At 71.1% G+C, this 110,163-nt stretch carries 82 protein-coding genes and 3 pseudogenes; 35 read left to right on the top strand and 50 right to left on the bottom strand.

What is annotated here, in order from left to right; translation table 11 throughout:
* Window positions 1-313: 313 nt before the first annotated feature.
* The 7 genes from fxsT to ACZ5XS_RS03865 all read right to left on the bottom strand — a co-directional run bounded on the left by fxsT (window position 314) and on the right by ACZ5XS_RS03865 (window position 13,836).
* Window positions 314-4,900, bottom strand: coding sequence for an FxSxx-COOH system tetratricopeptide repeat protein (gene fxsT / locus ACZ5XS_RS03895; protein ID WP_468647600.1), 4,587 nt, complete (start codon window positions 4,898-4,900; stop codon window positions 314-316).
* Window positions 4,901-6,019: a MoxR family ATPase gene (locus tag ACZ5XS_RS03890; protein ID WP_468647599.1), complete on the bottom strand. Its 1,119-nt coding sequence runs from the start codon at window positions 6,017-6,019 to the stop codon at window positions 4,901-4,903. It abuts the gene before it with no gap.
* Window positions 6,016-7,554, bottom strand: a complete 1,539-nt coding sequence (locus ACZ5XS_RS03885; RefSeq protein WP_468647598.1) for a VMAP-C domain-containing protein — start codon at window positions 7,552-7,554, stop codon at window positions 6,016-6,018. Before ACZ5XS_RS03885 ends, ACZ5XS_RS03890 begins: the two co-directional genes overlap by 4 nt.
* Window positions 7,555-7,732: 178 nt before the next feature.
* Entirely contained in the window at window positions 7,733-10,294 is a 2,562-nt protein-coding gene (locus tag ACZ5XS_RS03880) for a polynucleotide kinase-phosphatase (RefSeq protein WP_468647597.1), read from the bottom strand.
* A complete protein-coding gene (locus tag ACZ5XS_RS03875; RefSeq protein ID WP_468647596.1) occupies window positions 10,291-11,760 on the bottom strand; it encodes a 3' terminal RNA ribose 2'-O-methyltransferase Hen1 in 1,470 nt (489 codons plus the stop codon). The genes ACZ5XS_RS03880 and ACZ5XS_RS03875 overlap by 4 nt, the downstream gene beginning before the upstream one ends.
* Window positions 11,761-11,888: 128 nt before the next feature.
* The gene (locus ACZ5XS_RS03870) at window positions 11,889-12,800 is read right to left on the bottom strand and encodes a DUF4232 domain-containing protein (protein ID WP_468647595.1); all 912 of its coding nucleotides are present in this window, start codon (window positions 12,798-12,800) and stop codon (window positions 11,889-11,891) included.
* A 112-nt stretch (window positions 12,801-12,912) separates the two neighbouring features.
* A complete protein-coding gene (locus tag ACZ5XS_RS03865; RefSeq protein WP_468647594.1) occupies window positions 12,913-13,836 on the bottom strand; it encodes an LLM class F420-dependent oxidoreductase in 924 nt (307 codons plus the stop codon).
* A 231-nt stretch (window positions 13,837-14,067) separates the two neighbouring features.
* On the opposite strand from ACZ5XS_RS03865, the gene ACZ5XS_RS03860 reads away from it, so the two are divergent.
* Entirely contained in the window at window positions 14,068-14,262 is a 195-nt protein-coding gene (locus tag ACZ5XS_RS03860; RefSeq protein WP_468647593.1) for a hypothetical protein, read from the top strand.
* A 216-nt stretch (window positions 14,263-14,478) separates the two neighbouring features.
* Here the strand turns inward: ACZ5XS_RS03860 and ACZ5XS_RS03855 are convergent, their stop codons facing one another.
* From ACZ5XS_RS03855 to ACZ5XS_RS03840, 4 genes are all read right to left on the bottom strand, one after another.
* Window positions 14,479-14,937: a DUF6099 family protein gene (locus ACZ5XS_RS03855; protein WP_217236098.1), complete on the bottom strand. Its 459-nt coding sequence runs from the start codon at window positions 14,935-14,937 to the stop codon at window positions 14,479-14,481.
* Between the two features lie 224 nt (window positions 14,938-15,161).
* Complete coding sequence (locus tag ACZ5XS_RS03850) at window positions 15,162-15,488, bottom strand: nucleotide pyrophosphohydrolase (protein WP_217236097.1); 327 nt, start codon at window positions 15,486-15,488, stop codon at window positions 15,162-15,164.
* Window positions 15,485-16,672 (bottom strand): AAA family ATPase, encoded by a 1,188-nt coding sequence (locus ACZ5XS_RS03845; protein ID WP_468647592.1) that lies wholly within the window; start codon window positions 16,670-16,672, stop codon window positions 15,485-15,487. Before ACZ5XS_RS03845 ends, ACZ5XS_RS03850 begins: the two co-directional genes overlap by 4 nt.
* 74 nt (window positions 16,673-16,746) lie before the next feature.
* The gene (locus tag ACZ5XS_RS03840) at window positions 16,747-17,142 is read right to left on the bottom strand and encodes a cell division protein SepF (protein ID WP_217236096.1); all 396 of its coding nucleotides are present in this window, start codon (window positions 17,140-17,142) and stop codon (window positions 16,747-16,749) included.
* Between the two features lie 187 nt (window positions 17,143-17,329).
* On the opposite strand from ACZ5XS_RS03840, the gene ACZ5XS_RS03835 reads away from it, so the two are divergent.
* A complete protein-coding gene (locus ACZ5XS_RS03835) occupies window positions 17,330-21,379 on the top strand; it encodes a molybdopterin-dependent oxidoreductase (protein ID WP_468647591.1) in 4,050 nt (1,349 codons plus the stop codon).
* Between the two features lie 152 nt (window positions 21,380-21,531).
* Window positions 21,532-23,262 carry a hypothetical protein gene (locus tag ACZ5XS_RS03830; RefSeq protein ID WP_468647590.1) on the top strand — a complete coding sequence of 577 codons (1,731 nt, stop codon included), beginning with the start codon at window positions 21,532-21,534 and terminating at the stop codon, window positions 23,260-23,262.
* Window positions 23,263-23,503: 241 nt separating this feature from the next.
* Here the strand turns inward: ACZ5XS_RS03830 and ACZ5XS_RS03825 are convergent, their stop codons facing one another.
* The 4 genes from ACZ5XS_RS03825 to ACZ5XS_RS03810 all read right to left on the bottom strand — a co-directional run bounded on the left by ACZ5XS_RS03825 (window position 23,504) and on the right by ACZ5XS_RS03810 (window position 27,787).
* The gene (locus ACZ5XS_RS03825) at window positions 23,504-24,118 is read right to left on the bottom strand and encodes a sigma-70 family RNA polymerase sigma factor (protein WP_468647589.1); all 615 of its coding nucleotides are present in this window, start codon (window positions 24,116-24,118) and stop codon (window positions 23,504-23,506) included.
* Window positions 24,119-24,213: 95 nt separating this feature from the next.
* Window positions 24,214-24,909, bottom strand: coding sequence for a hypothetical protein (locus ACZ5XS_RS03820; protein WP_468647588.1), 696 nt, complete (start codon window positions 24,907-24,909; stop codon window positions 24,214-24,216).
* A 100-nt stretch (window positions 24,910-25,009) separates the two neighbouring features.
* Complete coding sequence (locus ACZ5XS_RS03815; RefSeq protein ID WP_468647945.1) at window positions 25,010-25,726, bottom strand: YcnI family protein; 717 nt, start codon at window positions 25,724-25,726, stop codon at window positions 25,010-25,012.
* A gap of 750 nt (window positions 25,727-26,476) precedes the next feature.
* Window positions 26,477-27,787, bottom strand: a complete 1,311-nt coding sequence (locus tag ACZ5XS_RS03810) for a phytase (protein WP_468647587.1) — start codon at window positions 27,785-27,787, stop codon at window positions 26,477-26,479.
* A gap of 225 nt (window positions 27,788-28,012) precedes the next feature.
* Between ACZ5XS_RS03810 and ACZ5XS_RS03805 the strand changes: the two genes are divergently transcribed.
* Both ACZ5XS_RS03805 and katG read left to right on the top strand, forming a co-directional pair.
* Window positions 28,013-28,459 carry a Fur family transcriptional regulator gene (locus ACZ5XS_RS03805; RefSeq protein WP_468647586.1) on the top strand — a complete coding sequence of 149 codons (447 nt, stop codon included), beginning with the start codon at window positions 28,013-28,015 and terminating at the stop codon, window positions 28,457-28,459.
* Between the two features lie 33 nt (window positions 28,460-28,492).
* Window positions 28,493-30,718: a catalase/peroxidase HPI gene (gene katG, locus ACZ5XS_RS03800; protein WP_468647585.1), complete on the top strand. Its 2,226-nt coding sequence runs from the start codon at window positions 28,493-28,495 to the stop codon at window positions 30,716-30,718.
* Between the two features lie 154 nt (window positions 30,719-30,872).
* On the opposite strand, the pseudogene ACZ5XS_RS03795 reads toward katG, so the two are convergent.
* From ACZ5XS_RS03795 to ACZ5XS_RS03780, 4 genes and pseudogenes are all read right to left on the bottom strand, one after another.
* Window positions 30,873-31,015 (bottom strand): annotated as a pseudogene (locus tag ACZ5XS_RS03795) (SulP family inorganic anion transporter); the annotation flags it as partial.
* Between the two features lie 58 nt (window positions 31,016-31,073).
* Entirely contained in the window at window positions 31,074-31,271 is a 198-nt protein-coding gene (locus ACZ5XS_RS03790) for a hypothetical protein (protein WP_468647584.1), read from the bottom strand.
* A gap of 383 nt (window positions 31,272-31,654) precedes the next feature.
* Entirely contained in the window at window positions 31,655-31,858 is a 204-nt protein-coding gene (locus ACZ5XS_RS03785; RefSeq protein WP_468647583.1) for a hypothetical protein, read from the bottom strand.
* Entirely contained in the window at window positions 31,855-32,946 is a 1,092-nt protein-coding gene (locus ACZ5XS_RS03780; protein ID WP_468647582.1) for an acyltransferase family protein, read from the bottom strand. The genes ACZ5XS_RS03785 and ACZ5XS_RS03780 overlap by 4 nt, the downstream gene beginning before the upstream one ends.
* Before the next feature lie 476 nt (window positions 32,947-33,422).
* Here ACZ5XS_RS03780 and ACZ5XS_RS03775 point away from each other — a divergent pair, with 476 nt between their 5' ends.
* Window positions 33,423-34,844, top strand: coding sequence for an SDR family NAD(P)-dependent oxidoreductase (locus ACZ5XS_RS03775; RefSeq protein ID WP_468647581.1), 1,422 nt, complete (start codon window positions 33,423-33,425; stop codon window positions 34,842-34,844).
* Between the two features lie 280 nt (window positions 34,845-35,124).
* Here ACZ5XS_RS03775 and ACZ5XS_RS03770 read toward each other — a convergent pair whose 3' ends face one another.
* Together ACZ5XS_RS03770 and ACZ5XS_RS03765 are read right to left on the bottom strand one after the other, a co-directional pair.
* Window positions 35,125-35,655 (bottom strand): hypothetical protein, encoded by a 531-nt coding sequence (locus ACZ5XS_RS03770; protein ID WP_468647580.1) that lies wholly within the window; start codon window positions 35,653-35,655, stop codon window positions 35,125-35,127.
* Window positions 35,652-35,954 carry an Ada metal-binding domain-containing protein gene (locus ACZ5XS_RS03765; protein WP_468647579.1) on the bottom strand — a complete coding sequence of 101 codons (303 nt, stop codon included), beginning with the start codon at window positions 35,952-35,954 and terminating at the stop codon, window positions 35,652-35,654. Before ACZ5XS_RS03765 ends, ACZ5XS_RS03770 begins: the two co-directional genes overlap by 4 nt.
* 258 nt (window positions 35,955-36,212) lie before the next feature.
* Between ACZ5XS_RS03765 and ACZ5XS_RS03760 the strand changes: the two genes are divergently transcribed.
* Both ACZ5XS_RS03760 and metF read left to right on the top strand, forming a co-directional pair.
* Window positions 36,213-37,196 carry a carbohydrate kinase family protein gene (locus ACZ5XS_RS03760; RefSeq protein ID WP_468647578.1) on the top strand — a complete coding sequence of 328 codons (984 nt, stop codon included), beginning with the start codon at window positions 36,213-36,215 and terminating at the stop codon, window positions 37,194-37,196.
* A 76-nt stretch (window positions 37,197-37,272) separates the two neighbouring features.
* Window positions 37,273-38,172, top strand: coding sequence for a methylenetetrahydrofolate reductase [NAD(P)H] (gene metF / locus ACZ5XS_RS03755; protein ID WP_468647577.1), 900 nt, complete (start codon window positions 37,273-37,275; stop codon window positions 38,170-38,172).
* A gap of 95 nt (window positions 38,173-38,267) precedes the next feature.
* Here the strand turns inward: metF and ACZ5XS_RS03750 are convergent, their stop codons facing one another.
* A complete protein-coding gene (locus ACZ5XS_RS03750; protein ID WP_468647576.1) occupies window positions 38,268-39,776 on the bottom strand; it encodes an FAD-dependent monooxygenase in 1,509 nt (502 codons plus the stop codon).
* A gap of 103 nt (window positions 39,777-39,879) precedes the next feature.
* On the bottom strand, window positions 39,880-41,532 hold the full coding sequence (locus tag ACZ5XS_RS03745) for an FAD-binding oxidoreductase (RefSeq protein WP_468647575.1): 1,653 nt from the start codon (window positions 41,530-41,532) through the stop codon (window positions 39,880-39,882).
* A gap of 211 nt (window positions 41,533-41,743) precedes the next feature.
* Here ACZ5XS_RS03745 and ACZ5XS_RS03740 point away from each other — a divergent pair, with 211 nt between their 5' ends.
* The 4 genes from ACZ5XS_RS03740 to ACZ5XS_RS03725 all read left to right on the top strand — a co-directional run bounded on the left by ACZ5XS_RS03740 (window position 41,744) and on the right by ACZ5XS_RS03725 (window position 46,393).
* Window positions 41,744-42,550, top strand: a complete 807-nt coding sequence (locus ACZ5XS_RS03740) for a 2-amino-3,7-dideoxy-D-threo-hept-6-ulosonate synthase (RefSeq protein WP_468647943.1) — start codon at window positions 41,744-41,746, stop codon at window positions 42,548-42,550.
* Complete coding sequence (locus tag ACZ5XS_RS03735) at window positions 42,547-43,656, top strand: 3-dehydroquinate synthase II family protein (protein ID WP_468647574.1); 1,110 nt, start codon at window positions 42,547-42,549, stop codon at window positions 43,654-43,656. Before ACZ5XS_RS03740 ends, ACZ5XS_RS03735 begins: the two co-directional genes overlap by 4 nt.
* A 66-nt stretch (window positions 43,657-43,722) precedes the next feature.
* Window positions 43,723-45,108 (top strand): class I adenylate-forming enzyme family protein, encoded by a 1,386-nt coding sequence (locus tag ACZ5XS_RS03730; protein WP_468647573.1) that lies wholly within the window; start codon window positions 43,723-43,725, stop codon window positions 45,106-45,108.
* 403 nt (window positions 45,109-45,511) lie between these two features.
* Window positions 45,512-46,393: a bifunctional transcriptional activator/DNA repair enzyme AdaA gene (locus ACZ5XS_RS03725; RefSeq protein ID WP_468647572.1), complete on the top strand. Its 882-nt coding sequence runs from the start codon at window positions 45,512-45,514 to the stop codon at window positions 46,391-46,393.
* Between the two features lie 213 nt (window positions 46,394-46,606).
* Here the strand turns inward: ACZ5XS_RS03725 and ACZ5XS_RS03720 are convergent, their stop codons facing one another.
* Genes ACZ5XS_RS03720 through ACZ5XS_RS03710 form a run of 3 tightly spaced genes read right to left on the bottom strand, consistent with a single transcriptional unit; the run spans window position 46,607 to window position 50,005 of the window.
* A complete protein-coding gene (locus tag ACZ5XS_RS03720) occupies window positions 46,607-47,830 on the bottom strand; it encodes an MFS transporter (protein ID WP_468647571.1) in 1,224 nt (407 codons plus the stop codon).
* Between the two features lies 1 nt (window position 47,831).
* Complete coding sequence (locus ACZ5XS_RS03715; RefSeq protein ID WP_468647570.1) at window positions 47,832-49,412, bottom strand: 4-hydroxyphenylacetate 3-hydroxylase family protein; 1,581 nt, start codon at window positions 49,410-49,412, stop codon at window positions 47,832-47,834.
* 26 nt (window positions 49,413-49,438) lie between these two features.
* Window positions 49,439-50,005, bottom strand: coding sequence for a flavin reductase family protein (locus ACZ5XS_RS03710; RefSeq protein ID WP_468647569.1), 567 nt, complete (start codon window positions 50,003-50,005; stop codon window positions 49,439-49,441).
* Window positions 50,006-50,206: 201 nt separating this feature from the next.
* Between ACZ5XS_RS03710 and ACZ5XS_RS03705 the strand changes: the two genes are divergently transcribed.
* The gene (locus tag ACZ5XS_RS03705; RefSeq protein WP_468647568.1) at window positions 50,207-50,869 is read left to right on the top strand and encodes a class I SAM-dependent methyltransferase; all 663 of its coding nucleotides are present in this window, start codon (window positions 50,207-50,209) and stop codon (window positions 50,867-50,869) included.
* Between the two features lie 64 nt (window positions 50,870-50,933).
* Here ACZ5XS_RS03705 and ACZ5XS_RS03700 read toward each other — a convergent pair whose 3' ends face one another.
* The gene (locus ACZ5XS_RS03700; RefSeq protein ID WP_468647567.1) at window positions 50,934-52,610 is read right to left on the bottom strand and encodes an FAD-binding oxidoreductase; all 1,677 of its coding nucleotides are present in this window, start codon (window positions 52,608-52,610) and stop codon (window positions 50,934-50,936) included.
* A gap of 276 nt (window positions 52,611-52,886) precedes the next feature.
* Between ACZ5XS_RS03700 and ACZ5XS_RS03695 the strand changes: the two genes are divergently transcribed.
* The 3 genes from ACZ5XS_RS03695 to ACZ5XS_RS03685 all read left to right on the top strand — a co-directional run bounded on the left by ACZ5XS_RS03695 (window position 52,887) and on the right by ACZ5XS_RS03685 (window position 56,474).
* A complete protein-coding gene (locus ACZ5XS_RS03695) occupies window positions 52,887-53,459 on the top strand; it encodes a cupin domain-containing protein (RefSeq protein ID WP_468647566.1) in 573 nt (190 codons plus the stop codon).
* 124 nt (window positions 53,460-53,583) lie between these two features.
* Window positions 53,584-54,390, top strand: a complete 807-nt coding sequence (locus ACZ5XS_RS03690; RefSeq protein ID WP_468647565.1) for an SDR family NAD(P)-dependent oxidoreductase — start codon at window positions 53,584-53,586, stop codon at window positions 54,388-54,390.
* A gap of 587 nt (window positions 54,391-54,977) precedes the next feature.
* On the top strand, window positions 54,978-56,474 hold the full coding sequence (locus ACZ5XS_RS03685) for an MFS transporter (RefSeq protein WP_468647564.1): 1,497 nt from the start codon (window positions 54,978-54,980) through the stop codon (window positions 56,472-56,474).
* Here ACZ5XS_RS03685 and ACZ5XS_RS03680 read toward each other — a convergent pair.
* A complete protein-coding gene (locus ACZ5XS_RS03680; RefSeq protein ID WP_468647563.1) occupies window positions 56,376-57,248 on the bottom strand; it encodes an AfsR/SARP family transcriptional regulator in 873 nt (290 codons plus the stop codon). The two genes, ACZ5XS_RS03685 and ACZ5XS_RS03680, sit on opposite strands and share 99 nt — an antisense overlap.
* A 138-nt stretch (window positions 57,249-57,386) precedes the next feature.
* Window positions 57,387-59,096 carry an FAD-dependent monooxygenase gene (locus ACZ5XS_RS03675; RefSeq protein ID WP_468647562.1) on the bottom strand — a complete coding sequence of 570 codons (1,710 nt, stop codon included), beginning with the start codon at window positions 59,094-59,096 and terminating at the stop codon, window positions 57,387-57,389.
* A 224-nt stretch (window positions 59,097-59,320) separates the two neighbouring features.
* On the opposite strand from ACZ5XS_RS03675, the gene ACZ5XS_RS03670 reads away from it, so the two are divergent.
* From ACZ5XS_RS03670 to ACZ5XS_RS03620, 11 genes are all read left to right on the top strand, one after another.
* A complete protein-coding gene (locus tag ACZ5XS_RS03670; protein WP_468647561.1) occupies window positions 59,321-61,039 on the top strand; it encodes a class I adenylate-forming enzyme family protein in 1,719 nt (572 codons plus the stop codon).
* Window positions 61,040-61,041: 2 nt separating this feature from the next.
* Window positions 61,042-62,055, top strand: coding sequence for a methyltransferase (locus ACZ5XS_RS03665; RefSeq protein ID WP_468647560.1), 1,014 nt, complete (start codon window positions 61,042-61,044; stop codon window positions 62,053-62,055).
* 52 nt (window positions 62,056-62,107) lie between these two features.
* On the top strand, window positions 62,108-64,078 hold the full coding sequence (locus ACZ5XS_RS03660) for an FAD/NAD(P)-binding protein (protein ID WP_468647559.1): 1,971 nt from the start codon (window positions 62,108-62,110) through the stop codon (window positions 64,076-64,078).
* Window positions 64,075-65,484 (top strand): nitrosuccinate lyase, encoded by a 1,410-nt coding sequence (locus ACZ5XS_RS03655; RefSeq protein ID WP_468647558.1) that lies wholly within the window; start codon window positions 64,075-64,077, stop codon window positions 65,482-65,484. The genes ACZ5XS_RS03660 and ACZ5XS_RS03655 overlap by 4 nt, the downstream gene beginning before the upstream one ends.
* A gap of 34 nt (window positions 65,485-65,518) precedes the next feature.
* Window positions 65,519-66,742 carry a methionine adenosyltransferase gene (gene metK, locus ACZ5XS_RS03650; RefSeq protein ID WP_468647557.1) on the top strand — a complete coding sequence of 408 codons (1,224 nt, stop codon included), beginning with the start codon at window positions 65,519-65,521 and terminating at the stop codon, window positions 66,740-66,742.
* Between the two features lie 92 nt (window positions 66,743-66,834).
* Window positions 66,835-67,803 (top strand): PfkB family carbohydrate kinase, encoded by a 969-nt coding sequence (locus ACZ5XS_RS03645; RefSeq protein WP_468647556.1) that lies wholly within the window; start codon window positions 66,835-66,837, stop codon window positions 67,801-67,803.
* A 149-nt stretch (window positions 67,804-67,952) separates the two neighbouring features.
* A complete protein-coding gene (locus ACZ5XS_RS03640; RefSeq protein WP_468647555.1) occupies window positions 67,953-68,729 on the top strand; it encodes an AfsR/SARP family transcriptional regulator in 777 nt (258 codons plus the stop codon).
* A 52-nt stretch (window positions 68,730-68,781) separates the two neighbouring features.
* Window positions 68,782-69,372, top strand: coding sequence for an RNA polymerase sigma factor (locus ACZ5XS_RS03635; RefSeq protein WP_468647554.1), 591 nt, complete (start codon window positions 68,782-68,784; stop codon window positions 69,370-69,372).
* The gene (locus ACZ5XS_RS03630) at window positions 69,369-70,169 is read left to right on the top strand and encodes an MGMT family protein (RefSeq protein ID WP_468647553.1); all 801 of its coding nucleotides are present in this window, start codon (window positions 69,369-69,371) and stop codon (window positions 70,167-70,169) included. The genes ACZ5XS_RS03635 and ACZ5XS_RS03630 overlap by 4 nt, the downstream gene beginning before the upstream one ends.
* A 35-nt stretch (window positions 70,170-70,204) precedes the next feature.
* Window positions 70,205-70,750 carry a methylated-DNA--[protein]-cysteine S-methyltransferase gene (locus ACZ5XS_RS03625; RefSeq protein ID WP_468647552.1) on the top strand — a complete coding sequence of 182 codons (546 nt, stop codon included), beginning with the start codon at window positions 70,205-70,207 and terminating at the stop codon, window positions 70,748-70,750.
* A 105-nt stretch (window positions 70,751-70,855) separates the two neighbouring features.
* On the top strand, window positions 70,856-71,608 hold the full coding sequence (locus tag ACZ5XS_RS03620) for a 2OG-Fe(II) oxygenase (protein ID WP_468647551.1): 753 nt from the start codon (window positions 70,856-70,858) through the stop codon (window positions 71,606-71,608).
* 45 nt (window positions 71,609-71,653) lie between these two features.
* Here the strand turns inward: ACZ5XS_RS03620 and ACZ5XS_RS03615 are convergent, their stop codons facing one another.
* Both ACZ5XS_RS03615 and ACZ5XS_RS03610 read right to left on the bottom strand, forming a co-directional pair.
* A complete protein-coding gene (locus ACZ5XS_RS03615; protein WP_468647550.1) occupies window positions 71,654-72,631 on the bottom strand; it encodes an NAD-dependent epimerase/dehydratase family protein in 978 nt (325 codons plus the stop codon).
* Between the two features lie 7 nt (window positions 72,632-72,638).
* On the bottom strand, window positions 72,639-73,598 hold the full coding sequence (locus ACZ5XS_RS03610) for a ScbA/BarX family gamma-butyrolactone biosynthesis protein (RefSeq protein ID WP_468647549.1): 960 nt from the start codon (window positions 73,596-73,598) through the stop codon (window positions 72,639-72,641).
* 221 nt (window positions 73,599-73,819) lie between these two features.
* Between ACZ5XS_RS03610 and ACZ5XS_RS03605 the strand changes: the two genes are divergently transcribed.
* Window positions 73,820-74,485: a ScbR family autoregulator-binding transcription factor gene (locus tag ACZ5XS_RS03605; RefSeq protein ID WP_468647548.1), complete on the top strand. Its 666-nt coding sequence runs from the start codon at window positions 73,820-73,822 to the stop codon at window positions 74,483-74,485.
* 73 nt (window positions 74,486-74,558) lie between these two features.
* On the opposite strand, the gene ACZ5XS_RS03600 is transcribed toward ACZ5XS_RS03605, so the two are convergent.
* The 3 genes from ACZ5XS_RS03600 to ACZ5XS_RS03590 form a co-directional block, all read right to left on the bottom strand.
* Window positions 74,559-75,335, bottom strand: coding sequence for an SDR family oxidoreductase (locus ACZ5XS_RS03600; protein ID WP_468647547.1), 777 nt, complete (start codon window positions 75,333-75,335; stop codon window positions 74,559-74,561).
* Window positions 75,336-75,398: 63 nt separating this feature from the next.
* Complete coding sequence (locus tag ACZ5XS_RS03595; RefSeq protein ID WP_468647546.1) at window positions 75,399-76,031, bottom strand: ScbR family autoregulator-binding transcription factor; 633 nt, start codon at window positions 76,029-76,031, stop codon at window positions 75,399-75,401.
* A gap of 377 nt (window positions 76,032-76,408) precedes the next feature.
* Window positions 76,409-77,161: an NADPH-dependent F420 reductase gene (locus ACZ5XS_RS03590; RefSeq protein ID WP_468647545.1), complete on the bottom strand. Its 753-nt coding sequence runs from the start codon at window positions 77,159-77,161 to the stop codon at window positions 76,409-76,411.
* A gap of 133 nt (window positions 77,162-77,294) precedes the next feature.
* On the opposite strand from ACZ5XS_RS03590, the gene ACZ5XS_RS03585 reads away from it, so the two are divergent.
* Window positions 77,295-77,948, top strand: a complete 654-nt coding sequence (locus ACZ5XS_RS03585; RefSeq protein ID WP_468647544.1) for a TetR/AcrR family transcriptional regulator — start codon at window positions 77,295-77,297, stop codon at window positions 77,946-77,948.
* A 23-nt stretch (window positions 77,949-77,971) separates the two neighbouring features.
* On the opposite strand, the gene ACZ5XS_RS03580 is transcribed toward ACZ5XS_RS03585, so the two are convergent.
* From ACZ5XS_RS03580 to ACZ5XS_RS03560, 5 genes are all read right to left on the bottom strand, one after another.
* Window positions 77,972-78,526 (bottom strand): NADPH-dependent F420 reductase, encoded by a 555-nt coding sequence (locus tag ACZ5XS_RS03580; protein WP_468647543.1) that lies wholly within the window; start codon window positions 78,524-78,526, stop codon window positions 77,972-77,974.
* 206 nt (window positions 78,527-78,732) lie between these two features.
* Window positions 78,733-79,470 (bottom strand): NADPH-dependent F420 reductase, encoded by a 738-nt coding sequence (locus tag ACZ5XS_RS03575; RefSeq protein WP_468647542.1) that lies wholly within the window; start codon window positions 79,468-79,470, stop codon window positions 78,733-78,735.
* 114 nt (window positions 79,471-79,584) lie between these two features.
* Window positions 79,585-80,178, bottom strand: coding sequence for a TetR/AcrR family transcriptional regulator (locus tag ACZ5XS_RS03570; RefSeq protein ID WP_468647541.1), 594 nt, complete (start codon window positions 80,176-80,178; stop codon window positions 79,585-79,587).
* Window positions 80,179-80,424: 246 nt separating this feature from the next.
* On the bottom strand, window positions 80,425-81,261 hold the full coding sequence (locus tag ACZ5XS_RS03565) for a helix-turn-helix transcriptional regulator (protein WP_468647540.1): 837 nt from the start codon (window positions 81,259-81,261) through the stop codon (window positions 80,425-80,427).
* A gap of 508 nt (window positions 81,262-81,769) precedes the next feature.
* Window positions 81,770-82,519, bottom strand: coding sequence for an SDR family oxidoreductase (locus ACZ5XS_RS03560; RefSeq protein WP_468647539.1), 750 nt, complete (start codon window positions 82,517-82,519; stop codon window positions 81,770-81,772).
* A 94-nt stretch (window positions 82,520-82,613) separates the two neighbouring features.
* Here ACZ5XS_RS03560 and ACZ5XS_RS03555 point away from each other — a divergent pair, with 94 nt between their 5' ends.
* The 3 genes from ACZ5XS_RS03555 (at window position 82,614) to ACZ5XS_RS03545 (ending at window position 84,840) form a co-directional block, all read left to right on the top strand.
* Window positions 82,614-82,853, top strand: coding sequence for a hypothetical protein (locus ACZ5XS_RS03555; RefSeq protein WP_468647538.1), 240 nt, complete (start codon window positions 82,614-82,616; stop codon window positions 82,851-82,853).
* Between the two features lie 920 nt (window positions 82,854-83,773).
* A complete protein-coding gene (locus tag ACZ5XS_RS03550; protein WP_468647537.1) occupies window positions 83,774-84,166 on the top strand; it encodes a hypothetical protein in 393 nt (130 codons plus the stop codon).
* A gap of 5 nt (window positions 84,167-84,171) precedes the next feature.
* Window positions 84,172-84,840: a nucleotidyl transferase AbiEii/AbiGii toxin family protein gene (locus ACZ5XS_RS03545; protein WP_468647536.1), complete on the top strand. Its 669-nt coding sequence runs from the start codon at window positions 84,172-84,174 to the stop codon at window positions 84,838-84,840.
* Window positions 84,841-85,193: 353 nt separating this feature from the next.
* Here the strand turns inward: ACZ5XS_RS03545 and ACZ5XS_RS03540 are convergent, their stop codons facing one another.
* Both ACZ5XS_RS03540 and ACZ5XS_RS03535 read right to left on the bottom strand, forming a co-directional pair.
* The gene (locus ACZ5XS_RS03540; protein WP_468647535.1) at window positions 85,194-85,433 is read right to left on the bottom strand and encodes a hypothetical protein; all 240 of its coding nucleotides are present in this window, start codon (window positions 85,431-85,433) and stop codon (window positions 85,194-85,196) included.
* A 515-nt stretch (window positions 85,434-85,948) separates the two neighbouring features.
* Complete coding sequence (locus ACZ5XS_RS03535) at window positions 85,949-86,422, bottom strand: hypothetical protein (RefSeq protein WP_468647534.1); 474 nt, start codon at window positions 86,420-86,422, stop codon at window positions 85,949-85,951.
* Window positions 86,423-86,900: 478 nt separating this feature from the next.
* Between ACZ5XS_RS03535 and ACZ5XS_RS03530 the strand changes: the two genes are divergently transcribed.
* On the top strand, window positions 86,901-88,004 hold the full coding sequence (locus ACZ5XS_RS03530) for an IS110 family RNA-guided transposase (RefSeq protein ID WP_468647533.1): 1,104 nt from the start codon (window positions 86,901-86,903) through the stop codon (window positions 88,002-88,004).
* Window positions 88,005-88,043: 39 nt separating this feature from the next.
* On the opposite strand, the gene ACZ5XS_RS03525 is transcribed toward ACZ5XS_RS03530, so the two are convergent.
* From ACZ5XS_RS03525 to ACZ5XS_RS03515, 3 genes are all read right to left on the bottom strand, one after another.
* Window positions 88,044-88,304, bottom strand: coding sequence for a hypothetical protein (locus ACZ5XS_RS03525; protein ID WP_468647532.1), 261 nt, complete (start codon window positions 88,302-88,304; stop codon window positions 88,044-88,046).
* A gap of 528 nt (window positions 88,305-88,832) precedes the next feature.
* Complete coding sequence (locus tag ACZ5XS_RS03520) at window positions 88,833-89,411, bottom strand: hypothetical protein (RefSeq protein ID WP_468647531.1); 579 nt, start codon at window positions 89,409-89,411, stop codon at window positions 88,833-88,835.
* 96 nt (window positions 89,412-89,507) lie between these two features.
* Window positions 89,508-96,233 carry an RHS repeat-associated core domain-containing protein gene (locus ACZ5XS_RS03515; RefSeq protein WP_468647530.1) on the bottom strand — a complete coding sequence of 2,242 codons (6,726 nt, stop codon included), beginning with the start codon at window positions 96,231-96,233 and terminating at the stop codon, window positions 89,508-89,510.
* Window positions 96,234-96,663: 430 nt separating this feature from the next.
* Here ACZ5XS_RS03515 and ACZ5XS_RS03510 point away from each other — a divergent pair, with 430 nt between their 5' ends.
* On the top strand, window positions 96,664-99,798 hold the full coding sequence (locus tag ACZ5XS_RS03510; RefSeq protein ID WP_468647529.1) for an FG-GAP repeat domain-containing protein: 3,135 nt from the start codon (window positions 96,664-96,666) through the stop codon (window positions 99,796-99,798).
* A gap of 608 nt (window positions 99,799-100,406) precedes the next feature.
* On the opposite strand, the gene ACZ5XS_RS03505 is transcribed toward ACZ5XS_RS03510, so the two are convergent.
* The 6 genes and pseudogenes from ACZ5XS_RS03505 to ACZ5XS_RS03480 all read right to left on the bottom strand — a co-directional run bounded on the left by ACZ5XS_RS03505 (window position 100,407) and on the right by ACZ5XS_RS03480 (window position 108,684).
* Window positions 100,407-100,796 (bottom strand): hypothetical protein, encoded by a 390-nt coding sequence (locus ACZ5XS_RS03505; protein ID WP_468647528.1) that lies wholly within the window; start codon window positions 100,794-100,796, stop codon window positions 100,407-100,409.
* Window positions 100,797-101,441: 645 nt separating this feature from the next.
* A complete protein-coding gene (locus tag ACZ5XS_RS03500; protein WP_468647527.1) occupies window positions 101,442-102,623 on the bottom strand; it encodes a Shedu anti-phage system protein SduA domain-containing protein in 1,182 nt (393 codons plus the stop codon).
* A 101-nt stretch (window positions 102,624-102,724) separates the two neighbouring features.
* Window positions 102,725-103,439, bottom strand: a pseudogene (locus tag ACZ5XS_RS03495) (transposase).
* Window positions 103,440-104,430: 991 nt separating this feature from the next.
* A pseudogene (locus ACZ5XS_RS03490) lies at window positions 104,431-104,862 on the bottom strand (transposase); the annotation flags it as partial.
* A gap of 363 nt (window positions 104,863-105,225) precedes the next feature.
* Window positions 105,226-106,578 carry a class I SAM-dependent RNA methyltransferase gene (locus ACZ5XS_RS03485; protein WP_468647526.1) on the bottom strand — a complete coding sequence of 451 codons (1,353 nt, stop codon included), beginning with the start codon at window positions 106,576-106,578 and terminating at the stop codon, window positions 105,226-105,228.
* Between the two features lie 57 nt (window positions 106,579-106,635).
* The gene (locus tag ACZ5XS_RS03480; RefSeq protein ID WP_468647525.1) at window positions 106,636-108,684 is read right to left on the bottom strand and encodes an APC family permease; all 2,049 of its coding nucleotides are present in this window, start codon (window positions 108,682-108,684) and stop codon (window positions 106,636-106,638) included.
* 483 nt (window positions 108,685-109,167) lie between these two features.
* Here ACZ5XS_RS03480 and ACZ5XS_RS03475 point away from each other — a divergent pair.
* The coding region (locus ACZ5XS_RS03475) for a homocysteine S-methyltransferase family protein (RefSeq protein ID WP_468647524.1) at window positions 109,168-110,163 on the top strand (996 nt) is incomplete at its 3' end.

The following is a 110,163-nucleotide window of genomic DNA, read 5'->3' as shown; positions in this document are numbered from 1 at the left end:
GGAACTGCGCCACCAGCCCCCACCAGCCCGCACCGTCGCCACAACCCCACGCCACCCCACGACAGACATGCACTGACACCCCACCACGGGCAGGCTTCACACCCCAGGGGCGCGGGGAACTGCGCCACCAGCCCCCACCAGCCCGCACCGTCGCCACAACCCCACGCCACCCCACGACAGACATGCACTGACACCCCACCACGGGCAGGCTTGACACCCCAGGGGCGCGGGGAACTGCGCCACCAGCCCCCGCCGGCCCGCACGTGAAAACAACCCGCGCCCACCCCGACACCCCCCGCCTGACCGCCGGAGGCTACAGCGGCATCGGCGCCATGTCGCACTCGATCCGCCGCCGCTGCCGCGCCGCCAGCAGCCACGGGTGGTCGGCCCGCAGGATCCGGGTGAAGCCGTCCACGGCCTTGCGCTGAAGTTCGTCCGCCTCCGGGCCGCGGCCCAGCCCCCGCAGGTCCAGCGCGAGGTTGGCCGTGCAGGAGAGGGTGAGCGGGTGGTCCTCGCCCGCCGCCTCGGCGAGCAGCGGCAGATTGGCCTCGTCGATCTCGTGCGCCCGCTCGAAGTCCAGGCGGGCGTACGCCGTGTTGGCCTGGCCGATGCCGACGGTCAGGGTGATGACGTGGCGGTCGCCCACCGTCCCGGCCAGTCGGCCCGCCGCGGCGTCCTCGTGCTCCTGCGCGGCGTCGAGGGACCCGAGCGTCCGCAACGTGGCGGCCAGGTTGGCGCGGGCCAGCAGTGTGTACGCGTGGTCCTCGCCGAGGCGCTGCTCGTAGCGCCGCAGGGTGACGTCGGCCAGCTGGCGGGAGCTGTCGAGGTCACCGGACAGACGCTGGTCGACGGCCAGATTGATCGCCGTGGACAACGAGTCGAAGTGGTCGGGGCCGTAGCGGGCGACGAAGCGCCGCAGGGTCTCCTCGGCGAGCTTGGCGGCCTCGGCGAGCGCCCCGTCGCGGCGCCGGCACACCGCGAGGTTGCGGGCGATGCGCAGGGTGAGCGGGTGTTCCTCGCCGAGCGCGGTGCGCGCCCGCCGGTGGACGTCCTCCTGGAAGTCGCGGGCGCCCGGATAGTCGCCGCCCTCCCGCATGTCGATGGCGAGGCCGTTGAGGGTGTTGAGGGTGAAGAAGCTGGCCGGGCCGAAGAGCAGGTCGCGCAGGCGCGCGTTCTCCTGGTCCAGCGGCAGCGCCTCCTTGAACTGTCCGCACAGTCGCAGGTCGACGCCCCAGCTGTGGGTGGCCCGCAGGGTGGCGGGGTCGTCGGAGCCGAACAGCGACCGGGCCAGCTCGGTGGCCTCCTGGCCGAGGTCCCGCGCCTCCTGGAAGCGGCCCTGGTAGCGGCGGGCGTCGGCCATCTCGCACAGGGAGTCGATCAGCTCCTCCGGCTCGACCTCCATCCGGCGGGACACGTCGAGGGCCTTCTCGGAGAGCGCGATCGACTCGGGGACCTGCCCGACCTGGCGCAGCAGGAACGAGAAGCTCTTCGTCATCCGTACGACGTGGATGTCCTCCTCGCCCGAGGCGGCGATCCAGGCACTCCAGGCCTGCCGGCCGAGGTCGGCGGCGCCTTCGTGGTCGCCCCAGTAGTAGAGGAACCACACGGTGTCGTAGACCAGTTCGCGCACCCAGGTGTCGGTGCTGGTGACCGCCTGCGAGGTGAGCACGTGCGGCAGCAGCGCCTGGTAGGAGCGCCACTCCAGCGAGGAGCCGTAGGCGCCCGGCTTGGCGGCCGACAGCAGTTGGTGGGCGGCGTCCCGCATCCGCTGCCGCTCGTCGGCGCTCAGCTTGGCCAGGAGCACGGTCTGCAGCAGGCGGTGCATCTGCAGGGTGTCGGAGCGGGGGTCCACCTTGATCAGCGAGAACTGGCTGAGGTCGCGCACCGCGCGGTTCAGCCGGATCGACTCGCGCAGCAGCGGGTCGATCTCGGCGGTGATGCTGACGCCCCGGCTGCCGCGCAGCATGGACCGCGGGATCGGCTCGGGGGCCATGCTGGCGCAGATGTCGAGGAGCTGCCGGGCGCCGGGGTTGTTCTGCTGGATCCGCTCCAGCGAGATGTCCCAGGCGGCGGCGACCGAGACCGGGTAGTCGGGGGCCGGGTCGAGTTCGAGGATCTCGGGGCTGCGCTGGGCGAGCAGGTCGAGGTACTCGTCGACGAGCATGCCGGTGACCGCGCGCCAGGCGCCCGCCTGCTCGACGGCGAGCGGCAGGTCGCCCAGGGCCTCGGCGAGCCGGTCGGCGTCCTCGGCGCTCAGGTCCGGGGAGCGCCTCTGGAGGAGTTCGATGGACTCCTCGCGCTCGAAGACGTTCACCGGCAGCGGGGTGGCGACCCGTTCCCACGCCCGGTTCCGGGAGGTGACGATGACCTTGCCGGGCCCGTTGGTGGGGAAGTAGTTGCGCACCGCCTCGACGTCCTCCGCGTTGTCGAAGACGAGCAGCCAGTTGTCGTACGGCGCCCCGGCGCGCAGTGCATCCAGTACGGCGGGCACGGCGGTGTTGGCGGCGGGGGCGCCGAGGCTGTCCTGACCGGTCGGGGCGACGCCCAGCTGGGCGGCCAGACTGGCGAGGGCGGCCAGGATGAGGCTCTCCCGCTCGGCGGGGATCCAGCAGATCACCTTGTAGTCGTGCTGGTGGGTGTAGATGTACTCCAGCGCCAGCTGGGACTTGCCGACGCCGCCGAGGCCGTGCAGTGCGTGCGGCAGGACGGCCGCGGTGTCCTGGGCGCTGAGCTGCTCCTCCACGGACCTCAGCAGCGTCTGGCGGCCGACGAACGACGTGTTCCTGAGGGGAACGTTCACCAGAAGAGCCGGTGTTGCGGTCGTGGTGCTCTGCATGAGCTGCTCAGCCTCCGGGGCTTCTTGTTGGTTCGCGTCGATTACCAGGCTCTGCACGGGCGGTTCTCCAGGTCCGTCGGGGACGTCTGCTGGATCCCTGCCATCTCCGCCGCCCGCTGACCCCCCGCCGCCCGTGTGTTTCACCTCAGGGAGTGAGGGGGCGGGCAAACGGGCAGCCACCCGTTCGGCCGCACCGGACCCGAGCCTGGCGAGGTTGGGTTCGATGCGTCTGGCGCGTTCGGAGTACGGTCCCGACAGCGCGCGCATCACGGCCAGTTCGCTGCGTACCCAGCCGTGCTCGGCGGGGTCGGGCAGTGTGGTGCCGGTCGGGTCGCGCAGGGCGGCGCGCAGGGCGACGCCCCGTGCGCCGGCGGCGGGCAGCTCGCCCACCACGCTGACCGTGCGGGCGAGTTGGCTTCGGGTCGTGGTGGCCAGCAGCGCCTCGCGGACCCCGTCGGCGAACTCGGGCCGGCCCTCGCCGCCGCTGTCCCAGTCGATCAGCCCGCCCATCAGGATCTCGGCGAGGTGGTCGGGGCCGGTCTCCGGCATGGTGCGCCGCCGCAGCTGTTCGACGAGGTCGAACTCGAAAGGAATCGCCGCGAGTTGGGTGGCGAGTCGGCGGGCGGCGGGGGTGGCGAGGGTGAAGAAGCGGCGTACGGCGGCGGTGGCCGCGCGCGGGAAGCGCGGGGCGCGCAGTCCGGGCGCCGGGGCGCCCTTGGTGAGGGTGCCGGCCAGGACGACGGGCAGGGCGCGGCGGACTCCGCGCTCCGAGGTGACGAGGTCGGCCCAGGCCGCGACGGATCCTGCCTTCAGGGACAGCACGGGCACCGGCACCGAGCCGTCACCCGCGGCCGGCAGCGGGCGCAACGGGTCGGGCCCGCCGGGCGGCGCCCAGTGGGCGAGGCCGTCGTTGGCGGCGCCGAAGCCGCCGGCCTCCAGGACGGCCTGGTAGGGGTAGAGGGAGGAGCGGTGGCGCAGGTGCGGCGGCAGCAGGTGGACGAGGGCGGTGGGGCCGGCGTGGGCGAGCCGGCCGAGCAGTTCGTCGGCGGCGGGCGCGGCCCAGCCGTGGGCGAGACCGTCGGTGACGACGAGGAAGATGCGGCCGCCGCGTCCGTCGAGGAGTTCGGCGGGGTCGGCGGCGGCCCGTCCGGTGCTCCAGCGCAAGGTGGCGGACCCGGTGCGCGGCACGTTCACCCGTACCGTGCGCACGCCCCGGAAGGCGCCGCTGTGCTCGGCGGCCCTGGCGAGCCGGCCGGCGGCCTCCTCCCAGATACGCATGGTGGGCGCGTCGTCGGTGAGCACGACGAGGTCGAAGGTGGAGGTGCGGGCGGGCCGCAGGAACGGCATCCACATGCCGTCGACGAGCCCCTGTTCGGCGGTGGTCTCCTCGTCGAGCTCAAGGGTGTCGCGGGAGGGGATGCGCCGGGCGAGCTGGTGCAGGGCGCGCGCGAGCAGGGCGGTGGCCCGGCCGGGCGCCTGCTGCGGGCGGTCGTCGGGCAGCAGGGGGCGCCCCACGTGCAGCGCGAAAGGCCCTTCGGGGTCGGGTAACAGCCGGGCGTGGACGGCGAGTTCACCACTGGCGCGGTCCGGGTCCGACAGTCCGGGCCGGTGCGCGGGGTCCCTGAGCGGTGGGACCCGCAGGCCGGGGGTGCCGGAGTCGGCGGGCGAGCGCCGCGGCGGCTGCACGGCATCGGCGGCGGGGCCCGCCCCGTCGACCGCGGGCGCGTCGGGGTCCCGTACGGCGGCGGCGTCCGTACCGGCGTGCGGTGGGGTCGTGGGTGTGGTGTCGGGGTGCTGCGCCGCCTCCTCGCCGGCCGGGCGGTCGTGGCGGGACCAGTGGGCGGCGAGCCAGACCGCGTCGGCGACCTCCTGCCAGCGCGGCGCGGACTGTTCCTCGACGTGGGGCGGGCGGGCCGGTGCGTCCTGGTCCAGGGCGGCGGGGAAGGTCGCTCCGTGCTCTCGCGGGTTCTCGACGGACTCGGAGAACGCCGAAGGAGGCGACGACCCCGAAACGGGACCTTCGTCGCCGAGCCCGGACGCGCGCTCCCTGGGAAAGCCGGTCATTCAGCGGCCCTTCGCGAGGTCGCGGAGCAGCATTTCCACGAGCTTACGCCCGTCACCATCCGCCTGGAAACCACCCGCGGTAGTCATCTGGACAGCGTTGAGTAGCTGGTCGAGGGAGTGGGTTCCGCCGGCCTGGACCCGCTGAACGAACAGGTCGACCAGGTCTTCGGTGCCCTGCGGGCGGGCTCCGAGGTGTCCTTCGACCATGGCCAGGAGTTGTTGTCGGGTGGGGGTGCGCATCTCCAGCGGCAGGCAGCGCCGGCGGAAGGCCGCGGGGAACTCGCGCTCACCGTTGCTGGTGATCACCACGACCGGGAACTCCCGCGCTTCGACCCGGCCGCCGCGCACCAGGGCGTGACCCCCGGGGTCGCTGGTGTGGACGCGCGCGGTGTCCGCGGCGTCGCGCACCAGCTCGGGGACGTCATAGTTTCCGTTCTCCAGGACGTGCAGCAGGTCGTTCGGCAGGTCGATGTCGCTCTTGTCGAGCTCGTCGACGAGAAGCACACGGGGACGATCGTAGGGCAGCAGGGCGGTGCCGAGGGGGCCGAGGGTGATGAAGTCACCGAGGAACGGCGGGAGTTGACGATCTCTTGACGAGAGGGCCGTGTTGACGTCCTCGACGGTCCCCGCACCGGGGCCCTCGCCGGCCGCCCGCGGGCCGGCCGGTCCGGTGAAGCCCGCCTCCCTCAGTCCCGCCTGCCAGGCGGCGATGGCCTGGGCGCGTCCCATGGCGTCATGGACGTACAGGCCGTCGCGCAGGGCCGTACGGCTGACGATGTTCCACTCCAGGACCCGGCCCAGGCCCAGTTCGCGGGATATCAGGTAGGCGAGGGTGGACTTGCCGACGCCGGGCGGGCCGGTGATCAGCAGGGGCCTGCGCAGCAGCAGGGCGGCGTTGACGGTGTCGATCTCGTCGGGGCCGAGCTGCGGGGTGATGTCGCCGGGGCCCAGGCGGCGCAGTGCGGCCTCCGGCTCGTCCGGCGGGGCGGGCTGGAGCGGTTCGCCGCGGAACCGGCGCCAGGGCGGCGGCTCCGGCAGCCGGGGCGGGACGGCCGGGGCGCTGCCCGTGGCGTGGAAGACGCGCCAGCCGTTCGGGGACGTCTGCTCGTGCGCGCTCATGCCGGTGCCTCCTCGCCGGCGAGATCGCCGGGATCGATGTCAACGAGCCGGGTGGGGTCGTCCCAGAAGAAGCCGATGTGACGGCCGAGGAACCGGCCCGGCCCCAGGTTGTTCAACTCGGCCTTCTGGCGCAGCCGGTGAATGGCCGTCGGGATCTGCGCGGGGGTCGGCACGGCGGCGAACACGGCGGTCACCACCTCCCGGCGTTCCTCGTCGAAAACCCCTCTGCGGTCCCAGACCGCGAGTCCGATCCCTTCCGCGATGGCGGCCTTGAGCGCCTCCAGGGCAAGGCGGTCGGCCGGGGCGTCCAGCACCACGGCCGTATGTCTGTTCTCCCCAGCGAGCACCGCCTGCCATGCGTCCGGACGCCCACCATCCGGTTCACTCCAGCCGTGCACCGTGACCCCGTGCTCCCGCAGGACGCGCCAGCGCTCCCGCCACTGCTCCCTGACCAGGGTGTCCTTGCTGCGCATGCGCTCCAGGCTCCGCAGGTGCACCCCGTACTTCAGCCCGAGCGGCAGCGGCCGCCCGTCGCCGATCCGGTGCGTCAGCGCGGCCACATCGTGGTTGAGAAGGTCGTACGGCAGCAGGAACTCGATGTACGGCGGCGGCTGCAGTCGTCCGCCCGGGTCGGGTTCGCGCGGCACCGCCCAGAGCCGGGCGCCCTGCCCGAGGGCCTGTTCGACGGCGGTGCCCAGGCCGTCGAGGGTGGTGGTGGCCGGTTCGCCGGGCTGGGGGTTCCAGTGACCGGGGACGGTGTTGAGCCAGGGGCGAACGACGATCTCGCCGGTGCCGTCCCGGGCCGGCTCGACGGCGACGATCAGGCAGCGCGGGATGTCGGGGTCGCTCACCGCGGCGGGACGGGCGGCCCTGCGCCGCTCCAGTTCCCTGGTCAGCCCGGCGCGTCGGGCCCAGTCGTCGGCCCAGCCGGAGAGGGCGGCGCGATGGCCGGGGGCGAGGGCGAGCCGGGCCGCCCGGTCCAGCAGGAGCACGGCGGGCGGCAGACCGTCGGGCTGGGTGTTCCACTCCAGGACGTGGGTCAGCAGCTGCTCCGGTAAGAGCCCGGTGGGCAGGTCGAGGCCGTTGAGCTCGCCGACCAGGTCGTCGCGCAGCCGGCTCGCGGAGATCTCGCCCTTGGCCAGGACGGCGCGGGCGCTGCTCTCGTCGTCGCGGCTGAGGGGGCCGAGCGGCGTCTCGAGGGCGGCGGCCGGGAAGGGGTCGATCAGCCGGTCGAGTTCGTCGCCCGCCGGGTTTCCTTCGAGGAGGCGGACCACCCCGACCAGTACGCGTTCCCCGCCCGCCACGTTCAGCGCGACGCGCACCAGCGCCACCACGTCCTCGCGTTGCCGGACACCGCGTACGTCGACCGGCCGGCCGAGGTGCTGTCCGAGGAGCGCGGCGAACTGGCGGCGGCTCTCGGAGTCCTCCGTGCAGCTCAGCTCGCACAGGCCGTCGGTCAGGTCCTGCAGGAGCCGAAGTCCCCGCGGGCGCGCGGAACCGCCCTCGGGCCTGTCCCACCCCGCGCCTGTCTCCACCGACTGTCCCCCATGAAGCCGGTACGCCTGCCTGACCGGCCTGCGAAGCTAGCACGGCAACTGGCGGTTCACCAGGGACAAGTGGGGACGCGCGGGACGAAGTCCGGCCGGACGCCCTCCAGTTGGACGACTCGGCCGGAAATCGACCCTCGCGGATGCCACAGGGCGCTGTCCTCGGCTACAGCCTCGGGTCCACCGGCTCCGACTCCAGCGCCAGCACCCCGAACACCGCCTCGTGCACCCGCCACAGCGGCTCCCCCTCGGCCAGCCGGTCCAGTGCCTCCAGGCCGAGCGCGTACTCGCGGATCGCGAGGGAGCGCTTGTGGTTCAGGAACCGGCCGCGGAGCCGGGCGAGGTTCTCCGGGCGCGTGTACTCCGGGCCGTAGATGATCCGCAGGTACTCGCGGCCCCGGCACTTGATACCGGGCTGCACCAGGCGGCCGGCCGCGCTGCGCACCACCGCGCCGACCGGCTTGACGACCATGCCCTCGCCGCCGCGGCCGGTCATCTCCAGCCACCAGTCGACGCCGGCTCGCACCGACTGTGGGTCGGCGGTGTCGACGTACAGGCGTCGAGTGGTCTGGAGCAGACCGGTGCTGTCGTGCTCCACGAGCCGGTCGAGCAGGGCCAGCTGCTCGTCGTGCCGCAGGGCGGCCAGGCTGCGGCCCTGCACGGCGAGGATCTGGATCGGTGCCAGGCGGACGCCGTCGAGGCCGTCCGTGGTCCAGCAGTAGCGCCGGTAGGCGTCCGTGAACTTGGCGGCGGTGCCGGCCCGTTCACGCTGACGGGCGAGCAGGTCCGCCACGTCGACGCCGCGTGCCGCCGCGCCCTCCAGGGCGGCCAGCGCACCCGGGAACACCGCTTGGGAGGCGGCGCCCACGGCCGCGTACTGCGACCGCAGGAGGCCGGACGCCTTCAGCGACCACGGCATCAGTTCGGCGTCCAGCAGGAGCCAGTCCGTGTCGAGTTCGGACCACAGGCCCGCCTCGCCGATCGCTGTCCGCAGGCGGCCCAGGATCTCCTCCGTCACCGACTCGTCGTCGAAGAACGGGCGGCCGGTGCGCGTGTAGAGCGAGCCCGTGGGACCGTCCACGCCGAAGCGCTTGGCGGCCGCCTCCGCGTCCCGGCACACCAGGGCCACCGCCCGCGAGCCCATGTGCTTCTCCTCGCAGACCACCCGCTCGACGCCGTCCTCCTGGTACTGGGCGAAGGCCTCGGCGGGGTGCTCCAGGTACCCCTCGATGTGGGACGTGGCGGTCGGTGCCATGGTCGGCGGCAGGTACGGCAGCAGCCGCGGGTCGACCGCGAAGCGGCTCATGACCTCCAGGGCCGCCGCCGCGTTCTCCTCCCGGACCGACACCCGGCCCGCGTGCCGTGTCTCCACGACCCGGCGGCCGTGCACGTCCGCGAGGTCGAGCGGGCGTCCGTCGTGCCCGCCCGGCGCCTCGCTGCGCAGCGGCTTCGCCGGCTCGTACCAGGTCCGCTCGGCCGGTACGTCGACCAGCTCGCGCTCCGGCCAGCGCAGCGCGGTGAGCTTGCCGCCGAAGACGGCACCGGTGTCGAGGCAGATGGTGTTGTTGAGCCAACTGGCTTCCGGAACCGGGGTGTGCCCGTAGACGACCGCCGCCCGGCCCCGGTAGTCCTCCGCCCACGGGTAGCGCACCGGCAGCCCGAACTCGTCGGTCTCGCCGGTGGTGTCGCCGTACAGGGCGTGCGAGCGGACCCGGCCGGAGGTGCGGCCGTGGTACTTCTCGGGCAGACCGGCGTGACAGACGACCAGCCGGCCGCCGTCGAGGACGTAGTGGCTGACGAGCCCGTCGATGAACGTCCTTACCTGCTGCTTGAACTCCTCGCTCTCGGCGTCCATCTGCTCGATGGTCTCGGCGAGTCCGTGGGTGTGCTGGACGTTGCGGCCCTTGAGGTAGCGGCCGTACTTGTTCTCGTGGTTGCCCGGCACGCACAGGGCGTTGCCCGACCGCACCATCGACATCACGCGGCGCAGCACGCCCGGGCTGTCCGGACCGCGGTCGACGAGGTCGCCGACGAAGACCGCGGTACGGCCCTCGGGGTGGACGCCGTCGGTGTAGCCCAGCTTGCCCAGCAGGGTTTCGAGTTCAAAGGCGCAGCCGTGGATGTCGCCGACGATGTCGAAGGGGCCGGTGAGGTGGGTCAGGTCGTTGAAGCGCTTCTCGGTGACGACGGTGGCGTTCTCGACCTCCTCGACGCCTCGCAGGATGTGCACCTTCCGGAAGCCCTCGCGCTCCAGGTGCCGTACGGAGCGTCGGAGTTCGCGGATGTGGCGGCCGATCACGCGGCGCGGCATGTCGGCGCGGTCGGTGCGGGCCGCGTTGCGTCCCGCGCACACTTCCTCGGGCACGTCGAGCACGATGGCGATGGGCAGCACGTCGTACTGCCTGGCCAGGTCGATCAGCTGCCGCCTGCTGTCCTGCTGCACGCTGGTCGCGTCGACGACCGTGCGGCGGCCGGCGGCGAGGCGCTTGCCAGCGATGTAGTGCAGGACGTCGAAGGCGTCCCGGGTCGCGCTCTGGTCGTTCTCGTCGTCGCAGACCAGCCCGCGGCAGAAGTCGGAGGAGATGATCTCGGTGGGCTTGAAGTGCCGGCGGGCGAAGGTGGACTTGCCGGAGCCGGAGGCGCCGACGAGGACGACGAGGGAGAGGTCGGTGACGGGGAGAACCCGTCCGTTGTTCTGCGTCTCGGTCTTGCTCTCGGTCTCGGTCATGCCGCCTTCGCCTCCTTCTCGGTCACGCTCTTCATCGTGAACACCGCCATCTGGGTGGGCGGTCCCACCTCGGGGTCGTCCGGTCCGACGGGGACGAACTCCACGCCGTAGCCGTGCCGTCCGGCCACCGCGTCCGCCCACTGGCGGAACTCCGTGCGCGTCCACTCGAAGCGGTGGTCGCCGTGCCGGACGTGCCCGGCCGGCAGGCTTTCCCAGCGGACGTTGTACTCGACGTTCGGGGTCGTCACCAGCACCGTGCGCGGACGGGCCGAGCCGAACACCGCGTACTCCAGGGCGGGCAGCCGGGGCAGGTCGAGGTGCTCGATCACCTCGCTGAGCACAGCGGCGTCGTACCCCTTGAGCCGTTTGTCGGTGTACGCCAGCGAGCTCTGGAAGAGCTGGACGCGCGAGGCCTGCCGCTCCCCCATGCGGTCCAGCTTCAGCCGCCGGGAGGCGATGGTGAGTGCCCGCATCGACACGTCGGTGCCGACGATCTCGGTGAACCGCGGGTCCTTGAGCAGCGCCTGCACCAACTGGCCCTGTCCGCAGCCGAGGTCGAGCACCCGGGCGGCGCCGGACGCCTGGAGCGCGGCGACGATCGCGTCGCGGCGCTGTACGGCGAGCGGGGTCGGCTTCTCCTCGGTCTCGGCCTCCGCCTCCACGGCGTTGTCGATCTCCTCGACGTCCGTGTCGTCGGCCTCGGCCAGCCGCACGAGCTCCAGCCGCTCCATCGCCTGCCGGGTCAGCGACCAGCGGCGGGACAGATAGCGGCTGGTGATCAGCTTCTGCTCCGGGTGCTCGGGCAGCCAGCCCTCACCGGCCCGCAGCAGCTTGTCGACCTCGTCGGGGGCCACCCAGTAGTGCTTGGCGTCGTCGAGGACGGGGAGCAGCACGTACAGGTGACGCAGCGCCTCGGCGAGGGTCAGCGCCTGCGACTCCAGTACGAGACGGACGTACCGCGAGTCGCCCCACTCCGGGAACTCGCTGTCCAGAGCCACCGGTTCGGCGGTCACCGCCCAGCCGAGCGGTTCGAAGAGACGTCGTACGAGTTCCCGGCCGCCTCTGGCCGGAAGCGCGGGCACCTCGATGCGCAACGGCCTGGTCTGCTCCGCGGCTTCGGGCCTCGCGCCGCACACGCCCCGCATCGCGCTGGAGAACACGCCGCTCAGTGCCACGGCGAGCAGCGAGGAGGCGGCGTACGGGCGGTCGTTCACGTACTGCGCGAGTGCCGCGTCGGGTGCGCCGCCGCGCCCCTTGCCCTTGCCGCGCCTGACCAGCGCCACCGCGTCGACCTCCAGCAACAGCGCCGCAGTGCAGCGCTCGGCATCCGCCTCGGGGTAGAGGACGTGCGCCGTGCCGTAGGACGTGGAGAACGCCTGCGCCTTCTCGGGATGCTTGTGCAGCAGGAAACCGAGGTCGGTGGCGGGGCGTTCGGGAGTGCCGGTGGTGCTGATCGTCAGAAACACAGGGAGGCCTCTCCGGCCGGTGGATGTGATGGCTGCCGTACGTGCGAAAGCCCTCAGGGTGGTGATCCTGAGGGCGCGGCAGGACGACGGTCACACGATCCCACAGCCCTGCCGACCGGCGCTTTCGTTTATCGGAGCTGTCGGCGCTCCTCCGCCTGCCAGGGGCTGACCCCGAGTTTTCCGGTGGTGCCGAGGTCGAGGTGGGGGGTCACCGTGACGGGTGCGGCGCCGGACTTCGCCCGGACCCTCACGTAGGGAGCGTTGACGGCGACGCCGCCTTGGGCCGTGTTGCGCCACACCAGACTCGCCCGGGCGCGTTCGCCGGGCTTCAGGGTCACGGGCCGGGGCGGGTCGTCGGAGCCGGTGACGGCGGTGGTGATGCCGCCGCTGCCCCGGAGGACGCTGACGCCGTCGACCGGCTCGCGGTCCTCGTCGAGGAGGGTCAGCTGCGGGTAGCCCTCGACGTGGTAGTCGGCGGTGCCGCAGTTCTCCAGCCACAGCCCCACGACACGCAGTCCCATGGCGGCGTCGCCCTCGTCGGTCGTGACATTGATCCCGGAGGAGGGGCACCTGCCCGGCTCCGCCGGCGCCTCGACCGCGAGGACGCTGGTGACCTGGGAGACCTTCGCCCGCGTCACCTTCATGTCCCCGCCGCCCCCCGTCAGGAGCGGCATGTCGACGGTCCCCCGCACGGTTCTGCCGGGCTCGACCTCCCGCACGGTCCGGCGGGTGTTGGTCACCACCTGGCCGGCGGCCGTCGTGAAGTCGAACAGGATCGTGTACGTCAGCGCTTCGGAGCTGTCGTTGACCACTTCGTAGGCGGCGGAGACCGGGGAGTACGCGGCGACGATCCCGGGCGTCGAGGGGGACGGAAGGGTCACGCCGGTGACCCGCACACCCTCCAGCCCCGGATCGGACACCGAGCTCCGGGGCGTCGGGCCGGCTCCGCCGCCGCCCGGGGAGCCGGCGCGTTCCAGGCCGCAGCCGGACAAAAGCAGGGCGGCGGCGAGGACTGGGAGTAAGGGGGTGGCTTTACGCATCGGGCCACCCCACCAGCATCCGGATCACCTCACCTGTGGTGGAGGCCACAGTTCCGGCCACAGGCTTGTCACAGTCACCTTTCGGCGCGCTACGACAGCCGAGCCACGACAGCTACGGCAGCTGCGACTGCACCTGCGCGGAGATGAGCTCCAGGTGGTCCAGGTCGGACAGGTCGAGGATCTGGAGGTAGATCCGCTCGCAGCCGGCCTCGGCATGGCGGCCGATCCTGTCGACGACCTCGGACGGGGTGCCGGCCAGGCCGTTGGCCTTCAGCTCGTCGACCTCACGGCCGATGACGGCGGCCCGGCGGGCGACCTCCTGGTCGTCCTTGCCGACGCAGGCCACGAGGGCACTGGAGTAGGTGATCTCGTCCGCCTTGCGCCCCGCTTCCTCGGCGGCGGCACGCACCCGGCCGAACTGGCGCTCGCTGTCCTCGATCGAGCCGAACGGCATGTTGAACTCGTCGGCGTACCGCGCGGCCAGCCGCGGGGTCCGGGTGGCGCCGTGGCCGCCGATGAGCACGGGGATCTTGCGCTGGGTGGGCTTGGGGAGCGCGGGCGAGTCGGTGAGGTCGTAGTACGTGCCGTGGAAGTCGTAGGTCTCGCCGACCGCGGTCGCCCACAGACCGGTGACGATCTCCAGCTGTTCCTCCAGTCGCCCGAACTTCTCCTTCGGGAACGGGATGCCGTACGCCGCGTGCTCCTCCTCGAACCAGCCCGCGCCCAGGCCCAGTTCGACGCGGCCGCCGGACATCTGGTCGACCTGCGCGACCTGGATGGCGAGCACGCCGGGCAGCCGGAACGTTCCGGCGGTCATCAGCGTGCCGAGCCGGATGCGCTTCGTCTCACGGGCCAGGCCCGCCAGGGTGATCCAGGCGTCGGTGGGGCCGGGGAGGCCGTCCACGGAGCCCATCTTCATGTAGTGGTCGGAGCGGAAGAACGCGTCGAATCCGAGGTCTTCGGTGGCCTTGGCGACGGCGAGAAGGGTGTCGTAGGTGGCGCCCTGCTGGGGCTCGGTGAAGATGCGGAGATCCATGCCTCCATCCTGCACGCTGCGATAGCGGTCAACCTCATTCGGTCCCTTGGGTCGCGCCCGTGCCCGGTCGGGTGAAAATCCGTCGAGGCCGCACCCGGGGAGCGACCTCGCCAGTGACCCGGTACGGCGGTGATCGTTGGCTCGGCGGAGCCGGACCGACCGGCGCCCGCACCGGACGGTCGCCGCCGGGGCGTCGTCGTCCGTCACCCGCGTCGGCCCGAGGAGGCCGCCATGTCCGAGGAAACAGTGCCGCATCAGGGCGGGGGTGCCGGTGCCGGTGCCGCCACCGGGCAGCCGAAGGGGCTGCTCCAGCAGATGGAGGAGCTGATGGCGGCGCTGAACGCGGATCTGTCGGCGCTGGACGCGGACCTGCAGTCGGCCGGGAGCGCGGGGCGCGGAGCGGTGGAGGTCGGGGAGACCGGCTGACAGCCGTTCACTTCCGGGCGGACCGGGGGGGCCGGGCGGGTCGGCGCTGGGGGTGGGTCGCGCAGCCCGGCGCTCACGGGGTGCCGCCCGCGCCCACCCGTGCCGCCCCAGCGGCACGACTGCCCGCGGATCGACGGCGCACGACTGTCCGCGGATCGACGGCGCACGGCCGCCCGCGGGCCGGCGGCACACGTCCGCCCGCGCCTGCACGACCCGCTACGCCGGCAACGCCTCGTCCCTGTCGGCCAGTCTCCGCAGCATGTCCAGGACCCTGTCCCTCGATTCGTCCGCCGCGTCGATCGCCTCCATGCACTGCCAGTACGTGCCCTCGTCGTCCGCCGCGCTGGCGAGGCCCACCAGGGCGATGCCCACCTCGCCGAGCAGGCCGCCGAGGCAGAGGAGCGCCTGGCGGGCGTCGCCCAGGTCGGTGAGCTGGGCGGCACGGAGATGTTCCATGTCGATGTCCGGACGGTCCAGGACACCGCAGCCTCTGCCCGCGAGCTCGGTCAACCCCAGCGCCTCACCCCGCAGTTCGGGTGGGCCCGCGACCGCCAGGCGGCTGCCTATCGCCTGGGCCAGGGCCTGCGCCTGCCACACCTCCGCCATGACGTGCGGCGGGTCACCGCCTCCCGCCAGGGCGCGTCTGCTCGCCACGATGAGCCGCACAGCGTCCATGCGCTGCCCCCGTCTGTCCGACGCGCGCGCGGCGCGTCCGCCCGAACTCCCTTGTTCACTACCCAGAGTGAGGGCGGCTGAGACAAAAAGCCAGAGGAAGGCGGAAATCTTCGGACAACGAATCGATTTCGGCTCGATTTCTGACTCCGGAGAGTGATAACGGACGCGTCGGTTCCTCCAACGGGCGGGCTGCTCGCGCGGACATGCCTGTCCGGCGGGAGCCACTACGGCGCCGGAAACCTCCGCTCGTTGCGGTCGATCTTGGCGTCCAGCGCCGCCAGCGGGTCGATACCGAGCACTTCGCACAGCTGCAGCAGATACGCGAGGACGTCGGCCACCTCGTCGGTGACGCGGTGCGCGGTCTCGGGGTCGGCCATGACGCGGGCGGACTCCTCCGGCGTCAACCACTGGAAGATCTCGACCAGTTCGGACGCCTCCACGCTGAGCGCGGCGACGAGGTTCTTCGGGGTGTGGTACGGCTGCCAGTTGCGGGCGGCGGCGAACTCGGCCAGCCTGCGCTGCAGTTTCGCCACGTCGAGAGGTTCGGTCACGGCCCCAGGTGTACCACCGTGACTCCCGCCAGACCGGCGGCCCAGGACGCGTCGCTCACCGCGCCGACCAGGCGGATGTGCCCGCGGTCGCACATCCGGGCGGCCAACCGCAGCAGTTCGGCCCGCTGGCGCGGGTCCAGGTCCCGGTCGAGGTTGTCGGCGAGCACGGTGAGGGTCTGCAGGGCCGCCGGTACCTCGCCGACCGGGTCGACCTCCAGCACCCCGGGTCCGGTGAACAGCACCAGCGACAGTGCGAGGTACCGCAACTCGCCGTCGCCCAGCCGCCCGAGCCGCGTCCGGATCCCGTCGCCCCGGTCGAGCAGCGCGCGCACGGTCCCGTCGGTGAGCGGTTCGGCGTACAGGTCCCTGACGGGACCGGCGCATCCGGCGCGCACCGCCGCGACGAGTTGCGCATGCCGTCGCGTGCACTCGGCGCGGGTGCGCCCGAGCACGTCGGCGAGGTTGTCGCAGCCGCCGAGCAGCCGCCCGGTGCCGGTCGGGACCGGGGCGCGCATCCGGCCGGGGCGTGGATCGCAGGCGAAGACGGAGCGCAGGGCGACGACCATCTGTTCGGCGGCGGCGAGCACCCGGCGCTGCCCGTCCGTCTTGCCGGCGACGCGCAGCGGGAGCAGGGCGGTGCCAAGCCGGTCGTCGGGCAGCGGGGCGCGGGTGACCGGCGCGGAGCCCGCCGTGTGCCAGGCGGCCTGCACGGTGCGGCGCGAGGGGTCGCGCAGGGCGGTCTGCAGGAGGACCAGGCCGTCCGTCGACAACCGCTCGCCCACGATGCGCAGACCGGGTTCGGCCTGGATCGCGACGTCGAGCCGGACCGGGCCCTCGGGTCCGTCGGCGGTACAGCCGATGCGGAAGCCGCGCCGGCGCTGGGCGTCGGGCCGGGCGCGGTCGGGGACGCAGGCGGCCGGGTCGGGGAACACCTCGTCGACCGCGGCGCCGCCGCCGAGCCGGGCGAGGGCCTCGTACGCCCGCAGCGCGGTCGTCTTGCCGCAGCCGCTGGGCCCGGCGAACAGGGTGAGCGGGCCGAGCGGGAACGCGGCACGCCGGTGCCCGGCGAAGGCGGACAGGCGCAGTTCGGTGACGCACGGCCGGTCCGGGCGCCCTCCGCCGTCCCCGGACGGCGCCGGCGAGGGGGACAAGGCGGACGTGGGGGACGTGCAGGACACGGTCATGAGCGGACCGTAGGACTCCGCCGTCAGGCGAACCGTTCCGTCCGGCGGACCTTCCTACGATCGGGGGACCGGTCTCACGTGCCGGGCACACCCACGCCTTCCATCAGTCCGGTCACCTCGGTGCCGGCGGGTGTGAGCAGGAACACGTTCCGGTCGACGCGGTGCATGCCGCTCGCCAGCCCGAAGACGACCCCGGTGCTGAAGTCGAGGATGCGTTTGGCGACGTCGGTCTCCGCGGCGGTGAGGTCGAGGAGGACGGGTATGCCCGCCATCAGCGTCTCGGCGACCTCGCGGGCGTCCGCGAACACGGTGACCCTCAACACCACGAAGCGGCGCCGGGTCTCGGTGACGGCCTCGGGCATGGCCCGGTGACCGACCGAGGACGGCCAGGCATCCCGGCCCCGCAGCGGCACGACCTGGGCGAGCCCCTCCCACTGTTCGTCGGTGACATCGTGGCTGTTCACCGGCATGCTCCGTTCTCGGCTCGCACTGCTGTCTGCATCCGGTAATTCTTACGCATGGTCACCCGTTCGGCCCACAGCGACACGCTCCGCGACCCCCCTCACACCGCCTTCGGGGCGCCTGTGCAGGGGGCGTAACCCCTGGTGATCAAGTTGTGTCACATAGGCGTAACGGGCAATTCGTACGGTTGTCGTCATGACGACGACCCCACGCATGCGGCAGACGCAGCAGGTGCGCACGGTCTGCTCGTACTGCGGTGTGGGCTGCGGCATCCTGCTCGACGTCGGGATGGGCCCGGACGGCAGGCGTACGGTCCTGAAGGCCTCCGGTGACAAGGCGCATCCGGCGAACGCGGGGCGGCTGTGCACCAAGGGCGCGACGACCGCCGATATGCTCGCCGCGCCCGGCCGGCTGACCACGGCGCTGGTGCGGGACGACCGGGGCGAGGAGCCGGTGCCGGTGCCCGTGGCCGACGCGATCGCCGAGACCGCGCGGAAGCTGCGCACGGTCATCGACGAGCACGGGCCGGACGCGGTCGCCTTCTACGTCTCCGGGCAGATGAGCCTGGAGGCCCAGTACCTGGCGAACAAGCTGGCCAAGGGGTTCGTGCGGACCAACCAGATCGAGTCGAACTCGCGGCTGTGCATGGCCAGCGCGGGCGCCGGCTACAAGCTGTCGCTGGGGGCCGACGGGCCGCCGGGCTCGTACGACGACTTCGACACCGCGGACGTCTTCCTGGTCATCGGGTCGAACATGGCCGACTGCCATCCGATCCTGTTCCTGCGGATGATGGAGCGGGTCAAGGCGGGCGCCAAGCTGATCGTCGTGGACCCGCGGCGCACCGCGACCGCCGCCAAGGCGGACCTGTTTCTGCAGGTCAAGGCGGGTACGGACCTGGCCCTCCTGAACGGGCTGCTGCATCTGCTGGTCGAGAACGGGCACACCGACCCCGATTTCATCGCCGCGCACACCGAGGGCTGGGAGGCGATGGAGGGGTTCCTGGCCGACTACGCGCCACACGTCGTCGCGGAGATCACCGGGCTCGCCGAGGACGACCTGCGCGCGGCCGCGCGGCTGATCGGCGAGGCCGGTGAGTGGATGAGCTGCTGGACCATGGGACTCAACCAGTCCACGCACGGCACCTGGAACACGAACGCCCTGGTCAACCTGCATCTGGCGACCGGCGCGATCTGCCGTCCGGGCAGCGGCCCCTTCTCCCTCACCGGCCAGCCCAACGCGATGGGCGGCCGCGAGATGGGCTACATGGGGCCGGGGCTGCCGGGGCAGCGGTCGGTGCTCGTGCCGGACGAGCGGGCGTTCGCCGAGGAGCTGTGGGAGCTGCCGCCGGGGACCGTCCGGGCGGACGGGGTCGGCAAGGGCACCGTCGAGATGTTCCAGAAGATGGCCGACGGGGAGATCCGGGCCTGCTGGATCATCTGCACCAACCCGGTCGCCTCGGTCGCCAACCGCCGTACCGTCATCGAGGGCCTGGAGGCGGCCGAGTTCGTCGTCACCCAGGACGTCTTCGGTGACACCGAGACCAACGCGTACGCCGACGTCGTACTGCCCGGCGCGATGTGGACCGAGGGCGAGGGCGTCTTCGTCAACAGCGAGCGCAGCCTCACGCTGACCGCGGCCGTCACCGACCCGCCCGGCGAGGCGACGGCGGACTGGCGGCTGATCGCGGCCGTGGCGCGGGAGATGGGGTACGAGAAGGGGTTCTCGTACGACAGTGCCGAGGAGATCTTCGAGGAGATCCGGCGCTTCTGGAATCCCGTCACGGGGTGGGACCTGCGCGGGGTGACGTACGAGCGGCTGCGGTCGACGCCCGTGCAGTGGCCGGCCGCGTCGGAGGACGGGCCCGAGCGCAATCCCGTCCGGTACGTGGGCGAGGGCGGGCTGCGGTTCCCGACCGCGAGCGGCAGGGCCGTCTTCCACGCGCGGCCGCACCTGCCGGCCGCCGAGATGCCGGACGACGACTACCCGTTCGTCCTGAACACCGGGCGGGTGCAGCACCAGTGGCACACGCTGACGAAGACGGGCAGGGTCGCCAAGCTCAACAAGCTGAACTCCGGGCCGTTCGTGGAGCTGCATCCCGCGGACGCGCGGGAGCTGGGGATCTCCGAGGGCGACCGGGTGGAGGTCGCGTCGCGGCGGGGGCGGGCCGTGCTGCCCGCGGTGGTCACCGACCGGGTGCGGCCGGGCGCCTGTTTCGCGCCGTTCCACTGGAACGACCTGTTCGGGGAATACCTGAGCGTCAACGCCGTCACGAGCGACGCGGTGGATCCGGTGTCGTTCCAGCCGGAGTTCAAGGTGTGCGCGGTGTCGTTGACGCGGGTGTCGGCACCGGTGGCACCGGCGGCCCCCGCCGACGTCATCGTCCCGACCACCGTCACCCCGGGCGCGGACCCCTTCGGGATCGCACCGGCGCCGCCGCCCGTCCTCACCTCTCAGGAACGGCTCTACCTCACCGGCTTCCTCGCGGGCATCAACTCCGGCGCCCCAGGCGTCCCGGTGCTCCCGCCGGACGCGCCCTTCAGCCCCGAACACGCGCTGTGGGTGAACGGCGTCCTGGCCGGCATGTACTCGCGGACCACGGCCGGGCCCCAGGTCAGGCGCGGTCGTCAGGTCGTCATCCTGTGGGCCTCGCAGACCGGCAACGCCGAGGAGTTCGCGGGCGCCGTCGCCGACCGGCTGTCCGAGAGCGGGCACACGGCGACGCTCGTCGGCATGGACGACACCGCCCCGGGCACGCTGCCGTCCGGCGCCGACCTGCTGCTGATCACCAGCACCTTCGGCGACGGGGACGCGCCGGACAACGGCTCCGGCTTCTGGGAGGCGCTGTCCGGGGAGCAGGCCCCGCGCCTGGAAGGGGTCCGCTACGCCGTCCTGGCCTTCGGCGACTCCTCGTACGACGACTTCTGCGGGCACGGCCGCCGGCTGGACGCACGGCTGGACGAGCTGGGCGCGGTGCGGCTCGCGCCGCGCATCGACTGCGAACCGGACTTCGAGCCGTCGGCGGACGCGTGGCTGGACGAGGTGCTCGGCGCGCTGGGCAGCACCCACACCGACGTCCAGGAACCCGCGACGAGCCCGCGGCCCCCGGCCACCAAGCCCGCCCGCTCCCCCAAGCCCGCCCCCACCGGCGCCCGCCTCGTCGGCAACCGGCTGCTGAGCGGGCCCGGCGCGGGCAAGGAGGTCAGGCGGTTCACCTTCGACACGAGCGGGACGCCGCTCGCGTACGAGGCCGGGGACGCGCTCGGGGTCCGGCCGGTCAACTCGCCCGCGCTGGTGGAGGAATGGCTCGCGGTGACCGGCGTCGGGGGATCGGCCTCCGTGTCCGTGGACGGTGTCGGGGAGGTGCCCTTCGCCGAGGCCCTGCACCGGCACCTGGACATCACGAAGATCACCCCCGGCCTGCTCCGCTTCGTCTCCGAACACGTCCGTGACGACCGGGAGTTCCGCAGGCTGCTGCGTCCCGACAACAAGGACGGCCTCGCGCAGTGGAGCTGGGGTCGCCAGGCGGTGGACGTGCTCGCCGAGCACCCGGTGCGGGCGGGCGCGCAGGACTGGGCGGACGTCCTCAAGAAGCTGCAACCGCGGCTGTACTCCATATCGTCCAGCCCGCTCGTCGACCCGCACCAGGTCTCGCTCACGGTGTCCGTCGTGCGCTACGAGAACCTGCACGGCCGTCCGCGCGGCGGCGTCTGCTCGCCCTTCCTCGCCGGCGCCGAGGCGGACACCGAGGTGCCGGTGTTCGTGCAGCGCTCGCCGCACTTCCGGCCGCCCGCCGACGCCTCGACGCCGATGGTGATGGTCGGCCCCGGTACGGGTGTCGCGCCCTTCGTCGGCTTCCTCCAGGAGCGGCTCGCACTCGGTCACCGGGCGCCCAACTGGCTGTTCTTCGGCGAGCAGCACCGCGCCACCGACTTCTACTACGAGGACGAGCTGACCGCACTGCTCGACGAGGGCGCCCTGACCCGCCTCGACACCGCCTTCTCCCGGGACCAGCGCAACAAGGTGTACGTGCAGGACCGGATGCACGAGCACGGCCCGGAGCTGTGGCGCTGGCTCCAGGACGGCGCCCACTTCTACGTCTGCGGTGACGCCTCCCGGATGGCGAAGGACGTGGACCGGGCCCTGCGGGACATCGCGGTCGCGCACGGCGGGCTGGAGGAGACCGAGGCGTCGGCGTGGGTGAAGCAGCTGGCGGCGGCGAAGCGGTACGTGCGGGACGTGTACTGAGGCGGGCCGTGCGGGGCGTCCCCTGAGACGCCGGGAGCGGGACGTCCGCCGGGGCACCCTTTGCCCGGGATGCCCGCTTCTTACCGCCCTCACACCGCGCTCTTCACCTCCTTCGGCACCTCGCTCACCAGGCACGATTAACGTCCGGTGGCGTGCTCCTGGCAGATACTCGGCTGTCGGCGCCCGGCCGGCGGCCTCAGCCGGCGGGGCCGGCCGCCCCGGAACCCCCCGCGCAGTGGCATCGCGTCCTGACGCTGCTCGCCGACATCAGCCTTCTCATCGGTACGCGCTCGGTGTGGACGCAGGCGGCCGAGCAGCGGCTGCCCGTGGCCGCCGTGATCTGCGCCTGCTACGCGTCGATCCTGGTGTACGGGGTGCTGGCGCTGGTGGTGCGCCGGGAACGGTCGCTGGCGCGGCTGGACCTGTGCGTCCTGGTGACCGCGGTGACACTCGCCCTGTGCGCGCTCGTGCTCTCCCACCGGGGCTCCGACGAGGCGGACCTGACCACGCAGGCCGCCCGGGAACTGGTCGCCGGGCACGCCGTCTACGGGCAGCCCTGGCCCTGGCTGTTCGGCCACCCCGGCGTCGGACTGACCCCGACGACGAGCGGCGGCTACGACCTGACGTACGGCTACCCTCCGCTGGCCCCACTGCTGACCGCTCCCCTGCTGTGGCTGGGCCACGGCGGCGCCCCGGCGGCGGTGCTGGCCTCGCTCGCGCTGGTCGTCGGCACGGTGGTGCTGTGGCGGCTGCTGCCCGGCCCGTGGCGGTCCGCGGCGACCATGGTGTGCCTCGGCTTCGGCATGCTGCCGTCGTACGGCAGGCTCGGCTACCCGGCGATCCTGGCCCTGGCCCTGCTCGTGCCGGTGGTGGTGCGCTGGCCGCGGATCGGACGCGGCGGGCGGCTCGGCCCGGCCGGACTCGCGCAGGCCGCCTGCCTGGGAGCGGCGTGTGCGGCGCAGCAACTGCCGTGGTTCCTCGCGCCGTTCCTGCTGGCCGGCGTCTACGCCGTGCGGCGCGGCGAGCTGGGCGCGCGGGCGGCGGCGCTGGTGGTGCTGCGGGTCGTCGGGGTCGCCGTCACGGTCTGGCTGCTGATCAACACGTACTTCGTCGTGAGCGAGCCGGGTCCCTGGCTCGAGGGCATCGCCCTGCCGCTGACCCAGGGCGCGGTCCTGCACGGGCAGGGCCTGGTGGACGTCTCGCTCTACTTCACCAGCGGCAGCGACCGGCTCGACTGGTACGCGCATGCGAGTCTGCTGCTGGTCGCGGGCCTGCTGGCGCTGTTCGTGCTGTTCGTACGGCGGCTGGGGCCCGCCGCGACCGTGCTGCCGTGGTGCGCCTTCTATCTGGCGACGCGTTCGCAGGACGGCTACTACCTGATGATGACGCCGCTGTGGCTGGCGGCGGCGATCACCGCGCCCCCGGCGGAGTTCGCCGGCGCGTGGCAGCCGAGGCCGCGCCTGCTGTGCGGCCAGCACCGGCGTCCGGCGCGGGCCGCGGCGGCCGTACTGCTGCTCGTTCCCGCGCTGGCGGGTTCCGTGCTGGCGGTGACGGGGACGCCTCCGCTGCGGATGCGGGTCGCGTCGGTGCGACGGGCCTCGGCGACCGTCGTCTCCGGGCTGACCCTGCGGGTCACCAACACGGACGACACCGCCCTGACCCCCCACTTCACGCTCACCACGGGTCAGGGCATGGACCCGTACTGGCCGGTCGTGCGGGGCCCGGCCGCGCTGCCCGCGCACATGACGGCGACGTACGAACTCCGGCCGCCGGAGGGGACGTACGCCGTGCCGCGACAGCCGGGCGTACGCATTTGGCTGCGGGCCTTCACGCCCTCGCCGCAGACGCTGTCGAGTGCGTATGTCAGGCTGCGCTCCGGCTAAGGGGTCCTTTCACTATGAGCGTCCGATCAGGTCGCGTGGTCTGGTGCCGTGCATCGCAAGGCGCCGGAGCGGCCTCGATGGGGGTCCCCCCGCGCGAGGTTGTTCGAGCGTGGGGGAGGAGCCACGTGGGCGTTTCGGCAACGCGGCGAGGTGCGGTGCCAGGCCGCGCGACCCGGACGGGCATAGTGAAAGGACCCCTAAGGGGGGAGCGTGGTCGTGACCGTGGTGGGCCGGGCCGGGGTCACGCCGCCAGGACGGCAGGCCGTGGGGGCTGCTCCTCCGCCGCGGTCAGCAGCTCGATGAGGGTGGCGCGGGCGCGGGACACCCGGGAACGGACCGTGCCGACCGGACAGCCTGCCAGCGCCGCCGCCTCCTCGTACGGCAGGCCCAGCAGCTGGGTGAGGACGAACGCCTCCCGGCGCTCGTCGGGCAGCGCCGCCAGCAGGTCGGCCAGCGCGATGCCGTCGTCGAAGCCGGGCAGTCCGCACGGCTGGGCCCGCTCGACGGCCAGCTGCCAGTCCGTCGCGTCGTGCAGCCGGGGCCGGGCCGCCGAGTACCGGTAACTGTCGATCACCGCGCGCCGCGCGATGGACAGCAGCCAGGCACGGGCGGAGGAACGGCCCTCGAACCGGTGCAGGCTGCCGAGCGCCCGCAGGAACGTGTCCTGGGCCAGGTCGTCCACGGCCTGCGGATCGGCGCAGAGGTGGGCGACGTACCGCAGGACGTCGCGGTGCAGTGCGCGGACGAAGAGCTCGACGGCTTCGGTGTCACCGGCCCGGGCGGCGAGCGCCCAGGCGGTCGTGGAGTCGTCCATGGGGTGCCGTGTAGCGATCACTTGGTGTCCTTCTCGGGGCATCCGTGATGTGCGGGGATGCGGCCGTACGACGCCTGTGTGGGCGTACGGCCGCGGCCCGAGGCGCCCGTACGGCTGCCTCGGGGTACCAGCTGTCCTCAGACGACAGCCGTCCGCAGGGGCGGGCCCCGAGAAGTGATCGCGTGGACGAGAAGGAGCAGGCGCGGCGCCGGGCCGGTGTGCGGGCGGCGCCCTCGCAGGCGCGGCCGGTCAGGGGTGGCGGGCAGTGCCAGCAGCAGCCTCAGCGGGGCGGCCAGCCGTCCGGCGACGGCCCGCAGGATGCGGAAGGCGGCCCGTTCGCCGTGCGCCAGCCACAGACCGCACAGCAGCGCGGCCAGGAGGTGGGCGGCGAGCATGCCGAACGAGGAGGTGTCGACGCCGGTGGAGTGGCCCGTGTGGCTCATGTCCATGGAGGCCATGCCGTCCATGTGCGGGGAGCCCATGTGCGCGGAGCCCATGTGCGCGGAGCCCATGTGCGCGGAGCCCGTGTGGGTGGAGCCCGTTTCCGGGGCCGGCGAGCCGCTCGCCGACTCTCCGCTCGCCGACTGCGCGAGCGAGAACGCCGCATGCAGGAGCGTCTGGACGGTGACCACGACGGCCAGGACCAGGGGAAGACCCCGCTCCCGCCCGGACAGACCCCAGCCGACGGCGCCGGTCACGGCGAATCCGGCGGCCAGCACCCAGCCGGGTACGTGGCTGCCGGACATCATGACGTGGCCCAGGGCGGCGAGCAGCACACAGACGGCCGCGAACACCGCGGCCCGTACGGTGCGCGAACCCCACCCGGCTGTCATGGCACCCTCATCCTCGCATCGACAGGCACGTCGTCACGCAGGGGTACGGAAATTCCCTCGGCCTGTGACTCACCCCCACCCATGTGATCCACGACACTGTCTACGCGGACGCGGCGGCACCCCTGCGCCGGACGGCGAACACGGCGAACACGGCGGCGGCCAGGCCCAGTACGCCCACGACCAGACCGGCGATGCCGAGCCCGCGCGCGGTGGAGTCGCTTGCCGAGGCCGCCGTCGACCCGGAACGCGCGGTTGCCGCCTCCGGCGTACCGTCGCCCGCCGTGAGCCTGAGCACCGGCGCCGGGTTCTCCGGCTCCGGAGCGCCCTGCTCGGCCTCCTCGATCCAGCGGACGACCTTTCCGTCGGAGTAGGTCTGCAGGGTCTTGAAGGTCAACCGGGAGGTGCTGTCGGGCAGTTGTCCGAAGGCGACGTCGAAGTCCTCGTAGTGGCCCGGGCCGATCGCCCCACCGGTCCAGGTGATCTCGGAGACGGCGTCGGTGACGGTGCCGTCGTCCGTCTTGACCGGCGTCCTCAGCTTCGTGTCGGTCACCTTGGCGCTCCAGCCGTCGTGCGGGGAGACGAGGACGCCGAGGACGGGGTGGTCGGTGGGCAGGAAGAGCTGCACCTTCGTGGTGCTCAAGGAGTCGTCCTCGTCGGGGACCCGGAAGCTCAGGACGCCGTCGGTGGCGCCCTTGGCGTAGCTCTCGGGGTGCACGGTGACGTGCGCGGAGGCGGCGCCCGCGGCGGCCAGCACTCCGGCGGCGGCGAGGACGGTGACGGCGCCGGCGCGGCGCAGGCCGGTGGGCGTGCAGGACATGGCCCGGTAAGGCATGGGGCGGTAGGGCATGGGTGGGTGGATCTCCGTACTGGGGAAGGGTGTCGGGGGTCGGATCGCGTACGGAAGCCCCACCGGCGGGCCCCTTCGGCGCACCGCGTGCCGCAGCATGGTCCGGCGCAGCGCGCCCGGTCCGTCACCCGCTCGTCGTACGCCCCCGGGACGGACCGGTACGGCCCGCCCGTACCTCAGCACCTGCCACCAGGCGACGAGCCCCGGCACGAACGCGACGGCCCGGCGCAACAGCGACCACAGCGCGGCCTCGCCGCGTCGCAGCCACCAGGTCAGCAGGAGGGCGGCAAAGACGTGGGCGAGGCCGGCGTGCGGCGTCAGGGCGTGTGACGGATGCATGCGCATGCCGTGCACGGCCACGACCGCATGCGGCCGCGCGGCCCCGAACGCGAGGTGCAACCCGCCCTGCGCCGCGAGCGTCGCACCGCCGAGGGGCGGCAACGACCGCTCCCGCCCGCCCAGTAGGCACCCTCCCGCGAACACCGCCACGAACCCGGCGCCCTGCACGCACACCGGCGGCGCCGTCCCGGTCGCCAGTGCGTGCCCCCCGGCGGCCAGCAGCACGCACAGCGCCGCGAACACCGCCGCGCGCAGCCCTCGCACCGCAGGGGACGCCCTCATGCCGCCCGATCCTGCCACCCACTTCGGGGTGCCCGGCCCGTGCCCGTGCCCTCGCGCGCCGTTTTTGCACGGGCATGACCGGACGTTTCCCCACCCGCGTCACATCCCGGTGGCGTCCACCACGGCACCGAGGTCGACGAACTTGAAGCCGGTCGCCGTACGCGTACCGCCCTCCCCGTCCGGTACCGCGGGGGTCTCCTGACCGTCCTGGACGACGAGCAGGCCGCGCGGGTAGCGGTCGCCGAGCGGGGCGTTGAGGACGGCCGCGCCGTCGCACTCCTCCACGCTGTCGAGCCCGTCCGTCGCGGCGCCGATCCGGAAGCCGCCCTCGTACTCGTTGTCCTCGCTCACCTCGCGGTCGTACAGGGCGAAGGTGTTGTCGCCCTGGCTGGAGGCGAGGAGGTAGCCGTCACCGTCCCGTTCCTGGAAGAGGGTCAGGCCCTCGACGTCGGCCGCCAGACGCCTGCCGCCGTATCCGGGGTCGGTGCCCGGGGCGCACTCCTCGGTCTCCTCGTCGTAGGTCCCGGGGACGCCGTACTCCTTCACCTTGTCCACGAGCGCCGGCTTGCCGGTGAGGTCGGCGCTCAGCCGCCAGATGCCGACGTCCTCCTGGCCCGCGTAGAGCGTGCCGGTGGCCGGGTCGACGACCATGCCCTCGACCTGCGGGAGTTCGCCTGGCTCCAGGCAGGGGGTCCACGTCGTGCCGTTCGGCAGGCGGAAGGAGGAGGGCAGGTCGAGGGTGCGGACCTTGCGGTAGCCGACCGTGCCGTTCGCGGCCGGGACGAGTTCGAGCAGGGCGAGGCGGGTGCGTTCGCGCCGGCTCACCAGCGCGTAGGTACGGCCGGTGGATGTGTCCTTCCAGGTGGCGAGGCCATACGCCGTGCGCTGGTCGTTGATCTCGCTCTGGCCGGCGGAGAAGACCGGGGCGGCGGCCGGGTCGGTGACATCGGTCAGCGGACCGCCGGGCCGCGAGGGATCGACGCGGTAGATCCGCAGCCGGTCGCCGCCACGGTCGCTCACCACCGCCACGTCGGCCCGCCCTGCCGGGGTACGCAGCCCGGAGACGAGGTCGACGTTGTTGAACCGGCCCGGGGCGTCGTCCTCGCCGGGCGGCTGCGGGGCGGGCAGCGACTGCACGAGGCGGGCGCCGAGGTCGTAGACCCGAAGACCGCCTTCCTTGGCGGTGGCCACGACGAGGCTGCGCCCCGGGTCGGCGGGGTTGCGCCAGATCGCCGGGTCGTCGGCGTCGGAGTTGCCGCCGGCCTCGTCGTCGTGGAGGGCGGCGGTCTCACCGGTGGCGGTGACCACCGGCAGACCGGCCGCGCCCACCGGGGAGACCGCGAGGAGGGTCGTCAGCACGGTGCCCGAGGCGAGAAGTGCGGCGCTTCGCGCGGTGCGGGGCGTTCTCACAGGCGCTTCCTTACCGTCGATGTGTCAAGGACATGTCGATGGTGCGGGAGAAAGCTTGCCACCAGGAGACGGTGATCTGTCGGGCCGCCGTGGGGCGTACGACCGTACGTCGGCCCCGTTTCCCGCGGTGTCGACGGCCCGGCGTCCGCCCGCCACCCGCAGGACACCAAACCTGTACTGTTCCTTTTCTTGAACCATTCGTGTTTATGAGGGTAGGTTGTGGCCATGACTGCACCCCAGCCCCCGACCACTGCCGAGGAACTGCGCGGTGCCGGCCTGCGGGTGACGGCCGCCCGTGTCGCATTGCTCGAGACCGTCCGGGGCGGGGACCACCTCGGCGTCGAGGCGATCGCCTCCGGGGTGCGTGAGCGCGTCGGCCACATTTCGCTTCAAGCCGTGTACGAGGCCCTCCACGCCCTCACCGCCGCCGGGCTCGTACGCCGCCTCGAGCCACCGGGCAGTCCCGCCCGTTTCGAGGGACGCGTCGGCGACAACCACCACCACCTCGTGTGCCGGTCGTGCGGTGTCGTCGCCGACGTCGACTGCGCGGTAGGCCATGCCCCCTGCCTGACCGCGTCCGAGGACCACGGCTTCTCGGTCGACGAGGCCGAGGTCATCTACTGGGGCCTGTGCCCCGACTGCACCACCGCTTCCACCGCCCTCAGTTCCTGAGCGTGTGTTTCACCCCGTTCGGAAGGATTCCCCATGACCGAGAACCATGACGCGATCGTCACGGACCCGAAGCCGGAGGCGGCCGGAGGCTGCCCGGTCGCGCACGGACGCGCCCCGCACCCCACCCAGGGTGGCGGAAACCGTCAGTGGTGGCCGGAGCGCCTCAACCTGAAGATCCTTGCCAAGGACCCGGTCGTCGCGAACCCTCTCGGTGAGTCGTTCGACTACGCCGAGGCGTTCCAGAACCTCGACCTGGCGGCCGTGAAACAGGACATCGCCGAGGTGCTGACCACCTCGCAGGACTGGTGGCCCGCCGACTTCGGCAACTACGGCCCGCTGATGATCCGCATGGCCTGGCACAGCGCCGGCACCTACCGCATCAGCGACGGCCGCGGCGGTGGCGGCCGTGGACAGCAGCGCTTCGCGCCGCTGAACAGCTGGCCGGACAACGGCAACCTCGACAAGGCCCGCCGTCTGCTGTGGCCGGTCAAGAAGAAGTACGGCCAGTCCATCTCCTGGGCCGACCTCATGATCCTCACGGGCAATGTCGCGCTGGAGACGATGGGCTTCGAGACGTTCGGCTTCGCCGGCGGCCGCGCCGACGTCTGGGAGGCCGACGAGGACGTCTACTGGGGTCCCGAGACCACCTGGCTCGACGACCAGCGCTACACCGGCGACCGCGAGCTGGAGAACCCGCTCGGCGCCGTCCAGATGGGCCTCATCTACGTCAACCCGGAGGGCCCCAACGGCAACCCGGACCCGCTGGCCGCGGCCCGCGACATCCGCGAGACGTTCCGCCGCATGGCGATGAACGACGAGGAGACCGTCGCCCTCATCGCCGGTGGCCACACCTTCGGCAAGACCCACGGCGCGGGCCCGGCCGACGCGGTCGGCAACGACCCCGAGGCCGCCTCCATGGAGGAGCAGGGCCTGGGCTGGAAGTCCACCCACGGCACCGGCAAGGGCGGCGACGCCATCACCTCCGGTCTCGAGGTCACCTGGACCACCAAGCCCACCCAGTGGAGCAACGACTTCTTCGACATCCTCTTCGGCTACGAGTGGGAGCTGTCCGAGTCCCCGGCCGGCGCCAAGCAGTGGGTGGCCAAGGACGCCGAGGCGATCATCCCGGACGCGCACGACCCGTCGAAGAAGCGTCTGCCCACGATGCTCACCACCGACCTCTCGCTGCGCTTCGACCCGATCTACGGTGAGATCTCCAAGCGCTTCCACGAGAACCCGGCCGAGTTCGCGGACGCCTTCGCCCGCGCCTGGTTCAAGCTGACCCACCGCGACCTGGGCCCGAAGTCGCTGTACCTCGGCCCGGAGGTCCCGGCGGAGACCCTGCTGTGGCAGGACCCGCTGCCGGTGGTGACGCACGAGCTCGTCGACGCCGCTGACGTCGCCACCCTCAAGAGCCAGATCCTCGCCTCGGGCCTGACGGTCTCCGAGCTCGTGTCCACCGCGTGGGCGTCGGCCTCGACCTTCCGTGGCAGCGACAAGCGCGGCGGCGCCAACGGTGCGCGCATCCGCCTGCAGCCGCAGAGCGGCTGGGAGGTCAACAACCCCGACCAGCTGGCCTCGGTCCTGCGCACCCTCGAGGGGATCCAGGAGTCCTTCAACGCCGCCCAGTCCGGCGGCAAGCAGGTCTCGCTCGCCGACCTGATCGTGCTCGCCGGTGCGGTGGGCGTCGAGAAGGCCGCCAAGGACGCCGGCTTCGACATCGAGGTCCCCTTCACGCCGGGCCGCGTCGACGCGTCGCAGGAGCAGACGGACGTCGAGTCGTTCGCCGCGCTCGAGCCGGCCGCCGACGGGTTCCGCAACTACCTCGGCAAGAGCAACCGCCTGCCGGCCGAGTACCTGCTGCTCGACAAGGCGAACCTGCTCACCCTGAGCGCCCCCGAGCTGACCGTCCTCGTCGGCGGCCTGCGCGTCCTGGGCGCCAACCACGGGCAGTCCTCGCACGGCGTCCTCACCGACACCCCCGGGACCCTGACGAACGACTTCTTCGTCAACCTCCTGGACCTGGGCACGACGTGGAGCTCGACCTCTGAGGACCAGACCACCTTCGAGGGCCGCGACGCCGCCACCGGCGAGGTCAAGTGGACCGGCACCCGCGCCGACCTCGTCTTCGGCTCCAACTCCGAGCTGCGCGCCCTCGCTGAGGTCTACGCGAGCGACGACGCCAAGGAGAAGTTCGTGAAGGACTTCGTCTCCGCGTGGGACAAGGTCATGAACCTGGACCGGTTCGACCTGGTCTGATCATGAACGATGCCCGGGCCGGCCCACAGGGGGCGGCCCGGGCATCGCCATGTGCGCCGCACGGTCAGTGTCCGGCGAGTTCTCCCGTGAGCTTGCCGTGGAGGTCGGCGCCGGGATCGTTCAGGCCGATGATCTCGACCGACTTGCCGACCCTGGTGAACGGCACGCCCGGCAGACCCGGCACCGGCAGCGAGGACGGCAGGGCGCCTTTGTCACCGCCGTCGGCACGGCGATCCCGGCGGCGACGGTCATGACGGTGAGGATCACGATCGCGACCAGCGGCGCCGGGAGTGACCGGGGTGAGCACGATGGCCCCGGATCATCCGATCCGGGGCCATCACTGGGCGCGTTGTCGTCACAGAGCGGCAGCGTGGACGTCCGCGCCCGCCGTGAGCCCCTCGGTCGAAGCCACGGCCATGAGGTCGGCGCAGACGTCTGCGATCGGCGTCTCGACGGAGAGACCGCCGAAGCCGCCGACGGCGAGTCCGCCGGAGACGTCGTCCAGGTCGGTGTCGGAGATCTCGGCTGTTTCCACCGGGCCGGCAAGGTTCATCGCGCGCGGTTCCCTTCGCATAGGCATGTCGGACAGGCGTGTCGGACTGGCGGAGTTCGCCTGATTCACGAGGCGGGAACTCATCCGGCGACTTGCGCCATGCGCAGGATCAAAGCACGTCGGCAAAGGGGCGGCCAGCCGTCGCAGACCCGGGCGGGAGACGCGGCGGCGACCGGCTTCACGGGCGTGACCTCGCGGTGACGGGACACACCGAATCCTTCACGCGACCCACCTCTGCGCTGCACGCACGACGGCTGCCACCGGTTCCGAGACGGACACCCCGGCGTCGGGGCCGCCGCGATCCGGCGCCGTCGTGACCACGGTTCAGACTCCGAACGGCCTTCGGTGAACGGTGTGCAGGTTTACCGGATCTTCGGCAAGCACTACGCGTCCCGCTCCCGCGGATCACCCGGGTATCCGATCCGCAGGAGCTGGGACAGCAGGTCGGCCCGGCGCAGCAGCGGTCCGACCACGTCACGGACGACGTCGACGGGTTCCCCGGCGGACTGCCTGTCCGCAGGAACTCGTGAGGGCGTGCCGCCATCCCACGGGCCCGTCTCGAAGGCCCCCGTCCCGGCGCTGGTCATCGCGCCGTGGCGACGGCTGGTTCCCACCGGCGCAGGCGGAACCGGCCGTGCCGCAGCAGGGGCCGTTCGACCAGGACGTACGAGGCCAGGGCCGCCGCGACCGTCACCACGACGCCGGCGGGGAGCAGGCGGTCGCCGTTGACGCCGAGGTCGGAGAGCAGCCGGATGACGGGGTAGTGCCACAGGTACATCCCGTAGCTGAGGTTGCGTCCGACCCATGCCAACGCGGCCACCGACAACAGGCGGGAGGGCCACGACCGCGGACACAGGTCCAGCGCGGCCACCACCGTGGCCGACAGGACGGCGGCGGCCAGGAAGCCGACCGTGTACCAGACGGGGTTCCACCGGCTCGCTCCGGTGATCGGTACCTGCCAGGCGACCAGCCCCAAGAGCACGAGCGCGGGCCAGCAGAGCCGTCCGGCCCAGCGGCGCAGGAGCGCCAGCCGGGGGTCGTCGGCGCGCAGCCGGGCCAGGACGACGGCCAGCAGAGCCCCCATGAGGAGCTGGTCGGCGCGGGTGTCGGGGCCGTTGTAGATGCGGTGCGCCGCCGTGGGGTCCCAGAGCACCATCCGCCAGATCACCGGCAGGAGGCACAGCGCCGCGACCCAGCCCAGGACGGTCCGTGCCGTGGCGTGCCGTAGCAGCACCAGCAGCAGGAGCGGCCAGGCCAGATAGAACTGCTCCTCCACCCCGAGCGACCAGGTGTGGCTGAAGGGCACGGTCAGGTCCGAGTACGGGCCGGGCTCCCCAGCCCGTACGAGATTGACCACCGAGCCCGCGGCCAGCGCCGCCGCCGTCCACGCCCCGTCGAGCAGTGGCAGCGGGAGTGCCACGGACAGCAGGGCGATGACCGCGCACATCACCAGCATGGCCGGCACCAGCCGCAGCCACCGCCGCCGGTAGAACGACCACAGGCCGATGCGCCCGGTACGGGCGTACTCGGCGACCAGCAGCCGGGTGATGACGAAGCCGCTGAGCGTGAAGAACACGTCCACGCCCACCGAGCCTCCGGGCACCAGGTCCGGCTCCACGTGATACACGATCACCAGCACCACGGCGACCGTCCGCAGTCCGTCCAGCCCCGCCACCCGCCCACCACGCAGTGCCGACGAAAAGCCCCGCCCGCCGCGTCTGTGCCGTTCCGCCGATGAGGGGACGGCAGGCGGCGCCGCTCGCACGCCCGGGCTCTGCTCGGTGGCCTCGTCTACCGTGCTCGGATGAGAGGTGCTCATAACGGCCGCGTCTGCCCTGCGCGCCGGAGGTCACACCCTTTCTCAGGTTCCTCACACGTTCAGCGCCGCTTCCCGGCCGCCGAGGCACGACCCCACCGCCCTCCGACACCGATGATCCTTCAAGCGCCCGCCCAAGCGGTTGAATGTTGAATCAGGTGGGGTTGGGGCGTTGGTCCTCCTCGACGCGCTACCGCCCGCAGCGCGTACGTCCTTGGCGCGTCCCCTCGCCCACATGCCGAAATGGGCAGTGCCTCGCGAGATCGATCCCGCGGTGGAGCGCCGCCGCAAGCCGGCCGCCTCCAAGTCCTCTCGTGGTGAAGGACGGACCACCCATGCATGTACCACCCGGCGTCGAGCAGCCCGGAGCGGCTCAGGACGAACCCGTAGCGGTCGTCGGGGCCGCCTGTCGGTTCCCCGGTGAGGTCCGCTCCCTCGCCTCGCTCTGGCGCTTGCTGATGGCACGTCGGGAGACGGTGCGGGAGGTGCCCGGTGAGCGGTGGGAGCAGGCGGAGCTGGCCGGTCTTCCCGACCAGGTAGCGGCCCGGCTGCGCTACGGCTGCTTCCTCGACGACGACATCTACGCCTACGAGCCGGAGTTCTTCGGGATCAACGCACAGGAAGCGCCCTGGGTGGATCCGGAGCACCGGTTGCTGTCCGAAGTCGTGTGGGAGGCCATCGAGCACGCCGGCATTCCGGCCCAGCGGCTGTCGGGCACACCGACGGGCATGTTCTTCGGGATCTACCAGAAGGACTACATGCTGCGGGTGCAGCGGCCTCTCGATCGAGGAGGTCCGGCGCAGTCGGCGAGTCTCGACCTGCTGGCGCACCGGGGCCGGTTCCTCGAACTCGGCAAGCGGGACATCTACGCCAACACCCGCCTCGGGCTGCTGCCGTTCCGCCGCAACGTCACCTTCGCCGGCGTCGACGTGCTGATGATGACGCAGCAGAACCCGGAACTGCTCGCCGAGGGCTACCGCGACCTGGCCGGCATGCTCGCGGACGGCACCCTGCCTTTGCTGCCCGTCACCGCACACCCCGTCACCGAGGCGTCGTCGGCCTTCCACACCATGGCCTCCGCCCGGCACACCGGCAAACTCGTCCTCACCTGGCCCACCAAGGGCACCGACATCCTGCCCGTGCGATCGGAGGACGTCCCCGTCGTACGGCCCGACGCGAGCTACCTGGTCACCGGCGGGCTCGGCGGACTGGGGCTCCTGGTCGCCCGGTGGCTGGCCGGACGAGGCGCCGCGGCTGTCGTACTCGCCTCCCGCGGCGCCCCCACTCCGGCCGCCCGCACCGCCCTCGACGCCCTCACCGCCGACTTCGGCACCCGCGTCGAGGTCGTGAGCGGGGACCTCGCCGAACCGGGCGTCGCCGACACCCTCGTACAGGCCGCCCTGGACACGGGCCACCCGCTGCGCGGCGTCGTGCACGCGGCAGCCGTCGTCGAGGACGCCACCGTCGCCAACCTCTCCCCCGCCCTCCTGGAGAAGGTCTGGCGGCCCAAGGCGACCGGCGCCTGGCTGCTCCACCACGCCACCGGCGGCCAGGACCTGGACTGGTGGGTCACCTTCTCCTCCGCCGCCTCCCTGCTGGGCAACCCCGGGCAGGGCGCCTACGCGGCCGCCAACGCCTGGCTCGACGAGTTCACCGCCTGGCGGCGGTCCCAGGGCCTGCCGGCCCCACCGCCGACCACTACGGACGGCAGGTCGACGACGTCCTCGGCGTCGAAATGCGCGCCAGTGGCGCCCTGATGAACCTGTTCGCCCGCAACCCCGGCCTCGTCCACACCGCGCTGACCCGCCTGCCCCCGGCATGGCGCCGTCTCGACGCCTACATCGCCGGCCGCACCAGCGTGGCCGGAATCATGGCCACGCCCATGGCCCGCGGCGCCACCGCCCTGGCCACCCGGCTCCCTCGGGCCCGCGAGAGCGCTCCACCCCTGAGGCCTGAGACCGGCTCAAGGCCGCGCGTGGCCTCCGGCGATGCACCCGCCGAAGGCCACGCGGTCGGCCGCCCCGCGCAGGATGGCGGTTACTCGCCGTCGGACTCCACGACCCAGCCCCGGCGGATCGTCCACACCCTGCCGTCCGCCGTCGCGCCCCGCATCCCCTCCAGCACCTCCGGGCCCGCAGCGGTCACCAGACGCGAGTCACCCGCGGACGCGAAGCCGAACGTGCGGCGCGGGTCCCAGTCGGTGCTGTGCCGGAGCCGGCGGCTCATCTGGGCCCAGCCGACCGGCGCCGCGGCCACCACCCAGGCGTCCGGCTCGGGACGGGTCAGCCGACGAGCCTGCCGCAGCCATGAGGCCGCGTCCTCGGGCCAGTCGACAACCGCGGCGAGATGTCCGCCGCTCCTGTGCCACGCGTCGGCGAACGCCGCGGCGGCGTCCCGCGACGCGGCGTCCCGGCCGTGCCCCAGCGCGACACTGCCGCCGCGGAAGCCGCATGCCTCCAGCAGCGCGAGCAGGCGGGCGATCTCCCGGTCGGTGTGCGGCCGGGCGGCGGGCCGAGTCGCGTAGTCGGAGAGTGCGGCCGGAACCAGCCGGGGAGAGGGCTCGCTCATGACGGCTCCCCCTTGCGCCACGCCCGGTGGCGATGGGGCAGGCACAGCGCGCACGGCCGGTACCCCGCGGCGACGGCGGTCGCCTCGTCCGCGAAGAACACCCGATGGCGCACGTAGTTCCCGCGAGCGATGTGCCGCAGGGCGGACGGGCAGTCCAGTCGTCCGTAGATCCGTCCGCGCCGGTAGCCGCCGAACCGGCCGGCCACGTCGCTGCGGTACGGCCGCCCGTCGCCGCCGATCAGTGTGTACCCGCGAGCCGCCGCCGCGGGGGCCGTCCCGTCGAGCCGTTGTGTGTCCACCAAGGCACTGTGCATCATCCCGGGCGGCCGTACCAGCGGTTTCCGGACGTCCACCTCGACGCCCACGGGGCGGGGTGCCGCACGACGACGGCGGCGGTGCGCCCTCGACGGGCGGGCGCTTCGAGCGGCGCTTCAGCGGCGCCGGGCAGCCTTGCCTGTCAGGGCAGTCCCACGCTGCCGGGGCCCGGCCCCGGCGTCCGCGCGCCCCGGCCGCCGGGCCCGTATCCCTCGACCCCGGGTTCAAGGAGAGAGACCGTCGTGCGAATCGCCGTGACCGGCTCGATAGCCACCGACCATCTGATGTCCTTCCCCGGTCGGTTCACCGACCAGCTGATCGCCGACCAACTGCAACAGGTCTCCCTTTCCTTCCTCGTCGACCGCCTCGACGTGCGCCGCGGTGGGGTCGCCGCCAACATCGCCTTCGGACTGGCACGGCTGGGGCTGACTCCGCATCTGATCGGCGCCGCGGGCGTCGATTTCGCCGAGTACGGCGCCTGGCTGCGTGCCGCCGGGGTGGACACGGACTCCGTCCGGATCAGCCGGACACTGCACACCGCCCGGTTCGTGTGCACGACGGACGAGGTGCAGAACCAGATCGCCACCTTCTACGCCGGTGCCATGGCCGACGCCGCGAAGATCGACCTCGCCGCGGTGGCGGCCCGCTGCGGCGGATTCGACCTCGTACATGTCGGCGCCGACGCCCCCGAGGCCATGCTGCGCCATACCGAGACCGCCCGGCGCGCCGGCGTCAGCCTCGCCGCCGATCCCTCGCAGCAGCTGGCCCGCCTGGACGAGACCCAGGCACGACAGCTGGTGGACCGCGCGCACCTGCTGTTCACCAACGAGTACGAGGCCGCCCTGCTGCGGGAGCGCACCGGCTGGAGCGAACGGGACATCCTGCTTCGTGTCGGCACGTGGATCGTCACCCGGGGCGCGGACGGCGTCTCCTTGTCGCGGTGCGGGCAGCCGCGTGTCGACGTGCCCGCCGTCACCACCGCGAAGATCGCCGACCCGACCGGAGTGGGGGACGCGTTCCGCTCCGGTTTCCTCGCCGGCCTGAGCTGGGACTGGCCCCACGAGCGCGCGGCGCAGCTCGGCTGTGCGCTGGCGTCGATCGTCCTGGAGACGGTCGGCACACAGGAGTACAAGCTGCCGGCCGTGGATCTGATCGACCGTGTCGAGCGCACGTACGGGCACGAAGCGGCCCGTGGGATGGAGCCGCGCCTGGCAGGGCTGTCATGAGCGGGGTGGCGATGGCGTGCGCCGAGTACCGGATCGGGGTCGCCCGGTCCGAGGAGTTCACCGTGGGAGGCCGTTCATGAGCTCCGTGCGCGAGGCACTGGCGAGTGGCGTTCCGTCGTTCTCGTTCGAGTTCTTCCCGCCCAGGACCGGCCAGGGCGAGCGTGTCCTGTGGAACTCCGTCCGCCGTGTCGAACCCCTCTCCCCCACCTTCGTGTCCGTCACCTACGGCGCCGGCGGCTCCTCGCGCGAACGCACCGTCGAGGTCACCCGGCGCATCGCCGCCGAGACCACCCTGCGGCCCGTCGCCCATCTGACGGCCGTCGGGCACTCGGTGGCCGAGCTGCGGCACATCATCGGCCAGTACGCCGACGCGGGGATCAGGGACGTCCTGGTGCTGCGGGGCGACCCGCCCGGCGATCCGAACGGCCCCTGGACGCCGCACCCGGACGGTTTCACGTACGCCCGGGAGCTGGTCGAACTGGTGCACTCGCTGGGGGACTTCACCGTCGGTGTGGCGGCTTTCCCCGAGATGCACCCGCGCTCGCCGGACTGGGAAAGCGACATCCGGCACTTCGTCGACAAGTGCCGGGCCGGAGCCGACTACGCCATCACCCAGATGTTCTTCCGCGTCGAGGACTACCTGCGGTTGCGCGATCGGGTGGCGGCGGCCGGATGCGACATCCCGATCATCCCGGAGATCATGCCGGCCACCGACGTCCGCCAGATTCGCCGCTTCGCCGAACTGTCCCACGCGGCCTTTCCCGAAGACCTCGCCCACCGGCTCGAGAGCGCCCGCGACGACGCCGCCGAGGGTCACCGGATCGGTGTCGAGCACGCCACCGCCATGGCCGGACGCCTCCTCGCCGAAGGCGCGCCCGGCCTGCACTACATCACGCTCAACAAGTCCACCGCGGCCCTCGACATCCACCGCAACGTGCTGGCCACGCGGATCACAGGGAGCGTGCGGGTCCACTGAGTCCGTGGCCTGCCGCGGCCAGAACCGTCGTGGGGCACTCCTTATGGGGCGGGCGGGGCAGAGGCCGCCCGTGGCACCAGCCCGCCCGATGCGCTCTAGGCGGGGTCCCCGAACCAGCATCGCAGCGCCCCGGACAGGGCGTCCGCGTCCCCGGCGTCTGCCCGAGCCGACCAGGCGATGTATCCGTCGGGCCGCACCAGCAGGGCGTCCGCGCCGACCGGTTCGGCCGCCGTCGCCGTCACCACGTTCACCCTGAAGCGCCAGGGTTCCACGGCCTCCAGCAAGTCCTCCGAGTCGGACAGGAGGAGCAGCAACGGCTCCGCGCTGTGCAGGAGTTCGGCGAGGCTGGTGACCGCGTCGCCGGACTTCAGAAGCACGTCGGGGGCGAAGCGGCCGGCCAGCGGGTCGCCGGGGCCGCCGGTGTCGTAGTGGACGTCGACGCCGCTGATCATGCCCCCGAGGTACTGGTTGACGTCGTCGAAGTGCATCATCCGGGCGAACAGGGTGCGCAGCGCGTCCATGCGGGGGTCGGGGTCCATGAGGGCGACCTGGGCGCGCACGTTCTCCAGGACCGCCTCGGCGATGGGCGCGCGTTCGGTCTCGTATGTGTCGAGCAGTCCGGGCGGCGCCCAGCCGTGCACCTCCGCGGCGAGCTTCCAGCCCAGGTTGACGGCGTCCTGGAGGCCGAGGTTGACGCCCTGGCCGCCGGCCGGGAAGTGGACGTGGGCCGCGTCGCCGGCGAGCAGGACCCTGCCGACGCGGTAGTGCTCGGCCTGCAGGGCGGCGTCGCTGAAGCGAGTGAGCCAGCTCGGTGAGTCCATGGGCACCGGGTGGCCCGCGATCCGCTCCACCTCCGCCCGGAACTCGTCCAGCGTCACGGGCGCCTGCCGGTCCGGATGCGGGCCGCGGAAGTCGTACGTGCACACTCGGCTGCGTCCGAACAGGTTGCGCCACACCAGGGTCCAGCCCCGCGGGTTGCGCTGCCAGCCCTGCGGCGCCCGGGCCGGATCCAGGAGGCGGACCTCTCCGATCAGGGCGCCGACCCGGGCGGGCGTGCCGGTGAACGGGATGCCGGTCAGTTGGCGGACGGCGCTGCGCGCGCCGTCCGCACCGACCACCCAGGAAGCGCGCAGCGTGTCCGTGGCGCCCCGGGAGTCGCGTACGGTCAGGCGCACGGCGTCCGGTTCCTCGTCGAGGCCGACGACTTCGCGGCCCCGCCTGATCCGCGAACCGAGCCGTTCGGCGTCGGCCGCGAACACCTCCTGCGCCCACGCCTGCGGGCTGCCCACCATCACCGGGCCCTCGGTGACGACGCGGCTCAGGTCGAGGTCGAACATGCCGGAGAAGTGGAACGGTACGGGGCCGACGCCCACCGGCGGGGCCGGGGGGCCGGGCTGCACGGCTTCGAGGAGCCCGCGCCGGCGCAGTGTCTGCGCGGTACGGGCGTGCAGCGTCCCCGCCTTCGACTCACCGGTCGGCGCCGGCAGCTTCTCCAGAACGGTGACGTGCACGCCCAGCAGAGCCAGTTCCCGGGCGAGCAGCATGCCGACGGGCCCGCCGCCGACGATGGCGACCTGGGTGTCCACGGCTGGGCTGTTCGGCATCGGGGCTCCTGCGGTGATAGGCGGCGACTCTGGTCAGGCGGTCGGGTGCTGTACGAGGAGGAACACCGGCCCGCGCCGCCGGGTTGCACCGGCAGGAGCCGGCTCAGCTGCCCGGCAGCCGCACCGACTGCCGGTGCCGGAAGACGTTCGCGGGGTCGTACGCCTGCTTGACCCGCTGCAGCCGGCGGTAGTTGCCCTTGTAGTACAGGGCGTGCCAGGGCGTGCCCGAGCGGTTGAACTCCGGTGAACCGAGGTCGGCGTCGGGGTAGTTGACGTAGCAGCCGTCGGTCACCGCACCGGGCACCGGGACGCCGCCGGTGTCGGCGTACATGTCGGCGTAGAACTCGCGCAGCCAGCGGACGCTGTCCTTCTCGTCGGCCGGGTCGTCCCACCAGATCATCCAGGCCAGCTTGTACGGGGCGTCCCGGTGGGCGCTCGCCGTGGCGTCCTGGGCGACGGCCGACACCTGGCCGGCGAAGGAGCTGAGCATGACCGAGGCCGTCGGGTTGCCGATGTCCGTCCGGGTCAGGTGGCGGTGGAGCACGGCGAGTTGACGCTCGGGGAAGCTCGCCTTCATGTACGCCGACTTGAAGTCGCTCTTCTGGGTCGGGTCGTTGGTGGTGGGGTTGGCCGTGCCCAGATAGCGGGCCGCCTGAAGCCAGGGGAGGCGGCGCGGGGTGGCCAGGTCCGGCAGCGCGGCCAGCTCGCCCATCCGCGTGGTGACCGGTCCGCGCGTGGCGGTGACACCCTCACTCACCGCCGCGAGGAACTCGTCGTGCAGCCGGGCGGCGCCGGGCACGCTCGCGTCGACGTGCGTGATCAGGCCCACGGCCCCGTTCGAGACGTGGTTGAGGGAGAGCAGGCTGCACACGGCGGTCGCCGGGTCGTCGGGGGCGGCGTGCCGCACGTGCCAGTCCGCGTAGTTGCGGACCAGCCGGGTGAAGGACCGCTCGTCCAGGTCGGACCAGTTCCAGGAGACGGCGCTGACCAGGACCTCCGGGGGCGGGGCCGGGAGCAGCCGGGCGGGGTCGGTGCCGCTCGCGCCGGGGCTGCGGAACCAGTAGCGGGTCACGATGCCGAAGTTGCCGCCGCCCCCGCCCGTGTGAGCCCACCACAGGTCCCGGTGGGGATCATTCTCCTCGCGGGTGGCGACGACGGTGCGCACGGTGCCGTCGGCGTTCACCACGACGACCTCGACCGCGTACAGGTGGTCCACCACCAGGCCGAGCCTGCGGCACAGCAGTCCCCAGCCGCCGCCGCTGACGTGGCCGCCCGCCCCGACCTGGAAGCACATGCCGGCCGGCACGATGACGCCCCAGGTGCGGTACAGGCGCTCGTAGACGTCGAGGAGCTGGGCGCCCGGCTGCACCATGAACGCGTTCATCGACGCGTCGAAGTCCACGTCCCGCATCGCCGACATGTCGACGACCGCCTGGACGTCGGGGCTGAAGACGAAGTCCTCCCAGCAGTGCCCGCCGCTGCGCACGGTGATCCGCTTGCCGGCCCGGACCGCCTGCCGGACGGCGGCGGCGACCTGCGCGGTCGACCGGGGTATGTAGACCGCCTCGGGCCGCCCGACGTAGCGCTGGTTCCAGCCCCGGACGAGGTCCGGGTAGCGCGCGTCGCCCGGGGTGACGGTCACCAGTTCCTCCGGCTGGGCCACCGCCTGCTGCGCGGGCAGCAACACGCCGCCGCCGATCGCGGCGCCTGCCGCGAGCACACCCCGTCTGCTCACCTGTTCTCTGCCGTGCGTCATCTGGCATCCCCTCCCGCTCCACGGATCACACCCGGACGCGGTGACGCTAGGCAGGGGAGGGGCGTTCCGGCACTCCGCATCTTGCGGCGATCTCGGCCGGGGGCACCTGGCTCGATTCTTCAGAAGCCACTGCGACAGTTCAGCCCGGGACCCCCCGCGGAATCCCATCCGAACTCTGTGACCAGGAACGAAGAGGGGTGTCATGTCGAGCATGCCGCTCACCGGTAAATCGGTGCGCCTCGCGCGATTGTCCCGGCCGGGAGACGGCCGGTTCCTGTTCGTACCGCTGGACCACTCCGTGTCCGACGGGCCCGTCACGACAGCCGCCGGATTCGGCGGCCTGGTAGGTGCCATCGCGGACGGCGGCGCCGACGGTGTCGTCGTCCACAAGGGCAGGGCGCGCATGATCGCTCCGGCGCTGCTCACGCGCTGCTCCCTCGTGGTGCATCTGAGCGCGAGCACCGCCCACGGACCCGACATCAACGCCAAGGTGCTGGTCGGCGACGTGGAGGAGGCGGTCCGGCTGGGCGCGGACGCGGTCAGTGTGCACGTGAACATCGGCTCCGACACCGAGGCCGACCAGCTCGCCGACCTCGGCGCCGTGGCCTCGGAGTGCGACCGCTTCGGCATGCCGCTCATGGCCATGGTCTATCCGCGCGGTCCCCGCGTGGCCGATCCGACCGACCCGACACTCGTCGCCCATGTGGTGAACATCGCCGCGGACCTCGGCGTCGACATCGTCAAGACGGTGCTCGCCGCCCCGCCCGAGCGCATGGAAGAGGTGATCGCCTCCTCTCCGCTGCCGGTGGTGGTGGCGGGCGGCGGCTCCACCGACCGGAGCCTGTACGAGTTCGCGGCCGGCGCCATGGACCTGGGTTGTGCCGGACTCGCCGTCGGACGACGGGTGTTCACCAGCCCGTCGCCCGAGAAGGCGGTCCGGGAACTGGCCTCAATCATTCACCGCCGCGAGCTCATGTCCGAGCCCGCGCCGCAGACCGAGATGGCAGGTGTGTTGTGAAGTTTGCCTGGATCGACCTCCGAACCGTGCCCGCCGAACAGCGTGAGGCGGTCGTCGACGCCGCGATCCACGCACGCGTCGACGGCATCGTCGACAGCGACCCGGAGCGCCTCGCGCTGCTGCCGAACACCGTGAAGCGTGTTCTCGCGCCGGGCGGGCACGCCGGTGACGGGGCCCCGGAGGACCTGATCGTGCTGCGCGAGGTCGTCGACCTCGACAGCCTCGGTGCCCTGGAGAGCCGGCACCGCGGCGGCGAGCAGTCCACGGCCGCCTGGGTGAACGTCGTCGACGACCCCACGCTGAAGCTCGCCTGCGAGTCCGCTCGTGAACTGCCCTACACCGTGGTGGAGTTCAAGGACCCGACGAAGATTCCGCTGGAGATCGTGATCGCCGCCGCGGACGCCTCGCCGGGGCAGCTGATCTGCCAGGCCACCGACATCGAGGAGGCACAGATCATCGTCGACGTCCTGGAGAAGGGCTCCGAGGGCGTCCTGGTCGCCCCGCGCTCCGCCAACGACGTCTTCGCGCTCGTGGAGATGCTCCGGGTGAAGACCCCGGACCTGCAGTTGCAGACGCTCACGGTCGAGTCGATCGAGCACCTCGGACTCGGAGACCGGGTCTGCATCGACACCTGCACGCACTTCGAGAAGGACGAGGGCATGCTGGTCGGCTCGTACGCGCACGGCTTCGTGCTGTGCGTGAGCGAGACCCACCCGCTGCCGTACATGCCGACCCGCCCGTTCCGCATCAACGCGGGCGCGCTGCACAGCTACGTGTTCGGAGCGGACAACCGCACCAACTACCTCAGTGAGCTGAAGGCCGGCAGTCCCGTGCTCGCCGTCGGCGCCGACGGCCGCACCCGCCGCATCGTGGTGGGCCGCATCAAGCTGGAGTCCCGTCCGCTGCTCGGCATCAAGGCCGTCTCCCCGGAGGGCGTCGAGGTCAGCCTGATCGTGCAGGACGACTGGCACGTCCGGGTGCTCGGCCCCGGGGCCGCGGTGCTGAACGTGACGGAGTTGAAGAAGGGCGACCAGTTGCTCGGCCACGTGGCCACCGACAAGCGCCATGTGGGCTGGCCGGTCGGCGAGTTCTGCGTCGAGAAGTAGGCGGAGGCGACCGGGGCCGCCCTCGCCGCGGCCCCGGCGCCGCGGCGAGGGGGTCCGGTGGAGGCGATGACGCAACGGTCCTGGTGGGGTGCCGAACTACTCGGCCGCCACCCCGACGACGAGGTGTGGGCGCGGGTCGCGGACCGCGAGGTCACGTTCGGCAGGCTCCGGCGCGAGACGGCCTGGCTGGCCGATGTGCTGCAGCAGTACGGCATCCGGGAGCGCAGTACGGTCGCCCTGTACGGCAACGCCAGTTTCACGCACCTGTGGACGCTGTTCGCGCTGTGGTCGCTCGGCGCCCAGGTGGTGCTGGTGGAGGCACGGCCCGGCCGGCCGGCACGGGATGTTCCTGCCGGGCCGGAGCGGGTGCAGTTCTCGGTGTCCCTCGGCGAGAGCCGCAAGCGGCCTCATGACTTCGTCGACGAGTGCGAGGTGCTGGTGCGCCGCCGCGCCGGCGGCTGTCCGAGTGCGAGCGGGCACTGCCTCGTGCAGTTCTCGTCGGGTACCACCGGGCGTCCCAAGGCGATCGGCCGGAGCCCCGAGTCACTGCTGGAGGAACTGGACCGGCTCGCTTCGCTGGAAGGTATGCCGCGCCGCGGTGAGCGGGTGGCCGTGCTGGAACCCGTCTCGCACTCCTTCGGGCTGATCGGTGGTGTGCTGCACGCCCTCGCGGTGGGCGCGACCCTCGTGATGCCGACCGCCCGTACGGCGGCGGCGACCGTGCGGGCGGCGGCCGACGCGCACGTGGTGCTGGGCAATCCGCACCACTTCCGCCGGCTGGCGCGGGCCGAGCCCGGGCAACTGCCGCATCTGCGGCTGGCCGTGTCGGGCGGTGACGCCCTGCCGCCCGAGACACCGGCGGTGTTCGGCGTCCGCCACGGGGTGCGCGTCGGCCAGGCCTACGGCACCACCGAGACGGGCATCATCGCCGCCGACCTCACCGGCCGCTTCGGCCCGGCCTGGGTCGGCCTTCCGGTCCCCGGCGTCCGTACCCGGGTGGTCGGCGGCGTCCTGGAGGTGCACGTCCCCGTGTCCCCGTACCTGTACGAGGACACGCCCTGGACCGGTGGCTGGATGTCCACGCGCGACCTGGTCACGCGTGATCCCCACACCGGTGCTCTGCGTCTGCGCGGAAGGGTCCACGGCGTCGGGGACGCGTCGCTCGACCTGCTGCGCATCGAGTCGGTGCTGCAGGCCCACCGGCACATCACGGACGCGGTGGTCCTCGGGGTCGGCCCGATCGAGGCGCACGTGGCGAGCAGCGCGGAACTGGACGGCGACGAACTGCACTCCTGGTGCCGCCGGTTCCTCGGTGGGGCGCCCGCACCGGACCGCTTTCACCTGCTGAGGGAGCTGCCTCGCACGGCCGGTGGCAAGGCCGTACGGGACCGCGGCGTTCTGCGCCGCCACAGGACGCATCCGCCCGGGGCGTGCCGCTGCGTCAACTGGTGAGCCGGGGCTGCGGCCAGTCCGGCGAGCTCCGCTCGGACGACGCGATGCCCTCGCGGGCGATGCGGTGGCGGATGCCTTCGCCCGGCGCCTCGGACCGCGGCAGGACCACAAGGCGGGGTCCCGCACGAGCGGGGGCGAGGTCCCGCACGAGCAAGGCCGCACGAGCGGGTTCCGGGTCCCGCACGAGCAAGGGCGGAGTCCCGCACGAGCAAGGGCGGGGGCGCGGCCGTCGTGATCCGGTCGGCGGCCCCCCTTTTTTTCCTGCGGGCAGGGCGCTGCCGGAGTCGGTCGCGGCGAGAGCTCCGCGATCGACGCCCGCCGCCGGCCCGCGGACGCCGCCCCGCCGCCACCCGCCGGAACAGCCCTGAGAAACGACCTCCTGGACGAGTGGAAGGCACGGAGCATGACGGTGACGACGACCGCCGCAACGCTGTACACCTGTGACGAGGCACGCTGGCAGGCCGTGCGGGACCGGGACGCCCGCGCGGACGGCCACTTCTGCTACGTGGTCACCACGACCGGCGTGTACAGCCGCCCGTCGTGCACGGTGAAGCTGGCCCGGCGCGAGAACGTCCGGTTCTTCCCGACCCCGGAGCACGCCCGCGCCGAGGGATACCGCCCGTGCCGCCGCTGCTGCCCCGATGACTCCGACCGGCACGCCGTGGCGGCCGAGGCTGTCGCCACGGCCTGCCGGATCATCGACGAGGCGCCGCTGCCGCCCAGCCTGGACGAGCTGGCCCGCAAGGTCGGCTACAGCCGCTTCCACTTCCACCGCCTGTTCAAGTCGTTCACCGGCATCACGCCGCACGCCTACCTGGCGGCTGCGCGGGCCCGCCGGGTACGCGAGGCCCTGCCGCTGTCCGGGACGATCGCCGATGCCATGTACAGCTCGGGGTTCAACTCCGGCGGTCACTTCTACGCGGCGGCGACGGAGATCCTCGGCATGACCCCGAAGGAGTATCGGGCGGGCGGCGACGGGACGGACATCCGGTACACGGTGGCGGGCTCGTCGCTGGGGCCGGTGCTCGTCGCGGCGACGGACAAGGGCGTGTGCGGGGTGCTGACGGGGGACGAGGTGCCGGTCCTGCTGCACCGGCTGCACACGATGTTCCGGCAGGCCCGCCTCGTGCCCGCGGACGACGAGTTCGCCGCGGCGGTGGCCGCGGCCGTGCGCGAGGCGGAGCCCCCGCAGCTGGGCCGCGAGCTGCCCCTGCGGATACGGCGGTCGGCGCTCGCCGTGCGGGTTCGACGCGCGGTGCCGACGGCTCCCGCCCCGAGCAGGTAGCCCGGGTCGGCCGCCCTTCTCGACGTGCCGTGCGGCCGGACACGCGACCGCACGGCCAGCCGGTCCACGGCAGGATCCCGGGCAGCCGCGACGGGCTGCGCACTTCCCGCAGCGCACCGCACCGCACCGCCGAGCGGGTGCGTCGCCCGGCGACCGGCGGGACCGGCCCGCCCGATCCGGATCACGCGCGGGCGCACCCGTCCGGGAGCACGGTCAGTCCCGGGAGCGCGACTCCCCCGCGACCTCGGCCGACTTCCGCTCGGACGCCGCCGGACGCAACCGTCCCGAGGCCCAGGTCGCCGGCAGTGCCGCCGCGCACACCAGCAGTCCGGTGAGCATCGCGTCCGTCGCGCCGCCGTGCGACACGGCCGCGCCGCCGGCCACCGCACCGACCGCGATGCCCGCGTTGACCGCGGACGCCGGCAGCGTGGCCGCGAGGTCGCGCCCGGGGCCGGCCAGCAGCCCGACCCGGTACTGGAGTGAGGGGACGAGGCCGAACCCGACCACGCCCCACAGCACGAGGGCGAGGGCCACCAGGGTCCGGGAGGACCCGGCGAGGTACAGGACCGCCAGAGCCGCGACCAGTGCGACGTTCGCCCCGACGAGCGCACGCGCCGCGTCCCGGTCCGCGGCCCAGCCGCCCGCGAACGTGCCGACGGCCGTCGCGGCTCCGTAGGCGAACAGGAAGACGGTCAGCCACGTGCCGGACACTCCCGTGACGTCCTCCAGGAACGGCGTGATGTAGGTGAACGCCGCGAACTGGCCGCCCAGCAGCAGGAATCCGACACCGAGCACCGCCAGGACCCGGGGTGCCAGCGCGTGCCGGGACCGCGCCCACAGACCGCCCGTGCCCGAGCCGTCGACCGGCGGGACGAACACCACCGCCGCCAGCAGCGCCAGCGCACCGAGGACCACGACGGCCGTGAACGCCGCGCGCCAGCCCAGGTGCTGGGCCGCGAGGGTGCCCAGCGGAACGCCCAACGCGGTGGAGACGGCGATGCCGCCGAAGACCACGGAGATCGCGCGCCCGGTCCGCTCGGGCGGCACCAGGGCGGCCGCCACCGTGAACGCCGTACCGAGGAACAGGCCCTGCAGCGCTCCGGTGACGGCCCGGGCCGCGAGCAGCATGCCGAAACCCGGGGCGAGGGCGGCGAGCAGGTTGCCCGCGACATAGCCGGCCAGGGACGTCCACACCACGGTGCGGCGCCGGATCCGGATGGTGAGCGCTGTCAGGAGCGGGCCTCCGACGCAGATGCCCAGGGCGTACGCGGTGACCAGGGTGCCCGCCGTGTCCACCGACACGGAGAGGTCGTCGGCGACGAGTTTCAGCAGGCCGACGACGAGCAACTCGGCGCTGCCCATGACGAAGGTGGCGAGGAAGAGGGCGGCGAGGGCCGGACCCGGCCGCCGCCGCACCGTGAGGGGGACGGAGGTCATGTCAGTGCCAGAAGTTCTTCCTCGCGCCGCGGAGCCCGTGGAACGAGTCGAGGTCGGGGACCGTCCACCCGTCGAGGTCGTACTCCTGAAGGCACTGCTCGGCGAATCCCTTGTACGCGTCCAGCTGGCCGTTCTCCATCTGGGCCATGAAGATGTCGCTGCGCACCGACTCGTGGTTGCCGGAGTAGTTGCGTTCGTACAGCTCGTGCCGGCCGCCGAACTCGGTGCCGACCGCGTCCCACAACAGTTTCATCAGCTTGACGCGGCTGACGGCGTCGTAGCCGTTGGAGCCGCGCACGTACTTGTCGAGGTAGGGGCGCACGTCGGGGTTCTTGAAGTCCTCGGCGCTGGAGTTGACGTAGATGAGGCCGCTGGCGACGTCCTGCTCGATGATCTCCTTGATGCGCGGATAGCCGATGGTCATGAACCAGCGGTAGGCCATGCCGTACTCCAGGCGAGGCAGCAGCGCGCCGTTCTTCCACTCCTCGGGGTTGCGGGCGGCGGCGTCGGTCAGGGCCCAGAACATGTTGCGCCAGGCGAGCACCTCGCCGATCCGGGCCTGGATGCCACGGAAGTCCTTGGTGCCGGTCATCTCGACGGCCTTGACCAGCAGCCCCGCGATGAAGTCGATCTTCACGGCGAGGCGGATGCAGCCGTGGAAGGTCAGCCGCGGGATGAAGCCGGACTTCGGCGCGAACCCGTTGACCTGGTCCACGTCGCCGTAGAGGAAGACGTTCTCCCAGGGGATGAGCACCTTGTCGAGGACGAAGATGGTGTCGTTCTCGTCCAGGCGCGAGGAGAGCGGGTAGTCGAAGGGGCTGCCCATGACGGCGGCCGTCGCGGCGTAGGAGGGACGGCAGATCAGCTTCAGGCCGGGCGCGCCCATCGGGATGGTCGCGACGAGCGCGAACTCCTTCTCCTTGAGCGGCAGTCCGTAGTGCGAGATGAAGTTGTAGTGCGTGATGGCCGAGCCGGTGGCCACGACCTTGGCGCCGCTGACGACGAGACCGGCGTCGGTTTCCTTCTCCACGTGCACGAAGACGTCCTTGACCTCTTCGGACGGGCGGTGCCGGTCGACCGGCGGGTGGATGATCGCGTGGTTCCAGAACAGCACCTTCTCCTGGGACTCGCGGTACCAGCGCTGCGCGTTGTCCTGGAAGGGGGCGTAGTAGTCGGAGTTGGCGCCGAGCGTGCCGAGGAAGGCGGCCTTGTAGTCCGGGCTGCGGCCCATCCAGCCGTAGGTGAGGCGTGCCCACTCGGCGATCGCCTCACGGTCCTCGACGACGTCCTGGACGCTGCGCGGCGTGCGGAAGAACTTGTGGGTGAAGCCGTCGCTCCCGGTGTCGGTGCGGGTGGTCAGCACGTCGCGGCGGGCCGGATCGTGCAGGGCGTCGTACAGGCGGGCCGTCATCCGGGCCGGATTGGCGAACGCCGGGTGCTTGGTGACGTCGTCGACGCGTTCGCCGTAGATGTAGACCTCGCGGTCGTCGCGCAGACTCTCCAGGTACTCGTCGCCGGTCAGGGGGCGGGTGGTGCGGGGAGCCGGTGCCGAGGCGGAGGCCTCGCCCTGCTGCAGCGTCATGGTGTGTCCTTGTCCGGTCGTGACGGTCAGTGACCCAGCGGGATGTGATGTGCCGCGGTTCCCGACGACCACGCGCCGTCGGCAGGTCCGTCGAGGGTCCCGGCCCACGCGTGATGGCCGGGAGCGGTGTCCAGGAGGCGAAAGGCCCCGCCGTGGAACACCAGTGGCTCCGCGTCCCCTGTCGTGAAGCCCCGCACCCGGCCGATGTGCAGCACGTGGTCGCCGCCGTCGTACGCGGCCCAGGGCACGCAGTCGAGGTGGGCGGCGACGCCGGCCAGGCGCGGCCCCGCCGCATCGGGGTCCCAGGGCACCGGAGTGCCCGCGGGCAGTGGCCGGCCCGCGAAGTGCAGGGCCAGGTCCTGTTGGTGTGCGGCGAGCACGTTCACGCCGAACGACGAGGCACCCGGCAGCAGGTCGCACATCCGGCTGCGCCGGTCCAGGGACACCATCACCAGCGGGGGTTCGAGGGAGACGGAGGTGAACGAGCCCACGGTGGCGCCGTGCACGCCGTGGTGGTGTTCGACGGTGACCACGGTGACGCCCGTGGCGAACCGGCCGAGGCAGTCGCGAAAGCGGCGTTGCCTGTCGCTCATCGACACTCCTCGAAAAAGAAATCGGCCCTCGAATCAGGGGCTTTCTCAGCGGCATTGTGCCCGTGGCCGCTGAAGGATCGATCGAGGCAATCGACGCACATTTCTGCGCAATATCCAGGAGTCCGGAAATTATTGACACCGGTGCGTGCGGGCGCCTGTAATTCCTTCTCGGATTCGAGTACCCGACACGAGGTGGCCATCATGAGACTCCAGGTCGAGTTGACCGACGCACTCCAGGACTACGTCGCCGATGTCTCGCTGCGCGAGCCCGACCTGTTGCGGAAGCTGCGCGAGGAGACCTCGCAGCTCCCCCTGCACCTGATGCAGATCTCGCCGGAACAGGGCCAGTTCATGCGGACCCTGCTGAAGGCGACCGGGGCCCGGCGCGCTCTCGAGGTCGGCGTGTTCACCGGTTACAGCCTGCTGTCGACGGCGCTCGCGCTCCCCGCCGACGGCCGGGTGGTGGGGCTGGACATCAGCGAGGAGTGGAGCGCCATGGCGCTCGACTACTGCAAGCGGGCCGGCGTCGCGGACAAGGTCGATCTGTACATCGGCGACGCCCGCGACTCCCTCGAACGGCTGTTGAAGGAGGAGAACGCCGCCGGCACGTTCGACTTCGTGTTCATCGACGCGGACAAGGAGAACTACACGGCGTACTACGAGTACGCGCTCGAACTGCTGCGCCCCGGTGGCCTGGTCGTCGTCGACAACGTGCTGTGGCACGGCGCCCTGCTCGACGAGTCCGCCCAGGACTCCGAGACGCAGGCACTTCGCGCCTTCAATCCGCGGCTGCACCATGACGAGCGGGTGGACCTGAGTCTGGTCCCCTACGCGGACGGGCTGACGTTCGCCGTCAAGCGCTGAGTTCCGCGTCACGCACGCGCGAAAGGCCGCCCCGGAAGGTCCGGGGCGGCCTTTCGCGCACGTGTCAGGGCAGACGGACGGACTGGGCGTGGCGGAAGAAGTTCGTCGGGTCGTACTTCTTCTTCACCTGCTGCAGCCGCGGGTAGTTGCCCTTGTAGTAGAGCGAGTACCAGGGCGTCGAGGAGGTGTTGTACTTCGGGTCGTTCAGGTCGTTGTCCGGGTAGTTGACATAGCACCCGTCAGTGACGCCGTTGGGCACGGGCACACCGCCGGTGTCGGCGTAGACCTCGGCGTAGCACTCCCGGTTCCAGGCGATGTAGGCGGCGTCCTCGGCGTCGTCGTTCCACAGGGACATCCACATCATCTTGAAGAACGACTCGCGGTGCGGATAGCCGGTGGCCGCCGGCGCGACCCGGTTGACCTCGCCGCCGTACGAGCTGAGGGTGATGGAGGCGCCGGGCAGGGTGACGTCCGTGCGCGTCAGGTGCTTGTACAGCGCCGCGAGCTGCCGGCCGGGGAAGGTGCCGCGCATGTAGGCGGACTTGTACTCCTGCCGGAAGGTGGGGTCGGTGAGGTTGGTGTTGGTGGTGCCGAGGTATCGGGTGGCCTCCAGCCACGGCAGCTTGCGGGGCTCGGCGTACATGGCCATCGGGCCGAACTCGGCGAACCGGCGGGTGACCGCTCCCGTCTGGACGCCGACGCCGTCGCTGATGGCGGCGAGGTAGCCGTCGAGCAGCTGGCGGGCGTTGGGAGCGGTGGCGTCGACCTGGGTGACCATGGCGATCTGCCCGCTGGACTCGTGGGTCAGCACGAGGAAGCTCGCCAGGGCCAGTTCGGGGGCGCCCGGTGCGCTGTGCGCGGTGAACCAGCGCGCGTAGTTCTGCACCAGCCGGGAGAACTTCGCCTCCGTCATGCTCTCCCACGGCCAGGACTGCGCCACCAGGTACACCTCACGGGGCGGCTTGGGCAGCAGCTTCTTCGGGTCGGTGCCGGTGGCGCCGGGCGTACGGAACCAGTAGCGGGTGACGACACCGAAGTTGCCGCCGCCCCCACCCGCGTGGGCCCACCACAGCTCGCGGTTGGGGTCGCCCGGCTCGTTGGTCGCCACCACCGTGCGCACCTTGCCGTCGGCGCCGACCACCACCACCTCGACGGCGCACAGGTAGTCGATGATCAGGCCGAGCTGGCGGCACAGCAGGCCCCAGCCGCCGCCGCTGACGTGGCCGCCGGCCGCGACCGAGTAGCAGATGCCGCCGGGAACGGTGACGCCGTACACCTGGTACAGCAGCGTGTAGACGTCCAGGAGCTGTGCGCCCGTCTCGACGGCGAAGGCGCGCCGCTCGGCGTCGTAGTACACGTTGTTGAGCTGTGACAGGTCGAGCACCACCTGGACATCGGGGTTGAAGACGAAGTCCTCCAGGCAGTGCCCGCCGGAGCGCACGGTCAGGCGCTTTCCGGCGCTGACGGCCGCCTGCACCACGCTCGCCACCTGGGAGACGTCGTCCACGATCTGGACGGCCTCGGGCCTGCCGACGTAGCGGTGGTTCATGCCGTGCACAAGCTCTCCGTACTGTGCGTCCGCCGACGTCACCGTGACCGGAGCGAAACCCACGGTCGGGGCCGCCTCCCCTGGGGCGGCTGCCGCCTGCCCGGCCAGGGCCCCGCCCACGGCGGCCGTGCCGCCCAGCGCCGCGGCGGTCGTGAAGAACCGTCTGCGGCCTATCCCACTGTTGTCGCGCATTTTACGTCTCCCGTTCTCGCCATCTTCGGCGCCCGCTTCACGCGATCTTCTGCGCCGCGACAGTACGAATCAGCCATCACGGAAAACACTCCGGATCTTGCGGTCGAATCCCTGAACGGGACATTCCGGGATACGACCGCAAGATGGGGAGTGTCCGACGCCCCACCGATCGCCACCATCAAAGTCCAGGCTGAATTCGCCATGGCGGAAGGAGGCGGGCCGGTGACGGTCAGCGTCGGTGAGGTATACGAGAATCCGCGGTGCAGGGAGCGGGTCGTGATCAGAACGCCGTCCTCGCACACGGGCGGGGCGCGCACCGTGATGGACGTGTACTCCGAGCCCGGCGGAGCGGTTTCGGGCGAGCACCTCCACCCGGTGAGCGAGGAGCGCTTCACGCTGGTGCGCGGCAAGGTCGCCTTCCTGATCGGCGGACGCCAGGTGACCCTCGACAAGCCAGGGCAGAGCGTGCTCATCCAGCCGGGCATCAAGCACCGCTGGTGGAACTGCAGTGGCGAACAGGCTTTCCACATCTGCGAGGTGCGCAGGAACAGCGACCGCTTCGAGCAGCTCGTGCTGCGCCAGCTGTTCGGACTCGCACAGGACGGCAAGACCACGCCCGAGGGCATGCCCAGGCTGCTGCAACAGGCGGTGACGACGCTCGAGTTCGGTGACGTGGTGCGGTTCACCTCGCCCCCGTGGGCGCTGCAGCGCGCCCTGTTCACCGTGCTCGCCCCGGTCGCCCGGCTGCTGGGGTACCAGGGCTGCGACCCCGAGTACATGGACCGCAAGCCGTCCGAGATCGCGGAGCTGGAGGAACTCCCGGAGGAGGTCATGCGCTGGCACCGCTGACCCCGCGAGCCCGGCAGCACCGCCTGCAACCCCTTCGGGCACCGCGGTGTTTCCGTTGATGAGAGCACACCGCACAGCGCTCCTCCCCACCTCAGGGCGGGGCCGACCATCGAGAAGGAACCTTATGGATCTGCAGCTTTCCGGCCGAGTCGCCGTGGTGACCGGCGCTTCCAAGGGCATCGGCCTGGCCATCGTGCGCACGCTCCTCGAGGAGGGCGCCAAGGTCGTGGCCACCTCCCGCAAGAGCACCCCGGAGCTGGACATGCTGGCCGGCCCGAACCTCGTGCACGTCCCGGCCGACTTCATGGACGAGGACGCGCCCGCGCAGGTCGTCTCCCGCGCCGTGGAGCAGTTCGGCGCGCTCGACATCCTGGTGAACAACGCCGGCGGCCCGCCCCCCGGTGTGACCCTGCCGCGCGGCTCGTTCCTGCACGCCTCCGACGAGGAGTGGCGTGCCATGTTCGAGTTCAACCTGTTCTCGGCCGTGCGGGCCATCCGTGCCGCCATTCCGCACCTGCTGGAGCGCGGCGGCGGCGCGATCGTGAACATCTCCTCCGGCAACGCCCGCCAGCCTTCGCCGATCAACGTCGACTACGGCGCCGCGAAGGCCGCCCTGAGCAACATCACCAAGGTCCTCTCGGGCGAGTTCGGTCCCCAGGGCATCCGCGTGAACACGGTCTCCCCCGGTGTGGTGCGCACGCCGTGGTGGACGGACGAGGGCGGCGTCGCCGACATGATCGCCTCGCAGGCCGGCACCGACAAGGACAACGTCATCAACAGCGTGGTCCCGGAGATGCTGAACCTGGCCACGGGCCGCTTCGTCGAGCCGCAGGAAGTGGCCGACGCCGTCGTGCTGCTCGCTTCGCCTCGCTCCGGCAGCACCACGGGCGCCGAGTTCGTCGTGGACGGCGGGCTCCTCAAGGAGCTCTGAGCAACACCGCGGGAGGGCCGGCGAACCCCGGCCCTCCCTCTGTCCCCGGCCGCCGCTCGGCGGCCGGGCCGTACGACTTGGAACGGCCCGCCGGCGCCGCGTGGTGAACCGAGCCCGCACGGGCCGCCGGCGCCGCCGGACACGCTCCTCGCTGCTTCCAACTCCCGGGTGACCCGCCGGAGTTCCCTCTCGTCACGGGACCCGGGTCCCGTGAGCACCGCCGGTTGAGGCCGTGCCGTCCGCGGCGGCGCCACACCCTTCCCGCGGATCTCCGCAGCGCCGTGCCGTCACGGGTGCCGTCTGCTTCTCCCCTCTCTCACGTCCTCAGCCCCGCCGTGCCGTCTCGCGGCCCCGGGGCCACTCGTTCGGATCACGCCGGGGCTCGCGAGCCCCGGCACGCCCGTCTGCCGCGTTGCCGTCGGCCGCCACCGCTCCGCGTGGCCCGTCCGCCCCGCCCTGCGACGGCACGCGCCGGGCCCCGCCCCCTGATCCGCGCCGATCCGAACGGAAGGCCGCGGGCCTCGTTCCCCGTCCGCCCCGCTCCGGGGCCTGCGCGGCGGCATCAGCGCCGACTCCCGGGAGCCGTCATGGCCTTGTACGCCCCTGCCCGCCCGCAGAACCGCGCGGCGCCGCCGCTGGACCGCCGGCTGCTCGCCCTGGCCGTCCTCGCGCCCCTGCTCGCCAACGCCGACAGCGGCATCGTGACACTCGCGCTGAGCGACATCCGGCGCGACCTGTCGATGTCGCTCGAAGCCGTGCAATGGGTGACCAACATCTATGTGCTGCTGGTGGGCGGACTCCAACTGCTGGGGGGCCGGCTCGCGGACCTGGCCGGGGCCCGCCGGCTCTTCCTGCACGGGATGGTCGCGTTCGCCGTGGCCTCGGCCGCGTGCGGCGCCGCACCCAACGGCCCGCTGCTCGTCACCGCGCGCGCCGGGCAGGCGCTGGCGGCCGCCGTGCTCGTGCCGGCCGCGATGTCGCTGCTGGTGACCGCGGCCGCACCGCACCAGCGCGCCAGGGCCCTGGCACTGTGGGCGGGCGCCGGCGGCGTCGGCTCGGTGGCGGGCGTACTGTGCGGCGGTCTCGTGGTCAGCGGCCTCGACTGGCGCTGGGCCTTCTACCTCAACGTTCCCGTGATCGCCGTCGCCCTGGCGGTGGCCCGGCGCACCCCGCTGCCCGACCCGTCCAGATCCCGCGAGGTGCGCCTGGACCTGACGGGGGCCGCTGCCCTGACGGGCGCCCTGCTCACTCTGGTGTACGCCTTGGTGCGCCTGGCCGGACACGGCACGGACCGGTACACGGTGTACGCCGCGCTCGGCGCGCTGACGCTGGCAGCCGCCTTCTGGCACCGGCAACGCACCTGTCCCCACCCGCTGCTGCCCGCAGCCCTCGTCCGCGACCGGGGCCTGGTGTCCGGTGCGGCCGGCATCCTGCTCGTGTCGACGGCCGCGGCGCCCGTCGCCTTCCTCGGCGGCATGCACCTGCGCGACGCCTACGGGTACGGTGCGCTGGCCGCCGGCTTCGCGCTGCTGCCGATGGTCGGGGGCATCTTCGTCGTCGGCCGGGCCTGCGGCGCGCTGCTCGCCCGGTACGGCGCCCGCCTGCCGTGCGCACTCGGCTGTCTGCTCCTGGGAGCCGGCCTGTGGACGCTGGCCGCCCGCTCGCACGCCTCGGGATACGTCTCGGGCATGCTGCCCGGCCTGATCCTCGCCGGGGCGGGACTGCCGTTGATCTGGATGTCGTGCGAGGTCGTGGCGCTGGCCCGGTTCAGGGGTACCGGCGCGGGGCTGGCGGCGGGTCTGGTGCAGTGCGCGGGGCAGCTCGGCACCGCTCTGGGCACGGTGCTCGCGGTGGCGGTGTGCGGCAGTGGCACGGGGGTGACCGCCGGGGCGGGCCAGGCGTTCGGCGCGGCGGCCCTGCTGATGGGGCCGGCCCTGGTGGTCGCCCTGGTCGGACTGCCGGGCCGCCTCTCGCCGGCGCAGACGTCAGATCATGACCAGTCCGCCGCCGCGGACGGCATCGCGCGGGGCGGACACGGTGCGCTCGGCCAGCAGGTTGAGCGACTGCCGGAAGCGCGTGCTTGAGGGAGGTTCCAGCCCCGGGTGCCCGGAGAGCATGTGCGTGTGCAGGCGTTGCAGCCGCGCCGACGGCTTCATACCGAGTTCCTCCCGCAGCCGGGCTCGCAGCCGGTGGTAGGCCATCAGCGCGTCGGCCTGCCGGCCCGACCGGTACAGGGCGAGCATGAGATGCGCGACAAGGTCCTCGTGCGTACCGTACTGGTGCACCAGTGCGGTGAGTTCACCGAGGATCTCGTGGTGTCGCCCGAGGCGCAGTTCGGCCCCCAGACGCTGGGGGACGGCGTCGAGCCGGTCACGCTCGACGACCTCGATGGCGGCTCTCAGCAGCGGGCCCGTGGGGACGTCGACCAGCATCGGCCCCGTCCACATCATCTCGGCGGCGCGCAACTGCTCGGCGGCCTCGGCGAGTCGGCCGGCCTCCAGCGTCGCGCGAGCGGCCCGGACCTGCTGCTCGTAGCGGTCCAGATCCAGTTCCCCGGCGTTCAGTTGCAGCACGTACCCCTGGTCGCGTGTCTGCAGCCGGCCGGGGCTGCGGCCCGGGCCGCGCCGGGCCCCGTCCAGGGAGCGGCGCAACTGCATGACGTACGTGTGCACCGCCGCGACCGCGCTCGACGGGGGCCGGTACTCCCAGATCTCCTCGACTATCTGTGCCACGGACACGACGTGGTTCGCGTTGAGCGCGAGGAGCGACAGCAACTGCCGTTGTTTCGGGGCGGTCGGGGTTCTGTGGCGACCTTCGCCGTCGCACACACTCAGAGGGCCGAGAACGCGAAATTCCATGTGACTCCCCCATCGTCGCCCAGGCCGGCCGGCGAAAGGTCTTCCCCTGGCATGCCTGGTCAAAACGGCGCGATTCGCGCGGATTCTACCGTCACTCAGACTCTGTTGATCCCGGCATCGGGACCTGGGTGCGCTCGACTACCACCACCCGCGAGCCGGTGCCGGCGCGGTTCTCGACGCCGTCTCGTGCGGCCCTCCGGTGACCAGCGCGAGGAGCGCCGCCGAGTCGCCGGGCTCCCGGTCGCCTCGCCAGGCGACGTGCTGGTCGGGGCGGATGAGCACCAGGTCACGCTCGTACAGGTCACGCGCGAGCGGATCGTCGAGCGTGACCGTGCGCAGGGGCACGCCCCGGTCGCGGGCCGCGGCCTCGATCCGGCCGGTCCGCGGCGGACGTGGGCCGAGCCGCAGCAACGTGAACCCGGGGCCGAACCGGTCGAACAGCGAACTGCCCTCCGTGCGGCGGTCGTCGAGCCACAGGTGGGGAGCACGGCCGCCCGGCACGGCGGAGGGCGTGTACGCGGCGAAGGAGTCGGGGACCGGCCCGGACCCGTCCCCGGCGACGATCGGCGAGCCGTCGTAGCGGGCGCCCAACTGCACACCGAGGGTGTCCAGGGTGCGCATCCCGTACTCGGCGAGTTCCGCGCCGGTCTTGGCCCGGGCGGCCTCGCCGGCGGCGGAGTCCGCTTCCAGACAGGCGGGTCGGTCGACGGCGCCGAGTCCCTGGCCGAGGGTTCTGGCCGCCGAGGTGTTGCGCAGGGCGATCGGCCTGCGCTCGATGCCGTAGGTGTCCAGCAGATCCGGACCCGCCCATCCCTGAACGACCCCCGCGAGTTTCCAGGCGAGGTTGGCGGCGTCGTCGACACCGGTGTTCATGCCGAAGCCGCCGTTGGGGGTGAACAGGTGCGCCGCGTCGCCGGCGAGCCGGATGCGGCCCGTACCGAACGATTCCGCGACCAGCGCCGCGCCCGCGGTCCACGGCCGGTGGCTGAGCACCTCGACCGGAAGGGGTTCGCCCGCCGCGCGCTGCACCAGCCGCACCAGTTCGGCGTCCGTCGCCGTGTCGGGGTCGACGGAGCTGGTGAGCAGGAAGAACTCGTCCACTCCGTTGAGCGCGATCAGGTTCAGCGCGAGGTGCGCGTTGACGACCCAGTTGCTCCACGCGCTCCGGCCGCGCAGGTGGTCCCGGTACAGCGTGGGCACCCGCAGGTGGGCGGCGGTGGAACGGCGGCCGAGCACGTCCTGGTCGAGGGTGCCCTCTCCCTCGTACCGGATGCCGAGGTGACGCCTGACCAGGCTGTGTCCGCCGTCGCAGCCCGCCACGAATCCGGCCCTGAAGGTGCGCCGGACTCCGTCGGCCTCGGCCACGACGTCGACGTGCCGCGCGCTCTCCCGCAGGGCGGTGACCGTCCAGCCGAAGCGCAGGGTGATCCGCGGCCGGGTGCGAGCGTGCTCGAGGAGCAGCCGCTCGACGTACATCTGGTTCGCCCGGTGCATCGGCTCGGGGGACTGGTCCGTGCGGTCGGCCGCGGCTCGTTGGCGCAGCACCTCGTCGGTGCCCGGCCAGGGCAGCAGGGCCAGTTCGTGTGCGTTGTAGCGGGTGAAGAAGGAGATGCCCGCCGAGTGGCCGACGGGAAGGCCGAGTTCGCGGATCCGCCCGGCCAGACCCAGCGTGCGGTAGTGCTCCATGGTGCGCGCGTTGTGGGTGCTGCCGCGCGGCTGATCGGGCACGGTCCGCCGGGAGTTGAGGACGACGCAGGGTACGCCCTGCCGGTCCAGGAACAGGGCGAGCAGCAATCCGACCGGACCGCCTCCGACTACGGCGACCGGGGTTATCAGCGGGTCCTCCATCCGACGCGGCCTCCAGCCCTCTGTCGATCGAACAGGTGCGATCGTCGCAACCCGCTCTGAAGAACGAAGCAAGATCAGCGGCCGGGATGTCTTTCCATCGGCCCTTTAGCGGGCGGTTGGAGACTCCGCCACGAACCATTCCGACCGCTGGGGTGTCACGGGCCGCGATGTCTCACCGGTGACCGAAGAATTCGGCGAATCACTGCGGAGTGTGAGGTATTCAAATGTTCCTGTTCGGCACACACAGGTCCGCCGCGCAACGCCTGCGCCTCCATGCCGACCGGGATTTGGGGGCGGGGAACTTCTTCTGGCACGCCTGGCGCGTCAGCCGCGACCGGGACCGTCCGCTCCTGTTCCACCCCGACGTCTCCTCCCCCTCCTGGGCGACGGACGAGCCCAAGGGGGTGTCCCTGGACGACCTGCGGGTCGCCGCGATCCGCTACGCCCACTGGTACCGCGGCCGGGGGGTGCGGCCCGGGGCGCACGTGGGCGTGCACACCCGCGACGGGCTGCTCGGCCTGATCCACCACATCGCCATCACGTCGCTCGGTGCGGCCGCCGTGCACTGCAATCCGAAGATGGCCCCGGCGACGGCCGCCGAGTACTTCCTGCGCACCCGGACCACGGTGCTGGTGGGCGACGGCGATCTCCTCAAGGGCCTCGCGGACGCCTGGGAGTCGGACGCACCGGGGCGGGCCACGCCCGAGGTCGCGGACATCGCCGTGCTCGCCGTCACCGCTCCCCTGCCGCCCCGGCCGATGCCCGGCTTCCCACACCGGCACGCCCACGACGACCTGATCATGATCTCGCACTCGTCGGGCACCACCGGCCGGCCCAAGGCGCCGGTGTTCCACCACGGTTCGTTCTTCGCGGGCAAGCGTGAGCGGCTGTGGACCTTCCCTTCGCTGCGCTCCGACCGGCTGCTGACGGCGCTGCCGCACAGCCACTCGGCGGGCATCAGCTATCTCAGCCTGGCGCTCCTGCTCGGCATCCCGACGCTGATCCTGGACGAAGCGAGCGGCGGGGCCGTGGCACGGGCGATCAACCTGTTCCGGCCCACCACCGTGCTGGCCTTCCCCCTCACCCTCGCCGAGATCCGCACCGAGGAGATCAGCCCCGAGGCCGCCCGGCACATCCACACCTGGCACGGCATGGGCGACGCCTCCCACGAGAGGCACATCCGTCCGTTGATCGCTCTCGGCGGGCGCACCGAGAAGGGGAGGGAGCTGAGCGGCTCGCGCTACCTCGACGGACTCGGGTCGTCGGAGATGGGCATGGTGCTGTTCAAGCAGGTCTACACGCCCGAGACCACCCGGTACGCGCGCCACATAGGGGTGCCCGCCAACGTGGTGCGCAAGGCGGCGGTGCTCGACGAGCAGGGTCGTGAACTGCCCGACGGGCAGGCCGGCCGGCTCGGCGTGCGGACCCCGAGCGTGACCGCCGGCTACCTGGACGAACCGAACCTGACCGAGGAATCCACGGTCAACGGATACTTCCTCACCGGCGACATCATGCGCCGCGAGAGCGACGGCACCTGGTACCACCTCGACCGCACCCCGGACGTGGTCTCCACCGTCGACGGGCCGGTCCACAGTCTCCCGGTGGAGGAGGTCGTCCTGCTCGCGACGCAGGCCCTGGACACGGCGGTCGTCGCGGTCGACGATCCCCACTCCCCGGGCCACTCCCGTCCCCTGGCCGTCGTCCTGTTCGCCGACGGCACCGAGCGCGATCCGGCCCGGCTGCTGACGACGTGCAACGCGGCCCTGGCCCGCGAGGGCCTCGCACCGCTCGACGGCCTGCTGATGGCCGCCGACCGCTCCGAGCTCCCGGTCGGTGTCACGGGCAAAGTCCTCAAGCGCCAGCTCCGCGAGCGCCTGCGTACCGCTCTGTCCCGCACCGGCGACCCCGCGCTCGCCGTGTCCGCCCCCGCACGGAAGGTCTGATCATGCCCGACACCGAGACGACGGCGGCACGTCAGGTGGTGGACCTGATCACCGGCACCTGGCGCGCGCAGGCCCTCTACGCGGCGGCCTCCCTGTCCCTGCCGGACCACGTCGCCGCCGGACACGGCACTGTCGCCGCTCTCGCCGAGCGGACCGGCGCCAGCGAGGACGGTCTGGCCCGGCTGCTGCGGCTGCTCGCGGCGCTCGGCGTGTTCACCGGAGACGAGGAGGAGGGCTACGGGCTCACCGGCGTGGGCGCGCTCCTCGTCGCCGGCGGCGAACAGTCGATGCGCGACATGGTGCTGCTGTACGGGGAGGAGTTCCACCGGGCCTGGGGTGCGGTGGTGCCCGCGATCCGCACCGGAACCTCCGGTTTCGAGCATGCGTTCGACACCTCGCTGCACGCCTACCTGCGCGACGAGCCCGACGCCGGACCGCGGTTCCTGCGCGCCATGAACGCCGGCAACGTGTTCTTCCCCGAGGCCGCGACGGCCTTCGACTTCTCGCGGGCGCATACCGTGGTCGACGTGGCGGGCGGCAGCGGCCTGCTGCTGTCGGCCGTGCTGCAGGCCCACCCGCACCTGACGGGGACCGTCTTCGACCTGCCGCACATGCTGCCGGTGGCCGAGCGGCACCTGGGCGCCGCCGTCGGCGCCCACCGCTACGAGACGGTCGCGGGTGACGTCTTCGACAAGGTCCCCGCGGGCAGCGACGTGTACCTGCTGTCCCGGGTGCTGCAGGACTGGGACGACGAGCGGTGTGTGACGCTCCTCGCCAACATCCGCGAGGCCATGTCGGACACCGGACGACTGCTGGTGCTGGAGCGGGTCGTCGCCACCGACGGCACCGGCCCCGTGCTGCCGCTGCTGTGGGACCTGCACCTGCTGATGGCCGCGGGTGGCCGCGAGCGCACCCTCGACGGCTACCGCTCCGTCCTGCGAGCCGCGGGTCTGCGCCTGGAAAGCGTCCACTCCCTCGCCCTCGAGACGAGTCTGCTGGTCGCCGCACCGGTGTGAGGGCACAGCCCCTCCGTCCCCGCCCTCCCCCTGACACCCATGGAGTACGCATATGCCCAGCGGTGACCTCCACCTGTGCCTCGTCGGCGCGGGACCGCGCGGTCTGTCGGTACTGGAGCGGCTGTGCGCCAACGAACGCGCCGCGCCCGCCCACCGGACGGTCACCGTGCACGTCGTCGACCCCTACCGGCCCGGAGCGGGACGAGTGTGGCGCACCGGACAGTCGCGTCTGCTGCTGATGAACACGGTCGCCTCCCAGGTGACGATGTTCACCGACGCCAGCGTGGAGATGGACGGTCCCGTCGAGCCGGGCCCCAGTCTGCACGAGTGGGCGCACACCCTCGGTGACGGGTCCGGCGGAGCGACGCTCTACGACGAGGCCGTGCTCGCCGAAGCGCGTCGCCTGGGCCCGGACGACTACCCCTCCCGTGCCTTCTACGGCCGTTTCCTGGAGGACGTCTTCGCCCGGGTGGTCTCCAACGCCCCCGCGCACCTCCGGGTGCGGGTGCACCAGGCGCGGGCCGTCGCTCTGCGGGAAAGGCCCCTGGACGGCGCGCAGCAGGTCGTCCTGTCCGACGGGGAGGTCCTCGACGGCCTCGACGCGGTCGTCCTCTCCCAGGGCCACGTTCCGACCGACGTCCCGGCCGCCCAGCGGCAGCTGTCGCAGCGGGCGCGCGCCCACGGGCTGCTGCACGTCCTGCCGGCCAACCCGGCCGACCTGGACCTGTCGGACATCCGGTCCGGCGAGACCGTGCTGCTGCGCGGGCTCGGCCTGAACTTCTTCGACCACATGGCGCTGCTCACCGTGGGCCGCGGCGGCCGCTTCGACCGCGTCGGCGGGCGTCTCGTCTACCGCCCCTCCGGCCGGGAACCGCACATCGTCGCGGGCTCCCGGCGCGGCATCCCCTACCACGCGCGCGGCGCCAACGAGAAGGGAGCGCACGGCCGTCACGAGCCCCGCCTGCTGACCGAGCAGGTGGTCGCGTCCCTGCGGGAACGCGCGGTGGACGGTGAGCGCGTGTACTTCGGAACGGACCTGTGGCCGCTGATCGCCCGGGAGGTGGAGAGCGTCTACTACGGAGCGCTGCTGACGGCCCGGGGCCGGGAGGCCGAACGGGAGGAGTTCGTCGGGCGGTACCTCTCGCTGCCCGAGGGGTCCGCCCATACGGACGAGCTGCTCGACGCGTACCGCATCGCGCGGGACGAGCGGTGGGACTGGGACAGGATCTTCCGGCCGCACGGCGACGGGGAGTTCGCCGACCGGGCTCAGTTCCGCCACTGGCTTCTGGAGCATCTGCGCCAGGACGTGCACGAGGCGCTGGCGGGCAACGTGAGCGGCCCGCTCAAGGCGGCCCTGGACGTGCTGCGAGACCTGCGCAACGAGGTGCGGCTCGCCCTCGACCACGGCGGCCTGGACGGCAACTCCTACCGGGACGAGGTGGAGGGCTGGTACACCCCGCTCAACGCCTTCCTGTCGATCGGCCCGCCCGTCTCGCGCATCGAGGAACTGATCGCGCTGCTGGAGGCGGATGTCCTCGACCTGGTCGGTCCGGGCATGCGGGTGCGCGTCGACGGCACGGCGGGAGCGTTCGTCGCCGAGTCGGACAGGGTGTCAGGCGGCCCCGTGCGGGCCAGGGTGCTGATCGAGGCGCGCCTGCCCGAGCCGGATCTGCGCCGGACCGCGGATCCGCTGCTGCGCCAGCTGCTGGCCACCGGGCAGTGCCGGCCGTTCCGCATCCCCGGCGCGTGCGGCACGAGTTACGAGACGGGCGGGCTGGAGGTCACCGAGCGCCCGTACCACCTGGTCGACGCCTACGGCCGCAGGCATCCCCGGCGCTTCGCGTACGGAGTGCCCACGGAGGCCGTGCACTGGGTGACCGCGGCCGGCATCAGGCCCGGGGTGAACTCGGTGACCCTGGGCGACTCCGACGCCATCGCGCGGGCGGTACTGGCCCTCTCCCCCACGTCCGCGAGCGCGCCCCCGCGCCGTTCCGGCAAGACCCTGACGGAGGCACCGGCATGACGACGTACCCGGCGGAGCTGGATGCCGGACTGCTCTCCCCGGTACGTGCGGGCACCCCGGTGGAACGAGCGGTCGGCGACGAGGCCTGGCTCCAGGCGATGCTGGACGCGGAGGCGGCACTGGCGCGCGCCCAGGCGGGGCTCGGCACGCTGCCCGCGCAGGCCGCCGCGGTGATCACCGGGGCCGCCCGTGCGGAGCGGCTCGACCTGCGCCGGCTCGCCGTCACCGCACGGGAGAGCGCCAACCCGGTGGTGGGCCTGGTCCGCGCCTTCACGGCGGTCGTGGCCGAGGAGGACCCGGACGCCGCCGAGTACGTGCACCGCGGCTCGACCAGCCAGGACATCTTCGACACCGGCGCCATGCTGGTCTGCGACCGGGCGCTGCGCCTGGTGCACGCCGATCTGCTGCGCACCACGGCGGCGTTGCACCGGCTGGCGGCACGGCACCGGGACACTCTGATGGCCGGACGGACGCTGACCCTGCACGCCGTCCCGACCACCTTCGGGCTCAAGGCGGCGGGCTGGGGGCTGCTGGTGCGCGAGGCGGCCGACCGCGTCGGCCGGCTGCTCGACGGCCGACTGCCCGTCTCGCTCGGTGGCGCGGCGGGCACGCTGGCCGGCTATCTGCAGTATTCGGCGGTGGACGGCGGACCGGCCGCGGAAACGGCGCCGTACGCGGCCGCGCTGTGCGAGGCGTTCGCGGCCGAGACCGGGCTGGCCACGGCACCACTGCCCTGGCACGCACTGCGCTCTCCGGTCGCCGATGTCGCCGCGGCCATGTCCTTCGTCACGGGGGCCCTGGGAAAGATCGCCGTGGACGTGCAGACGATGGGCCGCACCGAGGTCGGCGAGGTCACCGAGCCGCCCGTGGCCGGGCGCGGCGCCTCCTCGGCCATGCCGCACAAACGCAATCCGGTGCTGGCCACCCTGATCCGTTCGGCCTCGCTCCAGGTTCCCGCGCTGGCCGGTGCGCTGACGCAGTGTCTGGTGACCGAGGACGAGCGTTCGGGCGGTGTCTGGCACGCCGAGTGGCTGCTGCTGCGCGAGTGCCTGCGGCTGGCGGGCGGCGCCTCGCACACCGCCGTCGAGCTGTGCGAAGGGCTGGTCGTCCACGTGGAGCGGATGCGGGCCAACACGGCCCCGACCGGCGCTCTGATGTCCTCCGAGCGGATCGCCGCGGTCCTGGCGCCCAAGCTCGGCAGGGCGGCGGCCAAGCGGCTGCTCTCCGACGCGGCCGGGACGGCTGCGCGCACCGGACGGCCCCTGACCGACGTGCTCGCCGAACACCCCCGTATCGGGCCCCTGCTGGGCCCCGGTGAACTGGCGGAGCTGCTCGATCCCGCCACGTACACGGGCGCTGCCGCTTCCCTGGTGGACCACGCCCTGGAACGTCACCGCACGACCTGACGCACACCCTGTCGTCCCGACCCCAGGAGTTCTCATGTCTGCCCGGCTCTTCACCTCGGAATCGGTGACCGAAGGTCATCCCGACAAGATCGCCGACCGCATCAGCGACACGATCCTCGACGCACTCCTCGCCCAGGACCCCACGGCACGCGTCGCGGTGGAGACCCTGATCACCACCGGCCAGGTCCATGTCGCGGGCGAGGTCACCACCACCGCCTACGTGGACATTCCCGCCCTCGTGCGCGAAGCCGTCCTGGAGATCGGCTACGACTCCTCCGCCAAGGGCTTCGACGGCGCCTCCTGCGGCGTGTCCGTCTCGATCGGAGCCCAGTCCCCCGACATCGCCCAGGGCGTCGACACCGCCTACGAGAAGCGGGCCGACGGCACCGTGACGGCGGACGAGGAGGACCGGCTGGCCCTGCAGGGCGCCGGCGACCAGGGCCTGATGTTCGGTTACGCCTGCGACGAGACGCCCAGCCTCATGCCGCTGCCCATCCACCTGGCCCACCGCCTCTCGCGGCGGCTGTCCGAGGTGCGCCGGAACGGGACCGTGCCCTATCTGCGCCCGGACGGCAAGACCCAGGTCACCGTCGAGTACCTGGGCAGCAAGCCGAAGCGCCTCGACACCGTCGTCGTCTCCTCGCAGCACGCCGGCGACATCGACCTGGACTCCCTGCTCACCCCCGACGTTCGCGAACACGTCGTCGAGCACGTCCTGGACGAGCTGGCCCAGGAGGGCGTCAAACTGGAGACCGAGGGCTACCGCCTGCTGGTCAACCCCACCGGCCGCTTCGAGATCGGCGGCCCGATGGGCGACGCCGGCCTGACCGGCCGCAAGATCATCATCGACACCTACGGCGGCTACGCCCGCCACGGCGGCGGCGCCTTCTCCGGCAAGGACCCCTCCAAGGTCGACCGCAGCGCCGCCTACGCCATGCGCTGGGTCGCCAAGAACGTCGTCGCCGCGGGCCTGGCCACCCGGTGCGAGGTGCAGGTCGCCTACGCCATCGGCAAAGCCGAACCCGTCGGTCTCTTCGTCGAGACCTTCGGTACCGCCACCGTCCCGCAGGCCGCCATCGAGCAGGCCGTGACGGCGGTCTTCGACCTCCGCCCGGCCGCGATCATCCGCGACCTGGACCTGCTGCGCCCCCTCTACGCCCAGACCGCCGCCTACGGCCACTTCGGGCGCGAACTGCCCGACTTCAGCTGGGAGCGGACCGACCGCGTCGACGCGCTGCGCCGGGCCGCCGGGCGGTAACCGTCCGCACGAACGCGGCCCCGGACCCTCGTGTGGTCCGGGGCCGCGTCGTCGCCTCCTGACGGGCCCGCGCTCTCTAGGAGTTGATCACCATGCGTATAGCCGTGACCGGCGCCATCGCGACCGACCATGTGCTGACCGTCGCGGGCCGGCTCACCGACGGCACGGCCATGGGCCGAGGCGCCGCCGCGGTGCGTGCCGAGACCCTGCGCGTGCGCCGTGGCGGAGCGGGCGCCAACATCGCCGTGGGTCTGGGCCGTCTCGCCCTCCGCCCGCTCCTGGCCGGAGCGGTCGGCAAGGACTTCGCCGACTACGGCCGCTCCCTGCTGTCGTACGGCGTGGACCTGGAACTCGTCCGCGTCAGCGAGGAACTGGACACGGCGCGGGCGGTGGAGATCAGGGACGCCGAGGACGGCCGGCTCAGGCTGTCGTACGAGGGCGCGCAGACGGAGTCCCGGCACATCACCCTGCTGCCGGCCGCACGCCGGATCGGCGGGCTGGGCCTCGTGGTGGTGGCGGCGGGGGACGTCGAGGCCATGGTGCGGCACACCGAGGAGTGCCGGCGGCTCGGCATCCCCTTCGCGGCCGACCCCGGCGATCGGCTGTCCCGCCTCACCGGCCACCAGGCCCGCAGACTCGTCGACGGGGCCCGCTACGCGTTCACGGACGAGTTCGACGTGCCGCTGCTCCGGGAACTCACCGGGTGGGGCGACGCTGAACTGCTCGGCCGGGTGGGCACCTGGGTCGTCACGCGCGGGCTGCGCGGAGTGGTCGTCGCGCGGCGCGGACGCCCCGGAGCCCGTGTCGAGGCGGTGCGCGCGGCGCGGGAGGGCGATCCGTCCGGAACCTCCGAGGCGTTCCGGGCCGGCTTTCTGGCGGGTGCGGTCTGGGGGTGGTGCGCCGAGCGCGGAGCACAGCTCGGGTGCGCCCTGGCAGCAGCCGCACTCGAGTCGCCCGACGCCCAGGGCTACCCGCTGGTGCCGAAGAGGCTGGCGGCCCGCATCAGATGCGCCTACGGCCCGGACGCCGCCGATCAGATAGCCGCCAGATTACCTTCCTGAATATCCAAAAGAAAAAAGAACCGGCTGGCTGACCGAATTAATTATCGACGACCTCCCGTTTGACACATAAACAGCACTCTACCTATCCTCGATGCGGGAATGGGATGCCTGTTCGAAGTGTTAAGACACTACGGGGATAGGAATTCGACATGAAATCGGGTGTTCTCGGCCCCCTCTTACTTTCCGATGCTGAGGTAGACCTGGTACCGAGCGCACCGAAACCGCGCCAGCTCCTCGCGTTCCTTATGCTGAACACGCCGCAGATGGTCCGGGCCGGCGACTGCATCACCGAATTGTGGGGCACGACTCCCCCCAAGAGCGCGATGTCCACGCTCCAGACCTACGTGCTCCACATACGGCAGGCTCTGCGCGGCCCCCGCGGCGACCGCAGCCATCTGCTCCTGACCCGGAACCAGGGCTATCAGCTCGCCCTCGAAACGACCGACTTCGACCGCTTCCGGTTCACGGAGCTGACCCGGCGGGGACGCCTGGCAGCCGCCGCCGGGGACCACCGCACAGCGTCGGAGATGTTCACCCTGGCCCTCGCGCAGTGGCGCGGGCCCGCGCTGTCGGACGTCCGCACCGGCCCCCTCAGCTCACCGCACCTGGCGGAGCTGGCGGAGACCCGCCAAGGGGTACTGGAACAGCGCATCGAGGCCGATCTGGCGCTCGGCAAGCATCGAGAGCTGGTCGACGAGCTGAGTGATCTGACCGCGCGCCACCCGACCCACGAGAACGTGCACGCACAGCTGATGGTGGCGCTGTACCGCTCCGGCGACCGCAAACGCGCTGGTGACGTCTTCCACGGGCTGCGCCAGGCGCTCGGCGACTCCCTGGGGATCGAGCCCGTCCCCCGGATGCGGCGCCTGTACCAAGCGGTCCTGACCGGCAGCTCCGCGCTCGACGCTCCGGCGGTCCACGGATGACCGCTCCCCTGCCTCTGCAACACCCTGGCCCAGGACGGTGTTTGTTTCAGTGATGGACGACAAGGCCGAGCAGCTGACCGATCTCCTGGCGGCGCACCTCGAAGCCGGCTTCACCGAGCTGGTCCGGGTGCACGCCGGGGTGGTGCACGCGTTCCTGTACCGGGTCTCCGGCTCCTTCGCCGAGGCGGACGACCTGGGCCAGGAGACGTTTCTGCGCGCCTACACGGCCCTGCAGGGGTACGCCCCCGCACGGCGCCGTGAGCTGCGTCCCCGTGCGTGGCTGATGACCATCGCGGCGAACGTGTGGCGCAATCACGTCCGTACGCGAACACGGCGTCCGGTCACGGCCGGGCTGCCCGTGGAGGAGACCATGGATGTCTGGCCGGACCACAGCCCCGGTCCGGAGGAGCGCGCGGCGACCGCGGAGGACCGGTCACGTCTGGTCACGGCACTGTCGGCCTTACCCGAGCACCACCGCATACCGGTCGTGCTTCACCATGTGGTCGGGATGAGCTACAGCGAGGTGGCCGAGGTGCAGGGCTGCGCGGTCGGCACCGCCAAGGCGCAGGTCTCCCGCGGGCTGGCCGGCCTGCGGCGACTGCTCGAGCCGGAACCGACGGCGCTGAAGGAGGTGACGATGTGAACGAAAGCGACGGCGACGCGGTCACGCGGCGTCTGCCCGATCTCGCAACCGGTGCGCCGGAGGACTTCGCGCTGCGCGCGCTGCGCCGTGTGGGTATCTCCGAGGACCGCTACGACACGTACGTACGCCTCGACACGGCCGCGGGCGGGCTGTTCGTGGCCTCGAGCCCACAGGCCGTGACGGGTGCCTGCCTGGACTCGGCAGGCCTGACCGCGACGGGCTTCGAGGAACTGCACCGCGCGCGCACCGGCCGCTCGGCGATCTCGGGAGGCAGGCCGCTGCCCGGCCTCGTCCCCGCGCTGCGTACCGGCCGGGCCCGCCGGCTGGCGATCGACCTGTCCGGCCTGCCGGAGGAACAGCGCACGATCCTGGAGGCCGTGCGGAACATCCCCGCGGGCCAGCTGCGGCCGCTCGGCTGGATCGCCCGCGAGGCCGACCCCGAGGCTCCGCCCCCGGCCTCCGACGTCCTGCGCGCGCTGGCGGCCAATCCCGTCGCGGTGCTCATACCGTGCCACCGGGTCACGCACGACAACGGATCGCCGTGCGACGCCGCGTACCTGCCGAAGGCGGGCGAGGCACTGCGCCGGGCCGAGCACATCGACATGCGCCGGGTGGCGGAGCTGTCCCGGGCCGGCGCGGTGTTCCTCGGCAGCGACACCACCTTCATCTACTGCCATCCGACCTGCGCCCACGCCCGCCGCATCACTCCGGGGCACCGGGTGCACTTCCGCACCGCGCAGGACGCCCGCGAGGCGGGTTACCGGGCCTGCAAGAGCTGCCGGCCCATCACCGTCTGACCCGGCGCGCCACAGAGCACCACAGAGAGGTCCCTATGCCCACCCCATCCACCGCGGCACTCACCTCGCACCGCACCCCGCTGGGCCCCCTGACCCTCGCGGCCACCGACGACGCGCTGGTGCTGTGCGCCTTCGACGACCGCGAGCAGGCGGTGGCCCGGCTCATGCGCGGTGGCCTCACCGCCGTGGACGCCGACGCCGCCACCCCCGCCCAGCAGCGGATCATCGAGGAGGCGGGCCGCCAGCTGGACACGTACCTCGAAGGCGGCAGCCGCGCGTTCACCGTACGGATGGATCTTCGCCTGGCCACACCGTTCAGCCGCACGACCGTGGAGCGGCTGGACGAGCTCCTTCCGTACGGGGCGACGGGCACCTACGCCGAGCTGGCCGCAGCGCTCGGACGGCCGCGGGCCGCGCGGGCCGTGGGCACCGCACTCGGCGCGAACCCCCTGTGCGTGGTGCTGCCCTGCCACCGGGTGGTCGGCTCGGGCGGTCGCCTGACCGGCTACGCGGGCGGTGTCGTGGCCAAGCGGTTCCTGCTTGACCTGGAGTCCGGGCGCACGCCCGCGGCCTCCCTCTGAACCGGCGGGCGCCGGAGCAACCATTCCCCCGCCTCCGGCGCCCGCCTCCGTCCCACGACCGCGGAGCCCACACTGACCAGCTACGACACCCCTCACCTGCCGGGCATGGACCACGGCCGCCTCCCCACCGCGCCCGACGCCGGTACGGGCGACACGATGGAACTGCCCGCCGTCGACGCACTGGACTGGCCCGCGGTGACCGCGGCGCTGGACGCCGAGGGCGTCGCCGTCACCCCGCCCTTGCTGTCGCCGCGCGCATGCGAGGAGGTCCGCGCGCTGTTCGACCGGGACGAGGCGTTCCGCAGCACCGTCGACATGAGCCGCCACCGCTTCGGCAGTGGCCACTACCGCTATTTCGCCGCGCCCCTGCCTCCGGTGGTGACCGCCCTGCGCAGGCGGCTGTATCCGCCGCTGGCCCGGATCGCCAACCAGTGGGCGGAGCGCCTGGACCGGCCCCGGTTTCCCGGGACCCACGAGGAACTGACGGCGGCGTGCGCCGCGGCCGGACAGCTGCGGCCCACGCCCCTGCTGTTGCGCTACGGCCCGGGTGACTACAACTGCCTGCACCAGGACGTCTACGGCGAGCTGACGTTCCCGCTGCAGGTGGCGGTGATGCTGGACCGCCCCGACGTCGACTTCACCGGGGGTGAGAGCGTCTTCGTCGAGCAGCGCCCGCGCGCCCAGTCCCGTCCGGTGGTGAAGCGCCCGGGCCAGGGGCAGGGACTGATCTTCGCGGTGCACGACCGTCCGGTCCCGTCGGCGCGGGGCTGGAGCCGTTTCATGCTGCGCCACGGGGTGAGCGCGGTGCACGAAGGACAGCGGCACGTCCTCGGCGTGATCTTCCACGACGCCCCGTGACGCGGAGGCCGGTGCCGGGCGGTTTCCACCCGGCACCGGCCGGAGTCAGGCCGGATGCCGCGCGTACCAGTCCCGGCATCCGGCGAACTGCTCCTCGAACCCGGGCCCGGGCGCCTCGCCGGACCGCTCCCACAGCTTGCGTCCGTCGTACCAGTGGTCCTGGGTGACGAGGGCGTACTGATGGTCGGAGATCGAGGGCAGGGCACGCCCGAGGCGGGACCGGTGTTCAGCCGGGGAGATGTCACCCCGCGGCAACGGCAGCCCCAGCACACGATGCAGAGCGAGCAGCAGCCGGCCGACGGGCAGCGGACGCGGATCGGCCGCATGGTAGATCTCGGGACCCTCCGCAGCCTCGAGGTCGCAAGCGAGCGCCGCCACGCAGCGCGCCAGGTCCCGTACGGAGATCAGCGACATGAGCGGCCTCGTCTGCGCGGGCCAGTCCGGGACGGCCGTCAGCATCCGGGCGAGGTTCGGGACCACCCAGCGGTCGCCCTCCCCGTAGACCAGGTGCGGCCGCAGCACGATGCCGCCGGCGTCGAGGACGGCGGACTCGGCACGCAGCCGGGACTCACTCGCCGGGGACTCGGGGCGTGGTGTGAGCTCGCCTTCGCTCGCCCCGCGGTGCGGGCCGGTTCCGTACACGGACGCGGTGCTCATGTAGATGACGCGCGCGACCCCGGCGCGCCGGGCCTCGTCCAGCAGGGCCAGGGCACCGAAGTGGTTGACGGCCTGGCAGCGGTCGGGATCGCGTCCCACATAGGAGGCGGTGTGCACCAGCGTCGTGACGCCCTCGCACACCCCGCGCAGCGTCTCGGGCCGGGTGAGATCGGCGCCGATGTGCCGCACCCCGCCGGAAGGGTGAGCGGCCGGTCCGCCCCGGGACGACAGCACCCTCACCTCCGGGGCTTCGGCCGGCTCGGCACGGGACCGCAGCGCGCGCACCACGGCGCCCCCGATGAAGCCGGTGCCTCCCGCCACCAGGACGGTGCCCGTCGCGCGCGCTGCAGGGATCAGTGCGGTCATTCGCCGCTCACTCCCCGGCTACGGCGAGGATCCCGACCCGGCAGGTGCCGACCTCGCTGCCGTCCTGGAGGAACCGGACGGTGAGGGTGTGGCGTCCCCTGCCGTCATGCTCCGGCTCGTCCGCGGACACGAGGCAGGGTATGTCGAACTCGACGTAGCGCCTGAACTGCGCCTCGCAGGCGACCAGCAGTCCGCCGGGCGCGCCCAGCGCCAGCAGACCCGCCTGCCGGGCCGCTTCCATGAGCACCATGCCGGGCACATGGTCCACCGGGTGGTCGAAGAGCACCGGATGCTCGGCGACGATCCGCAGCGGGTGGGCACCGGCGACGGCTGATGCGCCCAGCACGACGTCGGACTCACAGTCCCGGCCCACGAGCCGGGGGTCGACCGGGGCGACCGTGGTGTGCGGCGGGCGAGCGTCGATCCGGTCGCCGCGCAGCCGCCGGTAGACCGCCGGTGACGTGACCTTCCCCCTCAGCCGGCCGCTGCCGAGCCGCTCCCCGTCACGATGGGCGACGACGTCGTAGGCGTAACAGCTGACCATCCCGGCACGGCGCTTGATGTGGCTGAGGCGCATGTCGAGCAGCACGTGGGCAGGGCGGGCAGGCCGGGAGAGGCGTACCCGCTCCTCGGCGACCTCGAACGCGGTGGACTCGGTGAGGAAGCCGACGCCCATGGGAACGTCGAGAGCTTCGTGGGCTAACAGCAGGCAGGCCTGCCGAATCGTTTCGGCGAACAGCATCGGATCGTGCCAGCGGTCGTCGACCGAGCCGTAGTAGCTGTGCGTGCGGGACCACTGCGCACCGAGGCGGTGCTCGTCACGAACGGTCTGCCACCCGGTCAGCAACACCTCGGACACGGCGGCACGGTGCACGAGGCTGCGCGGGACGGTCTGTTCGAACAGCTCGGGACCGCACTGCTGCGCTTCTTCGAAAAGCGGACGGTCGGCTTGCAGAAGGGCATTCATCTTGTCTCCCGGCGATGGAAGCTGAAGTGACGAGCACGCTCTGATAAGGGCCGATAGGGAATCGAAGGCACTACGAGTATCGGTGACCCCGCGTCAAACAATACTAGTCGAATGGTATTCTTCACCTGAAGTGCAGAAAGAGTTTGCACGCTATGGATCGTGGTGATCATCAGACGGGCGGAAGACCGTCTTCCGCACCGCGGTGGGACGGAGAACCGACTGTGGCGACGGGAAGCAGAACACGGCAGGAGCGGGCGGAGGTCACGCGGCAGGCGATCCTGGACGGCGCGGCCACCGCGTTCGACGCGGCGGGATTCGGCAGTACCAGCCTCACCGACATCGCCCAGCACTCCGGTGTCACAAAGGGAGCCATGTACTTCCACTTCCAGTCGAAGGAGGCGCTGGCCCGGGAACTGGTGGCGGAACAGTTCGAACTGCTCCCCGACGGCGCCGAATCCGAACTCCGCGCCCTGCAGCGGGCCATCGACCTGACACACCGGATGGCCCACGGCCTGCGCTCCAGCACGCGGTTGCGGGCCGGCATCCGGCTCGTCATAGAGCTCGGCTCGTTCGCGGCCCCCGATCCGACGCCCTACAACCAGTGGATCGATTCCGTCCGCGACATGGTGGCGAACGCCCAGGGCGCCGGGGACGTCAAGCCCGAGGTCAACATCGGCGACCTGTCGGCCTACATCGTGGGGGCGTTCGCAGGCGTGCAGATCACCTCGCAGGTGCGTACCTCCCGGGAGGACCTGCACGACCGGGTCGCGGACATGTGGACCTGGCTGCTGCCCGGGATCGTCCCGGCTCGCCGCCTCGCCCGGTTCGCGCCCGCGGGATCCGTGGAACTGTGGACCGCGATCAACGGCGGCGCGACCGCGGACTGAGGTGCCGACCGCGCTGCCGGGTGCCGACCGCGGGCGGGGGGCGGCACCGGTTCCTTCCACTCCGTGGGCACCGTCACAGCCGGGATCCGCCCGAGGCGTCGATGCACTGGCCGGTGATCCACCGAGACGACTCGGAGGCCAGGAAGGCGACGATGTCGGCCACATCGGACGGCTGTCCCAGCCGGTCGAAGACGGACCACGACGCCAGTTCCGCCGCCGCTTCCCTTGTCCGCCGCTTCCCTGCGTTCATGTCCGTCTCGACGAATCCGGGCCGGACGGAGTTCACCGTGATGGCGCGCGCCCCGACTTCCTTGGCCAGCGCCAGGGTGAAGGTGTCGACCGCCCCCTTGCTCATGGAGTAGACGCAGGACTCCGGATAGGCGATGCGGGCCGCCGCCGACGAGACATTGATGATGCGGCCCCCGTCCGGCATGCGCTTCAACGCGCGCTGCGCCATGAAGACCAGGGACTTGGTGTTCACTGCGAAGATCCGGTCGAAGAGCTCCGGCGTCACCTCGTCGATGCGGGCGGACCCGCTGACACCCGCGTTGTTGACGAGTACGTCCAGGCCCGAGCCCGAGCCCGAGCCCGTGCCGTGCCGTACCGCTCCGGCGTCGAACTGGGCGTACAGACTCTCCACTCCCCCGGGTGCGCCCAGGTCCGCTCGAATCGCGAAAGCCCGTCCGCCGCCGTCCCGGATCGCTCTGAGGGTTTCCTCGGCCGCGCTCTCGTCCTCGCGGAAGTGCACCGCCACCACAGCGCCGTCCTGCGCCAGCTTCCGCGCGATGCCCCGCCCTATCCCCCTGCTCGCTCCCGTGACCAGTGCCGTTTTCCCCGCCAACGCGCTCACGTTTCCTCCCCCTTGAGATCTGCCCCGGATCCCGGCCGTGGCAGTTGTAGCACCGCCCGTGACTTACGACGTGACAGCGGGCGCCGTGGTCCTGACGCGCCGGAGGCCGTCCGCGGACGCGATGGCCGGAAGCACCAGTTCCCACAGGGATTCGAGCCACTTGTCGCTCTCGTCCTCGGACACTCCCATCCACGCCAGTGTCTCGACGCCGCAGACCACGGCGGTGACCAGCGTGCGCGCGGACACATCGGCGACGTCGGCGGCCAACTCGCCTTTCTTGCGCGCCTCTTCGATCACCTGCCCCAACTGCCCCAGCCACAGCGGGTAGAAGTCCATGGGGGCCGAACCCCCGGCCGTCCGCTCCCGCGCGATCCGCACGCCGGCCCTGATGAAGGGGTCCGAGCGCAGCAGACGGCTCAGGGAGTGCATGGCGTTCACGACGACCTGAAGGCAGGACTCCTCGGCGCAGGACAGGTCCGCGATCACCATCTCCAGGATGTCCTGGCCCCGCCTCTGCACGGCAGCCGCGAGATCGTCCTTGGTCGGGAAGTGGAAGAACAGCGCCCCCTTCGTGACGCCGGCCGCTCGACTCACATCACCGAGCGTCGCCTTGACGAAGCCGTGGAGCGCGAACTGCTCGGCTGCCGAGACGATCAACTTCTCCAGTGTGCGTTCCGAGCGCTCTTGCTTCGCCATCCGTTGGTCCCCCCACCTAGAGAGCGGGCCGACGAGACGTATCCCCATACGCCCGCTGGCTGCACCGTCGGTCCCGCCTGTCCCCGTCTGCCTCTCCCGGTCTGCACAGCACTCGGCGGACCGGGCGCGGCTCCCGCCTGTGAAGCAGATTAGAAACCGGTCGAACGACTTGTCAACCGAAAAACCGGTCGACTGGCTTACGAAAGTCCCCACGAGGCCTCTGGGGCGAGTTGTTCGCCCCGGTCGCTGCGCGCGCACCGAGGACGACCGCCGCACCCGCTCCGCCTGGCCGAGACGGCCGGAACCATCGCGGTGGGTCGGCGTCCGGACCCGGTCAGGAGTTCCGGTTCCGCCTTTTCTTCCGCGATGCTCTCCACTCACCTCCAGGCGTCGACCGAGAAGCTGCCGCCCGCGGGGCCTCGGACAACCGTGGCGGTCAGTTCCCTCACGCGGTCGGCAGGTATCACAACGCCCGGGGCCTGGAAGATCCATTCCATCGTCTTGTCCAAGCTCACGTCCTTGGGCACTTCCCCGTAGTAGGCCTTGCCGTAGACGGGCGTGCCTGGTTCGCTGCGCCAGCTGTCGGCGAGCGTGCCGATGTCCACCGCGTCATAGCCGAGGAGGTCGAGCAATTCCACGACCTCCGCCTTGGCGGCGGCATCGTCGCCGGCGATCGGCATGGCACTGCGGTCCGGCGCACCCGAGGGGCGGGCCAGGCTGAACAACTGGCTGGAGACGATGTTGCTGGCCGCCTTGACCACACGGGAGTCGGCCAGGTGGCGCTGCACCAGCTCGCTGGTCGTCAGCTCGTTCGCGTCCAGCTCGGTGATGCGGCCGTCGCGCTCCGGGTAATAGTTCAGCGTGTCGATCACGATCTTGCCCGACAGCGGCTGGGCCGGGATCTTCTCGTAGGCGCTCAGCGGGATGGACACCACTACCAGGTCCCCGGCCTCGGCGGCCTCGGCGGGAGTGGCCGCCCGGGCGCGGGGGCCGAGTTCGGCGACGAGACCGGTGAGGGACTCGGGGCCGCGGGAGTTGCTCAGGACGACGTCCAGGCCTGCGGCGACAGCAAGGCGGGCCAGGATGCCGCCGACGTTGCCACTGCCGATGAAGCCGAGTGTCTTGCTCATGGTGCTCTGTTCTCCCATGGGATGAGGAAATGCCGGACGGGCCACAGCTACGAACCGTAACCGGACCGGCCGGTCACTTTAGCTACCGTACCACCTAACCGGACCGCTCGGTCATGTTGCGTAGAGTGGACCCATGAGCACTGAAGAAGAAGCCGTTGCAGCGCCGCCCGCGCGACGGATGAGAGCCGACGCGGTGCGGACGCGCAAGGCGCTGCTGAAGGCTGCCGCGGAGGTGTTCGCCGAACACGGCGCGGAAGGGTCCATCGCGCAGATCGCGGCACGGGCGGGTATCGGAAAGGGAACCGTCTTCCGGCATTTCCCCACCAAGGAGGACCTGTTCGCCGCGATCATCTGCGAGGAAATCGACGGGCTGGTGACAGTGGGCCGCCGGCAGGCCGAGCAGGCCGACGCCGACGCCGCCCTGCTGCAGTTCATGAGCGCGGGCGTCGATCTCTACGCAAACAACCGGGCGCTCGCGGAGGCACTCCGCATGGTGTCGGATGTCCGGCACCCGGAGATACAGGCCGGACAGGAGCAGCTGATCGCCACAGCCGAGTCACTGGCGCGGCGGGCGCAACGCGACGGCTCACTCCGTGCGGACCTGAACGGGCAGGACGTGATGCTGCTGATCTGCGGCGTCTACTACACCGCCGCACCCCTGCTGGCTGCCGATCCGTCGGCCTGGCGGCGCTACCTGCGGCTCACCTTCGACGGCATGTGCGCCACCGGCACCGGGCCCCTACCCCCGGCACTCTTCCACGACTCCTTGCTGCCGACGGTCCGGTAGGCCGACCGGCATGCGCCAGAAGGTCACCGACGCGGGCTGCCGACACAACCGAATCCGGCTCCTACAGGCCTCCGCTCTCCGGAGCTGGGTGCCATGGCCAGGTCACGCTCTCGCGGACTGTCGGCCGCGACGGGGAGCGCGATGCGGTCCGCACTTCCCGCCGGCTTGTTCCTGTGCGCGAACGACTCGGCTCCGATCGAGTTCCACGCCTTGACGATGGGCCGGCCCAGCTGCTGGGCAGCCCACACGCTCTCGGCCTGGCCGGCCTCGATCGCCGCGATTCCGTTGTCGCGATGCGGGATGTAGTTCGACGTGTCGATGACAACCGTGTCGGCCGGCACGTTGGCTATCAGTGGTGCGACCTGCGGAATGCGGTCGAAGGGGATGGAGAGGATCACGGCGTCGACGTCCACTACGGCTTCCGCCGCGGTCACCGCGCGTCCGCCCGAGGACAGCACGTCCGCCTCGATCGTCTCCGGGCCGCGCGAATTGGCCGCCTTTACCTCGTGCCCGGCCACGCTCAACCGCCTGGTCAACGTCTTGCCGATGTTCCCGGCGCCGAGAATGCCGATCTTCATGGTGAAACTCCTTGTCCGGAACGGAACCCCGGTTTCGGTGACCGGGGTTCTTGGAGCTGCGGGCCGGCCGCGGACGCGGTGGTGCGGGTGAGTAATGGCGGCCTTGCCGACGTGAGCGCCGTTCTTCGTGTTCGTCGTGTGTGTTCGCGGCGTGCCGGCGTTGCCGCCCTCGTGCCGTCGCGTGGGCGAGAGCGGCGTCGGGTGGCTCAGCGGTGGGCGGCGCGGTTCATCTCGACGACGTCGTCGACGGTGGGGTTGGCACCGAGGGCGGCGAAGCGCTCCGGCAGGCTGTCGCGGATGGCCGCGTCCTTGGCGCGGTCGGCCGCGGCCAGGGCCGCCGGCAGCTCGTCGAGGGTCAGTTCGGTGCAGTAGGCGGGGCCGTTGGGCTGCTGGCGCCAGGAGTCGGCCAGTGTGCCGGCGTCGTAGGGGTCGAAGCCGGTGTCGTCCACCAGGCTCATGGCCACCTTCCGCGCCTCCTCGAAGTCGCCGGCGACAGGGATGGCGAGGCGGCCGGGCGTTCCGGCCGGGACACCCTTGGTCCGCTGGGTTTCTGCCAGCGCGGCGTTCCACGCCTTGACCACGGGGCGGCCGAGCAGCTCGGCGGTGTACACGCTCTCCACCTGGCCGTTGTCCACCGCCTCGATCGGCTCGCTGAGCATGCCGGGGTAGTAGTTCGAGGTGTCGATGACCACCGTCTCGTCGGGCACCGACGCGAACAGGTCCGCCAGCTGGCCCGCCACCCCGAACGGGATCGACAGGACGATGACGTCCCGGCCCTGAACGGCGTCGGCGAGCTCCACCGCGCGGGCCCCGGACTCCAGCACCTCCGCCCGGACGGCCTCGGGGCCGCGGGCGTCGGCCACCTGGACGTCGTGACCCGCCGCGCTGAGCTTGGCGGCAAGGTTCCCGCCGATGGCACCGGCTCCTATGACAGTAATTTTCATGATTTGTTCCTTCGGAGATTGTGGAGATTGTGCCGCCCCTGAGGGCAGCGCGATGTGATGGCCGGGTGGTGGTGCCGCCTGGCGTTGCGGAGGCGGGGCGGGGCGCCTGGTGGTTTACGCCTGGGTGTCCTGTTGGCGGTAGCCGCTCGCGATGAGCGTGCGGAGCCGGTCGAGCGACTCCTCCTCGGTGCCGGTGCCCTTGATCCAGGCAATGGAGCAGGCCGCGAGGAACAGGTCGTTCCCCCGCACCGACGTGCGCACGTGCCCCGCGAGCTGCGCGGCTCGCACGTACTGATCGGTGGCGGAGATGAGGATGCCGCAGGGGATGGTGAGCGGGTTGTCCGGCTCCTGTGCCCGGGCCGCGGCCATGAGCGGGTCAGGCAGCCCGCTGAAGGCGCTGAAGTACTCCTCCATCGCGCGCAGCCACTGTTCCAGCGCCTCGGCCGGGTCGCCGAGCCGCTCGATGTCCGCCTGGCGGGCCACCAGCTCCTCGGAGCGCGTGTGCAGCACAGCCGCGAGCAGCGCCTCCCGGGTCGGGAAGTGCCGGTACAGGGTGCCGGGCCCGACGCCCGCCTCCTTGGCCACCGCCTCCAGGGAGGTGCCGACCCCGTGCCGCAGGAAGTGCCGCTGCGCGGTCTCCAGAAGGGCCGCGCGGTTGCGCTGGACGTCCGCGCGGGGCTTACGCCCCCGCTGCTCACCGGCGCTCATGCGCCCTCCCGTCTGCCGTGATCCCGCGGCCGCATCGAAACGGATGCTGCCTCCGCATGCAGTCGAGAGTAAAACGGAGGCGGCATCCGGTCAAACCGGCGGTCCGACCACGGGAGCCCGGACAGTGCGGGGGCCGACCTGTCTGGCGGCAGAGCGCGGGGCAGAAGCCGTGCCGGCTGCACCATTCCAGGGTGCCCTTGTCCGGCCCCTGGGGCGCGAGCCCGGCCCGGTCCCCGGTCCGGGACGTCAGGGGGTGAGCTGTTGGTGTCCTATGACGGAGAGCAGTTCGAGTTTGCTGTGGCTCTCCGTGCCGGGGCGGGTGGTCAGCACCACCAGGGTCTGGGCGCGGTTCTCGGTGTACAGGAGCTGGGCGTCGACGTCGATGCGGCCGAGTTCGGGATGCAGGAGGGTCTTGCAGTCGCCGTAGCGGGCGACCTCCTGCAGTTCCCACATGCGGACGAACTCGGGGCTGTGTTCCTGGAGTTCGGCGAGGATCCGGGCGGCTCGGGGGGTGTCGCTGCCGGCAGTCAGCGCGGCCCGCAGGCGTGCTGCCTGGGCGCGGCCGTGGCTTTCGTGGGTCTCCTCGGGATACACGAGACGTTCGGCCGGGTCCATGAACCAGCGGTAGTAGCCGCTGCTGGCCAGACCGGTGTGGCGGGTCTGGTCGCCGAGCAGGGCGACGGCCAGGGGGTTCATGGCGAGGGTGTCGACCAGGTCGGTCGTTACCAGGGCCGGGGTGTCGTCCAGGCGGTCCAGGACCCGCATCAGCGTCGGGCTGACGTGTTCGGAGCGGTGGAAGCGGGCCGGGGCGTTGTGGCCGATGAGGACGAAGAGATGGTCGCGTTCGTCCAGGGTCAGCCGCAGCGCCCGGGCGAGAGCTTCGGTGATCTGCACGGAGGGCTGCGGAGCACGCTGCTGTTCCAGCCGGGCGTAGTAGTCGGTGGACATGCCGGCGAGCTGCGCGACCTCCTCGCGGCGCAGCCCCTGCGTACGCCTGCGCGGCCCCTCGACCAGCCCGACGTCGCGGGGCCGCAACATCTCACGCCGGTGCCGCAGGAATTCCGCCAGTTCCTTCTTGTCCATGCCCCCCATCCTCACCGCATCCCGCCCGGCTATCCAGAGACCGCCGATCCATGGCTGAGCAGTCCTCTCCCGCTCGCGCGAAGCCGCTCGTACGGCCGACGCCGAGGGCGCGCGCAGCCGGAAGACCCGATGGTCACCGGACCTGCATGACCCGCTGGGACATGCGCCGACTGTCCGCGGTGCACCGCAGGCCGTCGGCATGGAAGACGGGCCGCCGCGACGGTCCCCGTCGAGGACACCCAACGCTTTGACCGGCCCCGGGCCTCGTCGCCCGGCCGAAACGACGATGTTCGCCGTGTCAGACGGCCGCTCGCGTGCCCCTCGGCGCTCAGGAAAGAGCCGGTCGCCTCCAGTGCGACGGCCGGGGCGCAGCCGAAGGCGCTTCCTGACCGTTCCGCGTCTTTGGTGAGGACCTCCCCGAGACTGGTCCAGCTCGCGTTCGCCCATGATGTGGCCGGCACGGGGCCCGCCCGCGTGCTGTTGTTCCGCCTCGGTCAATACAGGTCGGTCAGCTGCCGGTGAGCATGGCGAGGACGTCGTCGTAGGAGCCGTTGGCCACCGCGTCCCGGAGGAACCTGGCGCGCTCGACGACGAGCTCCTTCGCATCGGGCTTCTCGCGCAGCAGGCCGAGGGCCTCGGTGAGGAAGTCGTCCAACGGCATGGCGTGGTCGTTGTCCTGCTGGCCCATCAGGGTCGTGCGCACGGGCGGCGGAACCACCTCGATCACCTGGACGCCGGCGTCGGCACCGGCGAGCTGGATGCGCAGGCTCTCGGAGAAGGAGTGCAGCGCGGCCTTGGTCGCGCTGTAGGTCGGCGTGACCGGGTACGGGACGAACGCCAGCGCGGAGGTGACGTTCAGGACGGCCGCGTCGCCCTTGCCCACCAGCAGCGGCAGGAAGGCATACGTCATCCGGATCGCGCCCAGCAGATTGACCGCGACGTGATCCTCGGCGACCTGGAGTCCGGCCGGGTCGAGGACGCTCTCCAGCAGCTGCATGCCGGCGTTGTTGACCAGGACGTTCAGCCCCGGGTGGCTCGCCGCCACGCTCTCACGGGCCCGGGCGATCGAGTCGGGGTCCGCGACATCGAGGACGAGCGCGTCGATGCCCGGGTGCTCGGCCGTGATCTCGTCGAGGAGTTCCTTGCGCCGTCCGGCGACGATCACCTTGTTGCCGGCCTCGTGCAGGCGCAGGGCCAGACCGAGGCCGATGCCCGAGGTGCCGCCGGTGATCAGGATCGTGTTGCCGGTCATCTTCATGGAGGTCTTGCTCCTTCGGTACGGCGGGCCGGTGACCGCCCGCAGCCCCGACCGTAAGAGCGCCGGCGCAGGGGCGGGAGAGGAAGGTTTGTCCATGGATCGGCGGTCTCTGCCTCGTGAAGAGAACGCCGGCCGTCGGGCCGGGTCCTGCAGAAGCTGGACGGGGGCCGCCGGCCGAGCAGTCGCGCAGGCGCATCGCGTCGACACGCTCGCCGACGAGGGCGCCGTGCAGGAGCTCATCGCGCGCTCACGCAGCGACTTCGCGCAGGCGAGCCTGCTCGTCCTCGAGACCGCCTGGTCGATCGACCGGCACGGCGCCAAGAGCGCGTGCTGAGACAGCAGCCGTAAAAGTCGCCGCGCCACCGTCGCCACCGCTGTCATCGACCGTGCCATCGACGGCACGCGTTGCGCTGAGCGCCTGCACGTCACTCACCATCTCGCCGCGCCCGTACACGAGGGCACCGCAGGCGCGGTCGAGGCTCCAGACCGACCCCAGAGCCGCGGGCTTTGTGGGTCGCAATCCGAAAGCTTCTCGACCGATGTGACAAGGCGGGTCGAGACCGCTGACCGTGAGGTCACGTGACGACTACGAGACCAGCACACTGCGGGGCCACCTTGGCGTGCCCGATCAGTACGGACTCGGCCCGCGCCTGGCGTCCAACTCCTGAGCCCGCGTGCAGTCTGAGTTCGATCATTGACCTCGCTGCTGTTTCAGGCGCAACGAGCCTCGTGACGCCCCATCAGAAGCAGCGTCGAACGAGCGTCAGGACACGTCCCCCACCGCCCCCTCACGAAGCCGAGGCAGAGCGTTCATCGCCCGCACCCCGCTGTTCGAAGCAGCAGGTGAGGCATGTGACACGAGCCTGCGACGCACTCCACGCGATGGACTGAGGGAATATGTCGGGCACACCTCGACGCACCTGAGCAGTCCAGGAAAACCGCAGGTCAGAGCGCCTTTGAAGCCGGTTCGAGAATCGCCACACACTCCACATGCGCGGTCATCGGAAAGATGTCGGCCTGGGCGAATCACAGAAAAGACCAGGTCAGAGCCGAATTATCGACTCTCTGTTCCGGGTGCAGGCGCCCAGAGCGTCAAATGAGCGTCATGACCAACAGTCCATCCCTCCTCTTCGGGCGGACGGGGCTGCTACGACCAGCTCACCTGCACGAGCCCGCTCCCACTCACTCCCGACGCAGGCTCGCACACAGCACATCAATGACCCGCACGGCTTCTCGGACCGCCATAATGGAGTCATGCCCTCCAGCCCACAGTCCGCCACACCCACGCCGAGCAACCTCTCGGGCGCGGTTGCCGAGGATCTCGCGCTGTACCGGGAGAAGTTCCGGCTCCGGCTGCCGGAGTCGCTGGACGAGTTGCACGGCCCGACCCAGGGGGTCGTGGAGCTGCCGCTGCACATGGCCTGGTCGGGGATGACCTCGTACGACATGAGCAAGCCGCGCCAGCGTATGGGCCTGTACCGCACCGTCCTGCACGAGGGTCTGCGCGACGACTTGCCCCGGTACCTCAACCAGGATCTACTCCTCCGGCTGTGGCCGGTGCTGCGCACACTCGTCGGCCGTACCGTGCGCGCCGTATGGGAAGACGCCTTCCCTCAGCTCGCCTCCCGCACCCGGGCGGCCGCGTGACGGACATGCCGGAGCTGCACACACGGCTCCTGGCGGATGTGATCGCCCTCGGTTCCCCGTATCCCCTGGTTCTCACCGGCGGGTATGCCGTACGGGCGCACCGCCTCGTGAACCGCCCAAGCCAGGACCTCGATGTCGCCACCGAGAACCCGGCGCCCATGGCCGATATCGCCGCCACGCTCCGCACCGGCCTGGAAGCCCGCGGCTGGAAGGTCCACGCGCTGGAGACCGCCCCGCTGTCCGCCCGCTTCGCCGTGACCGACCCGGCCTCCGGGCAGGAATGCGAGGTCGACATCCTCAAGGAGATCTTCTGGCGGCCGGTCGCCCAGAGCCGGTACGGGCCCGTCCTCGCTGAGGAGGATGTGATCGGGACCAAGGTCCGCGCCCTCGCCGACCGCGGAGCGCCCCGTGACCTGATCGACGTGTTCGCGGCCTCCGGCCGCTGGACCAATGCCGAGCTCGAGGAGTTCGGCCGCCGCCACGCCCGCGGCCGCTTCGAGCGCGAGGACCTGCAGTCGAACCTCACGGGCGCCGAGTGGACCGACGACGAAGCCTTCACCGCCTACGGCCTGGACGAGGCCACCATCAGTGCTCTGCGCACATGGGCCTTGGAGTGGGCCGACGACCTCGCGACCCGGCTCCACGAAGAGGCCGGTGATCCGGACATCGACTGATCCCGTCCAGACGAGAGCACAGCTGCAAACGAGGTCGCGAGCTTGTCACACCGAGCACGCCGGGCAAGCTTCGGTCCCATCCGGGCAGGTGACCAACTGGGGTCATCTCTCGTGCGCCCTACGAACCTGGCCTCCAGAGCCTCGGCCGTAGGGAAGGCGGCGTGGACAGGGCAGCGCGCCGCCGGGATACGTACGCCGTGTCCGGCGTCATCCGGACGCGCGGCCCGTCATGGGACGACCCTAGCAAGGGCCAGAGCGTACCTCGCCGTGTCTGGTCGGCTATTGACAAGGCGACCGGCCGCTCGGACATGCGGGCGGCCGGACCGTTGTCACGCACCGTCACATGCGGATCGTCACGTACTGGCGCAACAGCGGTTCCAGGCGCAATTGGGTGTCCTCGCGGTCGAACACGAGAAGAACCTAGAGGCGTTGACGATCCACCGCCCCTCGTCCTCGTCCTCGTCCTCGATCGCGAGCGCCTCAGCATTCACCGCGCGCTCCAAATCGAAAGGGCCGTCCCTGAACTCGTCGTTGAGGGGCCGGTACCCAGCGGCAAGCAGCGGGTCCGCGTACACGCCGGTCGCCTCGGCCAAGGCGCGAGCCTCGGCCCGGTCCGCGCGTAGGTTCGCCAGGCGGCGCAACACCTGGTCGGGGCCGCCCGGTTCGCATGCAGGCGATGTGCTCCGCCGGCCAAGAGCGGCCAGCCGCCGGTCAGCTCGTGGAGACGGTCCAGGCGGTCCTCCGTGGGAAATATGTTGACACGCTGAACCCAGCCCCGCAGGCTGCGGCGGTCGTGACGGCGCAGGACCACCGGGGCGGCCGAGATGGGTTCGGTTCCGGTCAGCAGGGTCCGCCACAGGGCCAGTTGGGTTGTGTCGGTGACAAGGACGACCGCGCGGGTGACTCCCGGGGGTGACGGGCAGTAGCGTCTCGGCCAGGTCAACGGCCTCCCGGCAGGTCTTGTGTCGGACTTAAGGCCCTTGAGTTTCTTGGTCTGGTCGAAGAGCGGGGCGCCCACCTCGAAGAACTGGTCGCAAACAGGTGACGGCGGCTCCTTCCGAAGAAAGGAGGAGGGAGCCGCCGTCAACGCGCGCGCAAGCGCCCGGTACTACTCCACAGCCGACACCAGTCGGTGTGCCGCTTCGGCCCCACCAGGGGTCGGATCGTCCAGCAACCGCTGGTACACCTCCCGGCCGGCCAACACCGCACGCCTGCTCTCGGCTTCCCAGGCGACCTTCTCCTGGTACTGCTGGGCGTCCCTTCCCGATGCTGCCGAAGCCGTTGACTCCCACTGTCTCGCCGAGTGAATGCTGGCCAAAAGCTCCAGAATCTCCGCTCGTCGGGAGACGGCGGACTCCCCCGCCAGCTCTGTCAGGAAGGGCACGACGTGAGGAGTCGCCCCCGAAACGACGAACCCCAAGGCGCATACCCGGTCACTGAGTTCGTCGAGTGCCGGACTCGCGCAGTCATGGCTGCCCCAGGCCAGGATGGACAGCAGCGCCGGGATACCCCGAGCCGATCCATGCAAGTCCGAGAGCTCCCCCCAAGGCACCTGGGAGACCCTCTTGAGTATGCGCCCCACGACTACCCTCCGTGCATAACCGTGATACGAAGCCGGAACGTCACAGCCTGGCACATGTCGCATCCCGGCAGCACTTGCCTGCTGCGCCGGTGCCCGAACGGTTTGTGCACCACCGCCAGGCAGCGCGGCCATCGGATGCCCAGAGCGCGTCGATGTTCCCTCAGGCGGGCGGCGAGGAAACCGAGGGCAGAGCTGGGTACGTGTCCGTCAGGCCAACCGCCCAGCTGACGCGAGAGGTCGGAAAGGGCTCCCTACGTTGTTCTGTGGGATGCGGTGAGCCCTTCGTATGGTTGACCCACCCAGGGGTGCCGGGTGTGGTTCAAAAGGCTCTGCCGCTTGTGGCTTTCAGTGATTGGCCGCCCGGCGCCCCACGACGACTCGGTTGCCAATTAGGAATTGCGAATGATCGCTGAGTAGGGAATCGACAGCGAGGTCGTCCGTCGGGAGGCAACAGCACCACACCGCACGGAGGCACCACATGGCCATGATCTGGGCCGGCATCGACGCAGGAAAGACCCATCACCACTGTGTCGCGATCGACGAGAGCGGCCGTCGGCTGCTGTCCCGACGCGTCGCCAACGACGAACCCGAAATCCTCGAACTACTCACCGATGTCTTGGCCCTGGGCGACGAGGTGACCTGGGCCATCCACCGCGCCTCCGAGAGCTACCGCGGCGAAGGCAAGACCGACGCCAAGGATGCTGCCATTATCGCCGACCAGGCCCGCATCCGCCGCGACCTGCACCCCTTACGCACCGGCGACGAGACCGTCACCGACCTCAAGATCCTCACCGGCCGTCGCGCGGACCTGGTCGCCGACCGCACCCGCACCGTCAACCGGCTTCGCGCCCAACTCACCGACATCTTCCCCGGCCTGGAGCGGGCTCTGGACTTGACCAACACCGGCCCGCTCACCCTGCTGACCGGCTACCAGACCCCGGCCTCCCTGCGCCGGACAGGCAAGAAGAGGCTCGAGACCTGGCTGCGCAACCGCAAGGTCCTCCGCTCTGACCGGCTCGCCGAGACAGCTCTGGAGGCCGCCGGGCGCCAGCACACAAGCCTACCCGGCGAGAAACTGACTGCTCAGATGGTGCACACGCTCGCGCGGGAAGTGATGACCCTCAACCAGCAGGTCGCCGAGCTCGACAAGGCGATCGAGGCCCTGTTTCGCGAACATCGGGACTTCGAAGTGATCACCAGCATGCCGGGCCTGGGCGTGATCCTCGGTGCCGAGTTCCTGGCCGCGACCGGCGGCGACATGAGTCTCTTCGGCACTGCTGACCGCCTCGCCGGCTTTGGCGGCGCTGCCCCCGTGCCCCGCGACTCCGGCAAGATCAGCGGTAACCTCCGCCGCCCGCGCCGCTACAACCGCCGACTCCAACGAGTCTTCTACATCTCCGCGTTGTTCAGCATCCGCCACTGCGAGGACTCCCGCCGGTTCTACGACCGCAAACGCTCCGAGGGCAAGCGTCACATCCAGGCCGTCCTCGCCCTGGCCCGCCGCCGCGTCAACGTCCTCTGGGCACTCCTACGCGACGGACGGACCTACGAACTCGCGCCACCAAGCACACTCGCGGCTTGACAGACCGCATTAGGAATCACTATGAAAGGGACGTAACCGTCAGTCCTCCCCCAGCAGCCCGAATTCCTCGGGAAGAGCGAGCATGGATCGCTGCCTGACCGGGTCGGTCTCTGACTGCGCGGCGGTGTGAATCAGCGTGACGAGCTTCGCGCGACCCTCAGGGGTCAGTTCCCTGGCCATGGCCGCCACAGGCTCGACCAGCGCTGCGGCGACGTCCGGGTCCAGCTCGTCATCGTCCATAAGGTCGATGGAAACCAGCAGAGTCGCGAAGGCCCTCGCCATGAACTGCTCAGCGTTCATCAAGGTACGACCCTCACTCTGACAGTGGTGATCATGAGCGAGCCGAGGCCCCGGCGTGCTCTTCTGGCTTCACTCGCGGTCGGTACTTCCCAGCGGGCTGTGTAGCCGTTCTGCTGAAGCGCCAGCGACTGCCGAATCTGTCGACGGGTTCCACAGGGTATGCGGGAGCTCGGCATCGGTCCGCTGGCATGCGCTTCCTTCGCCTGTCGGCGGGCCATCTCCATGCGGATCACACAGTGTTGCGAGCCGTCCGTGATGCCGCGGCGGCGAAGCTCGCCGAGGGCGAGCGATCCTATGCCGCCGTACTCGCGCTGCACGACGCATGGAACTTGCGGCGGAAGAAGTGCGACACAACCACCAGGTCGTCATCGACGCCGACACCCGCCTGATCGTCGTGCTCGGAGCCCTTTTCCCCCGCCCCTGGACGGAGAACGATCGTATGGCTGCCCCTTTCGAACCAGACGATTCCAGGCATCGCATACCAGCGCAAAGCGACTGCGCACCGGCCAAGCCGGCTGGTCGCCTCGTCTACCGCCAGCGTTGATTCCGACTCGGTGGAAAGGGGCCGAACAGAACGTCGTACTCCCCGGTCTCATCGAGAAACACGTCGCCGGGATCGGCACTCTGCACAGACGCGTGGAGGCGGTCCACCAAGGTCAGCACGGACTCAATCGCCAGACCGAGCGCACCGGCCGCCTGGGTCTGCGCAAGAACGGTATTGGGGGAATCCGCGAGCATATCCCGTTGAAGAAAGGAAGCAGCCGCCCTCATGGAGGACAGGTCGCCATTTTCGGAGTACTTCAAACAGTCTCGCCAGTAAGGCAGTCCAACTACTAGACAGAGGGCCTCAGCAAGATCCGCGCCAATTATTCCGGCCTCTCCCTCACTACTGGCATACCACACGGGACGGACGACGCTCTCACTATACAGATAATATCTGCCACCCGTAAAATCCCCGGCGATCACTTCAAGGCGCTTCCCTGAGGAAATCCGCGGGGCGTCTACATAATCGGCGCGTCGGACATCAAATTCAAATGTATTCGCAAGAAGCACTGTGAGAGCCTCATCCTCACGAATACGCGCTAGCAGATCAACAGACTGAGACATGTCGTAACGATAACAGACGGCCAGTCGGCCCGGAACGTGCGACCGAAGGTCGCCTGCGGCGTAGGAAATTCCAGCACCGCAGGCGCCCTCTCGGAACTAGATCATGCCTATTTTTCGGTAATAGGCCAGCAATCTTCGGATTCCCGGGTTGAAATAGCCGGGATCCCCGTGCTGCAACTGTCCTATCCTGCGCATGTCCCAGATGTCACGGGCGAGAACAGTGCGGAACGGAAGGCCGGCCTCAATCCGCTTCGTCCTACGTCCCCGGCTCTTGTAGGTTCTCGTCAGAGCATGGTCGGCGGCCGTCATCACAATGGCCCCTCCCTCATTTCTGGCGAGGAAACCAAGACCGTCCTGAGGCATGTGGTGGGCCTCCAGACCATCACCGGGCTGACCAGGATTGAGGTCTCCGAAACGGCCCGCGTCATTCACCGCGACGGTCTTGCAAGTGGCGTTGTGCACCAGGACCGGTGTGGCCCCCGCCGCCACGTAGTACGTATGGACGTCGGTGACCGTGAGGTTGTGGACCGTTGCCTCCCGGGCCGTCCACGCCTCGACCGAACTGATCTGAACCCAGGTGCCAGAGGTCGTCCGGACCCACTGACCCGGCTTCAGCTCACCCGCGTCGACCCACTCCCGCAGGGACGGCACCCAGAACCGGTGTCCGGCCGTCGCGGTGACCGTGGTGGTCGCCGTCTTGGCGGTGGAGCCGTCGTGGATCTTCAGCGTGATGCGGACGAGATCCTTGCTGCCGTGACCCACGATCGTCGCCGCGGTCGTCTGGACGGAGGTCTTGCCCGTCTCCGGGTCGGTGGCGATGACCTTGTCACCGGGCCTGACCTTCTCGATCGGCTTGGTCGAGCCGTCGGCCATCAGCACCAGTGTTCCGGGCCGGAAGCTGTTCGCTTCGCAGGCCCCCTCCTGAACCTGGCCCTGTGCTTCGTCCTTGACGGTCTCCTTTGCCTCTTCCCGGACCTCCTTGGCAACCTTCTTCACCGCCCGCTTCACCTGCCGAGGCTTGGGCCTCGGCTTCGGCTGGGAGCGGGGCTTGGCGCGCGGCTTCGGGCGGGCCGCCGCCTTGCGGGCCGCGGCTCTGCGGGCCGCTGCCTTCCTGGCCGCCTGGGCCGCGCGGGCCCTCGCCTGGGCAGCCGCTCTTCTCGCCGCCGCCCGCTTGGCCGCCGCTCGGGCCGCCGCCCGCTTGGCAGCCGCACGCTTGGCCGCCGCCGCCTTCCGGGCCGCCTCACGGCGGGCCTTGGCCGCGGCGCGCTTGGCCGCCTCCAGGGCACGCTTGCGGGCCAGGGCCGCCGCCCGACGGGCCGCCGCCTGGGCCGCCTTGCGGGCCGCGATGATCGCCGCGCGGCGGGCCGCCGCGCGGATCGCCGCCTGGATGGCGATACGGGCCGCGATCCCGATCAGGATGGGGAAGAACTCGCCCGACGGGTCGGAGAAGGTGGCCGGGGCGTTGTTGCTGTAGGCGTACGGGTTCATCGTGGCCGGCTGACCGTAGTCGACCATCGGGTCGACCTGGATGAACCGTCCTGTGGCCGGGTCGTAGTCACGGGCACCCAGCCGGGTCAGCCCGGTGTCCTCATCGACCGTGCCACCCACGAAGCCGCGCTGTCCGGGCCAGGACTCGGGTTCCAGCCCCCGTGTCTCGCCGAACGGCATCGACTTGCGCCGCGTGACGCGCATCGCCGCGTCGGCCATGTCCACGACCGTGTGGGACGTGCCGTGGTGGTCGGCGAGCATCATCTGACGGATCCCGCCGGTCGCGCGGACCATCGTGGAACCGTCCGGCAGCGGGTAGAAGCGTTCCGCCTTCGCGCTGGTGTTGGCCGCGTTGACCGTCAGTTCCGCGTCGGCGAGGTAGAGCGTGCGGCTGCCGTCCGCGCCGGTGCGGATGAGGCGTTCGCCGTCCGCGCCGTACAGGTACGACGTGGTCTTCGTGCCGCCGCCCTCGACGGGCTGGGTCACCTTGCGGAGCTGGCCCTCGATGTCGTACTCGAGGGTCTGGTTGGTGCCGCCGTGCTGGCGCCCGGTGGTGTTGCCCGCCTTGTCGTAGCCGAAGGTGGCCAGGGTCTCGCCCTTCGGGCCGGTCGACTTGACCTCGGCCAGCGCGTTCGGACCGCCGACACCCTCCTTCCCGTAGACGTAGTCACGGGTGACGTTCTTGGCGGCGTCGCCCGTGGTGTCGTGCTCGACGAGCTTGGTGCGGTTGCCGGCCGCGTCGTACTGGAACGACTGCCAGTACGCCTCCGGACCGCCGACGGTGTCCTTCGTCGGCGCCGCCGCGCAGTCGTCCGCCGTCTTCGACGTCCAGGCGGAGGTCATCTGCCTGAGCTGGTCGTAGACGAAGCACTGCGTGTCGGTCTTGCCCGCGTCGCCGGACGCGCTGCCGGGCACGTCGGTGATCCTGGTGACGTTGCCTGCCTCGTCGTACCCGTACCGTGCCTCGTTGATACGCACCGGGCTGATCGAGCGGTCGAAGGTGGCCGTCTGCAGGCGACGGGTGAACTCGTCGTAGACGTAGGTGCCGTACACCTGCTTGCCCGCCGGTCCCGCGTCGGTGCGCAGGATCTCGCCGAACGCCGAGTACTGGGCGTTCGCGAGGTACGTGGACGCGCCGCCGACGAAGATCGGCAGGTCGTCGGTGTTGTAGCGGAAGACGATCCGCTCGGTGACCAGACCGCCCAGGCCCGGCACGGACACCCAGGCGAGGTTGCCGGTCGGCGTGTAGGAGTACTCGTACTCGTACGTGCCGGCCACGCCGGTCTCCTCGGCGGGGATCACCGTCTGGGACTTCTTCACCCGGTAGGCGTTGTCGTAGTCGGTGACCTCCTCCCGGTACTCACGGCCGCCCTCGTAGCGGATCTGCGCGGTCGGCAGACCCTTGTAGAGGGAGTCGTAGGTCCACTCCAGGCGCTTGGGGCCGGTCGCGCTCCCCTCGCGCAGGGTGGTCGGACGTCCGCCGACGTCGTAAGTGGTGAACAGGGACCGGCCCAGCGGGTCGATGGTCTCCACCACGTTGTCGGAGTTGTCGTACCGCATCTCGGTACGGCCGCCGTCGGGATCGATCGAGGCCGTCTGGCGGCCCCGCTTGTCGTACTCGAAGGTGGTGACGGCGCCGCCGGGGGCGGTCACCTTGCGGAGGTTGTCGAGGTCGTCGTACTCGTAGACGGTGTCCCGCCACTTCGTACGCGCGCTGTCGGTGTACTCGCGCAGCCGCTCCACGCGGCCCTCGGCGTCCTCGAAGGTCGCCGTGACCGTGTCGCCCTTCGGCGGGATCGTCGTGGAGACGTCCCCGTCGCGTTCGGTGGTGGTGCGCAGCTTCTCCGTGCCCCGGTACCAGGACGCCTCGGAGGTGGGCTGGCCCAGGCCGTCGAAGGTCACCCGGTTCTGGGAGGTGACGTCCTGGTCGCCGACCGAGAGCAGCTCGGGCGCGGGGTCGTCGTTGTTGTAGTAGCCGTCGTTCTCCTTCCACACCCGGCCGGCGCTGTCGTAGAAGACGTCGTTGACGATCCGCCCGGCGCCGACCGCCTTGTCCTGGGTCTGCCGCTCGCGCAGCAGGCCGTCGAGGATCTCGTACGACACGGCGTACTGGCCGTTGTCCTTGAGCGTGCGCGAGGTGACGATGGTCGGGCCGTCGCGGCGGACGGTGTAGTCGTACGTGGCGGTGGGCGTCTGGGTCGCCGGGTCACGGTCGATCTCCCAGACCTTCAGGAGACGGCCCAGCGGGTCGTACTCCATCGTGGCCTTCTTGCCGTTGGCGTCCTCCTCGGTCAGCGGCAGGCCGCGGACATCGTCGAACACCGTGGTCTCGGTGTGCTCGAGCGGGTCATGGGACACCTGCTTGGTCGGCCGCGCGACAGTGACCGGCGTGTACTCGATCCACGTCTTGCGGTTGTCCGCGTCCCAGGTCGCGGTCTCGCGGCCGTGGATGTCGTACGCGGTCTTGTCGATGGTGACGTAGCCGTCGCCGGTGCCGTTCAGCTCCTGCACCTCGGTGGGCAGGCCCTTGGTGGGGGCCGCGCCGAAGGCCAGGTTGTCGTAGAGCGTGCGGGTGTCCTCGACCACCTCGCCGCCGGTGGTGCCGCAGGCGCCGAGCGTCGTCTTCTCGCGGGACTCCGACTCGATCAGGTACGCGGTGGTGTTGCGGGCGTAAGTGATCGTGGAGCAGCGGACCTTGCCGCCGGGGCTCTTGTCCTCCACCTGGTACGGCAGGCCGTAGCTGTCGTACTTGGTGGTCTCGGTGGAGGTGCGCCAGGTGTCGCCCTTGACGCGCTCGCGGGTGCGGACGGTCTCCGGGCGGGCCATCCACGCCTCCAGCGGCGTGGTTCCGGCACGGGTCCGGGTGGCCGTCTTCACCGCCCAGGGGGTGGTGACGGTCGCGGAGTCGACGGGGCCGCCGTCGGAGGCGTAGGTGATCTGCTCCAGCAACTGGCCCTGATAGTGCGCCAGGTCGTCGTGGTTCGTGCCGTCGCTGGTGGTGACGGTGGACGACCGGGTGCCCGAGGGCATCTTGTCGCCGTGCAGGCCGCGGAAGTAACGGTGCTCGGTGAGCTGCTTGACGTCGTCTGCGCCGCCCTGGCGGGTGCGGACCCGCTCGTAGCCGCGGTACTGCGACCAGGTGCGGTGCTTGTTCTCGGTGAACTCGCTGTCGTCGAACGCCCATCCCGCGCCGCCGAGGAACTCGTACGAGGTCACCTTGGCGGGACTGTCGGTGACCAGGTCCTCCTCGCGGACCTCGGTGACGAGGTACTTGTGGAACCAGTCCTTCACCGGGTTGAGGGCGCCCTTGGGCGTCCAGTACTGCGGGAAGCAGCGCATGGTGTTGGACTCGGGCGACGCCGGCATCCGCTTCGGCTCCAGCGCCTGGCAGTCGCGCGGCGAGTACGTGACGCCGATACGGCCGCCGGTCTCGGTGTCGATGGCGTGGACCCGGTAGCGGGAGAAGGGCGGCAGGCCCTCCACCTTGTCGACGCGGTTGTCCATCTGCAGGCCGGAGAAGGTGACCTTCGGCATGGCGGCGTTCCCACCGGCGCCGTGCCCGGTACGGGCGACGGACTCCAGCCACAGCGCCGGCGAGGTGCCGTCACCGGTGGCCGGGAAGGACTGGTCCAGCGCCCAGGAGTCGACCGGCTTCAGCGCGGTACCGGACAGCACACTGGTGCTGATCTTCGTCAGGCGCTTGGTCGACCAGAACGTCGGGGAGTACTTGTCGGTGCACTTGGCCCCCGACGCGCACTCCTGGTCCAGCGGGGTGTCCGGCCAGCGCTTGGCGTTGGCGGTGGTCCGCTTGGCCTCCGCGCAGTCGAACGCGGCGTCGGCGATGCACCGTTCGGCCAGCGTGAACGCGACCCGGCCGGCCGGCAGGACGCCGAACAGCTTGTCGGAACGCAGGCCGTAGTCGATGCGCGAGAGCTGCGCGTTGCGGTCGTAGGACGCCTGCTGGTCGGCCTTCATGTTCTGGCCGTAGTAGTTGGCCCACTTGGTCCACCACAGGGTCATGGCGTCACCCAGCGGGTCGACCACGTAGTCCAGGTTCCAGCGGTAGACCTGCTTGCAGTCGGAGTCCATGAACGCGGTGGCGTGGCACGGCTCGCCCGGGTGGTTGCCGAACACCGGCACCGTGAGTGCCGAGTTGGTGACCGTGCCGTCGGGCGCGCCCGGCAGCTTGTTCAGGCCGAAGTGGTACTGGGTGCCGTCGGTGGTGGTCAGGACCCAGTACTCACCGTCCTTCGAGCCGTTGGCGGCGCCGCTCTTGCGCTGCAGGCGGGAGCCGTCGTCGTCGGCGGGACGCCACTCGTCGGTGCCGTCCTTCTTGACGAGTTCGGTGGTGTTGCCGCCCAGCGACATCACCACGTGGTCCGAGCCCCAGCACAGATCACCGCTGTCACCGGTGTTGTTCGGCTTCTTTCCGTCGACCTCGCCCTTGTCGTCCGAGCAGGAGCGGTAGCGCCGCTCGATGAAGCCCGGCTCGTAGTCCCAGCCCTCGGCAATCCACGAGGACTGCGCGCTGGTGGAGGCGGTACGGCCGTCCACGGCCTGCGAGGAGTAGGACAGCTCGACCTCGGGCTGCGGACCGCCGGGAACCTCGGGAGCCTCGATCGGATACGTCCAGGAGAACCCGCCGGATGACGAACCGGCCATCCACGAACCGGAGGGCGACAGTGAGGTGGCCTCGTGGCTGCCACCCGGCCCGGAGGCCGCGGCCGTCGCGGCGAACACGGTGGGTGCCGCCGCCAGGTCGGCGGTGCCGGTGACGTGCTGTGCGGCCGGGTCGTTGGCGCCCGGCAGCGCGGTGCGGGTACGGCACTTCTCCAGCTCGGGCGTGGTCAGCGCACAGGCCGGCAGGCGGTAGAGCCGGAGCCGGGAGCCCCAGTCACCGCCGTACGTGTCCCTGATCGACGTGTAGTCCAGCTGCAGCTCGACCGAGCCGGAAGCGGCGGTGGCCGGACCGTCGTCGGCCGGCGCGGCGGTGAAGACCACGCCTCGCACGCCGACCCGGTCGGCCACAGCCCGGTCCTTGACCTGGACCTGGACGGCAGTGCCGGGGTCTGCCGCAGCGCGCTTCGGGGCAGCGCCCCGGGCGCGAACACCTGGGCCGCTACCGGTGGTCGACGCCTTGGCCGAAGCCTGACGGACCCTCACGAGGTGCTTCCGCAGGCCGGTGTCGCCGGCGAACCCGTCCACGGCGGTGCCGTTGGTCAGCGGCGCCCGCCGGGGCAGCTTGTTCTCGCGGTCGGTGACGAGAGTCGTGAAGGTGTCGGCCGCGGCCTTTCCGGCCGACGGCCGGAAAACACCGTCGGCGTCATTGCGCACCTTCGGGCGTTCTTTGTCGAAATCCCTGCCTGGGACGGACTTTTCGCGCTGTATGTCCCCGAGTCGGGTTTCCCCGTCGGCCGCACTGGCATCGTCGGGTATGAGTCCGACGAAAAGGATGAGTCCCACGATGAGGGACACGGATCTGTGCCAGTGGGCTAAGTAGCGCAACTGTCTCGTTAATTGGTCCACTGAAGGACCTCCCCCTTTACTCACTCTGTGTGATTGAGTGGTGAACGGTCAGAGAGTAAGGTGTGAAGATCGCCCTAACAAGTAAAAGGAAAGCAATGCGACAATCCCCACTCTGATCATCTTTCAGTAAATAACTCCCCTTGTGACGTGTACTGTTCGGCGCTGCGGCCCGCGTCGGCGGGTGCGCGGCGGGCCTCGTGGAGGGTTCGCCTGGCAACGATTCCGGGGGGATTCGCCCATGCCAGAAAAATTACGAAGACAGCGTCGGGCCGGACGCTGGAGTCGGGCCGCGCTCGTCGCGGTGCTCGCCGGTACGTCAGTGGGGCTGACCCCGCTCACGTCCCTGGCGACCGACACGCCGGCCGGCTCCGGCTCCCCGACGGCCACAAGTGCCGAGGGACGTGCGCTGGAGCGGGCCGCCGAAACGGGTGAGCCGGTGGAGGTGGTGTCCGCCCGCTCCGAGACCAGCGAGACACACGCCCTGCCCAACGGCAATCTGCGCACCACGCAGCACACCCTGCCCGTGCGCGTGAAACGCGAAGGCACATGGCTCCCGGTGGACACCACCCTCACCGAGGCGGCCGGCCGGGTCCGGCCCGAGGCCGCGCCCGGTGACGTCAGCTTCTCCGCAGGTGGAGACAAGCGGCTGGTGACACTCGCCGACCGGGGTGGCCGACTCACCCTGACCTGGCCGGAGCCGCTGCCGGACCCGGTTCTGAAGGGCCACACCGCCACGTACCCGGACGTCTTCCCCGGCGTAGACCTCGCGGTGGGCGCCAGCGTCGACGGCTTCCACCAGGCGCTGATCGTCAAGACGCCCGAAGCCGCCGAACGTCCCGAACTCGCCGAGGTCGGCTTCGGCCTGCACACCGAGAACCTCGAGGTGCGCCAGGACGGTGAGACCGGCACGCTCCAGGTCGTGAACGCGGCCGGCCAGACGGTCTTCGCGACCTCAACGGCCCGGATGTGGGACTCCTCCACCGCGGAGGAGCAGGCCCCCGTGCCCGCATCGAAGGCGGCACGCACAACGGCCGACGCCGCCGCGCAGGCACCGGCGGCCGAAGCCGAACCGTCCCCGCTCACCCCCGGCACCAAGAGCCGCGAAGTCGGTGTCGAAGTCACCGACGACCAGATCCTGCTCACGCCGGACCAGGAACTGCTGACCGCGCCAGACACCGAGTTCCCGGTCTACATCGACCCGCGGATGACCGGCACCCGCGAGGCGTGGACCATCGCCTACAAGCCGCACCCGACGGACAGCTACTGGAACGGCACGGGCTGGAGCGGCGGCACCACCAGCGAAGCGCGGGTGGGCTACGAGTCCTCGACCGGCGGCACCGCCCGCTCCTTTTTCCGGGTGGGCTCGAAGTTCCTCGCCGGAGTGAAGGTGGTCGACGCGCAGTTCCAGATCACCGAGACGCACTCGTGGTCCTGCACGCCCAAGCCGGTGGAACTGTGGCTGACGGGTGGCATCTCCTCGAAGACCACATGGAAGGCGCAGCCGTCCTGGTCCGCGCGCCAGGACAGCCGCAACTACGCGCACGGCAACGAGACGTACGGCTGCCCGAACGCGGCGGTCGACTTCACCGCGAAGGACGCCGCGGTCAAGGCCGCCGCCGGCAAGTGGGCGAACATCACCTTCGGTCTCCGCGCCCCGCAGAGCGCGGAGGACAACAAGGACGAGTACAGCTGGAAGAAGTTCAAGCCGGACGCCAAGCTCATCGTCGAGTTCAACCGCCGCCCGAACGCCCCCTGGGCGCTGGACACCCTTCCCAGCACCAAGGTCGGCGCCACCGAGTGCGGAAACGGTTCGACGTACGTGACGCTGGGCAACACCGACGTCACCCTCACAGCTCAGGTGTGGGACCCCGACGGCGGCAAAGTCAACGTCCAGTTCCACCTGTGGGCCACCGGCAAGCACGATGTGTCACCCGGCATCATCTTCGACACCCGCACCCAGGTAACCGTCGTATCCGGCAACTCCAAGGGTGCCCAGGCGCGGGTCAAGGTACCCAAGGCCACGCTGCTGAAACATCTCGGCGCCAGTAACGGCCAGTTCTCCTGGAAGGCACAGGCGGAAGACGTCTCCGACTCGGCGTTCGCCTCCGACTGGACACCGACGCAGGGCGCTGCGGGCTGCCGCTTCGGCTTCGACCCGAACGCCCCGACGGTGATGCCGACCGTCGACTCCAAGGACGACCTGTTCCCGGAAACCACCGCTGACATGGAACCGGTGGAGGGCGCCCTGGCCCGTACGCAAGGGATGTTCCAGTTCGGCGCCAACGGCGTGACGGACACCACCAAGTACCTGTACGACCTCGACCGGACCCCGCCGAGCAAGGAAGCCAAGCCCGCCACGAAGGGCGGCCCGGCGACCGCACCGGTCACCCCCCTCACCCCAGGACCGCACACCCTGTACGTGCGCATGGTCGACGCCGGAGGCAACCCCGGCCCGGTCTATCCCTACCGGTTCTACGTGAAGAGTCCGGGCCTTGCGGACAAGCCCGGTGATGTCAACGGCGACGGCGATCCCGACCTCCTCGCCGTCGACGGCACCGGCAATCTGCGGCTGTACGGCGGCACAGGCGGCGGCAAGGTCGCCACCATGCTCCCCCTGTCCACTGCGGGCGGCTGGAACGACGCTCTGCTGACCCACCGCGGCAACTGGACCAACGGCGACTTCTACGAGGACCTGGTGGCCCGCCGCTCCGACAACAAGCTGTGGGTCTACCCCAACAACGGGCTGGGCGAGTTCACCGAGGACACCAAGCAGCAGGTGCACATCTTCCCCGACCCGGAGACCGAGGTGGCGATCGACCCGGCGACGATCAAGCAGATCGTCTCGGTCGGCGACATCACCCAGGACAGCGAGGAGCCGCACCCGGACTTCGTGGCGGTCATCGGCGACCAGCTGTGGTTCCTGCCGGGCTCCGTATACGGCACGATTGACACCGGCTACCTGATCGGCAAGTCGGGCTGGGGCGTCATGCAGCTCGCCTCGCCGGGTGACGCGGACGGCGACGGCTTCGCCGACCTGATCGCTCGCAGCACCACCACCGGCGACCTGTGGATGTACCACGGCAAGAGCGCGGGCGACGCGGACGGCGACGGTGTCCCGGACGGCGGCACCGATCCCGCGTCACTGGGGGCGGGCGCCAACCGCACGGCCTATGCCACCGGCTGGACCACAACCGCACGCCCGCTGTTCACCGCCTCCGGAGACAGCAACGCCGACGGCATCCCGGATCTGTGGTCGACAACGGCGAACACCACGGCGGGGCTGGAGTTCCTCCCGGGCCGCCGCACCGGCATGGTAGGGCCGCCGACGGTGGTCGGCGGGGGCGGATGGCAGGCGATCAAGCTGATCTCCTGATCCGACCACCCCGTCAGTGAGGCGGCCGGACGCACCCGGCAACCGGCCGCCTCACTGACAAAGCGGAGGAAACAGCAAGCGCGTACCACGACCCGAAGCGTCAAACGGGCATCAACGCCTACCTGCTCTTGATACTCCCTGCAGGCTCGGCCCTGCGCGCCTGCGCGCCTGCGAAACGAGACAGATCGAATCATGCCAGGCTTGGCATTTCAGATCCGGCGTGGCATTGCCCCTTGAGACGCTACGCCGCAGAAGTCAACTTCTGATCCGATCAAGCGCTGGCGCCGCCGATGCCTGTGCCCCCGCCCCCTACCAACACGCCTCGCTGCCCATGGCCAGATGACGGCACTGGGCATCGCGAGCTGCCTGCTGCTGCCGACCCCGCGTACAGGCCAATGCAGCGCACAGGCTGACTGCCGTGCGTTTCAGTGATCAGGACGATCACTTCGTACCCGGCGCCGACGACGAGCTCACCGCTGAGCTTGTTTGACCTGACCTGACCCGGCGCCCGCCCTCGGCATGAACGGCCCCACCCCGCGTGCATCGGTGCGCGGAACGGGGCCATTCGCCCGTCACCTTCACGGTCGGCCGCCCTCGGCCGACCGCCGCTACCGAAGCGGGTCGGCGACGCAGATTCCGGTGGCGGAGCGCCCGGTGACGGTGACCCGTGCGGACTCGCGGCCATCCACCAGCACCACCAGTTCGGCTCGTCCTCCGTCCTCGTCGAGGGTGACGCCGAGCACGGGTATCACGATCGGCCCGCGCATCACGACCTCCTTGCTCCAGGGCAGGTGCGGCTCGTCGACACCGACCTCCTCCTCCCCCTCCTGGCCGGTCGGGGCGTAGTTCAGCTCCGCGACACCCTCGCCCGCCACCCGGTACTCCACCCGCAGGCGGGTCCCTCCCCCGGTCACGGAGAACCGCGACGACCCGCTGACCGCCCCGTCCAGCACGCCCGTGTCGTCCCAGGGGGCGCGGTCCCGCCCTTTCTCGCTCATGATCAGGCTTCCTCCTCCGCGCGGCACGGCGCCTGCGCCCCCGTACGGTATGCAGGGCCGGGGCAGTGCCGAGAGGCGGGCTCCGTCGCGGACGAGGAGCGGGCCCGGCGTGTGCGGCGAGAGGCAGGGGCAGCGCCGGTGGGGATCATGGCCCCGCGCCTGGGACGCGGCACCCCTGCCCGGGCCGCCGACTACTCCAGAATCGCCACGCACTCCATGTGATGCGGGTCGGGAAACAGGTCGAGCACACCCGGCCGCGCCTGAGCGGCCTAGGAAAACTCCAGGTCAGAGCTCCTTTGCCGCCGGTTCAAGAATCGCCACACACTCCACATGCGACGTCATCGGAAAGATGCCGGCTTGAGCGGGTCTCGGAAAAGGCCAGGTCATAGGCCGGCTCGCTGTCCCGCCTGCGGGAGACCAGAGCGTCAAACGAGCGTCATGACGCACAGCACCTCCCTGCTCTCCGGGACGGAACAGGCCCACGACCAACTGCCCCGGCACGCCCGTTGGCTCGGCAGGCACGCCTGCGGGCTTTCGGGCTGACCGGCCGGCGCACCCGATGAAGCCGTGCCTTCTGTACTCCATCGAGAACGCCAGGGCCTCGGTTCTTCCAGGCTGACGGCTGCTTGCAGAGGGACGGCTGGTTCAAGCGAGCCGAAGGCGTTGGTCGGGGGCGTCTCGGCGCAGAGGGTCGGGGGATTCGTTGATGCGCATCAGCCAGTCGTAGGTGCGTACCTGGATGTGGGAGCGCCGGGCATGCAGTTCCCGGATTTCGGCGGCTGCGTCGTCGTAAGTCTCGCGGGCCATGATGATCAAGCCTGGGACTTCGGCCGTGATACCCGGCAGGCCCAGCCCGTCGGCGTCGCGCGCGGAGCGGGCGTAGTGCAGATTGGTGGACAGCCACCTGCGCCAGTCCTCAATCTGGTCGACCGCGTGCCGCAGGGTGGCCGTCGCCCGCCTATTGCCGGGGTTGGTCAGGCGACTGACCGGGCTCTCCAGTTCGACCAGCGTCCACCGAACTCCGAGTGAGGTCTGACCGGCGATCATGAAGTCGGCCATGTAGTGGTTGCCGAGCTGGACCTGGGGCCGGATCCAGGTGTCGTGGGTGCCCACTACGGTACCGGCCAGCAGCGCCGGGTGCTTCTCCAAGAGCCGCTGCATCGCGGCCTCGTCGTCCGCTGTCTCCAATGCGTTGCGCAGTCCCTCGATCGCCGCCGGGGTCGCTGGAAAGTTGATCCGCCAGCGTTCCAGCTGCGCCTCCTGGGCTCGGGTAATCCGAGCCGGGTTGCTCTGAACCGCAGCGGCGTGTTCGCGGGCCAGGTGGAGCTGATCGAGATAGCCGTCCTCACCGGGGCGGGTGATGTGGGTGACCCGGTGCGGGGCAGTGCCGAGCCCGTGGCCGCCCCGGAAGTGCAGTCGGCCATTGGCGCCGATTGATGAGATCTCGCCGTGCATATCCGGCCCCTTGCGCCGGTCGCGAGCGGTGACAACATCATCGACCGCAGGCTCTAGCCGACGCAGGGCGGCGGCGGACTCGCGGTCACGGGCGACGCGCAGCCAGGCGTTAAGCACCTCCCGGCACCCGAGCTGTTCCATGTCGGGAACCGCCAGGTCGGTGCGGTTCCCGAGATCGAGGAGGACCTCGTACTCGTCGTCGCCGAAGTCCCCGGCGAGCGTGAGTCCTAGAGGCGTTCGAAGCAGGACGCGCAGCTCGGCGGCAGCGACCAGCTCAGGTGTGGCCTGTTCTAGGGGCAGGGCCAAGGCGCGTGCGATGGTGATCTGCTCGACCGTCGGCGCCTTGCACTTACGTTCGAGGCTCTCGGCCACGACCTGCCACCGTAGCTCTGGCACTTCCCCTCCTTCTGAAACGACGCGCCCACCGTAGCCGCAAGCGGCGACGTGGTGTGGTGGTTCTTCCGTGAGCTTCTTCAGCGTTGCCGCTCCAGGGTGATGACGGCTTTGGCGATTGAGGTCATGCGGTTCGGAATGCAGCGGGCTCTGCGGAAGATCCGCCAGGACTTCAGGCGGGCGACGCCTCGTTCGACCGGTGCCCGTGCCGCGGCCAGGGCCCGGTTGACGGTCTTCTCGGTGGGGGTGAGTTCCTGCAGGGCCTGCGTTTGATGCCCGTGGTCAGCCAGGGGCAACCGCCCTGGTAGGCAAGATCCGCCAGGATGGGAACGCCCTGGCGCTCGCAGATCCAGATGATCCGGTGGGTGCGGGCGGCGGTCAGGTCGTGGGTGCGGCCCGGCAGGGCGGGCAGGAGCCACAGCAGCCGGCCGCCGGGGTCGGTGACCACCTGCACACGGCCCGGCCGTCGCCGACCCGGTCGCACTCGGCGAGGGTGCCGTCGAGCAGGACGAAGTCGGGTTCGTGCCCGCGCAGCGTCTTCAACGGGCCCGGTGCACGTCGGCGAGCAGGTCGACGACCGCGCTGGTGTAGGCGTGGGCGGTGGACTCGCTGATCCCGAATCCAGCGGCGATCTTCGCGAGAGTGGTGTGTTCGCGCAGGTACACCAGTGCCACCATCACGCGCTGGGACGGGGCGGAGCTTGCAGCGTCGGTCGCCCTCACGGGTGACGATCAGCATGGTGACCCACTCCACGAGTGCATGCGGAAGGTCGAGTGCGGCAGGATGGATGACCAACGAGGCCCCCCAGCAACGTGATTGAGACGTCAGACATCTCGATCAACGCCCGGGAGCCTCGCTCGTTGCGCTTCACGGCCCATCACCCGATCGGTGGCCAACTCAAAGAAGCTCACTGCCTGAACCCGCTCACTGGCAGTCTCGCCCCGTGGGCCGCGGCCATCGTTCGCGACGCGGGCGCCACCTACGTAGAGGTGTCCGCGTCCGGCGACGGCTTGCATATCTGGGGCCGCGCTGACGTCCGACAGGGACGGAAGATCCGGCGCCCCGACGGTACGGCCGTGGAGATCTACGGGACCGGCCGATACATCGCGATGTCGGGGCGCCGACATGGTAACGCCCCGTCAATCCTCGCGGATGTATCCGCAGTCATTCGGGCTCTCGGCCTGTAGCGTCCAACTCTGGTTTGGGACTGCGAAGCTCCTGCTTGAGAACGCGCACCGAGCGCACGGCCTTGGCCGCCTTGCGGCAAATGACCGGCACCTGATCTAGCGCGTGCCCCGCGATCCACGTTGCCCCGCTGAGAACGCCGACGATCGCGGCAGCCCACCCGACGGTTTCCATCCGGTCCCTCAACCCTTCTGTAGGGGTCGGACCGGGCACGGGCGCTCGATCCGACCCATGCAAATACGCATGTCGTCGAACCGAGTTCGCCCCTGACGTGCAACGTCTTCCTTCAATGAAGGCGCGTCGCGGATCGAAACTCGAAGTGGATCTCAATACTCAGTGAGCTAACAGTTCGATGACTGGCCGTCAGAACCCGCACCGATTACCGGGGAACTGCCCCGGACTGAGCACTCTCAGAGTATCACCTAATAGGACTCCGTTAGCCTCGATCTTGCATGAGGGTCCGTCAGCTTGCTGACGGACCCCTTCTGCTCGTTCGGAGCGGAGATTTCTGCCTGTGGGCAGGTTGATGGCCCGGCTGTCGCGTCGGGTGAGCGCCGGGTTCCACGAGATGATGCTGCGCGTAGGGACGGGACACCGCTGGTCAGCCGGGGTTCGGGAGGGCATCGAGCCGGGCCAGGGCGCTGGTGATCACGTGGGTGAAGGGCCAGTGCTGTGCCAGGCGGAGGATACGGTGGCGGCCAGTGGTGACGAGCTGGGCGGCGGAGAACAGTCGCAGTCGTAGGCGGCGGGGTTCCCGCCGGCGGGCGGCGCCGGTCAGCGTGAGCATGGGCATCCAGGCGAGCAGGTCGAGGGCGACAGATCTGGTTCTGCGCGGCGTCATGCAGGGGCACGTTGCGCAGGCCGGTGGCGCGGGCGGCGCGGATGCGGTCCTCGGCGCGGGCCCGCCGACGGTGCCGCAGCTCCAAAGCGGCGATCGGAACATGCTTGGCGTTGGTGGCGAAGCAGGTCAGGCGCATGCCGTCGGCGTCGGTGAAACGCAACTGGGCACGGGGTGCGGCCGTTCCTTACGACACAGGGTAACGAGGCCAGCGCAATCAGCACACGTCAACCCGAGACCTGTCGCCGTATGGCCCGAACCAAAGATCAGCCCTAACGCGCTGCTCGACGAGTTAAGCCCGACAAGTCGATTGACCCGCGCTATCTGACCCAGCACGACCACCTCACGCTCCGTCAGAAACAGCGTCGAACGAGCGTCAAGACATTCACCGAACCCGTCCCTCACGGAGTCGAGGCAGAGCGTTCCTGATCCACGCCCCCGCTGCGAACCCGCAGGTGAGACACGAGGCGGGAACCTGCAGCACGCTCCACGCAGTGGACCTACGGAAACATGTCGGCACGACCCGCCCGCAACCTGGGAAATCAGAAAAGCAGCAGGTCAGACGCCCTTTGCTGCAGGCTCAAGAATCGCCACGCACTCCACATGCGACGTCATCGGAAACAGATCGAACACCCGCAACGTCCGAACCCGGTACCCCCCGTCCCGGAAGTACCCCAGATCCCGCGCCAGCGCAGCCGGATCGCAGGCCACGTACGCGATCCTCCGTGCCCCGAGCGACGCCAGATGCGCCACCGTCTTGCGGCCCGCTCCCGCCCGCGGCGGGTCCAGGACGATCAGGTCGACCTCGGTGATTCCCGTGCGCGGCAGGACCGCCTCGACCTTGCCCTGTTCGATGCGGACGCGGTCGAAGTTCGCGAGGTTGTGCCGGGCGTCCTCGACCGCGCGCTTGCCGGACTCGATGCCGAGGACCGCGCCCTTGTCGCCGAGCCGGTCGGCGAGCGCGCCCGCGAAGAGGCCGACACCGCAGTACAGGTCCAGCGCCATCTCGCCCTTGCGCGGCGTCAGACCCTGCATCACCGCCGTCACCAGCGTGTCCGCCGCCTGCGGGTGGACCTGCCAGAAGCCGCCGCTGCCGACGCGGTGGGTGCGGCCGTCGGCGCGCTCGCGCACGAACGCGCGGCCGTGGACTCGGTGGATTCCGCCGTCGTGCTCCTCGACGCGCATGACGGAGACGGGCCGGTCGAGCTCGACGAGGGGCAGCCGGGCACCGGGCCGTGGCTCCAGGATCACCATGCGGTCCTGCGAACCGGTCGCCGCGATCGCCTCGACGGACTCCATGCCCGCCCAGTCGCGCTTCTCGATGCCCAGCTCGCTGACACCCTCCGCGGCGATCATGCAGTGGTCGATCGGTTCGACCTCGTGCGAGCGGTGGCGGCGCAGCCCGGCGTTGCCGTCGGGGTCGACCGCGTACTGCACGCGGGTGCGCCACTGCGGTACCTGGCCCGCAGGAAGCTTGTCGCCCTCGGCCGGCATCACCGTGCCGTCCCAGCCCGCCTCCTCGGGCGTGAGACCGGCGAGCCGCTGAAGCTGCTCGGTGACGACCTCGCCCTTGAGGCGGCGCTGCGCGCCCGGCTTGGCGTGCTGCCAGTCGCAGCCGCCGCAGCGGCCGGGCCCGGCGTACGGGCAGGGCGCCTCGATGCGGTCCTTGGACGCCGACAGCACCTCGACCGCGTCCGCCCGCAGGAACCGGGCACCCTCCTCGCCGTCGGTCACCCGCGCCACGACCCGTTCGCCGGGCAGCGCGTGCCGGACGAACAGCACCTGGCCCTCGTCGGTACGGGCGATGCAGTGACCGCCGTGGGCGACGGGGCCGACCTCGACCTCGTACTCCTCCCCCACCAGCGACCGCGCCTGCGACCCCGCCTGCGTGTTCTTCGGTTCTGCCTGCATGGCGGGGTGACTCCAGGTGCGTAAGAGGGTGGAACGGGCGGACAACAGCCCACCAGTCTACGTCGGTGTCGACGAGTCCTTCGCCCGCTCCTGCGCCGGCCCGCGCCGCACCGCACCCGGCGCGTTCCAGTCCTGCCGCTTGCGGGCCCGCTTCTTCGCCACCTCGGAGGACTGCAGCTGGTAGGGCACCGAGGTGACCATGATGCCCGGGGTGAACAGGAGCCGGCCCTTCAGCCTGAGCGCACTCTGGTTGTGCAGCAGCTGCTCGTACCAGTGGCCGACCACGTACTCGGGGATGATCACGGCCACCGCGTCACGCGGCGACTCCTTGCGCAGGCTCTTCACGTACTCGATGATCGGCCGCGTGATCTCGCGGTACGGCGAGTCGAGTACCTTCAGCGGTACGTCGATCCCGCGCCGCTCCCATTCCGCGCGCAGCGCCTTGGTCTCCGCCGGGTCGACGTTGACGCTGAGCGCCTCCAGGGTGTCCGAGCGCATCAGCTTGGCGTACGCCAGCGCCCGCAGCGTCGGTCGGTGCACCTTCGAGATGAGCACGACCGAGTGGACCCGCGACGGCCGTACGCTGTCGTCGCTCGGGCCGTCGGGAGCCGCGATCTCCTCGGCCACCCGGTCGTAGTGCCTACGGATGGCCGTCATCGTCGCGTAGAAGATCATCATGCCGAGCAGCGCGACCCACGCGCCGTGCGTGAACTTGGTGACCAGGACGACGACCAGCACCAGGCCGGTGAAGAAGGCGCCGAAGGCGTTGATCGCACGGGAGCGGATCATGCGGCGGCGCTTGGCCTGGTCCCGCTCCGTCGCCAGGTGGCGGTTCCAGTGGCGGACCATGCCGGTCTGGCTGAGCGTGAAGGACACGAACACGCCGACGATGTAGAGCTGGATCAGCCGGGTCGAGTCGGCGCCGTAGACCACGACGAGCAGCATGGCCGCGCCCGCGAGCAGCACGATGCCGTTGGAGAAGGCGAGGCGGTCGCCGCGGGTGTGCAGCTGGCGGGGCAGGTAGCGGTCCTGGGCGAGGATCGAGCCGAGCAGCGGGAAGCCGTTGTAGGCGGTGTTCGCGGCGAGGAACAGCACCAGCGCGGTGGCCCCGGCCAGCACGATGAACAGGAAGCTGCCCTTGCCGAAGACGGCCTCGGCGACCTGGGAGATCACCGGGTTCTGCACGTAGTCGGAGCCGAGCGCGACTCCGTTGTTGATCAGGTCGGTGGCCGGGTTCTCGGCCATGCGGACCTTGGTCACCGCGGCCAGCGCGATGATGCCGCAGAACATGGTGACGGCGAGCAGGCCCATCAACGCCAGCGTGTTCGCCGCGTTCTTCGACTTGGGCTTGCGGAAGGCCGGGACGCCGTTGGAGATCGCCTCCACGCCGGTGAGCGCGGCACAGCCGGAGGAGAAGGCACGCAGCAGCAGGAAGACCAGGGCGAAACCGGCCAGGCCCTGATGCTCGGGCTTGATCTGGTACTCCGCCGTCGGTGCCCGCATGGTGTCGTCGAGCACCAGCCCGCGGAACGCGCCCCACGCGATCATGATGAAGACGCCCGCGACGAAGACGTACGTCGGAATCGCGAACAGCGAGCCCGACTCCCTGACCCCCCTCAGGTTCATCAGCGTGAGCAGCACGATCACGGCGACCGCGCAGAGCACCTTGTGCTCGACGACGAAGGGGACCGCCGAGCCGAGGTTCTCGATACCGGAGGAGATGGAGACGGCGACGGTGAGCACGTAGTCGACGAGCAGGGCGCTGGCGACCGTGAGGCCCGCCTTCGGGCCGAGGTTGGTGTTGGCCACCTCGTAGTCGCCGCCGCCGCTCGGGTAGGCGTGCACGTTCTGCCGGTACGAGGCGACCACCGTGAACATCAGCACGACGACCGCGACAGCGATCCAGGGGCTGAAGTGGTACGCCGACACGCCCGCGATGGAGAGGACCAGCAGCACCTCTCCCGGCGCGTACGCCACGGAGGACAGCGGGTCGGAGGCGAAGACGGGCAGTGCGATGCGCTTCGGCAGGAGCGTTTCGCCGAGCCGATCACTGCGCAGTGCGCGCCCGATCAGGATCCGTTTGGGCACGTCGGTCAGTTTGGACACAACAGAGGATCGTAGGCGTTCGAACGCGGGGCCGCCCACCCGCCACCCCACTTCTGCTCCGCGGGTGCGCAGCGCCGGCTCCCGGACCGCTCGGTGTCTGCTCTCCGAGTGAAATCAGGGGCGGTGCGGCTGCGGATTCCGGGGGCCGTGCGGTTGCCATGCCTATATGACTAAATCCCGACCGTTTCCCAGGCTGTTGCCGACCGCTGGAGGGTCCATGCACACCACCGCAGAGCTGATCGGCGCCGCCGGCACCCTCGTCGGCCTCGGAATCCTGACTCTCATCAGCGTCAGGAGCATCAGCCGTAGGTGAGTCACTCCGGATCCGCGGTCAAGTACCAGCCAGGGATCAGCGGGGTCCGGGGGACACCGGGGCGAACTCCTTGGCGACACCGATGAGGGCGGCTAGTACCGTGGCATCGAGTCTGCCGGACGCCCTCCGGCAGCTAAGCCGACAGCCGTCGCACCCGAGGGAGCCCTTTCATGGCCTCTGTGCCGCCGACCCCTTCCGCCGACAGCCGGACTCGTGTGTCCGCGCTCCGAGACGCGCTCGCCTCCCGGGTGGTGGTGGCCGACGGAGCGATGGGCACCATGCTCCAGGCCCAGGACCCCACGCTGGAGGACTTCGAGAATCTCGAAGGCTGCAACGAGATCCTGAACCTGACCCGCCCGGACATCGTCCGCTCCGTCCACGAGGCGTACTTCGCCGTGGGCGTCGACTGCGTGGAGACGAACACCTTCGGGGCGAACCACGCCGCCCTCGGCGAGTACGACATCGCCGACCGCGTGTACGAACTGTCCGAGGCGGGCGCCCGCATCGCCCGCGAGACCGCCGACGAGTTCACCGCCTCGACGGGGCAGCAGCGCTGGGTCCTCGGCTCCATGGGCCCCGGCACCAAGCTCCCCACGCTGGGCCACGCCCCCTACACCACCCTGCGCGACGCCTACCAGCGGAACGCCGAAGGCATGATCGCGGGCGGTGCCGACGCGCTCCTCGTCGAGACCACGCAGGACCTGCTCCAGACCAAGGCCGCCGTCGTGGGCGCCCGCCGCGCCCTCGACGCGCTCGGCGAGGACCGCCCGCTGATCGTCTCGGTGACCGTCGAGACGACCGGCACGATGCTGCTGGGTTCGGAGATCGGCGCGGCGCTGACCGCGCTGGAGCCGCTGGGCATCGACATGATCGGCCTCAACTGCGCCACGGGCCCGGCCGAGATGAGCGAGCACCTGCGCTACCTTGCCCGTCACTCCCGCGTCCCCCTGTCCTGCATGCCCAACGCCGGTCTCCCGGTGCTCGGCAAGGACGGCGCCCACTACCCGCTGACCGCCCCGGAACTGGCGGACGCGCAGGAGACGTTCGTGCGTGACTACGGCCTCAGTCTGATCGGTGGTTGTTGCGGGACGACGCCGGAGCATTTGCGGCAGGTGGTGGAGCGGGTGCGGGGGGTGGCTCCGGGGGTGCGGGAGCCGCGTCCGGAG

This window comes from Streptomyces sp. NPDC033131 (genome assembly GCF_055578365.1).
This window is presented reverse-complemented; position numbering and strand designations above follow the sequence as displayed.

Excerpts from the sequence above, each read along its gene's own strand:
- fxsT (WP_468647600.1), bottom strand. The coding sequence starts at position 4,900 with ATGACCGGCTTTCCCAGGGAGCGCGCGTCCGGGCTCGGCGACGAAGGT.
- ACZ5XS_RS03890 (WP_468647599.1), bottom strand. The coding sequence starts at position 6,019 with ATGAGCGCGCACGAGCAGACGTCCCCGAACGGCTGGCGCGTCTTCCAC.
- ACZ5XS_RS03880 (WP_468647597.1), bottom strand. The coding sequence starts at position 10,294 with ATGACCGAGACCGAGAGCAAGACCGAGACGCAGAACAACGGACGGGTT.
- ACZ5XS_RS03870 (WP_468647595.1), bottom strand. The coding sequence starts at position 12,800 with ATGCGTAAAGCCACCCCCTTACTCCCAGTCCTCGCCGCCGCCCTGCTT.
- ACZ5XS_RS03865 (WP_468647594.1), bottom strand. The coding sequence starts at position 13,836 with ATGGATCTCCGCATCTTCACCGAGCCCCAGCAGGGCGCCACCTACGAC.
- ACZ5XS_RS03860 (WP_468647593.1), top strand. The coding sequence starts at position 14,068 with ATGTCCGAGGAAACAGTGCCGCATCAGGGCGGGGGTGCCGGTGCCGGT.
- ACZ5XS_RS03855 (WP_217236098.1), bottom strand. The coding sequence starts at position 14,937 with ATGGACGCTGTGCGGCTCATCGTGGCGAGCAGACGCGCCCTGGCGGGA.
- ACZ5XS_RS03845 (WP_468647592.1), bottom strand. The coding sequence starts at position 16,672 with ATGACCGTGTCCTGCACGTCCCCCACGTCCGCCTTGTCCCCCTCGCCG.
- ACZ5XS_RS03840 (WP_217236096.1), bottom strand. The coding sequence starts at position 17,142 with ATGCCGGTGAACAGCCACGATGTCACCGACGAACAGTGGGAGGGGCTC.
- ACZ5XS_RS03835 (WP_468647591.1), top strand. The coding sequence starts at position 17,330 with ATGACGACGACCCCACGCATGCGGCAGACGCAGCAGGTGCGCACGGTC.
- ACZ5XS_RS03825 (WP_468647589.1), bottom strand. The coding sequence starts at position 24,118 with ATGCCCCGAGAAGGACACCAAGTGATCGCTACACGGCACCCCATGGAC.
- ACZ5XS_RS03820 (WP_468647588.1), bottom strand. The coding sequence starts at position 24,909 with ATGACAGCCGGGTGGGGTTCGCGCACCGTACGGGCCGCGGTGTTCGCG.
- ACZ5XS_RS03815 (WP_468647945.1), bottom strand. The coding sequence starts at position 25,726 with ATGTCCTGCACGCCCACCGGCCTGCGCCGCGCCGGCGCCGTCACCGTC.
- ACZ5XS_RS03805 (WP_468647586.1), top strand. The coding sequence starts at position 28,013 with ATGACTGCACCCCAGCCCCCGACCACTGCCGAGGAACTGCGCGGTGCC.
- katG (WP_468647585.1), top strand. The coding sequence starts at position 28,493 with ATGACCGAGAACCATGACGCGATCGTCACGGACCCGAAGCCGGAGGCG.
- ACZ5XS_RS03790 (WP_468647584.1), bottom strand. The coding sequence starts at position 31,271 with ATGAACCTTGCCGGCCCGGTGGAAACAGCCGAGATCTCCGACACCGAC.
- ACZ5XS_RS03785 (WP_468647583.1), bottom strand. The coding sequence starts at position 31,858 with ATGACCAGCGCCGGGACGGGGGCCTTCGAGACGGGCCCGTGGGATGGC.
- ACZ5XS_RS03775 (WP_468647581.1), top strand. The coding sequence starts at position 33,423 with ATGCATGTACCACCCGGCGTCGAGCAGCCCGGAGCGGCTCAGGACGAA.
- ACZ5XS_RS03770 (WP_468647580.1), bottom strand. The coding sequence starts at position 35,655 with ATGAGCGAGCCCTCTCCCCGGCTGGTTCCGGCCGCACTCTCCGACTAC.
- metF (WP_468647577.1), top strand. The coding sequence starts at position 37,273 with ATGAGCTCCGTGCGCGAGGCACTGGCGAGTGGCGTTCCGTCGTTCTCG.
- ACZ5XS_RS03750 (WP_468647576.1), bottom strand. The coding sequence starts at position 39,776 with ATGCCGAACAGCCCAGCCGTGGACACCCAGGTCGCCATCGTCGGCGGC.
- ACZ5XS_RS03745 (WP_468647575.1), bottom strand. The coding sequence starts at position 41,532 with ATGACGCACGGCAGAGAACAGGTGAGCAGACGGGGTGTGCTCGCGGCA.
- ACZ5XS_RS03740 (WP_468647943.1), top strand. The coding sequence starts at position 41,744 with ATGCCGCTCACCGGTAAATCGGTGCGCCTCGCGCGATTGTCCCGGCCG.
- ACZ5XS_RS03730 (WP_468647573.1), top strand. The coding sequence starts at position 43,723 with ATGACGCAACGGTCCTGGTGGGGTGCCGAACTACTCGGCCGCCACCCC.
- ACZ5XS_RS03725 (WP_468647572.1), top strand. The coding sequence starts at position 45,512 with ATGACGGTGACGACGACCGCCGCAACGCTGTACACCTGTGACGAGGCA.
- ACZ5XS_RS03720 (WP_468647571.1), bottom strand. The coding sequence starts at position 47,830 with ATGACCTCCGTCCCCCTCACGGTGCGGCGGCGGCCGGGTCCGGCCCTC.
- ACZ5XS_RS03715 (WP_468647570.1), bottom strand. The coding sequence starts at position 49,412 with ATGACGCTGCAGCAGGGCGAGGCCTCCGCCTCGGCACCGGCTCCCCGC.
- ACZ5XS_RS03710 (WP_468647569.1), bottom strand. The coding sequence starts at position 50,005 with ATGAGCGACAGGCAACGCCGCTTTCGCGACTGCCTCGGCCGGTTCGCC.
- ACZ5XS_RS03705 (WP_468647568.1), top strand. The coding sequence starts at position 50,207 with ATGAGACTCCAGGTCGAGTTGACCGACGCACTCCAGGACTACGTCGCC.
- ACZ5XS_RS03700 (WP_468647567.1), bottom strand. The coding sequence starts at position 52,610 with ATGCGCGACAACAGTGGGATAGGCCGCAGACGGTTCTTCACGACCGCC.
- ACZ5XS_RS03690 (WP_468647565.1), top strand. The coding sequence starts at position 53,584 with ATGGATCTGCAGCTTTCCGGCCGAGTCGCCGTGGTGACCGGCGCTTCC.
- ACZ5XS_RS03685 (WP_468647564.1), top strand. The coding sequence starts at position 54,978 with ATGGCCTTGTACGCCCCTGCCCGCCCGCAGAACCGCGCGGCGCCGCCG.
- ACZ5XS_RS03680 (WP_468647563.1), bottom strand. The coding sequence starts at position 57,248 with ATGGAATTTCGCGTTCTCGGCCCTCTGAGTGTGTGCGACGGCGAAGGT.
- ACZ5XS_RS03675 (WP_468647562.1), bottom strand. The coding sequence starts at position 59,096 with ATGGAGGACCCGCTGATAACCCCGGTCGCCGTAGTCGGAGGCGGTCCG.
- ACZ5XS_RS03670 (WP_468647561.1), top strand. The coding sequence starts at position 59,321 with ATGTTCCTGTTCGGCACACACAGGTCCGCCGCGCAACGCCTGCGCCTC.
- ACZ5XS_RS03665 (WP_468647560.1), top strand. The coding sequence starts at position 61,042 with ATGCCCGACACCGAGACGACGGCGGCACGTCAGGTGGTGGACCTGATC.
- ACZ5XS_RS03660 (WP_468647559.1), top strand. The coding sequence starts at position 62,108 with ATGCCCAGCGGTGACCTCCACCTGTGCCTCGTCGGCGCGGGACCGCGC.
- ACZ5XS_RS03655 (WP_468647558.1), top strand. The coding sequence starts at position 64,075 with ATGACGACGTACCCGGCGGAGCTGGATGCCGGACTGCTCTCCCCGGTA.
- metK (WP_468647557.1), top strand. The coding sequence starts at position 65,519 with ATGTCTGCCCGGCTCTTCACCTCGGAATCGGTGACCGAAGGTCATCCC.
- ACZ5XS_RS03645 (WP_468647556.1), top strand. The coding sequence starts at position 66,835 with ATGCGTATAGCCGTGACCGGCGCCATCGCGACCGACCATGTGCTGACC.
- ACZ5XS_RS03640 (WP_468647555.1), top strand. The coding sequence starts at position 67,953 with ATGAAATCGGGTGTTCTCGGCCCCCTCTTACTTTCCGATGCTGAGGTA.
- ACZ5XS_RS03635 (WP_468647554.1), top strand. The coding sequence starts at position 68,782 with ATGGACGACAAGGCCGAGCAGCTGACCGATCTCCTGGCGGCGCACCTC.
- ACZ5XS_RS03625 (WP_468647552.1), top strand. The coding sequence starts at position 70,205 with ATGCCCACCCCATCCACCGCGGCACTCACCTCGCACCGCACCCCGCTG.
- ACZ5XS_RS03620 (WP_468647551.1), top strand. The coding sequence starts at position 70,856 with ATGGACCACGGCCGCCTCCCCACCGCGCCCGACGCCGGTACGGGCGAC.
- ACZ5XS_RS03615 (WP_468647550.1), bottom strand. The coding sequence starts at position 72,631 with ATGACCGCACTGATCCCTGCAGCGCGCGCGACGGGCACCGTCCTGGTG.
- ACZ5XS_RS03610 (WP_468647549.1), bottom strand. The coding sequence starts at position 73,598 with ATGAATGCCCTTCTGCAAGCCGACCGTCCGCTTTTCGAAGAAGCGCAG.
- ACZ5XS_RS03595 (WP_468647546.1), bottom strand. The coding sequence starts at position 76,031 with ATGGCGAAGCAAGAGCGCTCGGAACGCACACTGGAGAAGTTGATCGTC.
- ACZ5XS_RS03590 (WP_468647545.1), bottom strand. The coding sequence starts at position 77,161 with ATGAGCAAGACACTCGGCTTCATCGGCAGTGGCAACGTCGGCGGCATC.
- ACZ5XS_RS03585 (WP_468647544.1), top strand. The coding sequence starts at position 77,295 with ATGAGCACTGAAGAAGAAGCCGTTGCAGCGCCGCCCGCGCGACGGATG.
- ACZ5XS_RS03580 (WP_468647543.1), bottom strand. The coding sequence starts at position 78,526 with ATGAAGATCGGCATTCTCGGCGCCGGGAACATCGGCAAGACGTTGACC.
- ACZ5XS_RS03575 (WP_468647542.1), bottom strand. The coding sequence starts at position 79,470 with ATGAAAATTACTGTCATAGGAGCCGGTGCCATCGGCGGGAACCTTGCC.
- ACZ5XS_RS03570 (WP_468647541.1), bottom strand. The coding sequence starts at position 80,178 with ATGAGCGCCGGTGAGCAGCGGGGGCGTAAGCCCCGCGCGGACGTCCAG.
- ACZ5XS_RS03565 (WP_468647540.1), bottom strand. The coding sequence starts at position 81,261 with ATGGACAAGAAGGAACTGGCGGAATTCCTGCGGCACCGGCGTGAGATG.
- ACZ5XS_RS03560 (WP_468647539.1), bottom strand. The coding sequence starts at position 82,519 with ATGAAGATGACCGGCAACACGATCCTGATCACCGGCGGCACCTCGGGC.
- ACZ5XS_RS03555 (WP_468647538.1), top strand. The coding sequence starts at position 82,614 with ATGGATCGGCGGTCTCTGCCTCGTGAAGAGAACGCCGGCCGTCGGGCC.
- ACZ5XS_RS03550 (WP_468647537.1), top strand. The coding sequence starts at position 83,774 with ATGCCCTCCAGCCCACAGTCCGCCACACCCACGCCGAGCAACCTCTCG.
- ACZ5XS_RS03545 (WP_468647536.1), top strand. The coding sequence starts at position 84,172 with ATGCCGGAGCTGCACACACGGCTCCTGGCGGATGTGATCGCCCTCGGT.
- ACZ5XS_RS03530 (WP_468647533.1), top strand. The coding sequence starts at position 86,901 with ATGGCCATGATCTGGGCCGGCATCGACGCAGGAAAGACCCATCACCAC.
- ACZ5XS_RS03525 (WP_468647532.1), bottom strand. The coding sequence starts at position 88,304 with ATGAACGCTGAGCAGTTCATGGCGAGGGCCTTCGCGACTCTGCTGGTT.
- ACZ5XS_RS03520 (WP_468647531.1), bottom strand. The coding sequence starts at position 89,411 with ATGTCTCAGTCTGTTGATCTGCTAGCGCGTATTCGTGAGGATGAGGCT.
- ACZ5XS_RS03510 (WP_468647529.1), top strand. The coding sequence starts at position 96,664 with ATGCCAGAAAAATTACGAAGACAGCGTCGGGCCGGACGCTGGAGTCGG.
- ACZ5XS_RS03505 (WP_468647528.1), bottom strand. The coding sequence starts at position 100,796 with ATGAGCGAGAAAGGGCGGGACCGCGCCCCCTGGGACGACACGGGCGTG.
- ACZ5XS_RS03485 (WP_468647526.1), bottom strand. The coding sequence starts at position 106,578 with ATGCAGGCAGAACCGAAGAACACGCAGGCGGGGTCGCAGGCGCGGTCG.